The sequence below is a fragment of the Streptomyces sp. JLBG701 genome (genome assembly GCF_058544905.1).
This window is the reverse complement of sequence record NZ_CM178588.1, coordinates 6,895,868-7,010,924: the sequence shown is the minus strand read 5'-3', so window position 1 is coordinate 7,010,924 and position 115,057 is coordinate 6,895,868. Positions and strand designations below refer to the sequence as shown.

The window sequence follows — 115,057 nt, the reverse complement described above, 5'->3', positions numbered from 1 at the left end:
CCGGGCGGGGGCGCCGCGCTGCCGGACCCGACGGACACCGCCACGACTCAACGGCTGTGGCAGGAAGGCCTGTTCGCGGAACGAGTCGCGCTCCTCACTGCCGTACGCGCCCGCGAGCCCTCGGCGGCACGCGAGCTGCTCGCGACGACCTGGGCGACGGAACGGGCGGAGGACCGCCTGATGTTCCTCGACTCGCTGCGCACGGGCCTGGACGCGGAGGACGAGCCGTTCCTGGAGCAGGCGTTGTCCGACCGGAGCCGCAACGTTCGGGCGACGGCGGCGGAGCTGCTGTCCGCGCTCCCGGGCTCGGCGCTGGCCGCGCGCATGGCGGTCCGGGCCGCGGCCTGCGTGGCCGTCGACCACACCCGGTCCGCACCGGCCCTCACCATCGAGGCACCGCACGAGTGCGACGCGGGCATGGAACGCGACGGCGTGGTGGCCAAGGCCCCGGCGGGCCGTGGTGAACGGTCCTGGTGGTTCGGCCAGTTGGTGGAGGCCACACCACTCACCACCTGGTCACGGCGGTTGGGCGGACGTACACCCCACGAGATCGTGGCACTGCCGGTGACGGACGACTGGCAGAGCGAACTGCACGGCTCATGGTGCCGGGCGGCGGTGCGCCAGCGGGACTCCGACTGGGCCCGCGCCCTCCTCGGCCCACCCTCGGCCCCCGAGGCGGGCGGCCCCGGCGCGGTGTCCCTGGCCGAGCGCGCCAAGCTCCTGGGCATCCTGGCCCCCACCGAACGGGCGGAGTGGGTCGCCGGGTTCATAGCGACACACGGCCTTTCCGAGGCGTTCCAACTGCTCGGCGTCTGCGCGGTGCCGTGGGCTGCGCCGCTGGGGCGGGCGGTCGTGGACGCCCTCAACATCGCGAGGGACGCGGGAAGTTACCCCTGGAGCTTCAGCGGAGTGATGGGCTTGGCGGAGCGCTGCCTTGCCCCGACCGAGGTAAGCCGCCTGGACGCACTCCTGGCGATACCGGACGAAGGGGAGGATGCGTCACCCGGTGCCGGGGGCTATTGGGCGGAGGCGTTTCAGCGGTTGGTCACGACGTTGCGGTTGCGTGCGGCGATGCAGGAGGAATTGGAGGAGGTGCAACTCCCCAACCGTCCGGCGTTTTGAGGAGGATGGACGCCCGCCGCCACCCTCCAGCGCTGGCCGCCACCATCCAGCCCGTCCGGCGTTTGAGGACGAGGCCCTTCGGGCCGAACGGGGGTCTGGGGGCAGAGCCCCCAGCAACGGCACCCCAGCCAACCCGCACCGGAAACCGACCTAAGCCCCTGCCGGCTGACGCACGTTAACCCGTACCCAGTCCACGATCGAAGCCGTAGTCGCCCCGGGCGTGAAGATCTCCGCGACGCCCTTCTCCTTCAGCGGCGCGATGTCCGCCTCGGGAATGATCCCCCCGCCGAACACGAGGATGTCCTCCGCGTCACGCTCCTTGAGCAGCCCGATCACCGCCGCGAAGAGCGTGTTGTGCGCGCCGGAGAGAATAGAGAGCCCGATCGCGTCGGCGTCCTCCTGGATCGCGGTGTCGACGATCTGCTCGGGCGTCTGATGGAGCCCGGTGTAGATGACCTCCATGCCGGCATCGCGCAGCGCCCGCGCGATCACCTTGGCGCCACGGTCGTGACCGTCGAGCCCCGGCTTGGCCACCACCACGCGGATCGGACCGGCTGCCACACCCATCACTGCCTCCATGAAGCGACTACGTCCACTACATCCATCCGTAACGACAAGTACCGCACACATCACGCTACGGAACCTCACACAGCACCGGTCGAGAAAGTGAACGAACGTTATCTCCACCATCCCGCAACCGGCAGTTTCGCGGTACAGACCGAGGGGGAAATCACACGATGGGACAAGTTCACCGCGCAACGTTCCGCGTTCTCGTGACTCAGGGGTCACGGGAGGAACCGCGCAGGAGGAGCCGCAGCGAGGTCTCCGAAGGGCGCATCGTCGGCGCCTTCGTCGCGACTCCCACGAGGGCACACGGGGGACAGAGCCGTCCTCAGCGTGCCGACAGGAGGTCGGCCATGAAGGTCACTCGGGCGATGCTGCCCTTTCTCCCGCTCTGCCAGCGCCTGCTCCCGAGCAGACTGGCCGGACTCCCCCTGACCCTCCTGAAAGCGACCGTGCTGGAGATCGCGATCCTCGCGGGACACCTCCTCCTCTACCCCTCGGGCGTGACCCAGGAAAGCCGCGATCCGAACCCGCCCTCCCCGGGCGCGGACGCCGACGCACAGCTACCGACCGAGACCAAGCCCCCGGTCGTTCTCCTGCACGGCTTCATAGACAACCGCTCGGTCTTCGTCCTGCTGCGCCGTTCCCTCGCCCAGCACGGCAGGCAGCAGGTCGAGTCGCTCAACTACTCTCCGCTGACCTGCGACATACGCACCGCAGCCGAACTGCTGGGCCGGCACATAGAGGAGATCTGCGAGCGCACGGGCAGCAAGGAGGTCGACATAGTCGGGCACAGTCTCGGCGGGCTGATCGCGCGCTACTACGTGCAGCGTCTCGGCGGTGACCTCCGCGTCCGGACCCTGGTGACCCTGGGCACCCCGCACTCCGGCACCCGGGTCGCGCCGCTGGCGGACGCGCACCCGATCGTGCGCCAGATGCGCCCCGGCTCGGAGGTGATCGAGGAGCTGACCCGGCCCGCGCCCGGCTGCCGTACGCAGTTCGTCAGCTTCTGGAGCGACCTCGACCAGCTGATGGACCCGCTGGAGACGGCCTGCGTCGAGCACCCAGACCTGGCCGCGCAGAACGTCCGGGTCAGCGGCATCGGACACCTCGCCCTGCCCGTGCACCCCGCCGTCGCGGCCGGGATACGGCAGGCCCTCGACATGGCACGGCCGGAAACCGGGTCCGCCACCCACACTTCCGCGCACACCGCCACCCGCGCCGGCGGCCTGACAGTGGCGTGACGACGGCCCGTCTAACGGCCCCGAACAGCCACCCCCGACTCGAACACTTCTCGAACAAAAGGCCAAACTCGCGCCCGCAGTCCCCCGAAACACGGCCGAATGCCCGTTTCCTGCGGGCGCGAAACCTGACGAAGATTGTCGCGCCCGCGTACCGCCGGGTACAGTCACCGCACTGCTCTGGCAGCCCCTGTTGTCGAGGCGAAAGAGAAGTTGGTGAACGACCGCCACCCGTCGGGGACGATGACCACCCCGACTCCGGCCTCCGATGCCGCGTCCGCGCACTACGCGCCGTACGGCACCCAGGAAGCCCCCTATGGCGACTTCACCACGTACGACGGCTACTCGGCCAACGGTTTCGACGCGGGCACGGGCACGGGAACACACACCGGCGCCTACGCGACCCCGAGCTTCGACTCCGACCCCCTCTTCGGCAACATGCCGGGCGACGACTACGGCACCGGCTCGTACGACTCCACGACCTGGTCCACGGGCAGTCAACAGACCCTGAACTACGACGCGTACGCGGCCCAGCACCACGCCGCCTACGACACCGGCGCGTACGACACCACCGCCTGGACGGCCGGCCAGCAGCACCTGTCCGTCATCCCGCCGCAGGCCACCGGCGCCGAGCACAGCGGCCAGTGGGACGCGACGACCTGGCTGCAGCCCGACCAGACGAACGCCCCGGCCGACCAGACCCAGCACTGGGGATGGGGCGCGCAGGCCTTCGACACCGGCGCATACGACGCCACGCAGTGGAACTCGGACGGCACAGCCGTAACAGCGCCGGAAGAGTACGAGCACCAGGCCGCCCCCTTCGACCAGCAGGCGACCGCGGCCTTCGAGCATGTCGCGTACGACGAACCCGCCCTGGACGGCGACGAGTTGGACACCGCCGGCGAACTGCCCGGTGCCGCCCCACTCCTCGACGACCAGGAGGAAGCCACCCCGGCCCCGGCGTCACGCGCGGCCTCCCGCAACGGCTCCCGCTCCCGGCGCCGTACGCCCCCCAAGCGCTCCGCGCTACTGACCATCGCCGTGCCCTCGGCCTGTGTGATGGGCGTCGCCGGGATCGCGGCCGCCTCCGCGGGCAGCTTTAGCGGCGACAGCCAGGAGACGACGACTTCCGCGTCGGACGGCACCGCGGTGAAACCGTCCGCCGCCAACAACAAGCTGGACACCCAGCTCGAAAGCCTCTCGGCCGGCGCCGACGACTTCGCCGACCGGGCCAGTCGTACGCAGGAGCGCATCGACCTCAAGGCCGAGCAGGAGGCCGAGAAGAAGAAGGCGGCGGCGGAGGCGGCCCGCAAGGAGCGGCTGCGCCCCAAGTACGCCCTGCCGGTCGCGCAGAGGGGGCTCAGCGCCTACTTCGGCCAGGCCGGCGTCAACTGGATGTCCGTCCACACCGGCATCGACTTCCCGGTGTCGTACGGGACGACGGTGATGGCCGCGACCGACGGCACCGTCCGTACGCAGTGGAACAGCTCCTACGGCAACATGATGATCGTGACCGCGAAGGACGGCACGGAGACGTGGTACTGCCACCTCTCCAGCTACCGCGTCGCCTCCGGTACGACCGTGAAGGCCGGCGACCCGATCGCGTACTCCGGGAACTCCGGCAACTCGACCGGCCCGCACCTCCACTTCGAGGTACGGCCGGCCGGCGGCTCGGCGATCGACCCGCTCCCGTGGCTGCGCAGCCACGGGCTCGACCCGACGTAGGCGCCGGACTCCCGGCGTAATCCCCGGACTACAGCTTCTCCACCGGCGCGTACCGCAGCAGCAGCCGCTTCGGCTTGGTGTCCCCGAAGTCGACCGTCGCCTCCGTGTTCGCACCCGTGCCCTTCACCCCGACCACCGTGCCGAGCCCGAACTGGTCGTGCGTGACCCGGTCGCCGACGGCCAGCGCCACCACCGGCTTCTCCGACGTCCGCCGCGTGGCGAAGCCGGACGCGCCCGAGGCCGACGAACGCGAGCGCGAGGACGACAGCGAGGACGCCACCCCGGAGACCGGCCCGGAGGAGACGGGGGCGGTCGCACCCGTCCGCTTCCAGTCCAGATAAGTCGCCGGGATCTCCTCCAGGAAGCGCGAGGGCGGGTTGTACGATGGCTGCCCCCATGCGCTTCGCATCGACGACCGCGTCAGATAAAGCCGTTCACGCGCGCGTGTGATGCCGACGTACGCCAGGCGCCGCTCCTCCTCCAGTTCCTTGGTCTGGCCGAGGGCGCGCATGTGCGGGAAGACTCCGTCCTCCATGCCCGTCAGGAACACCACAGGAAACTCAAGGCCCTTGGCGGTGTGCAGGGTCATCAGCGTGATGACGCCGGAGCCGTCCTCCTCCTCGTCGGGGATCTGGTCGGAGTCGGCGACCAGGGCGACCCTCTCAAGGAACGCGGCGAGCCCGACCGGGGCCGCCGCCGCACCCTCTACGGGCTCCTCTGCCTGCCCGGATTCCTGCTCGAACTCCAGGGCCACGGCGGCGAGTTCCTGGAGGTTCTCGATCCGGGTCTCGTCCTGCGGGTCGGTGGAGGCCTGCAACTCGGCGAGATAGCCCGTGCGTTCGAGCACCGCCTCAAGGACGGTGGCCGGTCCGGCGCCGGACTCGACGATCGTACGGAGGTCCTCCATCAGCGTGTTGAACCGCTTGACGGCGTTGGTGGACCGCGCGGCCATCCCGTACGCCTCGTCGACGCGCCGCAGCGCCTGCGTGAAGCTGATCTTCTCCCGCTGGGCCAGGGCGTCGATCATCGCCTCGGCACGGTCGCCGATACCGCGCTTGGGGACGTTGAGGATCCGGCGCATCGGTACCGAGTCCTCAGGGTTCGCCAGCACCCGCAGGTAGGCCAGGACGTCCCGGACCTCCTTGCGCTCGTAGAAGCGGACGCCGCCGACGACCTTGTAGGGCAGGCCGACGCGGATGAAGATCTCTTCGAAGACACGGGACTGGGCGTTCGTACGGTAGAAGACCGCGACGTCACCGGCCTTGGCCTCGCCCGCGTCCGTCAGTCGGTCTATCTCCTCGGCGACGAACTGCGCCTCGTCGTGCTCGGTGTCGGCGACATAGCCGGTGATGTTCGCGCCCGCGCCCGCGTTGGTCCACAGGTTCTTGGGGCGGCGGGACTCGTTGCGCTCGATGACCGCGTTGGCGGCGGAGAGGATCGTCTGGGTGGAGCGGTAGTTCTGCTCCAGCAGGATCGTCGTCGCGTCCGGGTAGTCCTCCTCGAACTGGAGGATGTTGCGGATCGTCGCGCCGCGGAAGGCGTAGATGGACTGGTCGGCGTCGCCCACCACGCACAGTTCGGCGGGCTGGAGGTCGTGCTCGCTGGGCGGTACGTCCTCGTCGTGTTCCGCGGTGCCGACGAGTTCGCGCACGAGAGCGTACTGCGCGTGGTTGGTGTCCTGGTACTCGTCGACGAGGACATGACGGAAGCGGCGGCGGTAGTGCTCGGCAACGTCCGGGAAGGCGCGCAGCAGGTTGACCGTCGTCATGATGAGGTCGTCGAAGTCGAGGGCGTTGGCCTCGCGCAGCCGCGACTGGTACATCGCGTACGCCTGGGCGAGGGTCTTCTCGAAGCCGTCGGTCGCCTGGGCGGCGAAGTCCTCCTCGTCGATCAGCTCGTTCTTCAGGTTCGAGATCTTGGCGCTGAAGGACTTGGGCGGGAAACGCTTGGGGTCGAGGTCCAGGTCACGGCAGACCAGGGCCATCAGACGCTTGGAGTCGGCCGCGTCGTAGATCGAGAACGACGACGTGAAGCCGAGCTTCTTGCTCTCCCGCCGCAGGATCCGCACGCACGCGCTGTGGAAGGTCATCACCCACATCGCGTTCGCGCGCGGGCCGACGAGGTGCTCGACGCGCTCCTTCATCTCGCCGGCGGCCTTGTTGGTGAAGGTGATGGCGAGGATCTGGCCCGGATGCACGTTCCGCTCGCCGAGCAGATACGCGATGCGGTGCGTCAGCACGCGCGTCTTGCCGGAGCCGGCGCCGGCCACGATGAGCAGGGGCGTGTGGGAGTGCACGACGGCGGCGCGCTGGTTCTCGTTCAACCCGTCCAGCAGGGCGGCCGCGTCCACGACCGGGCGCGGGGCACCGTCCCGGTAGTACGCGTCCCGGCTCGGCGGCACGTCGAACTTCCCGCCGAACAGATCGTCCGGAACCGGCTCCGGTACGTGCTCGTCCTCGGGCGGCGGCGGGTGTTCCTCCTCATGGGCCCGGGGGCCCTGGAGATCCGCCAGGAAGCTGTCATCAAAGAGGCCTGTCATCGCTCTCCGAGTCTAGGGTGCCCCACTGACAACCCGCCGCCGCCCTGAGAACATCGCCCGTTCCCGATACCGAACGATCTTCCTGTGATCGTCCGTCTCTCAGAATCCGAGGATCTTCCAGACCTGGCCACCCGGTGTCTTCCCCTGCCCCAGGTCCGTGCCGTCACGGTCCGCGATCGACCAGGCCGAGACGTAGACCTTGCCGTCGTACGGGTCGACGGCGACGCCCGCCGGGAACGGCACCTTCACGCTCGTACGTTTGCCGTGCGAGACCTTGGTCACCTGGCCCGCGAAGAGCTGGCTGACGTACAGGTCGCCGCTGTTGTTGAAGGCGATACCGGTGATCGAGCCGAAGCCGGACTTCCAGCCGAGGACCTTGCCGGTCCAGGGGTCAACCCGCCACACGCGCGCGGTGGGCTTCGTGGGCTCGCCGTTCAGGTCGCCGACGTAGAGCTTTCCGTCGGGTCCGAGGGCGAGCGAGGTCGGGACGGACTCGTGTTTGTCATGGTCGGGGAAGACGGTGAAGGGGCGGGCCTTCCCGGACGGCGAGACCTCGATCAGGTCGTTGCCGGCCGCGTCGGCGACGATCCTGCGGCCGTCGGGGAGCGCGAGGACGGCGTACGGGTTGGACTCCAGCGCCGTCTTGTGCGGGTTGTACTTGTACTCCACGGCGGAGATGTCGGCGGCGATCCTCGCCTTGCCGTCGGCGACGGACAGCAGCTTGCCGAGCTTGTTCCAGGGTGGGGTGGTGGGCACGCCGGCCTCCGGCGGGGCGAAGGTCTCCACGCCCCAGACGCAGCCGTCGAGCGCGGAGACGCCGTCCACACCGGTCGCGAAGCCGCCGTCGGGCGCGGCTCCGGAGGGCAGGCCCTCGACGATCCGGTAGTGCCGCCAGGCGTTCCCGTCCCAGTAGATCTTGGTGACCGCCGAGGTGAGCCCGATGCAGGTCGTACCCTCCGGACCCTCCCCGATGCACTTCTTGCCGCCGCGTCCGGCTTCGGCGACGTACACATGTCCGTTGTCGTACGAGAGCTGTCGCGGGTTGTCGAGCCCCTTCGCGATCACGCGGACGACCGGTTTGCCGCCCGCGTGACCGCTGTCCGTGCCCGTGGCGGTCGCGGGGCCGATACCCGCGCTGGCGGCGAGTGCGACTCCTGTGGCGACGACGAGTGCTGTGCGCTTCCGCATGCCGTACCTCCCTCACCTGCCACGGCTCCAGACCGTGACTGGCTGGAAGTTAGCCCCCGGAAGCGGGCGGACGCCGTAACTCCGCACAAGTCACCACAGATCACTCCGGATCGGCCACCCTTGGTGACACGCATGAATAAGGTCACGAAAATGTATCGGGCATATCACCCATCAACCTTCACAGGGGCCACACGAGTTGGCTACCGTGCTCATCAGGCCGTACGACCCCCACCGGCGAACCGTCGCCGGGCCGCTCGGCCTCCGCCGAATCCGGTGCGCCCCAAGGCAGCCGGAACCGGGGACCCACACCGACCTTGGGGTGAATCGGTCCAACTCCCGTCCGGGACAAGGACCGTAGGGCAACCCTTCCGATCCACCCGCCCGAACCCGACAGCTAACTCGGTAGGCGGAATATGGAAGGAGTCGCCTCTCTTGGCGTCGTCGCACCGCAAAGCGCGTCCCACGGGCACGCGCGTCGCAGGCATACGGACCCCCGCCCTCGCCACGGCGGCCCTGACGTCCGTGGCCCTGCTGTCCCAAACAGCCACCGCAGCACCCTCGACCGACGACAAGCCCAGTCTTGAGGAAGTCGAGAAGAAGGTCGACGACCTCTACCGCCAGGCGGAGTCGGCGACCGACAAGTACAACGCGGCCAAGGAGAAGACCGCCAAGCAGAGCAAGCAGGTCGACACTCTCCTCGACGACGTCGCCAAGCGCACGCAGAAGCTCAACGAGGCGCGGGAGGAGCTGGGTTCGTACGCCGCGGCCCAGTACCGGACCGGGGCCTCCGCACCCGACACGGCTACCTTCCTGCTCGCCGACTCGCCGCAGGACTACTTCGACCAGGCCCAGCTGATGGACCGGATGACCGGCCGTCAGAAGGAAGCGGTCGACGAGTACATCACCGAGCAGTCCGCGACGATGCAGAAGCGCCAGGAGGCCACCGAGAGCCTCTCGACGCTCACCGAGTCGCAGAGCGACCTGAAAACGGCCAAGGCCACCGTCCAGCAGAAACTCTCCGACGCGCGCGTACTCCTGTCGCAGCTGACCGCCGAGGAGAAGGCGCGGCTCGCGGAGATCGAGAGGCAGAAGCAGGAGGAGGCCGAGCGCAAGGCGGCCCAGCTCGCCCAGCAGCAGGCCGAGGCCGCCGCGCAGGCCGCCCAGGAGGCGGACACCAGCGCCTCGACCGCCACCGCCACAGACTCGTCCTACGCCACCAAGGCCGAGAAGGCGCTCGCCTTCGCCCGCGCCCAGATCGGCAAGCCGTACGTCTGGGGCGCCACCGGCCCCGACTCCTACGACTGCTCCGGCCTCACCCAGGCCGCCTGGAAGGCCGCCGGCGTGACCCTGCCCCGCACCACCTACCTCCAGGTGGACGCGGGCACGACGGTCTCCCTCTCCAACATCCAGCCGGGCGACCTGGTCTTCTTCTACGACGACATCAGCCATGTCGGCCTCTACATCGGCAACGGCATGATGATCCACGCCCCGAAGCCCGGCGCGTACGTCCGCGAGGAGTCGATCTACTACGACGGCGAGTCGTCGATCTACAGCGTGGTCCGGCCCGCCTGACACTCGGAATGGACAAGCGGACCTGACACACGGAGTTCTGTCGCCACGCGCGCGCGAGCTGCCTTTCGGGGCGGCACGCGCGCGTGGCTGTTTTGCGGGCCGAGGCGCACTTGTTCGTGCCAGGCGTGCGCGCCCCCACCCCGCGCCAGCACGCTTTTCCGGGCGCCCGCGCGCGTGCCCCGCTCGCAACGCGCGCGAAGCTCCTTAGCATCGGCCCCATGTCCGGTATCTCCCCCCTCGGCGCCTGGTGGGCGCAGCGTCCGCCGGCGGCCGGGGCCGCCGTGATGGCGACCGGCATCATCTCGGTCGGCCTGCATCTGACGGGGTACGAGGTGCTGTCCCGTATCGCGCTCGCGGTGGCCTGCGCCGCCTGGCTGGCCCTGGCCGCTGACTTCGTCGTACGGCTGGCGCGGGAGCGGGCGCGCTGGCTGTCGGAGGCGGGGACGCTCGGCGCGCTGACCGGTGTCGCCGCGACCACAGTGCTCGGGACCCGTTTCTCCGCGGCCGGCTGGCAGACCGTGGCTCAGGCGCTGCTGGCGCTGGCCGCCGTGCTGTGGCCAGGGCTGCTCGTCGATGTCGTACGGCACTGGCGGCGCCGTATGCCCGGGGCGGTGTTCCTGGTCTGTGTGGCCACGCAGGGGCTCGCCGTGCTCGGGGCCACGCTCGCCCAGGCCGAGGGCACGGCCTGGCTCGCGCACGCGGCGCTGGTGCTGTTCTGGCTCGGACTGGTCCTCTACGGCTTCGCGCTCGCCCACTTCGATCTGCGGCAGGTGATCGAAGGGGCCGGGGACCACTGGGTCGCGGGCGGCGCGCTCGCCATGTCGGCGCTGGCCGGCGCGAAGCTGATCGCCGCCGACAGCGCGAGCCTGTACCTGTGGAACGACGACGACCGAGGCGTCCTGCGCGCGGTGACCGTCGCGCTGCTGGTGCTCGACCTGGCCTGGTACGTCGTACTGCTCGTCGCCGAGTTGCTCCGCCCGCGGCTGCGCTACGACGTGCGCCGCTGGTCGACGGTGTTCCCGCTGGGGATGACGGCGGCGGCGACTCTGGCGGTCGCGGCGGCCGTCGACGCCTCGTGGCTGAGGAGCCCCGGGGAGGTGCTGCTGTGGATCGCGGTGGCGGCGTGGCTGGCCGTTGCGGCGGGGGCGGTGTCCGCGGCGCGGGCGAGCCTCAGGTCCACAGCACCGCGATGAAGATGTTCGCCGTGGTCAGCAGGCCCACCAGGCCGAACAGGCTCTTGTCGACCTTCTCGTCGTCGCGCTTCACGTAGACGAGACCGAGGATCACGACCAGCAGGGCCAGCTTCACCCCGATCTTGATGTTGTTGACCGGCTGGTCGTCGGCCTGGTTGAGGCCGACCAGGATCACGCCGGTGACCAGCATGGTCAGCGCGCCGTGCAGCATCGCCGGGACGAAGCGGGCCGTGCCCTGGCCCATCGCCTTCATCTGGGTGAGAAAGCCGCCCAGCAGCGAGGCGATGCCGATGATGTGCAGGCCGACGAAGAGATGGATGAGTACGTCCATGAGGCCGGAGCCTAGCCAGGGGCACGGGAAGCGCCCGACACCGGCCTGCCACATCCGGCGGATCTTGCATATATGCGGTCCATAGCACTCCCCCGCCCACGGCCGCCCGGTAAACCGCCGCATCGGTCAGCGCCCTGCGTGAAGTCGGCGGCGGCAGACCCGGATCACGGCCACTTACGGTCATCCGGCGATCCCCTGGCGCCACTTCCGCACAAGGCGTTACCAAGCGACTACAGCCAGGTTTAGCGTCCTCCACCAGGTGACCGGCTCCCCACCGCCGCCCGGGCCAGGGGCGGCAGTCGGACACCACCGCCGAGAAAGGTCCGGCGGCGGCCCGCTCCCCCTGTGCGGGCCGCCGCCGGACGCGTAACCGCCCTTGGCGGTCGTAGGGCCGCTTCCCCTGGCGGTCGTACGGATGAGGCGGTCGTACGAAAGGACGTGCACGCCACGTGGCAGCGCACCGCAAGCCCCGACAGCGCTCGCTCAGCGGCAATACCGCCCGTACGGCCGCCACCATCGCCCTTGCGGGCGCGGCGACCGCGACGGGCTTCGACGGGATCGGACACGCCGAGCCGCAGCTGACGCCGGCGCAGGTGAAGGCCAAGGTGAACAAGCTGTACCAGGAGGCCGAGGAGGCCACCGAGAAGTACAACGGCGCCAGGGAGAAGGCGGATGCGGCCGAGCAACGCCTTGAGACGCTGAGGGACGAGGCGGCGCGCAAGGAGGAACGGCTCAACTCGGCGCGGGACGCGCTGGGTTCGATCGCCTCGGCCCAGTACCGCAGCGGCGGACTCGACCCCGCGCTGCAACTCGCGCTCTCCGACGACCCAAGCCAGTATCTGGAAGGAGCCGCGCTCGCCGAACGGGTCGGCGACCGGCAAGCGGGCGCCGTCGCCCGCGTGCGCAATCAGCTGCGGGAGATCGAGCAACTGCGCGGGGCCGCCCACGTCGAACTTGCTTCCCTCAAGTCGCGGCAGGCGGAGCTGAACCGGCACAAGAAGACGATCACCGGAAAGCTGAACACGGCACGGCAACTACTGACCCGACTGACCGCCGAGGAGCGCACCCAGCTCGCCGGCGCGGCGGGCGGCACCACCGAGCGTGCCTCGCGGTCGGCCGGGGGCACCCGGGACTCACTCGGGACCTCCGGATCCGTACCGGCCCCCAACTCCCGCGCCGCGGCCGCCGTTTCGTACGCCTACCAGAAGCTCGGCAGCCCCTACGTCTGGGGCGCGACCGGGCCGGACGCCTTCGACTGCTCGGGCCTCACCCAGGCCGCCTACCGCTCCGCGGGCATCTCCCTGCCCCGCACGACCTACGCCCAGATCGACGCCGGACGTCGTGTCTCCCGCTCCGAACTCCTCCCCGGTGACCTCGTGTTCTTCTACTCGGCCATCAGCCACGTCGGCCTCTATGTCGGCAACGGCCAGATGATCCACGCCCCGAACCCTTCGGCCCCGGTGCGGCTGGCCCCGATCGACGAGATGCCGTTCGCCGGGGCCACGAGGGTGGTGTGAGACCGTCAGCCTGTCCTGCGGGCTCGGCCGGCGGTCACACCAGCCGCCGTGCCGTCGCCCACCGCGTCAGCTCGTGGCGGTTGGACAGCTGGAGCTTCCTCAGGACCGCCGAGACATGCGACTCCACCGTCTTCACGGAGATGAACAGCTGCTTGGCGATCTCCTTGTACGCATAGCCGCGGGCGATCAGCCGCAGCACCTCGCGCTCGCGCTGGGTGAGGCGGTCGAGGTCCTCGTCCACGGGCGGGGCGTCCGTAGACGCGAACGCGTCCAGGACGAACCCGGCGAGCCGCGGCGAGAACACTGCGTCGCCCTCCTGCACCCGGAAGACGGAGTTGACCAGGTCCGTGCCGGTGATCGTCTTCGTGACGTAGCCCCGCGCACCACCGCGGATCACGCCGATCACGTCCTCCGCCGCGTCCGAGACGGACAGCGCGAGGAAGCGGACGGGCTGCTCGGCGTCGGCCATCAACGGGGCGCAGCGGCGCAGGACTTCGACGCCGCCACCACCCGGGAGGTGGACGTCGAGGAGGACCACCTCGGGCCGGGTCGCGGTGATGACCGTGACCGCCTGGTCGACGTCCGCGGCCTCGCCGACGACCTCGACGCCGGTCTGCTCGGTCTGTCCGATCTCCGCCTGCACGCCCGTACGGAACATGCGGTGGTCGTCGACGAGGACCACGCGCACGCGGCGCTCGCCGGAGCCACTGCCGGCAGACTCCGCCGCCCCCGCCGTTTCGGCCGCCCCCGCCGTCTCGTTCGCCTCGCTCATGACGTCTTCTCCGCCCTCTCCATCTCCAGCTCGACCTCCGTGCCGCCGTCCGGCACCGCGCGCAGTCGCGCCGTGCCGCCGTGTCGCTCCATGCGGCCGATGATCGATTCTCTGACGCCCATGCGGTCGGCGGGTATCGAGTCGAGGTCGAAGCCCGGGCCGCGGTCACGGACGGACACGAAGACCGTCCTGCCCTCGACTTCGGCGTAGACCTGCACGGCGCCGCCCTCGCCACCGTACTTCGCGGCGTTCACCATCGCTTCGCGCGCGGCCTGCATCTGTGCGCCGATTCTCTCGTCGAGCTCGCAGTCGCCGACTATGACGACTTCTATGGGGACGCCGTGTTTGTCCTCCACCTCCGCCGCGTTGCGCCGCACGGCCTCGGCGAGTGTGTCCGGTTCCTCGGCCTCGTCCTTGCCGGTGCCCTCCGGTTTGTAGAGCCAGGTGCGCAGGTCGCGCTCCTGGGCGCGGGCCAGGCGGCGCACCTCGCTCGCGTTGTCCGCGTTGCGCTGGATCAGGGTCAGGGTGTGCAGCACCGAGTCGTGGACATGGGCGGCGACCTCCGCCCGCTCCTGGGCGCGGATGCGCATCAGTCGCTCCTCGGAGAGGTCCTGGGTCATACGGACGAGGTAGGGGCCGGCGAGGAGCGTTATGCCGACGAGGACCGCCAGAGCGGCCTGGAGGACCGAGCCGAGGTGGGCGGCCGAGCCTTGCAGGACGAAGATGCCGGAGACGCCGGCCGTGACCAGCAGGACGCCGCCTCCGGCCCGGACCAGGCTGAGGGTGCGGCGGCGGCTGCCGACCTCGACCCAGCGGGCCCGGCGTGCGTTGTCCGCCTGGCGCCAGACCAGGGCCACGCCCGCGCCGACGAGGACCGCGGGCAGGAGGTAGGCCTTGGCTCCGCTGCCCAGATTGACGCTGCTGACGAAGACCATGGCCACGATGACCATGAGGAGCAGGGCGACGATCTGGCCCTTGTCCGGCTTGCGGGCGACGAGTTTGCGGCGGCCGTCCGGCGCCGCCTCGGTGCTGACGAGGGTGGGAGGTCGGTCGGTGCCGACGCCGCCGACGCCGAGCGGCACGAAGAACCAGAACGCGGCGTACAGCAGGGCGCCGAGTCCGTCCGCCATGAACAGGCCGACGAACACGAGCCGCACCCAGATCACGGGCAGCCCGAGATGCCCGGCGAGCCCCCGCGCCACGCCACCGAGCCAGCGTCCGTCACTGCTGCGGTAGAGCTTGCGCGGCGGCCGCGGTTCCACGAGTGGCGCTGCTGCGGCTTCCGGCATGCCATCGATGTTCACACGGCGGGAGTTCCAGGGCATCAGGGTCGACCCCCGAGACTCCCCTGATCTTCGAACGGCGGGTCCGTCGAACGCATCCCCCGCGGCGGCTCAGGGCCGATATCAGGGTTCGTCCAGGGTCATTCCGACTGCCGCTGCGGCGGCACGGCCGTCACCATGGACTCATGACAGATCACCAGCACGCCGCGGATGCCGTGCCCGACGCGGGCGCCCCGTCCGACTCGGGTGCCGCGGCCTCCACAGGAAAGGAGCCGCGCGCGCACGAGCGGGCGGGTGCGCACGGACGGGCGGGCGCGGGCGGAGCAGAGGACGTGACTCGGCTGGAGGCCGAAGCGGCAGGGGCGGCGGCCCCGGTCGAGGACGCCCCGGCCAGCGCTGGCGGGGCCGGGCTTCCGCACAAGTTCCGGCGCGACCGGCGGCACAAGATGCTCGCCGGGGTGTGTGCCGGGCTGGGGCGGCAGTGCGACATGGATCCGGTGATCTTCCGGATCACCCTGGCGGTGCTGGCCGCGACCGGTGGTATCGGCCTCATCTTCTACGGCTTCGCCTGGCTCTTCGTCCCGTACGACGACGAGGAGCAGAACGAGGTGCGCAAGCTGCTCACCGGCCGCGTCGACGGCCAGGCGCTGACCGGCGTGCTGTTCGCGCTGGTCGGCTGCGGGGTGTTCCTGACCCTGTTGAACAACGGCGGGGTGCTGGCCTTCGCCGTCGTCCTCTCCCTGCTCCTGGCGGGCGCCGGGTACTGGTCGCGGCAGCGCGGCACCCCCGACCCCGACCCACTGGCCGCACAGGCCGTCGCCGACGCCCCGCCGGAGGCCCAGGCTCCGCCGGTTCCCGCCGCCTACCCCTCCTGGTGGCGCGACCCCATCGTCAAGGACGGCAGCCACGTCGGCGGCACCGGTTATCTGTGGGGCCCCCGGGACTCGCGTGACCGGGACATCGCGGCGGCGGTCAACATCAGCCTCGGCACCCACGACCGGGGCCGCGAGGACATACGCACCCCGCGCATCCCGCAGCCGAGGCCGCGCGGCCCCCGCTGGATCGGCGGCTGGGTGTTCCTGTTCGCCCTCCTCGCGGGCGGCCTGGGCATCGCCGGCACCTGGGACGAGCACCCGCTCGGCACCAGCCTGCAGACGGGTCTGGCCTGCGCGCTCATCGTCTTCGGCGTCGGGATCACGGTCAGCGCGTTCCTGGGGCGCACCGGAGCGGGGTCGGTGTTCCTGGCGATCATCACAGCCGCACTGCTCGCGGGCGCGGCCGCGCTGCCCAAGGACATCGGCACGGAGTGGATACGCACGACGTGGCAGCCCACGGCGGTCGCGGAGGTCCAGCAGAAGTACGACCTCGGCACGGGCGTCGGGACGCTGGATCTGACCCGGCTGAATGTCGCGAAGGGACAGACGGTCACGACGGAGGTCGAGGTGGGGGCGGGCCGGCTGAAGCTGGTCGTGCCGCCGGACGTGACCGTGAAACTGCACATCGACGTGGGGCTGGGCGACATCCAGCTGCCGGGGGACAAGGAACAGGACGTGGACGTGGAGCCGGGCAAGTACAAGGAGGTGACCCTGACGCCGACGAAGGACGCCAAGAACGCCGGCACCCTCGACATCGACCTCCAGGTCGGCGTGGGACAGGCGGAGGTGAGCCGTGCTACGTCATGAGTTCCAGCCCGGAAAGCTGGTCGCCGGCGTCTTCCTCACCATCGCGGGCATCACCTACGCCGGTGACGCGGGCGGCGCCTGGGAGACCCCGTGGTTCGCGGTGATCCCCCTGCTCGTCATCGGCCTCTCCCTGGCCGGGGTGACGGCCGGCGTGACGCGGGCGATACGGCGGCGCAGAGGGGCGAGACGCGTGGGTACGGCCGCACCGGGGCCGGAGATACCGGGCTGACGGCAGGCGGGGGGGCAGGTGAGGGTGGCAGACGTCCGCAGAGTCACCGACCGGCCGCAGCTTGCGCCCCAGGGCCGCTGCCCAACCTAAGGGGCGCGGGGCTGTGTCGATATGCGGCTCCGCCGCGGGGCGCGACCAGCCACGACGGGGCCGCAGACAAACGACGGCACGGCACATCGCGGCACGTCCAGCGGAGCGCCTCGCGTCTACCGGTAATCGCCCCAGCTGCCCGTGGCCGCCGATGACCGCTGTCGTCGCCGCCCGCGGATCGCCGCGTCCAGGGAGAACACCGAGGCGCCCGCGAGGACGAGGGGCAGCCAGGCCATCAGGTAGGCCAGGTCGTTGCCGTAGTAGTACGGGTCGGAGGCCCAGCTCACGGTCAGCCACAGGCTGAGCGAGATCAGCGCGCCGCCGAACGCGGCGAGGCGGGCGAGCAGGCCGATCAGGGTGCCGATGCCGACGGCCAGTTCACCGAAGGCGATGGCGTAGCCGAAACCGACGGGGTTCTTCAGGGCCAGGTCGACCAGGGCCGGGATCGCCGAGGAGTCGCGGACAGTGCGCATCAGGTCGCCGATGGAGCCGGCTCCCGAGTCCTTCAGGAAGGCGCTGTCGGTGAGTTTGTCCACGCCGGCGTAGATGAAGGTGACGCCGAGGAAGACGCGTAGAGGAAGGAGGGCGTAGCGGGTGGCGGTGTCCCGCCAGCTCCGGTCGCCGTCGAAATATGGGGGGTGTGTGTCCGTACGAATGCCGTGAGTCATCGCTCGTAGCCGCCTCTCGCCCGCCGTGACGTGGCCCCTCGACAGACGATACGTACATCGGGGAGCCGTCACTCAGTCCCGCGACAGCCATTTTTCCACCTGGACCTCCCGGTCGCCGCCGGGCGGACGCGCGCGGGTCAGTCCGTCACGTCGATCGGGACCCGGTTGGTCTCGACGCCCGCTGCAGTGACGACCTGCACCTCGACCCGGCCCGGTTCCACATCGGCCGGTACGGGGACGGTGAGGACGGTGTCCGTGGGGTTGTTGAAGCCGCCGGTGACCGGGACGAGGGGGACGTGGACGTGGACGGGGCCGATGCGGACCACCATCCGGGACAGACGGTCCGCGCCCTGGGCGCCCGGGGGGACGAAGCCGGCGCCGCGGATCTCGATGTCGTCACCCGTGCGGATGGGGGCGTCCAGGTCGCCGGCCTCGCGGGCGCGGACCACGGAGAGGATCACGGGCTTGCCGCCCTCGGCGTACTTGCCGGCCACGTAGGTCGCGGCCGACACCAGGACAACCACCGCGAGTCCCCAGGGCAGGTCGGGGAGCTGGTCGGGGCGGCGGGCCAGCCGTACCGCCGCGAAGACGAGGGCCACGGCGCTTATCACGACGTACTGGATGTCGGCGAAGGTGCCGCGGCCGGCGTCGTCGGTCAGGAGGTCGGCGGCGCGGGGGCGGTGGGCGCGTACCTTCTGCAGGCGCTGGCCGAGGACGCGGAGGCCGACCACGCGACGGACCAGGACCGCGATCGCGCAGACCACGGCGAGGACGGTCACCATTCCGGCGCCGCGGGCGAGTTCGAGGCCGGCGATGAGGGCGTCGCGTTCCTCGTGGCTGGAGGCCGCGGCGAGTCGGCCCACCAGGACCAGTACCGCGTAGGCCACCAGCAGCACCCAGGCCGCGGCGACGGCGCGGGAGGTGGAGAGGCGGTTGTCCTCGCCGATGACGGGGGCCAGCACCCCACCGCGGGCCCGGTGGAACCAGGACGCGGTGGTCAGCGCGCCGCCCACGAGCAGCGCGGCGAGCAGTCCGGCGGTGCGGGCCGAGGTCCAGCCCGTGCCGATCGCGGTGAGGGACTGGACGAGCAGCAACAGCACGATCAGCGCCCACACCGTGCAGGCCGTGCTGCGCCACAGGCGGGTCAGCCAGGCCTCGCCCTCGGCGCGGCCGCGTTCGGCGACGACGTCCGCGGACTGGGTGAGTTCGTCCGAGACCCACTGGCGGGAGGCGGACGCCGAGTGGGCGACCGCCGCCGGCAGCCCCTGGCCGGCCGCGAACTCGTCCCGCTTCAGCAGGAACGCGGCGACCGCCCGCCGATGCCCGGCCCGCGCCCCGTGCGGACAGTCCCCGCAGGTGCAGCCCCCTGTGTGCGCGCCGACTTCCGCGCCCTGTCTAGCCTCCTGCACCGCCACGCCCGATGCCCGCCTTCCCCACGACTCGATCGGCGGCGGACGCCCCAGTGAACAATCCGGGCGCCGCCCTCTGACTACCGTGCCAACTACCGCTCTAACTCCCGTGCGATGACAGCGAATTGTGCCCTACCTGACACGGGCCGCGTTCGGCAGGTCTGGTCAGCGCGGGTGAAGTGGCGGCCGCAGTGTTGACCCGGTTGCGAGAATTTCCCTATGGCCGAGATCATCCAGCGCGACGGGACCTGGGCCTTCGACGGTACGACGGTCAGAATCACGCCTGGTCTCCACCGCTCCGTGGCACTGTTCCGGCAGACGTACGGAGAGATCGCCGTGCCGCTCGAAGCCGTGGCGGGCGTCGTCTACGAACCCGAGCGAAAGCGCGGCCGGCTGCGTATGCGGCTGCGCGAGGGCGCCGACCCGCTTCTCCAGGCGACCGGCGGACGGCTGCCCGACGCGTCCGATCCCTATCGGCTGGTCGTGGACATGGACCGTTCCGGGGTCGCCGAGTACGTCGCCGAGGAGATCCGCCACGCCCTGCTCCTCGACCAGATCCCGAAGGAGCCGACCAAGGCCTATCTGCTGCCCGGCCCGCCGGTCCCGGTCTCCGTCCGTTCCTCCGACGGCACGGCCTCCTTCGACGGCACCCAGGTCCGTATCGACTGGGCCGACACGTCCGACCGCGTCAAGCGTGCGACCGGCCCGCGCATCATCGCCGTGGGCGATCTCGTCCAGGTCGAGTGGCTGCCCAACTCCGGCTACGAGGACGGTTTTCTGCGTTTCGTGACCCGGGAGACGGTGTTCTCCAAACTGCCGCCCGAGAAGGATCCGTACGCCCTCGACCTGTGGGGCAGCGCCCGCCGCGATCTGCTCACCGCGCTCGTCGCCACCGCGGTGACGGCCCGGCTGCCGCACCCGTCCACCCGCACGGGCGGCGAGTACACGGACCGGGACCGGGATCGGCCGACGGCCACCGTGCCGCCCCAGGCCGACCATCACGACGTACTCCTGCGCAGGCTGAGGGAGTTGGGCGAGCTGCACCGGGACGGGGTGCTCACGGACGAGGAGTTCGCGATGACCAAGGCCGCGGTGTTACGAGGTTTCTAGGCTACGAGGCTGCCGGCCACGTCAGCTGAGGAGGTCCGGTTCGCTGCGGCTGATGTCCTGCCACAGGGGTTGGTAGTTGATCCATGCGACCAGGTCGCCGCCGAGTTGTTCCCGGGTCGACACCGCCGCCCTGTGGTCGATCAGGATCGGGCGGCCGGCCGCCCGTGCCGTCAGCTGGACCTGGCAGGAGCGTTCCATGGACAGGAACCACCAGGCCGCCGCGTCCACCGAGTCGCCTACGGTGAGCAGCCCGTGGTTGCGCAGGACGAGGGCCTTGTGCGAGCTGAGCGCGGAGGCGATGCGGCGGCCCTCCTCGGCGTCGACGGCCACGCCGGTGTAGGCGTCGTAGAGGGCGTGGTCCTCGTAGAAGGCGCAGCTCTCCTGCGTGATCGGGTCGAGGAGGTCGCCGAGCGCGGACAGGGCGCGGCCGTTCACCGAGTGGCAGTGGGCGACCGCGACGACGTCCGGGCGGGCGGCATGGACCTGGGCGTGGACGGTGAAGGCGGCCTGGTTGACGTGGTAGCGGCCCTCGATCACCTGGCCGTCCTGGTTGGCCATCACCAGATCACTGACGGTGACGTGCTTGAACGGCATCCCGAACGGGTTGACCCAGAAGCAGTTGCTGTACTCCGGGTCGCGCGCGGTGATGTGCCCCGAGACCCCGTCCTCGAATCCGAGCCGCCCGAAGATCCGCAGCGCGCCCGCGAGCCGTTCCTTGCGGTGGCGGCGTTCGTCGTCGACCGACTCGTGCATCGGTGGCATCGCGAACCGCAGCTGGTCCGTGGGCAGGGGCATGGGCGGAGTGGGCCCGTGCATAGGTCCTCCAGCACTGGGTTGCTTTACGGGCGGAAGTTACCCTCGGTCAGCGCAGGAGAACAGAGCCGTTCCGTGAAGAGACTGCGCAACCGTTACTTGCGGCGGACCGGAAGGCGGCGGATCGACGCCCCGGTAGCGGCCCGCGATATACGACAGGAGATGTCGGGTATCGGCGCCACACTCTCCGTATGGCATCGAACTGGGCAGACTTCGCCACCGCCGAACCCGATCTCGCCAGGACCGTCGAGGGCCGCTTCGGCGCCTTCACGCACCACATCCTCGCGACCCTCCGCAAGGACGGCTCGCCCCGCACGACCGGGCTCGAAGTGCGTTTCCTGAACGGCGAGCTGTGGCTCGGCATGATGCCCGGCTCGGTCAAGGCGCTCGACCTGCGCCGCGACCCGCGCTTCGCGCTCCAGGCGAACCCGGGGCCGGGGACGGAGATGGGCGGGGGCGACGTACGGATCGCCGGGCGGGCGGTCGAGGTCGACGATCCGGCGACCAAGGCCCGGTACGGCGAAGAGGTGGAACCGCCGGGGCAGTTCCACCTCTTCCGCACCGAGCTGACGGAGGTCGTACGGACCTATGTCGAGGACGAGAAGTACCTGGTCGTCCAGGTCTGGCGGCCCGGAGAGCCGGTGCGGACTCTCAAGCGGACCTGAGCCTGAGCAGGCTCACTCCCACTCGATGGTGCCCGGGGGCTTCGAGGTCACGTCGAGGACGACTCGGTTGACGTCGGCGACCTCGTTGGTGATACGGGTCGAGATCTTCGCGAGCACGTCGTACGGCAGGCGCGACCAGTCGGCCGTCATGGCGTCCTCGGACGAGACCGGGCGCAGGACGATCGGGTGGCCGTAGGTCCGGCCGTCGCCCTGGACGCCGACGCTGCGGACGTCCGCGAGCAGGACGACCGGGCACTGCCAGATCTCGCGGTCGAGGCCGGCCGCCGTGAGCTCCTCGCGGGCGATGGCGTCGGCCTCGCGGAGCAGGTCGAGGCGGTCCTTGGTGACCTCGCCGACGATACGGATGCCCAGGCCGGGGCCGGGGAACGGCTGGCGCTGGACGATCTCCTCCGGCAGTCCGAGCTCCTGGCCGACCATCCGGACCTCGTCCTTGAAGAGCTTGCGGAGAGGCTCGATCAGCTTGAACTCAAGGTCTTCCGGCAGTCCGCCCACGTTGTGGTGGGACTTGATGTTGGCCGTGCCGGTACCGCCACCGGACTCGACCACGTCCGGGTAGAGGGTGCCCTGGACCAGGAAGGCCACCTCGGGGCCCTCGTCCGCGATGATCTCCGCCTGCGCCTGCTCGAAGACGCGGATGAACTCGCGGCCGATGATCTTCCGCTTCTCCTCGGGGTCGGAGACACCCTTGAGCGCGGTGAGGAAGCGCTCCTCGGCGTCCACGACGACGAGCTTGACGCCGGTCGCGGCCACGAAGTCCTTCTCGACCTGCTCGGTCTCGCCCTTGCGCATCAGGCCGTGGTCGACGTACACGCAGGTCAGCTGGTCGCCGATGGCGCGTGCGACGAGCGCGGCGGCCACGGCGGAGTCCACGCCGCCCGACAGACCGCAGATCGCGCGCTTGTCGCCGACCTGCTCGCGGATGGCCACGACCTGCTCGTCGATGACGTTGCCCGTGGTCCAGGACGGGGCCAGGCCCGCGCCCCGGTAGAGGAAGTGCTCCAGGACCTGCTGGCCGTGCGTGGAGTGCATGACCTCGGGGTGGTACTGGACGCCGTAGAGCTTCTTCTCGTCGTTCTCGAAGGCGGCGACCGGGACGACGTCCGTGGAGGCCGTCACCGTGAAGCCCTCGGGGGCGGCGGAGCATGCGTCGCCGTGCGACATCCAGACGGACTGCTCGTCGGGGGTGCCTTCGAAGAGGGTGGAGGACGCCTTGGAGACGTGCAGTGGCGTACGGCCGTACTCGCGGGCGCCGGTGTTGTCGACCGTGCCGCCGAGGGTCGTGGCCATCAGCTGGAAGCCGTAGCACATGCCGAAGACGGGGACGCCGGAGTCGAAGAGCGCGCGGTCCAGGCGGGGGGCGCCCTCCGCGTACACCGACGAGGGGCCGCCGGAGAGGATGATCGCCGCCGGGTTCTTGGCGAGCATCTCCGCGACCGGCATGGTGCTCGGCACGATCTCGCTGTAGACCCGGGCCTCGCGGACGCGGCGGGCGATGAGCTGGGCGTACTGCGCGCCGAAGTCGACGACCAGGACGGTGTCGGGGGCGGGGGTCGCTGCTGACACGGGGGCCTTCCGGCGGTTGGGCGGGGGTCTTGGTACCGATTCTAACGGGGCTCGCGTGAGACACCTCCCGTCTCCTGGGGGCTCCGCCCCCAGACCCCCGGGCCTATGCCCACCCACCACCCGTCTCGGTCGGTACAGAGAAGTGCCGTGGCATACTGGCCCCATGTTCGCGCACTCGACCTTCCTCTTTACCTATGGCAACCGGCCCACCGGCTGCCATGGTCGTGCTGCTTGAGCAACTGACAAGCGACTTCCCAGGCGCCCCGGGCCGACAAGGCCCGGGGCGTCTGTCGTTTCCCGGGTCGTGTCGCTCCGGGGCCGCCTTTCCGACGAGGAGCCCCCTTATGACCACCACCACGACCGAGCAGACGATCACCGACGCCCGCGGGCGCATCGACGCTCTCGACGACCGGATCATCGGTCTGATCCAGGAACGGGTCGCCGTGTCCGCCGTCGTCCAGGAGGCACGGATCGCCTCCGGCGGGCGGCGCGTGAACCTGTCCCGTGAGAACGAGATCCTCAGCCGCTACAGCGACGCGCTCGGCAAGCCCGGCACCTCCCTCGCGATGACGCTCCTCGAACTGTCCAGGGGGCGTATCTGAGTTCGGGCCCGCTCTCACCCGTACGGCGCGTGACCGCCTCGCGAACCGCTTCGTTGGTCCCGATGTCCGTGTCAGCCAGGGGCGGGCCCGAAAGAACCACGCGTGGCTCGCTGGAGCGATGAGGCGCACGGCTCGTGCCGTGCGTCGTGGGACCTCGCTCCAGGGTTGTGACCGGACGGCAGGGGACAGCCGGCCCGGTCACTCAAGAGAACGGCCGGCTCCGGGGACGCCCGGGGCCGACCGGCGGAAACTGCAAAAATGCACAATGCTGGGTCAAACGGTTGCGGAGGCCGCGTCCATCCAGCACGATGCGTGGAAAGCCCCAAGTCCCAAAGCAGTCAACCGCATTGCAGTGCATTGATTTGATTCTCCGCTCCACCGCTCCACCACGGCTATTCACTGCCAGAGGTCCAGACCATCCGTGCGCCCCATGTGCGCCGGGGCGGCGACCCAGGCACAAGGGCCAGCGGCGCAACCCCCCGGCGCCGCTCCCCAGGCACCGGCGCTGCCCTGACGTCGGTGCTGACGGAGAAGGGCCCCGCGGCTCCGTCCCGCGGGGCCCTTCTGCATGCGCCCACGGGTGCCCGACCTCCCCCTGGACTCCCCTGGACTCCCTTGTGACGCAGGCCACATAAGAATTCTGTGAGTGCGAGTGCAACCATTCACAGCCTTCACCGATCAAACCTGCAGAACCAAGGGTCACTTCCGTGTCCGAACGCTTCGAACGCGGAGGTCTCCCCCCACCATGCGCTGCGACACCGCAGCTCACCGGACTTCCCGAGGTCTGCATGAAGCTTGGCCGTGCCATGGCAGTGGCGGCCGCGACGGCTGTCATAGCCCCGCTCGCACTGCTGTCCGCTCCCGCCGCGTTCGCGGAGGAGTCGTCCTCGCCGACCCCGACCGACACCGTGTCCGCGACTTCGACCGAGTCCGCGACCGAGTCGGCCACCCCGACCCCGTCGGACACCGGTCTGCCGAGCGACACGGCCCTGCCCAGTGACACGCCCTCGGACACGGCGCCCGCGCCCAGCGACAGCACGACCGAGTCGAGCTCGCCCGAGCCGTCCGAGTCGAGCGACCCGAGCGAGGCGCCGACGGATCCGGACGTCCCCTTCTGCGAGGATCTGGACGAGGACTACACCGACGCCAAGGTGTCCGCCGACATCAAGGGCCTGCCGGGCAAGATCGTCGCCGGCGACGGGTTCCACAAGTTCAAGCTGGTCGTCACCAACGAGTCGACGACCACCGTCGACGGTGTCGCCTTCTACGCCGAGGTCGAGAACTACGAGCTCGACGAGTCGAAGTACCTCAGCCCGTACGTCGACCTGGAGTTCAAGAACCCCGAGACCGGCTCCTGGGACCGCATCGGCAACGACGACTGGGCCGGCGACTACTTCTTCTACGTCGAGAACCTCAAGGCGAAGGCAAGCAAGTCGGTCGACCTGCGCGTCAGCATCAGCTCCAAGGCCCCCGCGGGCGACGCCTACTCCTTCGGCTCCGGCGCCTACATCGACAACGTCGACGGACAGGACTGCATCGCCGAAGGCTGGGCACAGTACGACTTCACGGTGCTGAAGGCCGGCTCCGCCAACCCGGACCCGGGCACCGCCACGCCGAGCGACACCGGTGACAAGGACTCGGTGAAGAAGCCGCAGGGCAGCGTCTCCGACCTGCCGACCGGCAACCTCGCCGACACCGGCGCCAGTTCGGCGCTGCCGACGATCGGCCTGATGAGCGGTATCGCCCTCGTCGCCGGCGCCGGAGCGGTGTTCGCGATGCGGCGTCGTAAGGCCGGCGCGCAGGCGTAAGCAGCGCGCCGCACAAGGCTTTACGCAAGAAAAGAAGGACCTGCGCTCGGAGGGGGGTGCAGGTCCTTCTTCTTGCCCATCTCCTACTTGCTCCGTCTGTCCCCTACTTCTTCGGCGGGACCGTCGGCATCCCCAGGAACGGCAGCCTCAGCGCGCCGAACGCTTCCGCCGGGACCGCCGGGTTCCTCGGCTCGACCGGCTTCAGGCGTTCGTACGTCGCTCCCTGCGCCGGACGCGGGTCGGGCTCGCCCTTGTTGGGCCAGTACGACATCGCGCGCTCGGCCTGCGCCGTGATGGTGAGGGACGGGTTCACTCCCAGGTTGGCGGAGACCGCGGCGCCGTCGACGACCGAGATGCCGGGGTGGCCGTAGAGGCGGTGGTACGGGTCGATGACGCCCGTGTCGCGCGAGTCGCCGATCGGGCAGCCGCCGAGGAAGTGGGCGGTGAGCGGGGTACCCATCAGCTCGCCCACGTTCGAACCCGCGAAGCCGTTGATCTCGGCGGCGATGGCCGAGGCGCTCTCCGAAGCCGCCTTGATCTGCTTGGGGTTGGGGGCGCCATGACCCTGACGTGCCGTCAGCAGGCCCTTGCCCACACCATCCTGCTTCAGATGGGTCGTGAGCGAGTTGTCCAGGGACTGCATCACCAGGCCGATGATGGTCCGCTCCGACCAGCGGTGGTTGGAGAGGGAGCGCAGGACCAGGCTCGGGTGCCGGGCGGCGTTGCGCAGCCAGGCCGCGACTCTCGACGCGCCTTCCGCGTACGGGACTTGGAGGATCGAGAGCCCGCCCATCGAGTTGGAACCCTTGCCGTAGCGGACCGGCTCGATGTGGGTGTTCGCGTCGGGGTGGATCGAGGACGTGATGGCGACGCCCTGCGTGAAGTCGACCTTCGCCTCGCCGGTGACCTTGCGATAGCGGCGGTTGTTGGTCTGCGCGCCGACCAGCGCCTCGGAGTTGGTGCGGGTCAGCTCGCCCAACTTCTCCGAGATATACGGCAGTTGGCCGCCCGCCTTCATGCGGTGCAGCAGGGTCTGGGTGCCGTATGTGCCGGCGGCGAGGACGACCCGGCGGGCCGTGAAGGTGCGGCCCCCGGCCTTGCGGCGGTCGTCCGTCGGGAGCGTGGCGATGGCGTATCCGCCGCGCGAGTCGTCCGTGACGGAGACGACCGTCGTCATCGGGTGCACGGTCGCGCCGGACTTCTCCGCGAGGTAGAGGTAGTTCTCGTTGAGGGTGTTCTTCGCACCGTGCCGGCAGCCCGTCATGCACTCCCCGCACTCGGTACAGGCCTTGCGGTCCGGGCCCGCCCCGCCGAAGTACGGGTCCTTCACCTGTTCGCCGGGGCCGGCCTTCGCAGCGCCGCCGTCCGCGTCCTCGCCGTCGCCGAAGAAGACGCCGACCGGTGCCATGTGGAAGCTGTCGCCTACGCCCATCCGCTCGGCCGCCGCCTTCAGATGGACGTCGGACGGGGTCATGGTCGGGTTGAGCCGTACGCCGAGCATGCGCCGGGCCTGGTCGTAGTACGGGCTCAACTCCTCCTGCCAGTCGGTGATGTCGCGCCACTGGGGGTCTTCGAAGAACGGCTTCGGCGGTACGTAGAGGGTGTTGGCGTAGTTGAGGGAGCCGCCGCCTACGCCTGCGCCGGCCAGGACCATCACGTTGCCGAGCAGGTGGATGCGCTGGATGCCGTACATGCCCAGCTTGGGGGCCCAGAGGTAGTTCTTCAGGTCCCAGGAGTTCTTGGGGAGGGACTCTCGGGTGAAGCGGCGGCCTGCCTCCAGGACACCTACGCGGTAGCCCTTTTCCGTCAGGCGTAGGGCTGTTACCGATCCGCCGAAGCCTGATCCGACGACGATGACGTCGTAGTCGTAGGTGTCCTGAGGCACGTGTGCTCCTCGTTGAGTGTCCGTGCGGGTTGAGTGTGGTTGCTCGCGCAGTTCCCCGATCCCCCAAAAAACAGGCCGGTTACCGCAGCCGGAATGCCTTCATCAGGCGGAGACTGCGGCTCATGAACTGCGCGTACTTCTCGTCGTCCATCCCCAGCGAGGGAGCCATCGGCAGCAAGCGCTGCTGGGCCACCGTCTGGGCCTCCGTGTACTTGAGGATGCCCTCGGAGCCGTGGCGGCGGCCGAGGCCGGAGTCCTTCATGCCGCCCATGGGGGACTGGACGCTGCCGTAGGCGGAGGCGTAGCCCTCGTTGACGTTGACGGTGCCGGCGCGTACCCGGGAGGCGATCGCGCGGCCCCGCTTGCCGTCCTTCGTCCAGACCGAGGAATTCAGGCCGTACGGGGTGGAGTTGGCGAGCTCGACCGCCTCGTCCTCCGTCTTGAAACGGTAGATGGAGACGACCGGGCCGAAAGTCTCCTCCGTGCACACCGACATGGGGGCCTCTACGCCGTCCAGGATGGTGGGCTCGTAGAAGTACGGGCCGATGTCCGGGCGGGCCGTGCCGCCGGCGACGACCTTGGCGCCCTTGGCGATCGCCTCGTCGACGTGCTTCGTCACGGTCTCCAGCTGGCGTTCGCCCACCAGCGAGCCCATGTCGGCGCCGTAGGCGAGGGACGTGCCGAGGCGTATCGCCTTCGTGCGGGCGGCGAAGCGCTCCAGGAAGGTGTCCGCGATGGACTCGTGGACGTACAACCGCTCGATGGAGATGCAGAGTTGACCCGCGGAGGAGAAGCACGCGCGGACCGCGCCCGCCGCCGCCTTGTCGATGTCCGCGTCCTCCAGCACCAACATGGCGTTCTTGCCGCCGAGTTCGAGGGAGACGCCGACCAGACGGGCGGCGGCGCCCTGCGCGACCTCGCGGCCGGTGCGGGTGGAGCCGGTGAAGGAGACGTAGTCGGCGTGCTTGACGACCTCCGGGCCGATGACCGGACCCTCACCGAGGACGACCTGGAAGACCTCGGCGGGCAGGCCTGCCTCGATGAGGAGGTCGCGGGCCCAGAGCGCGGTGAGGCAGGTCTCGGTGTCCGGCTTCATGACGACGGCGTTGCCGGCGACGAAGGCGGGCAGCGCGTCGCCGACGGACAGTTCGAGCGGGTAGTTCCAGGGGGCGATCTGGCCTACGACTCCGCGCGGGTGGCGCAGTTCGGTGACCTTCGTGAGGGTGGGCACGGCGCCGGTGTGCCGCTTGGGACGGAGGTAGGCGGGGGCCTTGCGGCCGTAGTGGCGGGCGGCCACGGCGACGGCCTGGACCTCCTCGTGCGCGTGCAGCCGCGCCTTGCCGGTCTCCAGCTGGATCAGGTCGAGGACCTCGGCCTGGCGGGCGAGGACCAGGTCGTGGAAGCGGAGGAGGACGGCGGCGCGCTGCCGCACCGGCGTCTGTGCCCAGACTGCCTGGGCGGCGCGGGCCGCCTCGAACGCCTTCTGTACGTCCTCGGGCGTGGACTCGGGCAGGTCGGCCAGCTTCTCGCCGGTGAACGGCGTGTGGTTGGCCGTACGACCGGAACCGGCCACGCCCTTGGTGAGCTGGGCGACCAGCTCGGGCGTCACCACGTCGGCTGCGGTACGGGCGCCTGTGGGGGCGGGGGCCAAGGGGTTCGTGCCCGTCTTGGCGTCGTTGCCGGTCATTTCCGGGGCCTGCGAGTCGGTCATGTGCCGCAGGGTATGCCGGAGCGGAGGCTTTGGGTACCCGCCGGTAATCGGGATTCACCGAGTACACACATGCCGCCAGCGATCACTGGCAACGAACGCGCTGATCAGGGCGTCGGGCGGGACGATCAGGGGGATTTCGTGGCGGGCACCGGGACGATTCCGCTCTCCGCGATCTCCAGCCGGTCCCGGGCTCCCTTGAACACCGCCGTGCCTTGTTTCTCGTCCGTCGTCCCCTTGGGCATGTCCACGCGCAGCTCGTACATGCGGCCGTCGTCGGTGAGGATCATCAGCTCCATGACGCGGGTCGGGGAGTCGTCGGTGCCGTAGGTGGTGTCGGCGAGGACGGCGTCGTAGTCCTGGAAGCTGGTGCGGGTGTACTGCGTGGTGGCGTCCCCGTGGTAGCTGTCCCAGGTGGCGTGGGCCTCCTTCGCCTGGGCCATCGGGCCGCGGGGGGCCTTGTCCCACTGGGTGAGGCGGACGCGGACGTCGACTCCGTCGTCGTATTCGACGATGCGGGGCTGCTCGCTCGCGCTGCCCTGCCGGGCGGACACCTCGTAGACGGAGGGGAGGGAGAGGACGGCGTTCATGGCCGATTCGCGGTGGGGCGTCCAGGAGGCGGGGGATTCGGTGTGCGTGGCGGTGCGCTCCGTGGATCCACCGGGCCCGGAATCAGTGAAGTAGACCGCGCAGAGCCATGCGCCGAACAGGAGAAGGAGGCAGAGCCCCGCGACGGGGAGGGGGCCGAGTAGGGGGTGACGTCTCGGGGTGGGGGCTGGGGGCGGGGGTGGTGGAGGTGGCGCGACGGGCGCCGGAGTGGTTTCCAGCTCTTTGACTCTCGGCCTCGCGGCTTTCGACGCCTCGGCTATCGGCTCCTCGGCTATCGGCTCCTCGGCTCTCTGCGCCGGTATGGCCCCTCCCAGCCGTACGGTCCCCACGTCGTCCGCGAACTCCCGCAGCCCTGAGACGTCCTGGGCCTCCGCCGCCTCCGCCGCCATCCGGCCCGACATCCGATCCGGCGCCGCTACGGGCCACCCCTGGGCCACCGCTTCCAGGGCCTTGGCGACCTCCTCCGGCCCCGGCCGCCGCTCGGGATCCTTCGCCAGCAACCCCACGATCAACGGCCCGAGCGGCCCCGCCTGTTTGGGCTCGGGCGGATCGGTGGCGAGGATCGCGGCGAGGGTGGATTCCAGGGTCGTACGACGGAAAGGGGACCATCCTTCGACGGCCGCGTACAGCAGCACACCCAGCGACCACAGGTCGGAGGCAGGGCCCGCGCCCCGGCCCGACATCCGCTCGGGCGCGATGAATTCGAGCGAGCCGACGAACTCCCCGCTCATGGTGAGGGATTCCTCGCCCTGGACGTGTGCGATGCCGAAGTCGGTGAGGACGACGCGGTGGTGGGCGCCGAGGAGGACGTTCGCGGGTTTCACGTCCCGGTGCACGATGCCGACGGCGTGGGCGGCGCGCAGGGCACCGAGGACGGCGAGGCCGATACGGGCGGACTCGGCGGGAGCCAGGGGGCCGCGTTGGAGGAGCTCGTGCATGGACTCGCCGCGGATCAACTCCATGACGATCCAAGGGAGTCCGTCCTCCTCGACGACGACGTCGTGGATGGAGACGGCTGCGGGATGGTCGACGCGGGCGGCTGCCCGGGCCTCGCGGTAGAGCCGGTGGGCGGCCCGCTGATGGGCGTCGCCCTCCGGGTCGCCGGGCAACCGCGGCTGCTTGACGGCGACTTCCCGCTCCACGAGCTCGTCGAGCGCCCGCCACACGGTACCCATGCCGCCGGAACCGATGCGCTCGATCAGCCGGTAACGCCCGCCGACGAGCCGCCCCACGGGCACCCTTCCGTCGATCTGACGTTCGCCGTGCGGTTGTTCGCCGACCTCACTCATGTCCCATGAGTACCGTGCGGGGCGGGACTTTGTCGACGCGGGCCGGCTCTCCTGGTCGTCGACGTCAGAGCTTGTTGATGTCCAGGTTGGCGATCGCCGTCCGCGCCACCTCACGCCCCCGCTCCGTGAAGTCGCCCTTGCCCGGGTAGGCGATCGTGAGCTTGTACATGTTGCCGCCGGCGGCCTTGGAGGTCTTGTAGTAGAAGATCCTCACTTCGCGGGGCAGCGGATTCTGGCTGTCGTCGGTGTCGTAGGTGACCGTGATCTCGGCGGCCTTCTTGCCCTTGTACGTCGTCCCGCCGTCCGTCACCGTCCTCGCGCCCTCCGGCATGTCCAGGTTGTAGGCGCCGCTCTCCTTGAAGTCGGCGTTGTCGTCGTACATTTCGGCCGCCGCGGAGTCCGCGATGTAGTTGGCGGTGTCCTCGGACTTCTTCGCCAGGCTGAGGACGATCGAGATGCTGCCGCTCGCGTCGGTGTAGCTCACCCAGTGGGTCTTGTCCGTCTTCTTGTCCGGCACGGACTTCTTGTATCCGTCCGGCACCGCCAGCGTCGCGCCCAGCCTCGGGTGCGCCAGCTTGGTCCAGTGGTCCGGCAGCGGGCCCGCGAACGGGTCGGCGATCACCAGGTACGACGCCACCGCGACCGCGACAACCACGGCGCCAAGGCCGAGCCAGACCTTGCGGCCCAGCCAGACTCCCGTACGGCCACCGCCATCGTTATCGCCTCCGCCATCGCCACCGCCATCGCCACCGATGCCGGGATCCGCGAACTGCACTACCTGCGTGGGCGTTTGGACCGGCGGATTGGCCGTCGCCTCCAGGAGCGTGCGGACCTGCGCGGCGTTCGGGCGGCGGGCCGGGTCCTTCTGGAGCAGGCCGTTGATGGCCTCGGCGAGGGGGCCCTGTGCGGAGGCCGGCGGGGCGGGCGTGGCGTTCAGGACCGACTGGAGGGTCGCGGGGGTGTTGCTGCGGCGGAACGGGGAGACGCCCTCCGTCGCCGCGTACAGCACCACGCCCAGCGACCAGAGGTCGGAGGCCGGTCCGGGGCGCTGGCCCAACACCCGCTCGGGGGCGATGTATTCGGGCGAGCCGACGAAGCCGCCCGTGTCGGTCAGGTTGGTCTCGCCCTCGATCTGGGCGATGCCGAAGTCGGTGAGGACGACGCGGTCGTGCCGGCCGAGCAGGACGTTGTCCGGCTTGACGTCGCGGTGCAGGATCCCCGCCGCGTGCGCGGCCTCCAGCGCGCCGAGCACTTCGAGGCCGACGCGCGCCGCCTCCCGGGCCCCGAGGGTGCCCTCCTGCAACGCGTCGCCCAGCGAACGGCCCGACACCAGCTCCATCACGATCCACGGCTGGCCGTCCACGACCGCGACGTCGTGCACGTTCACGACGGAGGGGTGGTCGAGCCGGGCGGCTGCGCGTGCCTCGCGGCGCATTCGCTCGAAGGCGTTGGCACGTTCACGTTCGGGAAGATGGTCCGGCAGCCTGGGCTCCTTGACGGCGACCTCCCGGTCCACAGTCTCGTCCTTGGCCCGCCACACCGTCCCCATGCCGCCATGCCCGAGCTTGCTCAGCAGCCGGTACCGACCGGCGATGAGCCGTCCGGCACCAGGATCCTGAGCAGGTGCCGCATAAGGGTTGTCGGGTACCGGCGCGGGCGCGGGCACATTCATCGGTCTCGGTGGTTGCAGATCGAAACTCGTCGGCTCGTCGGACCCGTAAAAGGCTCCCCCGTTGCTGCTCATACGTCCATCTCTATCGCGCCAGGCGCTCCCGCTACCACCTCCAGCGCTTTCCGGTCACAGAGCCGTGACCCAGCACGCCACCTATTTCCCCTTTGTACACATAAGGAGTTGGGCCTACGGATTCACGTCCGCACGAACATCGCCAGCGCGACATCGAAGTACTCCTTCGCCTCCCGCACCCTGCCGACCGGCGCCGACACCCACATGTCGTACATCCGCCCGTCCTCCTCCCAGCACACGTCGTAGGTGTGCCGGGGGCCCTCCGCCGTGCTGAACCCGTTCCAGGTGAACTCCCAGAGTGCGGCGGGGTGTCCGGCGTGCGTGGTGTCGGTGACCTTGCCGTCGTGGTAGCCGGGGTACGAGGACGGCCCCTCGGCGTGCGAGCGCCGCATCACCGCGAGCGGGCCGCCGGTGCCGGGGGCAGTGACCTTGATGCCGATGCGGAAGATCTCGCCCGGCGACATGTAGAAGACCCGCTTGCCCTGTGGCTCACGGATGAACCCCTCCGGCACCGCGAGGGAGAACCCGGCCGGGTCGTCGGCGATGCGGTAACCGGAGGGCGCGGTGCGGGTGATGGACGGCGTGGAGGCGGGCGCGGATGACGTGACGGACGTAGCGGCGGGGTCCCGCGTTGCCGAACTCCCCGGCGCACCGCCCCTGTTCGTGCCCCCGCCGTCGTCCCTGTTCATGAGCAGCGCCGCCGCGGACACTCCGGCCCCCGCCATCGCGGCGACCAGCAGCGCGGCGATCAGGATGCCCCGCGTGGAGTGCCTGGCGGGCTGATCCCCAACCCGATCCGCCGTACGGGACGGTGCCGGCGGAGGGGAGTCGGGCACCGGGGTCCCCCGGGGCACGTCCCGCTGCGTCGGTGTGTACCCGGCCGTCAGCTGCGGCGTACGGCCCGTGTCCCGGAAGGCGCGCAGCATCCGCTCCGCCTCGGCCGCGTCGAGCCGCCGGTCCGGATCGCGCTCCAGCAGCCCTCGTACGACGGGAAGGATCGGCGCGACCTGCGCGGGCGGCCGGATCTCGTCGAAGACCACCGCGTGCAGGATGCCGCCCAACGAGTCGCGCCGGAACGGCGACTCACCGCTCAGGGCCGTGCACAGCAGCGCCCCCAGCGACCACAGGTCGGACTCGGGGCCGGTCCGGGCCCCGGACATCCGCTCGGGGGCCGTGTACTCGGGCGAGCCGACGAACGCGCCGGACTCGGTGAGCGTCGTCGCGCCCGCGACCTGGGCGATCCCGAAGTCGGTGAGGACGACCCGGTCGGTGCCGGCCTCCAGCAGGACGTTCGCGGGCTTGATGTCGCGGTGCAGGACACCCGCGGCGTGGGCGGTGCGCAGCGCGCCGAGCAGGCCTATGCCGATGCGGGCGGCCTCGGGCGCGTCGACGGGGCCGCGGGCGGAGACGCGGTCGGCGAGCGAGCCGCCGTCGATCAACTCCATGACGATGTACGGGCGTTCGTCCTCCTCGACGACGTCGTGGACGACGATGATGTGCGGGTGGCGCAACTGGGCGACCGCGCGTGCCTCGCGCAGGGTGCGGTCCCGGTACCGCCGGGCCTCCTCCACCGAGAGGGAGTCGTCCTGGGCGAGCTCCTTGACCGCGACCTGTCTGCCGAGGAGTTGGTCGGTCGCGCGCCAGACGACGCCCATACCGCCGCGGCCGAGCCTCGCCTCCAGGCGGTAACGGCCCGCGATGACACGGAAGCTGGCCCCCTCGGTCCCCATGCGCCCCATCATGCCGCAAGGGTCGGTTTCCCTCTGGAGCACCGGTGAGCGGGTGGCCGACAACCGACGTAACCGGCGCGTTCCGCGAGGCCCGTGGTGCGCCCCTCGGCCCCGGTGCGCCCCGGCCTACGGCCCCCAGCCCTGCAAAATCGCCCTGAACTGCGTGCTCGTCGTCGCCCAGTCCGCCGCCGGCGAGGACATGTAGATCGCGTACTCGACGCCGTCCCGGGCGATGTACGTCTCCTCGATGGCCCGGCGCGGCCCCGGGAACTCCGTGTCCTTCGCCAGCGCGGTCCATGTGTACTCCCAGAGGGAGCCGGGGCGGTCGCGGTAGACGTTCTCCTGCAACTGGACCGTCCGGTAGTCGACGAGCTTCTGGAGCTGCTGCTCCAGGTCGACCTGATGGTCGTACGGCTTGGCGAAGTCGGGAGACTCGTCGACGGCGATGCGTACGAAGTGCTCGCCGCCGTCGGGTGAGTAGTCGATCTGCGGAAGGTCGGCCGTGGTGGTGGCGTCCGTCCGCGTCCAGCCCTTCGGCAGCATGAGGCTGAAGCCCAGGGGGTCCTCGACCTGCACCCAGCCGTCCGGTACGGAGCCCTGCGTGCCGTCGCCGCTCCCCGGGGAGGTCTGCGAGGCGGAGGGCGACGGCGACGGTGAGGACGAGGCGGACGACGAGGACGAGGGCGAGGTGGCCGAACTGTTCCGGTGCTCGTCCCACTTCTGCAGCGCTACGGCGGTGCCGCCGCCGACGAGCGCGGCGAGGACGACGACGAGCGCGAGCGTGCGCAGTCGGCGGCTCTTGGGCGGCGCGGCCACCGCCGACGAGGACGACGGCCCGATGTTCGTCACCCCGGTCACGACGTGCGGGGGCGTGGCTGTCTCCGGACCGTAGTGAGCCGCGGAACCCTGCTGGGCCCCGCTCCAGTACTGAGCCCCGGTGCCGTGCTGAGAGCCGGTCCCATAGCCATGCTGAGACCCGGTTTCATGTTGCGGGCCCACATGTCGAGTCGGCACATGTTGCGTCGGCACATACATCTGCGCCGAGTTCGACCGCCGCCCCTCCGCCGCCTCGGCGAGCATCTGCTCCGCCGCGGCCGCGTCCGGTCGTACGGCTGGATTCTTGTCCAGCAGCGCGGTGATGACGGGTCCGAGCGGGCCGGCCTGTGTCGGCTCGGCGGGCTCCTCCTCGACGACCGCCTGCATGGTGGTCAGCGGGGAGGTACGGCGGAACGGCGACCTGCCCTCCACCGCCGTGTACAACGTCGCGCCCAACGCCCACAGGTCGGACGACGGCCCCGGATCGTGGCCGCGCACACGCTCGGGGGCCAGGTAGTCGACCGACCCGACGATCTCTCCCGTACGCGTGATCGTGGTGTCGCCCTCGACCTGCGCGATGCCGAAGTCGGTGAGCAGCACCCGCCCGTCGCGGGCGAGGAGGACGTTGCCGGGCTTGACGTCGCGGTGCAGCACCCCGGCGGCGTGTGCGGCGGACAGCGCACGCAGCACCCACAGGCCGATCCGCGCCGCTTCCGCCGGCTCGACGCGCCCCTGCTCCTTGACCTCGTCGGCCAGCGAGTTGCCCTCGACCAGCTCCATCACGATCCAGGGGCGGCCGTCGTGTTCGAGTACGTCGTGCACGGTGACGACGGCCGAGTGGTTGATCCGCGCCGCCGCGCGCGCCTCGGCCCGGGTGCGGGCGAGGAGCCGCTCCTGTTCGACCTCGGAAACGTAGAGCGCGGCGGTCAACTCCTTGATCGCGACGGCCCGGTGCAACACCTCGTCGTGGGCGCGCCACACCCGGCCCATACCGCCACTGCCGATGGAGTCGACGAGCCGATAGCGCCCCGCGATGAGCAGGCCCTGCATCTGATTCACGTTTCCCCGCAATGCTCTTGACAGGCTCAGCGTAAGGACCGGCCCCGGTCCAGGGAACCAGCGGGGTGCCAAGGAGACGGCACTGTGACAGTTGTCGCTTCTTGGAAAGGGAGGGAACCGGCGAACCGGGGCAGTCAGCCGGTGTACTAACCGCAGCTAGTCAGCCGGTGTACTCATAGGTGGCCGAGGCCTGCTCGTACAGCCGGGTCACCTCGTCCCGCTCCGCCTCCGGGCCGCGCACCTGCACCACGTGGTACCGCCCGTTGATGAGGATCGCGAGATTGCGCACGAACAGTTCGGTGCCGTCCCCGGCCGTCCAGGTGAACTGCCCCTCGGCCATGACCCGCCCGCCGACCTCGATCGTCCGCAGCCCGCCGGAGGTGGCCCAACTGGAGTCACGGTAGGGCTGGGTCTCGCGCTCGTCCTCGCGCTGGTACGTCATCGGGTCCTCGCCGTACTGCAGCACGGTGTCCCGGCCGGCCACGACGATCAGCTCGAAGTCGCCCTTGGAGTAGATCACTTGGGCGTTGCCGTTCCTGGGCGTGCGCTGCCAGCCCTTCGCGACGGCGACGCTGAAGCCGTCCGGATCCGTGCGCAGGGTGAAGCCGTCGGCGACGTCGGGGCCGCCGGTCGTCTGTGTCTGGTCGGAACCGGCCGTCTCCGAGGGGCTGTTGCTCGCCTCGGGCGAGGTCTGCTCGGGCCGGGGCTCACTGCTCGCCTCCGGCGACTGCCCGGGCTCCTGACTCACCTCGCCCGCCGACCCCGTACGGCCGGTGTCGTCCGATGCGCTGTCGCCGGTCTTCGGCATGAAGAGCAGGGCGTACGCGATCACCGCGGCCAGCATGAGCAGGATCAGCAGAAGCAGGGTGCGGCCGAGCCGACGCGGCGACTTGACCTCCTGCTTGGCCCGCTTGTGCCGCCCATGGTGAGCGGGCAGCCCGGCGCGCCTCCTGCGCACCAACTCGCCCTTGCGGCGCACGATCGGCAGCCGGCGCGGATCGGTGGGCGGCGCGGCGACGACCTGCGCACCGGCGTCCGGCTCGGGCGCGGACCGCACCAACGAACGCAGCCAGCCCCGCAGTTCCTCGAACTCCAGCCGCTCGGTGGGGTCCTGCCGCAGCAACGACTCCACGACCGGCCGCAGCGGCCCGCACTCCTCGGCGAAGGCGGGCGGCTCCGCACACACCAACTGCACCAGCTCGGCCGTCGACTCCTCGGGATACGGCGCATGCCCCTGTACGGCCCTGAAGAGCAACGCCCCCAACGCCCACAGGTCGGTCGCGGGCCCGATGGGCGCGGCCAACTGCCAGTTCTCGTGCACGGGCCCGGCCTGCTCCGGCGCCCACCGCTCGGTCACCGGTCCGACCACGGTCATCCGCGCCTGCCGCGCCCTCTCGGCAGCGAGCGCGGTGGCCGGCCCACGCCGAGCGGGCGGCGCACCGGCCACGAGCTCGTCCCAACTGGTCGGCGCCAAGGAGGCGTTGCCGGGAGCGGACGGGGAGGGGGCGCCACTGAGGGCGGGGGCACCGGGGGTAGGAGTACCGGGGGCGGGCGTGCCGTAGCCGACGCCGTGGCCAGTGCTGGTGCCGGGCATGCCGTAATCGGGGTTCAGAGTGGTACCGGGCGTGCTGGCACCCAGGTCTGCGCCGAAGGCGGACGCACCGCCGGGCGGTGTCCCGGCACCTGCCCCGCCGGGCGGAAGGGCCCCTGGCGGCAGGCCTCCGGGCGGCGGAGCTCCCGGCGGAGGACCCGCCGGCCCCGGCCCATGTCCTTGCCCAGACCCGTGTCCCTGCCCGTTCCCCACCACCGGAGCGGCACCGCCGACCCCGCCACGAGGCGCGGCCCCATGCCAGGAGGCACCGCCGGGACGCACACCGTACGGGTCGGCTATCTGCCCCGGCGGCGAGATGCTGGGCGGCTGCTCAAGTCCGTTTCCGGGGGTGTACGACGACTGCTGTGCCGAGCCGTTGGCACGCGGAGCCTGGTCTCCGTCCGGGCCGGGCCGTGGGCCGGGCAGAGCCGCCCGCCCGCCCTGCTGAGCCTCCTGAACCCGGGCCGCGGCCCGAGCCCCCGCGCGATACGCGGCGATCGCCCCGGCACGCGCCGCCCGGATGTCCCCACCGGTGTCAACGGCCCGGGGGGCGAGCTCGGCCGACCCCCGCGACTTGCCCACTCCGTCGACCGGCGGCAACCCCCCGGCCTCACGCGCTTCGATGGCGGCCCGCCGAGCGGCATCGGGATCCACCGCACCGGCACCGCCAAAACCACCGGAACCCCCGAGAGCAGGCCGCTGCTCAGCACGCCCGGCACCGGAGCCACCGCCACTGCCCCCACCCGGCGGGTACCCCTGACCCTGCTGACTCTGCCGGCCGTGCTGGCCCTGCCGACCTTGGGCCTCGCCGCCGTCCTCGACCGGCACCGGGTCGTACCCGCACAGCGCCTCCTCCGCCGCCCCGACCGCCAAGCCGGTCAGCATCACCCGGCCGTCGTCGCAGACGAGCACCGTGCGCGCGGTGATGTTCCGATGCACCCAGCCGTGCGCGTGCAGCACCCGCAACGCCATGAGGACGTCGGAGGCGACCTCGGCCGCCCGGTACGGCGTCAGCGGCTTCTCGGCGAGCAGTGCCGCCAGCGGCCGCGCGGACACCAACTCGCTGACGATCCACAGCGAACCGCCCTCGGCGAACACGTCGAAGACCTGGTCGAGCCGGGGATGGTCGGGTATGCGGGCCGCTGCCTGCGCGGCCTCGACCGCACGCCGTACCGCGGGATCGGTGGGCCGCCGCGTGGCCGCCCGCGCCGGGGGCCGTCGTGCCCCGCGCTCCCGCGCTCCACGGTCCCGCGCGGTGAACCCGTCGGGCAGCCCCTCCGAGTCGAGCACCTCCGCCTCGACGACCTCCGGCAACGGCACCTGCCGGACCAGGACTTCCTGCCCGCTGTAGGTGTCGAAGGCGCGTGTCTCGGTGAGTTCGTACTCATCCGACGGCGGCAACGGCAGGCGGTAGCGGTCGGCGAGAACCCGACCCGCATAGTCGTCCACGTTGCCTCCCCCGGCCGCCCGGTTGGTCAATTCCGTTCGCCTTGCGCCCCGTTCTGCATACATACCTGGATGCGTACGGTCCGCAACCACTCACGATACGTGCCGTTGGCAACCCGCAAAGAGTTGATGCCAGAAGTCCTGCCCCAAACCCCGGACTGTCTACCGCACGTCTACTTCACGACTTGGCTTCGAAGGTCTTCGCCAGCGTCTGCCACGTGCTCTTGCGCAGCTCAGTGCCCCAGTTCGAGGCTTTCGCGGTGTACATCAAGGCATATCCGAGATGGTCGTTGACGACGAATCCACGGTCGATGGTGCGGTATTTCGTCCCGCTCTCGGTGTAGGTGAACTCCCAGTCGGCCGTGTTCCAGCCGCGGTAGTCCACCTCCTCTATTCGAATCCGCTTGTACCCGGAGCGCGTCATGTACCGCTCCTGGTTCTTCCAGTCCGCGACCGGGTCGTCCTTCGGCGTGGTCGTCCAGGCGATGAGCAGCTTCTGCCCGTCGGGCCCGGTGAACCGGTCCCCCGCCGACCCGGCGGACTGATAACTCCACCCGGCGGGCAGCCCGATCGAGTACCCCTGACTGCCCTGGTGCGTCTTCACCACCGCACTGTCCGCCACGGCACCACTGCCACCGGACGCGCTCACACTGGCACTCGGCGTGCTCTCCGACGACCCGCCCGCCGCCGCGGAGGCCGACTCACCACCGTCCGTACGGGCACTGTCGCCCGTGTCCTCCTTGGTACTGGCACTCGCGCTGGCACTGGCCACGGCCTTGCCGCCACCGCTGCTGCCCTTGGCCCCGTCGGAGTCACTCTCGTCGCCACCGAGCGTGAGGGCCAGCACCGTACCGATCACCGCGAGCACCAGGATCACGGCGATGATCACAAACGTCCGCCGAGGCACCACATCGGTAAGCGGCGCCCTCGGCACAGGCCTCGGCGGCAGATCCGGCGGCGGCACAACGGGCCACCCCGAACTACGCACACCCGCCCCGGCGTTCGCCCCTTGCCCACCCGACTCACGGTCACGATCCCCGAGACCGGAGTCCGCACGCGAAGTCGGCGACACGGATGCCGAAGCAGCCGAGGGGGCAGACGGAGTGGCCGAAGCAGCCGGAGCCGACGACGCAGGCGGACTGGCCGAAGCAGTCGGAGCCGACGGGGCAGCCGGCGCGGAAGCCGAAGCAGCCGCCTCCGTCGCCCCCGCCGACACGGCACCGCCGCCCCCCGAACCAGCCGCATCACTCCCGGAGCTGCCGGAACTCCCGGACTTGGTACGAGCCGCACCCGCCGTAGTGGCAGCCCCCACCGACACCGCGGCCTTCCGCATGGACCGCAGCGCCCCGCGCAGCCGCTCGCCCGCTTCCTCGCCCCGCTTGCTCCCGGCCCCCGCCGAACTCCCCTTGTCCGCCGGCTCGTCCGGCTGCGCCGGCAACGGCACGACCCTCGTGGCGTCCGCGGGCGGCTCGGGCTCGACCTCCTTGGGCTCGGGCGCGTAGATCACCGCGTTGAGCATCGACCGCGCACCCGTGTCGTCCAGCCGCTGGTCGGGATCCTTGTTGAGCAGGCCGTAGATGACGTCCTTCAGCGGTCCCGCGTTCTTCGGCTCCTCCAGCGGCTCGGTCATCACCGCCGTGAGTGTCGCGATCGCGGACCCCTTGTCGTACGGCGGCACGCCTTCGACCGACGCGTACAGCAGCCCGCCCAGCGACCACAGGTCGGCGGCCGGCCCCGGCTTGTGCCCGCGGGCACGCTCCGGGGAGATGTAGGAGGGCGCGCCGACGAGCATGCCCGTCGAGGTGATGGACGGGTCGCCCTCAACCTGCGCGATGCCGAAGTCGGTGAGGACGACGCGGCCGTCCTCCCTGGAGATCAGCACGTTCGACGGCTTCACGTCGCGGTGCAGGATGCCCTCGCGGTGCGCGGACCGCAGCACGTCGAGAATCGCGAGGCCCACCTCCGCCGCGCGCTTCGGTTCGAGCAGCCCGTCCTCACGGATGACCTCGGCGAGCGACTTGCCCTCGACGAGCTCCATCACGATCCACGGCCGGTCGTCCTCGTCGACCACGTCGAAGACCGTCACCGCGCTGTTGTTGCGGATCCGCGCGATCGCCTTGGCCTCGCGCAACGTCCGCGTGATCAGCCGCCGCTTCTCTTCCTCGTCGATGCTCGACGGGAACCGCAGCTCCTTGACCGCGACCGTCCGGCCCAGGGTCTCGTCCTCGGCACGCCACACCGTGCCCATGCCGCCGCGGCCGAGCACTGCTCCCAACCGGTACCGCCCGGCGAGGAGACGACCGCTCTTGTCCTGACGGGATGCTCCCGCCCGCTCCGCCTCCGACATGCGTCCCCTCAAACAACCCGCCCTGACAGAGCCTCCATTGTCCCTCACCCGACAAGTGCCCGACGCCCTGGGGCCCCCTCACCGAGCACAGGGGCCGCACGGACGGGGACCGAGTGACGCCCGCGTTCCGCCGCCCTGCATGATGGGCCGCCACGGGCTGACAAGGGAGGACCCGGAAAATGCCGCCGCTTCGGACACTACTGGCCATAGCTGTGTCCTTGGCACTCCTCGGCCTGGCCCCGACCGCCTCACAGGCCCGCTCCACCACCCCGCCCACGGACACGATCCTCCCGCTGCTGGTCACAGGGGGCGAAGCTCCGGCCACGGCTCTGCTGGCCCGCGAGGAAACCGGCACCCACTACGCCCAAGCCGGGCCGGAAATCGCCCGCGTCGACCACTTCCGCGCCGGCAGCATCACGAAGACCTTCATCGCGACGGTGGTCCTCCAACTGGCCGCGGAACACCGGCTCTCCCTGTCCGACACCGTGGAGCAGCACCTGCCCGGCCTGGTGCGCGGAAGCGGCAACGACGGACGCACGATGACCCTGCGTTCCCTGCTCACCCACACCAGCGGCCTGAACGACTTCACCGTGAACACCAAGGGCTTGGTCCCCCTCTCCCCGCTTCAAGCCGTACGCATCGCACTCACCCACCCTCCGGCCGGCCCCGGCCGCTACTACTACTCGAACACCAACTACGTATTGCTCGGCATGGTCATCAAGCAGGTCACCGGCCACTCCTACGCCACCGAAGCCGAGCGCCGCATCCTCTCTCCCCTCCGCCTGACGGGCACCTCCTTCCCCGGATCCCGCACCACGCTTCCCTCCCCGCACGGCCGCGCCTACACCGCCGACGGAACCGACGTCACCGATCTCGACCCGCGGGTCGCCGGCGCGGCGGGAGAGCTTGTGACGACGCTCGCCGACCTCGACCGCTTCTACTCGGCCCTGCTCGGCGGTGAACTCCTGCCCCCGCACTGGCTGCGCGAGATGCGCGACACCCACACCACACACGGCGTGTACGGCATGGGGCTCTTCCCTGTGAAACTGCCGTGCGGCATCACGGTGTGGGGGCACAACGGCCGAATAACCGGCAGCTACGTGCGCACCGCAGCCACCGTCGACGGCCGCCGTGTCCTCACCTTCCGCGTGAACACGACCGCGGTAGCGGACCCCGACCTCGAACCGGCCCTGCTCGCCGCCGAGTTCTGCCCCCGCACCTCGTAGAACGGCCGAGTTCCGGAAAAAGATCCCGGTTCGCGACACTCGTTCGAGTGACGCCGATGGTGCCGTGATACCGGTGATGCCTACAACGGCACGATGTCCGGCGCCCCCAACCGCGCCGCGTCCGCCGTCAGGTCATCGGGCTGGAGCTGGGACTCCCGCTCGGCCTCCACCCGCTTCTCGTAGTGCTCGACCTCGCGCTCCACATGGTCCTTGTCCCAGCCCAGCACCGGCGCCATCAGCTCGGCCGCCTCCCGGGCACTGCGCGTCCCCCGGTCGAACGTCTCGATCGAGATGCGCGTCCGCCGGGTCAGCACGTCGTCCAGGTGCCGGGCCCCCTCGTGCGAGGCGGCGTACACGACCTCGGCGCGCAGATAGTCGTCGGCGGCCTGGAGGGGCTCGCCCAGCGTGGCGTCCCCGGCGATCAGGTCCAGGACCTCCTCCGCCATCGAGCCGTACCGGTTCAACAGGTGCTCCACACGCACCACATGGAGTCCGGTACGCGCCGCGATCCGCGCTCGCGCGTTCCACAGCGCCCGGTACCCCTCCGCGCCCAGCAGCGGCACGTCCTCGGTGACGCACTCGGCGACCCGCTGGTCGAGCCCGTGCACCGCCTCGTCGACCGCGTCCTTGGCCATCACCCGGTACGTCGTGTACTTGCCGCCAGCCACGACCACCAGCCCCGGTACCGGATGCGCCACGGTGTGCTCGCGCGACAGCTTGCTGGTGGCGTCCGATTCCCCGGCGAGCAGCGGACGCAGCCCCGCGTACACGCCCTGGACGTCGTCGCGCGAGAGCGGCACCGCGAGCACCGAGTTGACGTGCTCCAGCAGATAGTCGATGTCCGCGCTGGACGCGGCGGGGTGGGCCTTGTCGAGGTCCCAGCCGGTGTCCGTCGTCCCGACGATCCAGTGCCGGCCCCAGGGGATGACGAAGAGCACGGACTTCTCGGTGCGCAGGATCAGCCCGGTCGAGGAGTTGATGCGGTCCTTGGGCACGACGAGGTGGATGCCCTTGGAGGCCCGGACGTGGAACTGCCCCCGCTCCCCCACCATCGCCTGGGTGTCGTCGGTCCACACCCCGGTGGCGTTGACGACCTGCTTGGCCCGGATCTCGTACTCGCCGCCCGCCTCGACGTCCTGCACCCGGGCCCCCACGACCCGCTCCCCCTCCCGCAGAAATCCGGTCACGCGCGCGCGGTTGGCAGCCTTCGCGCCGTACGACGCGGCCGTGCGCACCAGCGTCGCCACATAGCGGGCGTCGTCCATCTGGGCGTCGTAATACTGCAACGCGCCGACCAGCGCCTCCTTCTTCAAGGCGGGGGCGACGCGCAGGGCGTGACGGCGGCTCAGGTGGCGGTGCATGGGCAGGCCCCGCCCGTGGCCACGGGCCATCGACATGGCGTCGTAGAGCGCGACGCCCGAACCGGCGTACAGGCGCTCCCAGCCCTGGTGCTGGAGCGGGTACAGGAACGGCACGGGCTTGACCAGGTGCGGCGCCAGGCGATCCAGCAGCAGCCCGCGTTCCTTCAGCGCCTCCCGTACGAGCGCGAAGTCGAGCATCTCCAGATAGCGCAGTCCGCCGTGGATGAGCTTGCTCGACCTGCTGGAGGTGCCCGAGGCCCAGTCGCGTGCCTCGACCAGTCCGGTGGACAGGCCGCGGGTCACAGCGTCGAGGGCGGTGCCCGCACCGACCACACCGCCGCCCACGACCAGCACATCCAGTTCGCGCTCGGCCATTCCCGCCAGTGACTCGGCCCGCTGCTCCGGCCCCAGTGTCGCTGTCCTCACCGCTGCCTCCCGCTGTAGGTCGCGCCGGCCACACCCGTGGCGAGACCGGTTCGTTTCCCCCTGCCCAAATTCTGACCGGCTTGCCCGACTTCAGCCACCACTCACCCCCAGCCTGTGGACAACATTCACGGACCCACGAGAAAACACAGCCGACCAATCCCGCATATCGGTCATATTTACTCCTAGTCTGACATTGCGCTCGCCCGTTCTGTCCACAGGGCTTGCGCACCTGTCCCGCTTCGGTTATTGGGAAGGACGGCCCACGCCATGCCCGCTGATCTCGCCGTCATCGGCCTCGGTCCTCTCGGCCTGCCCCTGGCCCAGGCCGCCGTCGCCGCCGGCATCCCCACGGTCGGCTACAAGACCGGGCCGGAAGGCGGCTCCCTCACCCCCGCCGAAGTGCGCCGGATGCTCTCGGGGGGCTTCCGGCCGGCCACCAGCCCGGCCGAACTCGGCCGCGTACGCACCGCCGTCATCTGCGCACCAACGCCCCGGGGCGCGGACGGCGGACTCGACCTCAGCCAGGTGGAGGCGGCCGCCCGCACCCTGGCCCAGCGGCTGCGCCCGCACACCACGGTGATCCTGGAGTCACCCGTGCACCCGGGCACGACCGGGGAGTTCCTCCGCCCTCTTCTCGAAGAGGGCTCGGGCCTGCGCGCCGGCCGCGACTTCCACCTCGCCTACTCCCCCAGCCGCGTCGACCCCGGCAACCGCGACTTCACCCCGGCCAACACCCCCAAGGTCATCGGCGGCCTCACCCCCGCCTGCACCGAGTCGGCCGCCGCCTTCTACGGCCGCCTCACCGACAAGGTGGTACGCGCGCGTGGCCTGCGCGAAGCGGAAACCGTACAGCTCCTGGAGACGAACTTCCGGCACGTCAACATCGCCCTCGTCAACGAAATGGCCGTCCTCTGCCACGACTTGGGCGTAGACCTGTGGGACGTCATCCGCTGCGCCGAAACAAAACCCTTCGGCTTCCAGGCCTTCCGCCCCGGCCCCGGCGTCGGCGGCCACGCCGTCCCCCAGGACCTGACCGGCCACGCGGGCCGCACCCTGCGCATGGTGGAACTCGCCCAGCAGGTCAACAGCCGAATGCCCCGCTACGTCATCCAGCGCGCCGCGACCCTGCTGAACGAGCACGGAAAATCGGCCCGAGGCGCCCGCGTCCTCCTCCTCGGCGTCACCTACAAGCCCGACCTGGCCGACCAACAGGCCGCCCCCGCCCAGGAGATCGCGATCCGCCTGATGGAACTGGGCGCCTCCGTCAGCTACCACGACCCCCACATCCCGTCCTGGAGCGTCCTCGACCGCCCGGTCCCGCGCGCCGACTCCCTCTACGAGGCGGCGGCCGACGCGGACCTGACGATCCTGCTCCAGCAACACCGGACGTACGACCTCCAGGCCCTGTCCGTGAAGGCACAGCTACTGCTGGACACACGGGGGGCTACGCCTACGGGGGCGGCGCATCGGTTGTGAAGGGGGGCGCGCGGGGTGGACCGAGCCCCTGGGGCTGGTGGCACGGGGCGCTCCGCGCCGGTACCGTACAGAAACAGGTGGAGCCCACCGCAGCGGGTACTGCGGCAGGCTCGTGGATGGACGATGGAGTGCCCGCCCCTAGTTCTCGTAGGGACGGCCGCTCACCATCCCACCAACAAGGTGGAGCCCACCGCAGGGGTCACTGCGGCAGGCTCCTGGATGGTTCACGGAGTGTCCGCCCCTACCTCTCTTGGGGGCGGCCGCTCACCATCCGAAAATCCGCAAGATCCACCTCCTCCGGCACTTCACCATCCGCAGACGGAGTCGGTCCCAGCGGGTGGGCTTGCGGTGGCGGCCCATAGGCGCCCCCTTCCACGACGCCGCCCATTGACCCGGTAGACGGCACGTCGGAACTCGGGCCGGGCCCCGACGCCCGGGGTCCGGATTCGTGCTCCTTGGAAGGGGGCGCCCAAGAGAATTGGGTCGCCGATCAAGGACACTAACGCCCCGATACGACTGTCAGACGCGTATTCGCCCCGAACGCAACCGTGCGCCCCCTTGCCGCAAAACGCGCCCCCACCTGGCCACTTGGACCCCCAAAGGGCTGCACCGCCCCTGAGCCAAAAAGGCAGGTAGCTCGGCCACCGGCGCCTGCTAACCTCCCCCCATCCAGTCGCACACTCGTGCGCACGCACCTCTGCTTCACCATCCGGACCGTCCGACGCGCCCGGAGTCACGTCCCATGGGGGGATCTCTGTCATGAGCGAGTCAGCCACGCCGCCGCAGCAGCAGCCGGTCGAAGGCAACCCGTACGCCCAGCAGCCGGCGGACGGCAATCCGTTCGCCGCTCAGGCGGGCGCCGTACCGCCGGCCCCAGCAGCACCCGCGCCCGCGCCGGTGCGCAACAACATCGGGCTCGGTCTGGTCGCCGCAGTCGTCGTGGCTCTGGTCGCGGCCGGCGTCTACGGCGCCATCGTCGGGGCCACCGAGTACGAGATCGGCTACGCGGCGGTCGGCGTCGGCCTTCTCATCGGCTTCGCCGCCGGCAAGGTCGGCGGCGCCAACCCGGTGCTGCCCGTGGTGAGCGCGGCCCTGTCCCTGGGCGCCGTCTACCTGGGCCAGCTCATCGGCATCGCGATGATCGGCGCCGACATCGCGGGCATCTCCGCGACCACGATGTTCACCGAGCACTTCGGCCTGCTGACCGAGGGCTGGAGCGAGACGGCCGACGCGATGACGTTCCTGTTCCTCGCGATCGGCGCGTTCGCCGCGTTCTCGGGCGCCAAGAAGGCCGCGGCCTGATCACGCCGGTGTCCGTATGGGAATCCGTACGGGAAAGGGCCCGTCCACCTGGGTGGACGGGCCCTTTCGCGCAAGCTCAGCTCGACGTCACCGCTTGTGCTGCGAGTCCGCGACGGTCACCTCGACGCGCTGGAACTCCTTCAGCTCGCTGTAGCCGGTCGTGGCCATCGCCCGCCGAAGCGCGCCGAAGAGGTTCATCGAGCCGTCCGGAGTGTGCGACGGGCCCGCCAGGACCTCCTCGATCGTGCCGACCGTGCCGAGGTCGACCTTCTTGCCGCGCGGGAGCTCCTCGTTGACGGCCTCCATGCCCCAGTGGTGGCCCTTGCCCGGCGCGTCCGTCGCACGCGCGAGCGGGGAGCCCATCATCACGGCGTCCGCGCCGCAGGCGATCGCCTTGGGGATGTCGCCGGACCAGCCGACACCGCCGTCCGCGATCACGTGCGCGTACCGGCCGCCGGACTCGTCCATGTAGTCGCGGCGGGCAGCGGCCACGTCCGCGACAGCGGTCGCCATCGGGACCTGGATGCCCAGCACGTTGCGCGTGGTGTGCGCCGCGCCGCCGCCGAAGCCGACGAGCACGCCCGCCGCGCCGGTGCGCATCAGGTGCAGGGCCGCGGTGTACGTGGCGCAGCCGCCGACAATCACCGGGACGTCCAGCTCGTAGATGAACTGCTTCAGGTTCAGCGGCTCGTGCGAGCCGGAGACATGCTCCGCCGAAACCGTCGTACCGCGAATCACGAAGATGTCCACGCCCGCGTCCACGACGGCCTTGGAGAACTGGGCCGTGCGCTGCGGGGAGAGCGCGGCCGCCGTGACCACGCCGGAGTCGCGCACCTCCTTGATGCGGGCGCCGATCAGCTCCTCCTTGATGGGGGCGGAGTAGATCTCCTGGAGGCGGCGCGTGGCCGTCTCCGCGTCCAGCTCGGTGATCTCGTCGAGCAGCGGCTGCGGGTCCTCGTACCGCGTCCACAGGCCTTCGAGGTTCAGTACGCCCAGGCCGCCCAGCTCGCCGATACGGATCGCGGTGGCCGGGGAGACGACCGAGTCCATGGGGGCGGCCAGGAAGGGCAGCTCGAAGCGATAGGCGTCGATCTGCCAGGCGATCGAGACCTCCTTCGGGTCGCGCGTACGACGGCTGGGGACGACGGCGATGTCGTCGAATGCGTACGCCCGGCGGCCGCGCTTGCCGCGCCCGATCTCGATCTCAGTCACGTGTGTGGCCTTTCCCTCTTCGCTTCTGCGCCTCCCAGTATCCCCGACGGGTACGACAAGGGCGGCCCCGGATGCTCCGGGGCCGCCCTCGGGAAGCCTGGCGAGTGCCCGCCGACTACTTGTTGCGGCTGTAGTTCGGCGCCTCGACGGTCATCTGGATGTCGTGCGGGTGGCTCTCCTTGAGGCCCGCGGAGGTGATCCGCACGAAGCGCCCCTTGGACTCCATCTCAGCGATGGTGGCCGCGCCCACATAGCCCATGGTCTGGCGCAGACCGCCGACGAGCTGGTGCAGCACGTTGGCCAGCGGGCCCCGGTAGGGCACCTGGCCCTCGATGCCCTCGGGCACGAGCTTGTCGTCGGCGGCGACCTCGGCCTGGAAGTAGCGGTCCTTCGAGTACGACCGTCCCTGGCCGCGCGACTGCATGGCGCCGAGCGAGCCCATGCCGCGGTAGGACTTGAACTGCTTGCCGTTGATGAACTGCAGCTCGCCCGGGGACTCCTCACAGCCCGCGAGAAGGCTGCCCAGCATCACCGTGTCGGCGCCGGCGGCCAGCGCCTTGCCGATGTCGCCGGAGTACTGCAGACCGCCGTCGCCGATCAGCGGGACGCCGGCCGCGCGGGCGGCGAGGGAGGCCTCGTAGATGGCGGTGACCTGCGGGACGCCGATGCCGGCCACCACGCGGGTCGTACAGATCGAGCCGGGGCCCACGCCGACCTTGATGCCGTCGACACCGGCGTCGATCAGGGCCTGGGCGCCGTCGCGCGTGGCGACATTGCCGCCGATCACATCGACGCCCACGCTCGACTTGATCTTCGCCATCCAGTCGAGGGCGTTGCTGTTGTGGCCGTGCGAGGTGTCGACGACCAGGAAGTCCACACCGGCCTCGGCGAGCCCCTGGGCGCGCTCCAGCGCCTCGGGGCTGGCGCCCACGGCGGCGCCGACGATCAGCCGGCCCTCGGAGTCCTTGGCGGCGTTGGGGTACTGCTCGGCCTTGACGAAGTCCTTGACCGTGATGAGGCCCTTGAGGATGCCCGCCTCGTCGACCAGGGGCAGCTTCTCGATCTTGTGCCGGCGCAGCAGCTGCATGGCGTCGGCGCCGGAGATGCCGACCTTGCCGGTGACGAGCGGCATCGGGGTCATGACCTCGCGCACCTGACGGGAGCGGTCGGTCTCGAAGGCCATGTCGCGGTTGGTGACGATGCCGAGCAGCTTGCCGTTGCCGTCCGTCACCGGGACACCGCTGATGCGGAACTTGGCGCACAGGGCGTCGGCCTCGGCGAGCGTGGCGTCCGGGTGCACGGTGATCGGGTCGGTGACCATGCCGGACTCGGAGCGCTTCACGAGGTCGACCTGGTTGACCTGGTCCTCGACGGACAGGTTGCGGTGCAGCACGCCGACGCCGCCCTGGCGGGCCATCGCGATCGCCATGCGGGACTCGGTCACCTTGTCCATGGCCGCAGAGAGCAGCGGGATGTTGACCCGGACGTTGCGAGAGATGCGGGACGAGGTGTCGACCGCGTTCGGGAGCACGTCGGAGGCGCCCGGCAGCAGCAGCACGTCGTCGTAGGTCAGCCCGAGTGTCGCGAATTTGGCGGGCACTCCGTCGACGTTGGCAGTCATGACACCTTCCCCAAATGGCCTTGATCGGTGCGGATGTCCATGCTAACGGGAAGCAGGGGTCCCAAATTCCACGGTTACGGCTGGCTCCGGGCTTCGTATGTTCGTACGTGACCGGTCGGCCGCTTGTTCAACGAGGGCGCCGCGGCCCAGGGCCCTACTGCTCGGCGAGCGCCCGCAGGCGGCTGAGTGCCCGGTGCTGGGCGACCCGGACCGCGCCGGGTGACATTCCCAACATCTGGCCGGTCTCCTCGGCGGTGAGGCCCACCGCGATGCGCAGCAGCAGCAGTTCGCGCTGGTTCTCGGGGAGGTTGGCCATGAGTTTCTTCGCCCATTCGGCATCGCTGCTCAGCAGCGCGCGCTCCTCGGGGCCGAGGGAGTCGTCGGGCCGCTCGGGCATCTCGTCGGAGGGGACCGCCGTCGAGCCTGGGTGGCGCATCGCCGCACGCTGGAGGTCGGCGACCTTGTGGGCGGCGATGGCGAACACGAACGCCTCGAAGGGGCGGCCGGTGTCCTTGTAGCGCGGCAGCGCGAGGAGGACGGCGACACAGACCTCCTGGGCCAGGTCCTCGACGAAGTGCCGTGCGTCGCCCGGGAGCCGGGACAGACGGGTGCGGCAGTAGCGCAGCGCCAAGGGGTGAACATGGGCGAGCAGGTCGTGCGTGGCCTGCTCGTCCCCGTCGACCGCGAGATGAACGAGCGCTCCAAACGCCCCATGGGCACGGGCAGCCTCGTCATCGCGCATCGGTCCATGGTGCCTTGCGGCCGTCTGGTCCGTGGCACCGCGTCCGTGGTTGTGCACCGAAGCGTTATGAGCAGGTGCGCTGGAACTCATCCCCTGCGCCCTCCCCTTCCGCTCGACCGACTCGTCCCCGAGAGACTCCACATCTCAAGGATGCGGCATCCGCGCCGAAACGAGCAGCGGGCACCCGGCGGGCCCGTTTGCCACCCCCGCCCACCGTGCGGTAGGCGGGGATTCCCGGATGTTCCAAAGCCCCCGCTAGGACACACCGAATGGCCTAACGGACCAGGCCCCAGCGGAATCCGAGCGCCACCGCGTGCGCCCGGTCCGAGGCGCCGAGTTTCTTGAACAGCCGTCGGGCGTGCGTCTTGACGGTGTCCTCGGAGAGGAACAGCTCACGGCCGATCTCCGCGTTGGAGCGGCCGTGGCTCATGCCCTCCAGGACCTGGATCTCACGCGCGGTGAGCGTGGGCGCGGCGCCCATCTCGGCCGAGCGCAGTCTGCGCGGGGCGAGCCGCCAGGTCGGGTCGGCGAGGGCCTGGGTGACGGTCGCGCGCAGTTCGGCACGCGAGGCGTCCTTGTGCAGATAGCCGCGGGCTCCGGCGGCGACCGCGAGGGCCACTCCGTCCAGGTCCTCGGCGACGGTGAGCATGATGATGCGCGCACCGGGGTCGGCGGACAGCAGCCGCCGGACGGTCTCGACGCCGCCCAGTCCGGGCATGCGTACGTCCATCAGAATGAGGTCCGAACGGTCGGCACCCCAGCGGCGGAGGACTTCCTCGCCGTTGGCCGCCGTCGTCACGCGCTCGACACCGGGCACGGTCGCGACCGCGCGGCGGAGCGCCTCTCGGGCAAGCGGGGAGTCGTCGCAGACGAGGACGGATGTCATGGCCGTCCTCCGCAGCTGATGCGCGTCACCTTGAGCCTCCAGGCTGGTACGAAATCGTCACCTGTGCGGTCGACCGTCTCGGACGCCTGCCCGAGCGCTTGGTACTTCCAACCGCCTCGCACTCTCAACGACGGTCACTCGAAAGAGTTACGGGGCCGTGTGCCATCTTCGGCACTCTACGTGAGGGCGCGGACACGGTGCAGACATGACGGCAGACCCTCAACGTTTCATCACAACCGATGCCCCATTTAGACCCATTTCTTCCCTTCTATTGGCGTCTGAGGCTAGATTCGCAATGAGTCATATTTTCATCTCCTTAGATAGTAGATGTACGGTCGTTGCCACCGTATCCGCCCAGCACGGCTACAAGGGGTCACGTAATGGCAGATTTCTCCCGCCTTCCCGGACCGAACGCGGACCTGTGGGACTGGCAGCTTCTGGCCGCCTGCCGCGGGGTCGACAGCTCGCTCTTCTTTCATCCGGAGGGTGAGCGCGGGGCGGCTCGGAGCGCTCGCGAGAACTCGGCCAAGGAGGTCTGCATGAGGTGCCCGGTCCGCGCCCAGTGCGCGGCACACGCGCTGGCGGTCCGCGAGCCGTACGGCGTCTGGGGCGGGCTGACCGAGGACGAGCGCGAAGAGCTCATGGGACGGGCACGCCACCGGCTGGTGACGGCATCAGCCGGCGGTGTAGACGGCTCGTCGAGGGACTGAATGATTGAAGGAACGTTTCTGCGCAACAGCATGACCTAACAGCGGGCCCTACGGCCTGCCCGCCGCCCGCGCCAGCTGGTCCAGCGTCGCCGCCACCGCCGGCACCTGGGCCAGATCGGGCAGCGTGAGCGCGACGATCTCGCGCCGGACCGCCGGTTCCAGCGTCACCACGCGTGCGCCCCTGGGCCGTACGGACTCGATGGCGAGCTGGGGCAGTACGGCCACGCCCAGGCCCGCGCCCACCAGGCCGACGACCGCCGGGTAGTCGTCGGTCGCGAAGTCGATGCGCGGGGTGAAGCCGGCGCTCTCACAGGCCTGGACGAGCTGGCCGCGACAGCGCGGGCAGCCCGCGATCCAGGGCTCGGCGGCGAGTTCGCCGAGGGCGACCGACTCGGCACGCGCGTGCCGGTGCCGTTCGGGCAGCAGGGCGACGAGCCGGTCGCTGAGCAGCGGACGTACCACCAGGTCGTCCCACTCCTCGGCGTCCGGCGCGCCCGCGTACCGGAAGGCGAGTGCCACGTCGCAGTCGCCCTCGCGGAGCAGTTCGACGGAGGCCGGCGGCTCGGCCTCCTCCAGGGAGACCCGGGTGCCGGGGTGCGCCGCGCGCAGGGCGGCCAGGGCCGTGGGGACCAGCGTCGAACTGCCGCTGGGGAAGGAGACCAGCCGGACCCGGCCCGCGCGCAGGCCCGCGATCGCGGCGACCTCCTCCTCGGCGGCGGTGAGCCCGGCGAGGATCCCGTTGGCGTGCCGCACCAGGGCCTCGCCCGCCTGCGTCAGACGCATCTCACGGCCACTGCGGATCAGCAGTGGGGTGCCGACCGACGACTCCAGCGCCTTCATCTGCTGACTGACGGCGGGCTGGGTGCAGCCGAGCTCGCGCCCGGCCGCCGAGAAGGAACCGGTGGCGGCGACGGCACGCAGGACGCGGAGATGACGGGCCTCGATCATCCTTCGAGCATAAGGGCGACTTGGGGAGGCCCGGCATTTCACGGGCCAGGCTTTGACCCCGTGCGCCTAGCGGGCCTCCCCGGAAGCTCATGAAGCTTCTGTCTGCCGCCTTCTCGGCCGTACACACCCGGTCGAGACCGAGTACGGCACGCCGAGATCGCAGCTCCTGCCCATCGCTGGCTGCGACGTACGGGCCGCATCTACCGGGAGCACCCCAGTACGGGCATGACGGCGCGGGCCCACACCACGCCGAACAGCGTGGTGACGCCATGGAACTCAACGCCCCAACCGTGGTCCCCGGCAAGCCGGTTCGTGCCTTAAGGCTCACACCATGGCCCAGCCAGGTTACGCAAGCCGCGACAGCCCCGCAGGGAAACGCGCTGATCGGCGAGCGCTGGCGGATCGGGGCCGACCTGGTCCTTGAGGTCACCTGCGGTCGCATTCCGTGCGCCACCTTCCAGGCCCATATGGGTGAGAAGAGGTGGGTGCGGCGATTCACGGAGCGGGGTGCGCCGGGGGCGTATCTGCGGGTGATCGAGCCCGGGGAGATCCGCGCGGACGATCCGGTCGAGATCGTGCACCGGCCGGACCACGACGTGACCGTCGCCCTGCAGTTCCGCGCGTCCACGACCGAGCGGAAACTGCTGCCGCGCCTGCTCGCGGCGGGCGAGGCACTGCATCCGGAGTCACTGGACGAGGCGCGGAAGTACGTCGAGAAGTACGGCGAGAAGCACGAGGCCTGACGGGGCGTCACCGGGGCGTCACCGACCTGCTCGACCCTGTTCGACACCTGATCGTCACCGATCGGGAGGGGCTGTGCAGAGATCGGATGTGCACAGTCCGGGTAACTACGCTTGCGCCATGACAACGGCTCTTATTACGGGATCGACCGCTGGTATCGGTGCCGCGTTCGCGCGGCGGCTGGCCGCCGACGGGCACAACCTGGTGCTGGTGGCCCGGGACACCAAGCGGCTTCAGGACCAGGCGACCGAACTGCACGACCGGCACGGCATCGAGGCCGAGGTGCTGACGGCCGACCTGGCGACGGACGACGGCATCGAGGCGGTGGCCGCCCGGCTCGGCGACCGCAGGAACCCGGTCGACCTGCTGGTCAACAACGCCGGCTTCGGCAACAAAGGCCGCTATCTCGACGTATCCATGGACGACGAACTGAAGATGCTCAAGGTGCACTGCGAGGCGGTGCTGCGGCTGACGTCGGCGGCGACCGAGGGGATGCGGGAGCGGGGCCGGGGCGGGGTCGTCAACGTCGCGTCGGTGGCGGCCTTCGTGCCGCGGGGGACGTACGGGGCGTCGAAGGCGTGGGTCGTGCAGTTCACGCAGGGTGCGGCGCGGGATCTGGCCGGGAGCGGGGTGCGGCTGATGGCGCTGTGCCCCGGGTTCGTGCGCACGGAGTTCCACCAGCGGGCCGGGATGGGCACGGACAACATCCCGAACTGGATGTGGCTGGACGCCGACAAGCTGGTCGCGGCGGCGCTGACGGATCTCGCGCGCGGAAAGTCGCTGTCGATCCCGGATCCGCGTTACAAGGCCCTGATGGGACTGGTGAAGGTGGCTCCGCGCTCGCTGCTGGGCGGGATCACGTCGAAGACGGGGCGCAAGTACGGGCCGCAGTAGAGGGGTGACGCCGTCGTACCGGTGGGAAGATGGACATATCCACCGAACCCAGGAGGATCGGGAGGCGGCGTCATGACGTTCGTACAGCTCATCGACTGCAAGACCAGCCGGTTCGACGAGATGAACCGGCTGATGGACACGTGGGTCGACCAGACCAAGGGGAAGCGGACCGCGACGCACAGTGTGATCGGCAAGGACCGGTCGGACTCGTCGCACTTCATCGAGATCGTGGAGTTCTCGTCGTACGAAGAGGCGATGCGGAACTCGAACCTTCCGGAGACCGACAAGATCTTCCGGGAGATGGTCGCGCTCTGCGACGAGATGCCGACGTTCACCGATCTGGACGTCGTACGGGACGAGCAGTTGTACGCGGCCACCGCGCGGCGGTTCCTGGAGACCATCACGACCCAGGGTGAACTGCCGCCGCTGAACGATCTGCTCGTCGAGGACTACCACGACCACGATCCCTCCAACGATCCGGACGTCATCGGCCTGGACGCGTTCCGGCGTGCGTGCGGGGAGTGGCGGAGCGCGTTCACCATGACGTTCAGGGTCGAGGACCAGATCGCCCAGGGTGACCGCGTATGCACCCGGTGGACCTGGACCGGGACCCAGAAGGGCGACTTCGTGGGGATTCCGGCCAGCGGAAAGACGGTCTCCATGTCCGGGTGCACCATTCACCGGTGCACCTCCGACGGGAAGATCGCCGAGGGCTGGTGGCAGTACGACCGGCTGGGGCTGATGGCCCAACTCGGGGCGCTGGACGCGCTGGAGCAGTAGTTCCGGGTACGACCACTGCGCGACCGCACGGGAGAAAGCCCCCGTTCCTCGAAAGGAACGGGGGCTTCCGTCAGGCTCGGTGTGCCGGTGCCTCAGTGGGCGTGGCCGTGACCGTGGCCGTGGCCCGCCTCGGCCTCCTCCTCCGCCGGCTTCTCGACGACCAGGGTCTCGGTCGTCAGGAGCAGGGAGGCGATGGACGCGGCGTTCTCCAGGGCGGAGCGGGTGACCTTGACCGGGTCGATGACGCCGGCCTTGACCAGGTCGCCGTACTCACCGGTCGCGGCGTTGAAGCCCTGGCCCTTGTCGAGCTCGGCGACCTTGGCCGTGATGACGTAGCCCTCGAGGCCGGCGTTCTCGGCGATCCAGCGCAGCGGCTCGACGACCGCGCGGCGCACGACCGCGACACCGGTGGCCTCGTCGCCGGTCTTGTCGAGGTTGCCCTCCAGGACCTTGGCGGCGTGCACCAGAGCGGAGCCACCACCGGAGACGATGCCCTCCTCGACCGCGGCGCGGGTCGCGGAGATGGCGTCCTCCAGACGGTGCTTCTTCTCCTTCAGCTCCACCTCGGTGGCGGCGCCGACCTTGATCACGCACACGCCGCCGGCCAGCTTCGCGAGGCGCTCCTGGAGCTTCTCGCGGTCCCAGTCGGAGTCCGTGTTCTCGATCTCGGCCTTGATCTGGCCGACGCGGCCCACGACGTCCTCGTGGTTGCCGGCGCCGTCGACGACCGTCGTGTCGTCCTTGGTGATGGTGACGCGGCGGGCGGAGCCGAGCACGTCCAGACCGACCTGGTCGAGCTTGAGGCCGACCTCCTCGGAGACGACCGTGGCGCCGGTGAGGACCGCGAGGTCCTGCAGCATCGCCTTGCGACGGTCACCGAAGCCGGGGGCCTTGACGGCGACCGCGTTGAAGGTGCCGCGGATCTTGTTCACGACCAGGGTCGACAGGGCCTCGCCCTCGACGTCCTCGGCGATGATCAGCAGCGGCTTGGAGGCACCGCCCTGGATGACCTTCTCCAGCAGCGGCAGCAGGTCCTGGATGGAGGAGACCTTGCCCTGGTTGATGAGGATGTACGGCTCGTCGAGGACGGCCTCCATGCGCTCCTGGTCCGTCACGAAGTACGGCGACAGGTAGCCCTTGTCGAAGGCCATGCCCTCGGTGAAGTCCAGCTCAAGACCGAAGGTGTTGGACTCCTCGACGGTGATGACACCGTCCTTGCCGACCTTGTCCATCGCCTCGGCGATGAGCTCGCCGACCTGCGTGTCCTGGGCGGACAGACCGGCGACGGCCGCGATGTCGGCCTTGTCGTCGATCGGGCGCGCGGTCGCGAGGAGCTCCTCGGAGATCGCGGCGACGGCGGCGTCGATGCCCTTCTTCAGGGAGGCCGGCGAGGCACCCGCGGCGACGTTGCGCAGGCCCTCGCGGACGAGCGCCTGGGCCAGCACGGTGGCGGTGGTCGTACCGTCACCCGCGATGTCGTTGGTCTTGGTCGCCACCTCCTTCACCAGCTGGGCACCGAGGTTCTCGTACGGGTCGTCGATCTCGACCTCGCGGGCGATCGTGACACCGTCGTTGGTGATGGTGGGGGCGCCGAACTTCTTGTCGATGACGACGTTGCGGCCCTTGGGGCCGATCGTCACCTTCACCGTGTCGGCAAGCTTGTTGACGCCGCGCTCAAGGGCGCGACGGGCGTCCTCGTCGAACTTCAGGATCTTCGCCATGGGAGCGATTCAGCCCTCTCGGAAACTTTGGGTGAAAACGAACCGCGCCCCCAGCGCCCGGCTTCTTGGAGGTAGCGGGGGCCAGGGGCGCAGCTCACTGCGAAACTTGGTGAATTACTTCTCGATGATCGCGAGCACGTCGCGAGCCGAGAGGACGAGGTACTCCTCGCCGTTGTACTTCACCTCGGTGCCGCCGTACTTGCTGTAGAGCACGATGTCGCCGACGGCGACGTCGAGCGGAAGACGGTTACCGTCCTCGAAGCGGCCCGGGCCCACGGCCAGGACGACGCCCTCCTGGGGCTTCTCCTTGGCGGTGTCCGGGATGACCAGGCCAGAGGCCGTGGTCTGCTCGGCGTCGAGCGGCTGGACCACAATGCGGTCCTCGAGCGGCTTGATGGCAACCTTGGAGCTGGTGGTCGTCACGATCCGACCTCCCCCTTCGGAGATCTCACGGGGTTAACTGTCTGAGGTGGCGACCAGGTGGATCCGTCGTCGCGGGTGCCGGACCTGCCCGTCGCTGTTGGCACTCTCCAGTGGGGAGTGCCAGAGCCGAGACTATGACTGCGATTAGCACTCGGTCAAGCGGAGTGCCAATTGCCTGCGGCGCGGCGCCGGGTTCTGGGTGCCGTGGGTTCAGGTGACCGACCCCTGGGGGCTGCGCCCCCCAGACCCCCCTTCGGCCCGAAGGGCCTCGTCCTCAAACGACGGACGGGCTGAAATCACCTACAGGTAGTCCTCCAGCTTTCCCACCGTCAGGCCCGCCTCCTGGACCCTCCGCAGCACCCGCACCGTCCGTTTCCACAGCGGCAGGTCCGTCGCCTCGTCTGGCCCTACGAGGATGATGTCGCCCGCGTGCAAGGACTTGGACTCGGTGTCCGTGGAGGTCCACAGGACGAGCGCCGAGACTCCGCATTCGGCCGCCGCTCTCCGCGTCGTCGTGTCGTAGGTGCCGTAGGGCGGGCGGAGGAGGTGGGGGCGGATTCCGAAGCGGGACTTGAGTTTGTCCTGTTGGCCGCAGATCTCGGCGCGCTGGCCGGCGTAGGGCAGGCCGCGCAGGGAGGGGTGGTCGAGGGTGTGGTTCTGGACGCTCGCGCCTACCGACTGGAGGCGGGCGAAGTGGCCGTAGCCCGGGCCGACGACGCTGTCCGTGAGGAACATGCCGACGGGGAGCCGTAGTTCACGGACCATGTCGACGAACCGTGGGTCCTTCTCGGCCCCGTCGTCGTAGGTGAGGAAGACGACCTTGTCGGAGGTGGGGACGCGGTCCACGACCGGGGGCAGGCCTGGGCCGGCCGTCAGGGCCGGGGGGTCCGCCGGTGGCCGCGGAGGCCGGGGCAGCGGGGCTCTCAGGCCCCACTCTCGGTACGGCCGCTCCCCCGCCGGGCTGTGCGTCCGTACCCGCTGGGCCGCCTTCTTGCCCAGCCGTTCGATCGGATCGACGGACTGGGCGCAGCCGGTCAGCAGTACGGTCCCCGCGAGTGCCGCCGCGAGGACGGATGCGGCCGGCCCCCGCAGGCTCACAGGTAGTCCTCCAGTCGGGCCACCGCGTACCCCTTGTCCGTGATCTTGTTCATGAAGCGGCGGATCATGTCCGGCATCGTGCCCCTCCAGTCGTCCTTGCCGCGGAAGTGGCTGAGGACGATGTCGCCGGGGTGGATGTCCCGGTCCCACTCGCGGTAGTCCCAGTGGTCGACGAAGACCTCTTCGTTCCAGATGGGCGCGTACTTGATGCCGCAGGCCTTGGCGGCGCGCAGGGTGTCCTCGTCGTAGTTGCCGAAGGGCGGGCGGAAGAGGGTCGGGCGTTTGCCGTAGCGCTTCTCGATCACGTCCTGCATGCCGCAGATCTCGCGCTTCTGACGGTCGTAGGACAGGCCAGGCAGGTAGGGGTGGTGGAGGGTGTGGTTGTTCAGGCCCACGCCCCTGTCCTGCATCTGCTTGAAGTAGCCGTAGTTCTCCTTCACCAGGTAGTCGCTGAGGAAGGCCGTGTACGGGATCTTCAGGTCGCTCATCATCCGCAGGAACGCCGGGTCCTTCTCGGCGCCGTCGTCGATCGTGAGGAAGACGATCTTCTGCTTGGTGGGGATCGTCGTGAAGACGGGCGGGAGTCCCTGTTCCTCGTGGCCGTCCACCTCGAAGCCCTTGCGGGTCGTGATCCTCGGCTTCTTCGAGGGGGGCGCCGGGGGTGTCAGGGGGACCTTCGCCAGGCGCCAGCGTTTGGTGGCGGCGAGCCTGGCGGTGTACGCGGCGTGCAGTTTCGAGGCGTACGCGTCCAGGGCGCGGGCCGGGAGCGCCTGGAGGGGCTGCTGGCCGGGGGCCGGGCGTACGTCGGTGGCGCGGCCGGCCTGCCCCTGCCCCTGCCCCTGCCCCTGTGCACAGCCCGAGGCGATCGCTGCCGTCGTGAGGGCTGCTAGGGCGATGCGGGTGCGGGCCCTGGAAACCCGTCCATTCGCACCGTTTTTGTAATTTTGTCCTACTACTCCCATGGGGCCGGATCCTCGCAGGACACCGCGCCGGACTCCGGCCGACACCGCCGCCGGAGGCGGACCGTCCTCCGACTGGCCCACAATGAGGCGGTGAACGACCACGTCTCCCTCCCGTTCTCCGCCCTCCTCACCCCCGAGGGCCGCGCCCTCCTCGACGAGGTGCGTGGCACCGGCCCCGCCGACGAGCTCGCCGTCGCCACCCGGCTGCGCCGCGAACACCCCGCCGAGCTCGTGTCGGCGGCGATCGGGCAGGCCCGGCTGCGGCAGCGGGCGGCGGTGAAGTTCGGGGCCGGGGACGCGGAGCGGATGTTCTTCACGCCGAACGGGGTCGAGCAGTCGACCCGGGCGAGCGTGGCCGCCTATCGGGCGGGGCGGATGCGGGAACTGGGCGTGACCTCCGTCGCCGACCTGTGCTGCGGGATCGGGGGCGACGCCATCGCGCTCGCCCGGGCCGGGATCCGGGTGCTCGCGGTCGACCGGGATCCACTGACCGTGGCCGTCGCTCGCGCCAACTTCGACGCGCTGGGGATCTCGGATCTGGTGGAGGTACGGGAAGCGGATGTCACCGACGTCGACACATCCCCGTACGACGCCGTGTTCGTCGACCCGGGCCGGCGGGGCGGGCGGGGGCGGATCTTCGATCCCGAGGCCTACTCTCCGCCCCTGTCCTGGGCCGTGCAGGCCGCCGCGAAGGCTCCGCGCGCCGCGCTGAAGGTCGCGCCTGGGATTCCGCACGAGGCCGTTCCCGCCGACGCCGAGGCCGAGTGGATCTCGGACGGCGGGGATGTGAAGGAGGCGGTGCTGTGGTTCGGAACCGGGCCGGGAGTGGTACGGGCGACGCTGCTGCCGGGGCCGCGCAGTCTGCTCTCGCGCGGGCTTCCCAATCCCGAAGTCCGGCCTCTGGGACGGTACTTGTACGAACCCGACGGCGCCGTCATCCGGGCCCATCTGGTCGCCGAGGTCGCGGAGGAGGTCGGTGGCGGGCTCGTCGACGAGACCATCGCGTATGTGACGGCGGACCGGCTGGTTCCTACGGCGTATGCCTCCGCCTATGAGATCACCGACCAACTGCCCTTCAACGTCAAGAAGTTGAAGGCGCTGCTGCGGGAGCGGGGCGTCGGGATCCTGACCGTGAAGAAGCGGGGGTCGGCCGTCGAGCCGGAGGAGCTGAGGAAGAAGGTCAAGCCTCAGGGGCCCAACTCGGCCACCGTGTTCCTGACGCGGGTCGCGGGGGCGCCGACCATGCTCGTCGGCGCCCCCGCGATGCCGCCTACTGGTGCTGGACCGTCTTGACGGAGTCCAGGTGCGGGTCGGCGCCGACCGGGCCGGACCTGGCCACCGTGGCGGGCTGGCCGTCGTTGGTGCGCAGCACGCTGTAGGGGCTCAGCTGGGTGCTCGTGGTCGTGGGCACCGTGCCGTTGTAGTAGGGGCGGTACACGAACTGGCTGCCGCTCGCGCTGATCGAGCCGCCCGCCGTGTTGAGGGCTCCCGCGGTGACCGAGGCGGTGGGGCCGAACGCGATCGTGGACTGCGTGGCGGCCGACTGGCGCAGCAGGTAGCTCTTGACCTCGCTCGACAGAGTGGGGCGTGAGGTCCACAGGACGGGCCCGAAGACATTCATCGCCGCACCCGCCGACAGGCCGTCACGCCAAGAGCCGGCGTAGGCCAGGCCGACCGAATTCGGGCCGGTCCACCAGAACTTGGCGACGGCCACGGACAGGCCCGCGTCGGTGCTCGCGGTGATCGGGTAGTAGTAGTACGTCGACGGCCACTTCGAGAAACTCGTGTGCGTCACCGCGTACTTGGCGTCGGCCCCGACCGGGATGACCATAGTCTTGTCGGGGTTGAGGCTGTTGAGGTACGACTTCACCGACGCCGTCAGCTTCTTGCCGTTGGTGAGGATCAGGCTGCCCGCACTGCTCGCGCCGTCGGCACCGGCCGCGGCGGCCGCCGGGAGGGCCGCCTTGTAGTCGGTGCCGCTGGCCAGGAACACGTACTTCGGGGCAGTGGTGACGGACTTGGCCACCTTGACCGAGGTCTCGTAACGGTCGGCGCCGGACAGCCGCTTCGGGACATAGCCGAGCGTCCTGAGCTGCGCGGCGACATTCGTGCCGAGGATGGATGTGCCGCCGACGAGATAGACACTCGCGCCCGCCTTCAGCGTCCGCTTGAGCTCGGTCTTGACCGCCGAGGACAGCCCGCTCTTCGGCGTCGTCAGCACCGGCCCCTGCTTCTTGCCGGCCAGTGCGGGCGCGGTCAGCGAGTACGCGGTGCTGTCCTGGTTGAGCAGCACGGCCGACTTGGCGTTCATCAGGCCCGGCACGCTCTCGCCGAGCTTGTTCCAGGTCCAACGGGAGGACGCGAGGGTGGTGTTGTAGGCGTTGCTGCCCCAGACCCGGCCGGTGCTGTTCTTGCGCAGCGGCTGCCAGCTGGGGTTGGTGCCGAAGTTGCTGCCCTCGGTGTCCGCGACCTTGGTGAGCTCGCCGGTGCCCAGGTCGACGTACTCGATGGTGTGTACGTCGTCGCTGTTCGGCGAGGTGTGGGCGTCGAGGACGATCCGGGTGCCGGTGGGCGACCAGGACGGGTTGGCGTGCTGGCGGGGCCCGGTGGTGATCTGCTTGACGTCGGTGCCGTCGGCGTTCGCCGTGAAGATCTGGGAGTTGCCGTCGGTGTCGTCGCGGACGAACGCCAGCTTGGTGCCGTCCGGCGAGTAGGCGGGCTGCGAGGCGTCGGTGAGGACACGCTTGACGGTCTTCGCGGACGGGTCGTAGACGTAGACACCGGCGTTGTCGTAGCAGCCGTAGTTGATACGACGCTCGAACGCGACCAGACCCGCGGGACTCACGGTCGGATCGTTGTCGCAGACGCTGGCCGGCTCCAGGGCAGTAGTCAGCAGCGGGCGGGCTGCGTACGCGCCGTCCGAGGGCCCGTAGGCGAGCTGACCATCGCTGGAGAAGACGACATACCGCCCGCCCCACCAGAAGGCCAGGTCCTCGTAGGTGGCACTGGCCCGCATCCCCTCCGCCCAGGGCAGAGTGATCTTCGAGGACCCGGCGGGCCGGATGCTGGAGATCTGCCCGGCACTGGTGATGAGCCGACTGCCGTCCGGCGCCCAAGCGGCGTAACTCCCACCCTGATTGGGCACTTGGGTCGCCTTGCCGGTGGCCGGGTCGATCAGCAGCGGCCCATCGGTGAGAATCTTCCCCTCGGTCCCCGGCCAGGGCCCGGCGTCATCGGCGACGGCACCGGACGCGGTGGTCAGGGTCCCCACAGCGGCGAACACCGCGGCGGTCGCGAGCGCCGCGGCACGGCGGCGCGTGATCTGTCTCAAGATGCGATCCCCCCAGGATCGGAAGTCGTCCATCGGAAGTCGTCAGAAATGCCGCGCGCGGGCCGAGCCGGGTCGACGCGTGTCCCCCCGTCGACTTCACAGCCGCACCACAGCGGCTGGGTAACTGTAGTGCCCAACGAGCGGCGATGAGAACAGAGTTACGATTGAATCCTCCCCTCCCTGAAAAGAGGGGATTCCTGGCTCAGGCCACCTCCTGGAGCAGCGCTCCAGGAGGCCTTCCGCCATCGGTACCAGCCGGGTTGAGACCTGCCCGGACCAGCATGACGCGTGCGGAGTTCTTGTCCCTGGGGGATACGGCTCCGCACGCGGTGCAGGCATACGTTCGTTCTGAGAGAGGTAGTGCGTGCTTGGTTCTCGCTCCGCACTGCGCACAGTCCATCGTGGTGTGCGCGGGGTGTACCAGGCGCACGATCCTGCCGTGCTTGCGGCCCATCTCGATCAAGGCCTGCTTGGTGGCACCGATCGCCGAGTCGGCGGCCTTCCTGGCCATGGTGGACTTGGCCAGGAACTTCGGCCGGAAGTCCTCCACAGCGATGGCGTCGTGGTCGCGGACCACGGACTTGGCCCATTTGCGGCCGGTGTCCTGCCGCTGCCGGGCCACCTTCTTGCATGCCTTTGACCGCAGCTTCTTCGCTTCTCGGTAGCCCTTCGAAGCGGCCTGCCCCATCTTCGGCTTGCGCCGGGCCATCATCCGGTCGTACCGAGTCAGCTTGGTCTTGGCTTTCCTGCCGTGCTCGGCGTGTGGCAGGTCATGTGTGTCGGATGTGGTGGTCGCGGTCTCCTTCACACCCCAGTCGATACCGATCACCGCGCCCGTTTCGGGGAGCGGCTGGGTCTCGGCGGGCACGACGAACGAGCAGTACCAATGTCCGACGCTGTCCTGATAGACACGCACGCTGGACGGATCGGCGGGCAGGTCGCGCGACCACACCACCGTCAAGGCGATTCCGCCCGCCAGGTGCAGACGGCCGTCCTTGAGGCGGAACCCGTTCCGGTTGTAGTTCAGGCTCGGGAGCGCTTCCCGCTTCTTCTTGTACTTCGGCATCCCGGCACGCTGCCGCATCGGCAGACGCTCCCGAATGTCCTTCTGCGCCTTGGCCTTGGACTTTCCGAAGTCGCGGATGATCTGCTGCTGAGGAACGCTGCTGCCTTCGCGGAGCCAAGGCGTGGTCTTCCGGGCCTGGGTCAGCATCTTGTCGAGCTGAGCCGGGCCGCAGGTCCGTCTGTCCGTACCCTCGGGCCGGTCCTTGTTCCACAGGTGGGTCTGCCTGGACTTCGTGCGGCACTCGTTCCAGACCCACCGGCACCGGTCCCATTCCGCGAGTAGATCGGCAAGGGCGGTGGACGACACGCGGATGCGGAAGGTCCACCGGGCGTGCCCGGCCTCTCCCGTTTCCTTTAGTGTCTTCACGGTGTCATAATAGCACCATGGATAACGAGGTACGCATGACTTTGCGACTCCCCGAAGAACTCCGTAACCGGCTTGCCGCCCATGCCAAGTCCGAGCGGCGGTCCCTCAACTCTGAGCTGGTCTACATGTTGGAGGTCGGCCTCCGCGCCGCCGGAGTGGACGAGGAATCGCCCTGACGGCGACTCTCCTTCCCCCGCCCCGCTACGCGGGAAGCCGGATTCCTCCCCGCCCTGAAGGACGGGGCACCCTCCGGTTATCTGATGAACAGCCGACCCCATCCGCCTTGTGCGCCTCACTCCTCCGCCCTGGCCAGCAAGACCTCCCGCTCCCGCTCGTTACGGGCCAGCTCGGCCGCCCGTACAAACTCCCCGCGGGCCTGAGCCGTACGGCCCAGGCGGGCCAGCAGATCGCCGCGCACGCTGGGCAGCAAGTGGTAGTCGCGGAAGGCCGGTTCGGCGGCGAGGGCGTCGACGATCTCCAGGGCAGGAGCCGGGCGTACGGCTCTCGGGCGGCATCTGTACGAGCCCGACGGGGGCGTCATCCGGGCCCACTTGGTCGCCGATGTCGCAAAACTCCTGGAGAAAAGGGGCACATCGACGAGCGCATCGCCTACGTAACCTCCGACCAGCTCCTCAAGACGCCGTTCGCCTCGCCGTACGAGATCACCGATCAACTGCCGTTCAATGTCAAGAAGCCGAAGGCGCTGCTGCGGGAGCGTGGGGTCGGGACTCTCACCGTCAAGAAGCGGGGGTCCGCCGTTGAGTCCGACGAGCTTCGGAAGAAGGTCAAGGCTTAGGGGGGCCGGATCGGCCACCGTCTTCCTCACTCGGGTGGCGGGGGCGCCGGTGATGCTGGTGGGGCGTCCCGTGTGCGGGAGAGCGGTTGCAGGGTGCCGTCGCGCAGGACTCTGACCTGGGCGCGACGGCTGACTTCATAAGCGTGGTGGTGGGCCAACGGGAAGTGGGCGCCGGCGAGGTCGCCGCCGGGGAGGAAGCGGATCAGCCAGGCGACCGCTTCGGCGCCCTCGGCCGCGACGGCGGTGGCCGTCAGGAGTTTCTCGTAATCCCTGCGGAGGCCGCCGTAGCCGGTGCTCGGGGTCTGCTGGAAGTACTGGAAGACCGTGTGGACCCGGGAGGGCGGGACGCGGTCGGGTACCTGACCGGGATCCAGATGCTCGCCCCTGCCCCACCGGTTCAGACAGCGGTCCACCTCGTCCTCGGGGGAGAAGACGTACAGCCAGGCGGCGGCCGGCCCCTCGTTGTCCCGCCGCCAGGCCCGCACGCGCAGCTCCGCCACGATGTCCTCGACGCCGTACGGTGTCAGCGCGGCGGTGACGCGGCCGGTGATCCCGGACTCGATGCCGGCCCACCGCTCCCCCGGCTCCACCTCGCCGCGCAGGACCGCCAGGCGGATCACGTCGAGGCCCACCGGCGCTCCCCACGCGACCAGGGTCGCGGCGGCGGACACCCGTACCCGCGCGTCGAAGTGCGTGAGGAGCGCGTTGAGTTCACCGGGATTGCCGGGGCTGTGGTCCAGGCATTCGAGCGCCATGCTGCGGGTCAGGCCGCTCACCGTGTCGTCGTGGGCGAGGGCGAGCAGGCCCTCGCGGTGGGCGTGGCCGTGGCCCTCGGCGAGGTGGTCCCGGACCGCGGTGATCGGCCCGAGGGAAGCCTGCTGGGCGCGGGCCAGGTCGAGCAGGACTGGCACCCCGGCGTCACCGGCCGCGTCCAAATAGGCCCCGGCGACGGCCTTGGAGGAGGCCCAGTTGAGGTGGTCCAACAGCCGTTCGGCCAGGCCGGGTTCCCGTACGTCCTTGAGCGCGTCACGGACCGCCGCCTCGACCTGACGGCCCGGAAGGTCCGCGCACGTCTCCAGCGCCCGCAGGGCGACCTCGGCGGGCGCCCCCGCAGCGCCGAGCGCCCGGACGACCAGGGCGACGCGTTCGCCCTGCCCCCAGTCGTCACCGACGCCGGCGGCCACCGGCTCCAGCTCCCGCTCCAGTTCGGCACGCAGCACCGGCACCGCCGCCTCCACCCGCAGCGCACCCAGCGCGGTGATCAGCGCGCCCCGCAGCCCGGCGCGGCCCAGGGCGAAGGCGCCCAGCAACCGCTCCCCCACCCGCCGACCGCCGTGCGCGGCAAGGGCGTTGACCAGGGCCAGCCTCGCCTCCTCGGCACGCCGGTGGTCACAGATGTAGGCGACGACCTCGTCCAGTTGTTCGTCGGAGCGCAGTACGCCCACCAGCGCCTCGGCGGTCCGCCGCTTCTCGTCCGGGTACGGGGACCGGTCCAGCAGGTCCCACACCGCGGCCCCGATCTGCCGCCGCAGCGCGACGTCGGCCACGCGCGGGCTCCCCGTCAGACAACGCGCCGCGAGCAGCAGGTCCGTGTGGAAGAGGTCGTCGTCGGGCAGATCCAGCAGATCGGAGGGGCGGTTCGGGCCGAGTTGCAGCACGCCTTCCAACAGCGGCGTCGCATCCGGCAGCGCCCCCGCGAGCAGCAGGATCACCTCCTCCCACCACGGGTCGTACCGCGCGTTCACCGCCTGCCGGGTCCCCTCCGCGCCCCGCTCCAGGAGGGCTGCGGCGGTGAAGTGCTCCTGGAGGGTGAGGTGCAGGAAGCCGTACCAGCCGTGCGCCTGCGGTTTGAGCAGGCCGTACTGGGCGGCGATCTCGTCGAGGATGGCGCGGCTGTCCTCAGGAGCGAGATCGATGGTGGGCAGGAAACGGCCAATCTGGTCGAGGAGGTCGTCCTCGGGGAAGTAGCGCAAGCCGCGCCGGTGGTAGTGGCGAGCGATCTCCTTCAGGAGGTCCTGTTTGCGGTCGGTGGTGAAACGGCTGTAACGCGTGATCTTGCGGTGCGCGTCCCATTCGCGGAGCAGGACCTCGACGCACCGCTGGTACAACGCCGCCCGGCGCTCGGGGAGTTCGAGGTCTCGTTCGTAGACGATCGCGATCAGGCTGAGCAACAGCGGGTTGGCGGCCAGGGTCTGCAGACGGCCGTTCGCCGAGAGGGCGCGGACGAGACCCGCCCGGCGGCTGTCGCCGGGGCCGAACCAGTTGGCGACGAACGTCTCGATCTGCGGCCACTCGAAGTCCAGCGCCTCCAGCACCTGGAACTGCGGCAGCCCGCCCCGCCAGCCCTGCCGGCGGCAGGTCGCGGCGATCGTCGCGCGGGGGAACCGCGTTGCCAGTCGGGCCAGTTCGGTGGTGACCCGGCGGTACGCGCTCTCGGCCTCCCGGGCGCTCTCCCCGCCCAGTACCTCGTCCAGGCCGTCCAGCAGCAACGCGGCGCTGCCGTCGGCGAGTTTGCCCACGATGTAGTCGCGGGCGTCCTCGAAGCCGTACTGGTCGGCCCAGTGCTCGGCGAGGTGGTCGAGCAACGACTCGTGACCGCTCTCGATGAACCGGAACAGCTCGACGTACGCCGGGAGTTCGGGCAGGGTCTCATGCTCGGACTGGGTGGCCATGCGGAGGGCCAGGTGCCGGAGCATGGTCGTCTTGCCTGCGCCGGGGTCGCCGACGACCACGATCCGCCGGTAGCGCTGGAGGGCGTCGACGGGTGCGTAGGTGTGAACGGCGGACGTCTGGGCGTCGGCGGCGGCCGCGGCCTCCGCCCGCTCCTCCTCTGTACGGCGGCGCTGCTCCGGGTCCTCCGGCGAGGAGGGGCGGCCGCCGACAGCCCGTCCCGCCTCGTTCATACGCCGGGCGAACCGCTCCGTCTCCGCACGGCGGGCCCGCCTGTCGAGTTCGTCGGCGGAGATGAACCGCAGCGGCTGCTGCTCCTGGACGCCCACCTGGACGTACAGCCGCTCCAGCCGCAGCGGCCGGGACATGTCGAGGATGCGCAGGGTCGACAACTCCTGCACCAGACGCCCGCAGTAGGCCGCCGCCCCGGCGTCCAGAGTGGAGCGACGGGCTGCCACCCGCTCAGCGGCCCGCTCCCGCTCCTGCTCCGCCTCCCGTTCGGCGCGGCGGCGCTCCCGCTCCGTCAGTTGGCGTTCGTGGTCCCACTCCTGCTCTTTCAGGCGCATCTGGGAGGCCAGTTCGAGGTGGATCTTCTCCCGCTCCAGGTTCTGCACCCGGTGCACCTGCCACAACGCCACCGCCGCCGCGATCAGAGCGACCAGCAGTCCGCTCAGCGCGGTGACGACGGATGCGCTGTCCAGCGCCAAGGACTCACTCGCCAGAGACACAGACCCCCCTGCCCGTCTGTACGACTCCTGTGATTCTGACAGTGGGCGTCGCGTCTGAAACCCCTTGTGCGGTACGTCAGTCGGCCGCCCGTCTCCGCAACATCTCCCGCTCCCTCTCGTTCCCCGTCAGCCCCGCCGCCCGCTCGAACTCCGCCCGCGCCTCCGCCGTACGCCCAAGCCGGACCAGCAGATCCCCGCGCACGCTGGGAAGCAAGTGGTAGTCACGCAGGGCCGGTTCGGCGGCCAGGGCGTCGACGAGCTCCAGGGCCGCGACCGGGCCGTCGACCATCGACACGGCGACCGCGCGGTTGAGTTCGACGACCGGGGACGGGGCGCGGGCGGCGAGCAGGCCGTAGAGGGTCGCGATGCTCGGCCAGTCCGTCTCCTCGTAGGTGTACGCGTGCGCGTGGCAGGCCGCGATCGCAGCCTGGAGGGCGTACGGGCCGGGGGCGCCGGTCGCAGTGGCCTCGGCGTGGTGCAGAGCGGTGATGCCGCGGGCGATGAGCATGCGGTTCCAGCGGCGGCGGTTCTGGTCGCGCAGGAGGACGGGTTCGCCGGACGGGCCGGTGCGGGCGGCCGTGCGGGACGCCTGGAACTCCAACAGCGAGGCCAGCGCGTGCACTTCGGGTTCCTTCGGCATAAGCCCGGCCAGCTGCCGGGCCAGCCGCAACGCGTCCTCGCACAGGGCGGGGCGCAGCCAGTCGTCGCCGGCCGTGGCGGCGTAACCCTCGTTGAAGATGAGGTAGATGACGTCGAGTACGGAGCCGAGGCGGGCCTCGCGCTCGGGGCCGTACGGCACTTCGAAGGCGACGTTCTTCGTCGCGAGGGTGCGTTTGGCGCGGACGATGCGCTGGGCGATCGTCGGCTCGGGGGCGAGGAACGCGCGGGCGATCTCGGCCGTGGTCAGACCGCCGAGGAGACGGAGTGTGAGGGCGATGCGGGCCTCGGCGGAGAGGATCGGGTGGCAGGTCGTGAAGACGAGGCGGAGCAGGTCGTCGTCGATGTCGTCCGGGTCGGCCGGCTCCTCCGGCGGGGCCGTCGTCTCCAGGGTGCGGCCGATCTCGGCCAGCTTGCGGGCGTAGTTCTCCCGGCGCCGGACCAGGTCGACGGCGCGGTGCCTGGCGGTGGCCATGAGCCAGGCGCCCGGGTTGTCGGGGACACCGTCACGCGGCCACTGCTCCAGGGCGGCGACCAGGGCGTCCTGGGCGAGTTCCTCGGCGATACCGATGTCACGGACGATGCGGGCGACTGCGGCGATGACGCGGGGGGACTCGATACGGAAGACGGTTTCGATGGCGACGGTGGCCGGGGACGGGGTGGCACGGGAGGCGGTGGGCTGTGGTTCCACAACCCCCCATGCAACACCCGGCGTGGCCTCAGGCCAAGGATCAGGCCAAGGAGGTGTCAGCCCTCCGCGATCTCCCGCACCTCGCAGGTCACCGTCCAGAACTCCTCGTGCACCTTCAGGAACCGCTTCGTCCACTCCAGCGCCTCGGCCATGTCCTTGCACTGCATGATCGCGTAGCCGCCGACGACCTCCTTGGACTCGGTGAAGGGCCCATCGGTGACGGAGATGTTCCCGCCCTCCCAGTGCACCCGGGTCCCCTGCGCGGACGGCGTGAGCCCGGCGGTGTCGAGCATCACCCCGGCCTTGGTGATCTCCTCGATCAGCTCCCCCATCCGCTGCATCAGCTCGGGGCTGGGTCCCTCGGCGGGCGCGGTCTTCTCGTCGATCTTCACGAGCGACAGGTAGCGGGGCATGGTGACTCCCTCGGTAGTCGGGCGGGGCTGTTCCCGCCTCTCACCCTGTGCGTCGAACGGGGACGGGGCGGATCGACACGCTCGCCGGATTTCTTCGAGAATTTGTTTCCGCAGCTCACCGCGCACAGCCTTCGAGTCGTACGCGTTGTCGCGGGTCGTCGGTGGTGCGCGCCCCGAAGGCGCGATGTCCTTCGGGGCGCGGCAGGGGTTCGGGTTCAGGCGTTGTAGCCGCCGTGGGCGTCCAGCACCGCGCCCGTGACGTACGACGCGGCGGGGCTCGCCAGGAAGGCGATCGCCGCGGCGATTTCGTCGGGGTGCCCCATGCGTTGCAGGGACAGCGAGCCGACCAGGGCCTTGAGCGTCTCGGGGTCCGGCGGTTGCATGCCGCCCTCCATCAGTCCGGCCTCCACGACGTTGGCCGTGATGTTCCGCGGCCCGAGGTCGCGTGCGACGCCCATGGTGTACCTCTCGATCCCGGACTTGGTCGCCGAGTAGTCGGCAAGGCCGGGGGCGCCGACCCGGGAGCCCAGTCCGGAACTCACCGTGATGATGCGGCCGCCCGTGCGCAGCACTCGGGAGGCGGCCCGGATGACGGCGATCACGCCGAGGTAGTTGGTGGCGTGCATCCGGTCCAGTGCGGCGGTGTCGGCGTCCGGGTCGTCCACCGTGCGGCCCTGCTCCACCGAGATCGCCGCGTTGTTGACGAGGATGTCCAGGCCGCCGAAGTGCGCGACCACGTCGTCGATCAGCGCCCGCGCCCGGCTCGTGTCCGCCTGGTCGGACTGGAGGGCGACGGCCTTGGCTCCCTTGCCGTGCACCTCGTCGACGACGGCCTGCGCCTGCTTCTCGGAGCTGACGTAGGTCAAGGCGACGTCGGCGCCCTGCTCGGCCAGCAGCCGTACGGTCGCGGCTCCCAGTCCGCGCGACCCCCCGGTGACCAGGGCGACCTTGCCCATGAGTGGCTTGCTCATTCTTCTCACCTCGTTGATTGACCCTTCGCGGCAGTCGTAACGCTAATTGTTACGACACCCTGTTGCAACCTTCACTGTTACGACTACGCGTAACATGAAGCGTTGCGACCGAGAGGAGGAGTCCATGAGCGCCAACAGCAGGCTGACCATCGCCGCCCACGCGCTGGCCTGGATCGGTCTCTACCAGCGCCAGGGCCATGAGGTCGCCACCTCCGAGCAGATCGCGACCAGCGCGAACACCAACCCCGTGGTGATCAGACGGCTGCTCGGCGAGCTGCGCAGGGCCGGGCTCGTGGAGTCCCGGCGGGGCGTGGGCGCGGGCTGGTCACTGGCACGCGAGCTGGAGTCGATGACCCTGCTCGACGTGTACGAGGCAGTGGAACCCGGCCCGCTGTTCGCAATGCACCGCACCACCCCGGACCAGGGATGCGTGGTGGGTCACGGCATCCAGCCGGCGATGCAGAGCATCTACGAGGGCATCGAGGAGACCCTGAGACACGAGCTGGCCCGCGTCACGCTCGCGAACGTACTCCGGGACGTACTCGCGGCACCTCGCTAGCCTTCTTGTTACGCCCTGCCACGCGCAGTTGTCGCCCTCGGTGAGCACAACATCCCCGTTCCCGAGGCTAGTTGAGCTCGTACCCGAACCCCGCCTTCGCGTACGGCGCCCCGATCCGGCGTCCGCCGAAGGCCAGGGCCGCGTCCGTGACGAGGCCCGTCGGGCGGCCCCGTAGGAGCCAGACCGCACCGTTGCCGGTGTCCTCGCCCGGGGCCGCGACTGCCAGGTCGGCGTGGCCGTTGCCGTTGGTGTCGAGGAGGTGGACCGTGGCGCCGAAGGAGTCGTACAGCTCTGCGGTTCCCGGGATTCCCCGCGTGTCCTGGGTGAAGGCCTGGGCGCCGGTGCCGGTCAGGCCGGTGCGGCTCCCGCGCAGGATGTCGACGGCGCCGGCCCCGTCGTCGTAGCCGAGTTCCTCGCCGGGGGCGCCCACGGCGAGGTCGTCGATGCCGTCGCCGTTGATGTCGCCGGTGGCCAACGCCGTGCCGAAGCCTTCGTTCGACTCGCCCGTGCCCGGCACGCCCGGGGTGTTCTGCGAGTACGACTTCCAGGCGGTGGAGGGGGTCACGCCTGCGGCCGAGCCGTAGGCGACCTGGACCCGTTCGTCGTAGGTGAGGCCGACGGCGACGTCGTCGTACCCGTCGCCGTTGAGGTCGCCCAGCGCCACATCGCCGTCGCCCTGGGGGATGGCGGCTTCCTGGTTGGTCAGGCCCGTGGCGGAGGGGGTGTAGAAGCGGGTGCAGTAGACGCCGTCGCCGCAGTAGACGCGCAGGGCAAGCTCGTCACGGCCGTCGCCGTCGACGTCCCCGGTGGCGCCGTCGACCACGTCGTAGGAGCGCAGGCGGTCGGGGTCGAGGGCTGTCTTCGCGGCCGGGGTGCCGCCACGGCCGACCGGGCCGGTCCAGACGGTGGCGGTGGTGCCCAGGGGGTCGTCGCCCGCGGAGGCACCCGTGCGGAACAGCGCCAGGTCGGCCTTGCCGTCGCCGTCGAAGTCGCCGGCCTGGGTGTTCGTGGCGGGGATCGACGTGCTGTCGCCCGTCAGACCCCGTGAGCCGCCCCAGACGACGACCGCGTCGCCCGACCGTGCGGCGATCCCGATGACCAGGTCCGTGCGGCCGTCGCCGTTCAGGTCGGCCAGGGAGAGCTGGGTGCCGAAGCCCTGGCCGGCGGTCGCGCTGCCCGGAATGCCGTCCGTGGAACGGGTGATGACGGTCCGTCGGTTCGGGGACAGCCCGTGCGGGCCGCCGTACATGACCGCCACGTAGCCCGCCTTGGCCTTGCCCGCGACGGTGGCTTTCGGGGCGCCGACAGCGAGGTCCTGATAGCCGTCACCGTTGAAGTCGTCGTCGTGGGCGGCGACGGCCGGCGGGGCGAGGGTGGTCGCGGAGGCGGTCGCGCGGGTGTCCGTCGATCCCTGGTCGCAGGCGAGGGCGGGCACCGCGCCGACGGAGAGCAGACCCGCAGCCGCGAGAGGCCGCACCCAACGAGCATGCGAACGCACGGAGAACACCGGCCGACCTCCTCGTTACGGCGACACTGTCACCGAACGAGACGTACCTCCGCCGCCGTTGGTTGTGCCCACGCCAGAACCGCGACCCAACCCGTTACTTCAGCGAAGCCCACAGCTCGCTCGCCTCCGGCTCGTCCGCGACCACCCGGTTGGCGTCCGAGGGGGCGGTCACCACCGGCATCATCACCGTCTTCACGCTGTCCGAGGACAGGCCCCGCAGGCTCTTGGCCAGGCTGATCAGTTCGCTGAGGGAGTCGAGGCCGGTGTCCGTGGTGAGGCTGTCGGTTACCGCGTCGGCGACCTCGTAGAGCTCGGCGGGGTCGGTGAGGAGGCTGGTCGAGGCGATCTGCTCCAGCAGGGCCTTCACCAGTTTCTGCTGGAGGCCTATGCGGCCGAGGTCGCTGCCGTCGCCTATGCCGTGCCGGGTGCGGGCCAGGGCGAGGGCCTGCGTGCCATTGAGGTGGTGGGTGCCCGCCTTGAGCGTCAGGTGGCTGTCCTCGTCGTCGATGTCCTCGTCCGTGGTGACCGTGACCCCGCCGAGGGCGTTGACCAGCTTCGCGAATCCGGAGAAGTCGATCTCGATGTAGTGATCCATGCGGACGTCGGTGATCGACTCGACGGTCTTCACCGCACAGACCGGACCGCCCACCGAGTAGGCGCTGTTGAACATCGCGTTGTACGCCACCGCCGTAGAACCCCCCGACGACAAGGGGCAGGACGGACGCGTGACGAGCGTGTCGCGCGGGATGCTGACCACCGTGGCCTCGGTCCGCCCCGCGTCGATGTGGAAGATCATCGCCGTGTCGGAACGGGCGCCCGAGCTGCTGCCGCCGCCGAGCGCCTGGTTCTCCTTGCCACTGCGCGAGTCCGAGCCCAGGACCAGGATGTTCACCGCCTCGGTGGGCAGCGGGGAGGCGGAGGCCGAGGCGTTCGGTGTCGGGGTCGTCACCGACTTCGCCGGGCGGTTGTCGCCGAGCGCGCTGTCGATGTCGACGCTCTTGATGTTGCCGTTCAGGTGCCAGTAGGCCCAGCCGCCCGCGCCGACGCCGAGCACGAGGGCGCCGGCGAGCGTGATGCCGGCGGCCATCAGCAGGCGGGACCGCCGGCGCACGCGTCTTTCCGTTCCCCCGTTGTCGTCCTCGTGTTCGTCTTCTCCAGTCACGGGCAGGAACGTAAGTCCGAATTATTACGAGCGGGGACCCGAGACCGCCATTCTTCGGGAAATCTCAGACTTCTCACTCCGGCCTCAGCGCGGCGGTCGGACTTCTCAGGATGACCTCAGCCCACGCACCACAACCCTCAGCCCAGGGTCACGGTCGGCACCGGATTGCTCCCGCTCCACGACGCGTTGAACCCGAAGCTCACCGAACCGCCGTCCGCGACCGCCCCGTTGTAGGAGGCGTTGACGCAGCTGACCACCGCGCCCGACTGCGTGCAGGTCGCGTTCCAGGCCTGGCTGATCTGCTGACCCGCACCGAACGTCCAGCCCACCTTCCAGGACGCCAGCGAGGCGCCCGAGCAGGCGATGGTCACCTGGCCCGTGAACCCGGTGTTCCACTGGTTGCTGACGCTGTACGTCGCCGTGCACGCGCCCGTCGGAGGCGTGGTCGTCGTCCCGCCGAGCGCCTCCGAGATCGCGTAGTACGCCGGTTTCGGCGCGTAGTTCTCGTCGTACGGTGTCGCCGCCCCGTAGCCCGGGAAGACGCCGGGGATCCAGGAGTCGGAGTCGGTGAAGCCCCAGACGGTGACGCCGGTGCACCGGGTCACGGCGACGCAGGCGTTCATGACGGCCTTGTAGTCGGCGGCCTGCCGGGTCAGCTTCGTGGTGTCCGCCGGCAGCGCCATCCGGATGTCCAGCTCGGTGATCGCCACGTCGACGCCCAGGTCGGCGAAGCGCTGGATGTTCTGCTGGAGGGTCGACGGGACCTGCCCGAGGATCAGATGGGCCTGCAATCCCACCCCGTCGATCGGGATGCCGCGGTCCTTCAGCGACTTGACCAGGTTGTAGAGGGCGGTGCTCTTCGCGTTGACGCCCTCGACGTTGTAGTCGTTGATGTAGAGCTTGGCGCTCGGGTCGGCGGCCCGCGCCCAGGTGAGGGCCTGGGCGATGTAGTCGGCGCCGAGGCCGTTGTACCAGAGGGTCGAGCGGTAGGTGCCGTCCTCGTTGAAGGGCTCGTTGACCACGTCCCAGGCGGCCAACTTGCCCGCGTAGCGGCCGACTTCGGTGCTGATGTGGTTCTGCAGCAGACTGCTGAGCTGGGCCGGCGTCCAACTCCCGCCAGTCAGCCAGCCCGGGTTCTGGCTGTGCCATACGAGGGTGTGGCCGCGCACCTGCTGACTGTGGGCCTGCGCGAAGGCGACGATCTGGTCGGCCTCGGCCCAGTTGAAGGTGCCCTGGCTGGGCTCGACCGACCCCCACTTCATGGCGTTGCCCGGGGTGAGCGAGTTGAACTGCGCCCCGGCGATGTCCCCGTAGGTGCCGGTGAGCTTGGAGCCGGTGACGGCGGTGCCGATGACCTTGCCCTTCGCTGCGGCGAGGTCGCGCAACGGGGTGTCGGCGGCGTGGGCGGCGGGGGCCGTGGCCAGGAGCGCGCCCAGGAAAAGCAGGGACAAGCCGGTTCTCAGAGATCTCATTGCGGGTGCCTCCGAAAGTTTCGGTTGAACAACCGATTGGCTTCGGAGGAGTGTGGAGACGCTTGCCCCACCCGTCAATACGTCAACTTCCGGCCACCCCGGTCACGAAACGCGCCCGGGCGGCGCCCCCGTACTGCTCCGCACCACCAGACTCGTGGCCAGCTCCACCCGCCGAGCCGCCGTCGACTCCTCCTCGCGCCCCAGCTCCAGCACCAGCTTCGCCGCCGCCTCGGCCATCTCCATCAGCGGCTGCCGTACGGTCGTCAGCGGCGGCCCCACCCAACGCGCGACCGGCAGATCGTCGAACCCGACGACGCTCAGGTCCTCCGGGATCCGCAGCCCCAGCTCGCGCGCGGCCTCGTAGAGCCCCAGCGCCTGGAGGTCGTTGCCGGCGAAGACCGCGGTGGGCCGGTCGGGGCGGCGCAGGAGTTCGAGGCCGTGCCGGTAGCCGGCCTCGTGGTGGAAGTCGCCGGTGGCGATCAGCGTGAGGTCGACCGGCAGTCCGGCGGTCTCAAGGGCCGCCCGGTAGCCGTCCACCCGGGCGCGGCTGCACATCATCTGCGAGGGCCCGCTGATCGCGCCGATCCGGGTGTGCCCGAGCTCGACCAGGTGCCGGGTGGCGGCGAGCCCGCCCTGCCAGTTGGTGGCGCCGATCGAGGGTACGTCGGTGCCCGGGTCGCCGGCCGGGTCCATCACCACGAACGGGATGGACCGGCTGGTCAGCAGAGCGCGCTGGGACTCGTCGAGCCCGGACAGCACCAGGATGACCCCGTGCGGGCGGCGGGCGGCGACCTGGTCGGCCCAGGTCCGCCCCGGCGTGAGCCGCCCGGCGCTCTCGCTCAGCACGACGCTCAGCCCGGCGTCCCGCGCCACGTTCTCCACACCCCGGATGACCTCCATCGCCCAGGCGCTCTCCAGCTCGTGGAAGACCAGGTCGATCAGGGGCGAACGGCTCGCCTCGGCCCGGCGCCGCCGATAGCCGTACGCACGCAGCAGGTCCTCGACGCGGCTACGGGTGGCCGGGGCGACGTCGGCGCGACCGTTGAGGACCTTCGAAACAGTCGGCGCCGAGACGCCGGCCTCGCGGGCGATCTCGGCGAGCGTCGCGGTCTGGCTTGACCGCCCTGCCGTCTGGGATTCAGCGGAGTCCGGGGGTGTCATGGCGGCGATCGTATCCCTGCGCGAACTCTTGACGAACCCCCTGCACCGCCATAGGTTCCCGGAACATTCGACAATAACCCCGAAACATTCGCCCGCGGCAGCTGAACCCACGCATCCCGACAGGAGTTTCATGACCACCGCTCCCTGGCGCGACCCCTCTCTCCCCGCCGCCGCCCGCGTCGACGACCTCCTCTCCCGGATGACCCTGGAGGAGAAGACCGCCCAGCTCTACGGCGTGTGGGTGGGCGCCGCCACGGACGGCGACGGAGTCGCCCCGCACCAGCACGACATGACGATCGACTACGAGTGGGACGAACTGATCACCCACGGCCTCGGCCAGCTCACCCGCCCCTTCGGCACGGCCCCCGTGGACCCGGCGCTCGGTGCGCAGTCACTGGCCCGCGCCCAGCGCCGGATCGCCGCGGCGGGCCGCTTCGGCATCCCGGCATTGGCGCACGAGGAGTGCCTGGCCGGTTTCACGGCGTGGGGCGCGACGGCGTACCCCGTGCCGCTCGCGTGGGGCGCGAGCTTCGACCCTTCCCTCGTCGAGGAGATGGCCCGGCGCATCGGCCGCGACCTGCGCGCGGTCGGCGTCCACCAGGGCCTCGCCCCCGTCCTGGACGTCGTACGGGATCCGCGCTGGGGCCGGGTCGAGGAGACGATCGGCGAGGACCCGTACCTGGTGGGCACGATCGGCGCGGCCTATGTGCGGGGGCTGGAGTCGGCCGGGGTCATCGCCACGCTGAAGCACTTCGCGGGGTACGCGTCCTCGGTCGGTGCCCGCAATCAGGCGCCGGTGCGGGCGGGCGTACGGGAGTTCGCGGACGTGACGCTGCCGCCGTTCGAGCTGGTGCTGCGGGAGGCCGGCGCGCGCTCGGTGATGGCGGCGTACAACGAGACGGACGGGGTCCCGGCCTCGGCGGACCCGGATCTGCTCACCCAACTCCTGCGCGAGGACTGGGGTTTCACCGGCACGGTGGTCTCCGACTACTTCGGCATCGGCTTCCTGGAGACCCTGCATCGGGTGGCGGGCAGCCCCACGGAGGCGGCGCACGCGGCGCTCGCGGCCGGGATCGACGTGGAACTGCCGACGCTGAAGTGCTACGGAAGGCCGCTGATCGCGGCGGTACGGGCGGGTGCGATCCCGGAGGATCTGATCGACAGGGCGGCGCGGCGGGTCCTGCTCCAGAAGTGCGAGCTGGGTCTGCTGGACGAGAGCTGGCAGCCGGAGGCCACGGAGTCGATCGACCTGGACTCGGCGGAAAACCGGGCCCTCGCCCGGCAGTTGGCGGAGGAGTCGGTGGTCCTGCTGGACAACCCCGACGGCCTGCTTCCGCTGGCCCCGGACACCCGGATCGCGGTGGTGGGCCCGCGGGCGGCGGACGCGCTGGCGATGCTGGGCTGCTACTCCTTCCCCTCCCACGTGCTCCCCCACCACCCCGACACCCCCCTGGGCATCGCGATCCCCACCGTCCTGGAGTCGCTGCGCGCCGAACTCCCGGACGCCAAGGTGACGTTCGCCGAGGGCTGCGACACCTCGGACCCGGACCCGGCCGGCTTCGAGGAGGCGGTGGCCCGCGCCTCGGAGGCGGATGTGTGCGTGGCGGTGCTCGGCGACCGTGCGGGCCTGTTCGGCAGGGGCACCTCGGGCGAGGGCTGCGATGTGGCGGACCTCCGACTCCCGGGCGTGCAGGGCGAGTTGCTGGACGCGCTGATCGCGACGGGCGTCCCGGTGGTCCTGGTCCTGCTCACCGGCCGCCCCTACGCGCTCGGCCGTTGGCAGGGCCAACTGGGCGCAGCTGTCCAGGCTTTCTTCCCGGGAGAGGAGGGCGGCCCGGCGGTCGCGGGAGTGCTGTCGGGCCGCGTCAACCCGTCCGGCCGCCTCCCGGTGAGCGTCCCGCACGTCCCCGGGGGCCAGCCGTGGACGTACCTGCAACCGCCCCTGGGCCTGGCGGGCGAGGTCAGCAGCCTGGACCCGACCCCGCTGTACGCCTTCGGACACGGGCGCTCGTACACGGAGTTCACGTGGGAGGACTTCCGGGGGACGACTCCACAGATCACCACGGACGGCTCCTACGACCTCTCTGTCACGGTCCGCAACACGGGCGACCACGCGGGCGCGGAGGTCGTCCAGCTGTATCTGCACGACCCGGTGGCCACGGTGACCAGGCCGGACATGCGCCTGATCGGCTACCAGCGGGTGGAGTTGGAGCCGGGAGAGTCGCGCCGAGTCACCTTCCGCTTCCACGCGGACCTCTCGGCCTTCACCGGCCGTTCCGGCCGAAGGGTGGTCGAACCGGGCGTGCTGGAACTACGGTTGGCGGCATCGAGCGCGGACGTACGGCACACGGCACGGCTCCAACTGACGGGCCCGGAACGGGTGCTGGGGCCGGACCGGCGGCTGCGCTGCGAGACGGGGGTCTCGGGGGTGGGGTGACGGAACGCAGGCACGGCGTACTGCTGTGGCGGGGGCACGACCCCGACGAGCCGTGGAAGCTGTCGTACTCGGTCGCGCAGCGCGCCTAGTCCACGGACTCGAACCGCCACCGGTGCACGGCCCGGGTCACCAACTCCCCGTCGGGCTCCGGGAGTTCGGGGAGTACGGCGTCGTAGTCGGCGTCCCACCAGGTGATGACCAGCACCCGGTCCTGAGGGGCCCGGAAGGTCTCCCGGCGCAGCGGCTCGCCCGGGAGCTCCTGCGCCCGGGCCCAGGTCAGCAGCTCGCCCCCGCGCCCGTCGACCGCCCGGGCCTCCCACATCAGGGCGACAGTCACGAGTAGAGGTTCCCCTCGCCGGCCTCGTGCACATGATCGTGACCTTGTCCGGGCACGTGCGTCTCCGTGACCGGCAGCGAGGAGTCCGCCGACAGGTCCCAGTCGGAGACCGACCGATTCCGCGCCACCATCTCCGCACCCAGCGCCGCGACCATCGCCCCGTTGTCGGTGCACAACTTGGGCCGCGGCACCCGGAGTTGGATCCCGGCCGCCTCGCACCGCTCCTGGGCGAGCACCCGCAGCCGTGAGTTGGCGGCCACGCCACCGCCGATCATCAGGTGGTCGACGCCCTCGTCCTTGCAGGCCCGTACGGCCTTGCGGGTCAGCACGTCCACGACCGCCTCCTGGAAGGACGCGGCGACATCCCGTACGGGGACGTCCTCCCCCGCCGCCCGCTTGGCCTCGATCCAGCGGGCCACGGACGTCTTGAGCCCGGAGAAGGAGAAGTCGTAGGCGGGATCGCGGGGCCCGGTGAGCCCGCGTGGAAAGGCGATCGCCGACGGGTCGCCCTCCTTCGCGTACCGGTCGATGACGGGACCGCCGGGGAAGCCGAGGTTGAGCACGCGCGCGATCTTGTCGAAGGCCTCGCCGGCCGCGTCGTCGATGGTCGCGCCCAGGGGACGTACGTCGGAGGTGATGTCCGTGGACAGCAGCAGCGAGGAGTGCCCGCCGGACACCAGCAGGGCCATCGTCGGCTCGGGCAGCGCGCCGTGCTCCAGCTGGTCGACGCAGATATGGGATGCGAGGTGGTTGACGCCGTACAGCGGCTTGCCGAGCGCGTAGGCGTACGCCTTCGCCGCCGAGACCCCTACGAGCAGCGCACCGGCGAGACCGGGCCCGGCGGTGACCGCGATCCCGTCCAGGTCCTTGGCGCTGACGCCCGCGTCCTTCAGCGCCCGCTCGATGGTCGGCACCATCGCCTCCAGGTGCGCCCTGCTGGCCACCTCCGGCACGACCCCGCCGAAACGGGCGTGCTCGTCGACGCTGGACGCGACCGCGTCCGCCAACAGGGTGTGCCCGCGGACGATGCCGACGCCGGTCTCGTCGCAGGAGGTCTCGATGCCGAGGGCGAGCGGCTCGTCCCGGGAGTCAGCCATGGATCTCGGTTCCTTGTACGCCGTTGAGTGAAGTGGTGGGGTCGGTCAGGCGCATCACGAGAGCGTCAACGTTCCCCGGTTGGTAGTAGCCGCGCCGGAAGCCGATGCCTTCGAAGCCGAAGCGTTCGTACAGCTTCTGGGCGCGGATGTTGTCGATCCGGCACTCCAGCATCACTTCGGCGCACTCGAAGGCGGTCGCGGCCCGCAGCAGTTCGGTCAGCAGCCGTGCGCCGAGCCCGGTACCCCAGTGGTCGCGGGCGACGGCGATGGTCTGTACGTCGGCCAGGTCACCGGAGGCGGCGAGGCCGGCGTACCCGACGAGCCGGCCGTCGTCCTCGGCGACGACGTACCGCCGGGTCGCGCCCGCCCCGCGCGCGTGGGCGAGTTCGGACCAGAACATGCCCCGGGACCAGGCGTCCTCGGGAAAGAGGTCCTTCTCCAGCGCCAGGACGGGATCGATGTCCCACCAGCGCATCTCGCGCAGCCGCGGCGTCACGGATTCGGTCACTTGGGGGTGACCACCTTGTAGTTCTTGGGCACCTGCGCGTCGGGGCGGCGCAGATACAGCGGCCGGGGCTCGGCAAGTTCCTCGCCGGCCGCCAGCCGCTCGGCGGCGAGCGAGGCGAGGGCGGCCGCGGAGACGTGCTCGGGCTCGTGGACGTAGGGGAAGGTATCGGGGTAGAGCAGCGCGCCCGCACCGACGGCGGGCAGGCCCGCGACCTGGTCGGCGATGTCGGCGGGCCGGTCGACGGCGGGCTCGGTGAGTCTGGTCCGCGAGTCGGCGTACCGAGCCCAGTAGACCTCCTTGCGCCGCGCGTCGGTGGCCACGACGAAGGGCCCCTTCGCGATGTCGGACGCGTAGGCGAGGCCGTCCAGCGTGCACACGCCGTACACGGGGACGCCGAGCGCGAGTCCGAAGGTGTCGGCGGTCATCAGCCCGACGCGCAGCCCGGTGTACGGGCCGGGCCCGACCCCGACGACGATCCCGGTGACGGCGTCCAGCCTGAGCCCGGCCTCGGCGAGCACCCGGTCCACGGCCGGCAGCAGCAGCTCCCCGTGCCGACGCGCGTCGACCTGGCTCGACGAGGCGATGACGTCCGTGCCGTCGTGCAGAGCGACGGTGACGGCGGGAGTGGCGGTATCCAGAGCGAGCAAGAGCACGCAAACAGCCTACGGCTCCGCAGGCGGCGGCACTGCCGTGCTGGTGGGGCGTACGCCGACTGCTACCGTCACCTGCGGTCACCAAAATCAGGATGTAAGAGTCATACGCAGTCATACGAGGAAGAGGTGGGCGCCGATGGCCGGCAGCACGGAGATCGTCGCCGGGTTGACCGCGGCGGCCCTCGCGACAGTCGGCTTCCTCGCCTATCAGGCCTCCGCCACGGCCCCGGCCACCTTCGGCGAGCACCACGCGAGCGCCTCACCCCTGGCCACCGCCGCGAAGGCCCCCCGGGACAAGACGCGCCCCGCCGCCCTGCCCGCCCATTCCGGCGCGGGTCAGCGGGTCGTGTACTCGGTGGACGACGACCGGGTGTGGCTGGTGGACGCCGGAAACAGGGTGAAGCGCACGTTCCAGGTCACGCCCAGCGACGTCGACCCACTCCCCGGCACCTACGCGGTCACGTCCCGCTCGAAGTCGGTCACCGGCTCCGACGGCACGCCCATCGAACACGTCGTCCGCTTCACCAGCGTCGACGGCGTGGTCATCGGCTTCAGCGCGGCGGTGGAGGGCTCGACACCGACAGCCGACCCGACCGTGAAGACGGGCGGCATCCGCGAATCCCGCCCGGACGGCGACGCGATGTGGGACTTCGCGACGATCGGCGAGACGGTCGTAGTGATCCGGTAGAGAACGGGGCCCGGGCTGCCTCGGCGAAGTCCGCCACGGTACTGCAGCACCCGTAAGGGGCGCGGGGAACTGCGCGACCAGCCCCCACCGGCCCGCAGCAGACGAACCGCGTAACCAGCGGAGCGCTCACGCGGCTTTGGGCCGCGCGGCCGGCTTCTCGGGAGTGGTCCGATCCGGTGCGCGCGGCGGCGTCGAGATCGCGTTCGCGGCGGCGCAGGAGGCCAGCAGGTCACGCATGGACACCCCGGACAGCGCGCGAGGCCGCGCCTTGTCTCGTTCCGTGGCTGACATGGACGCCTCCTGGGGGCCGGGGGCGGACGTAGTTAGGCAGACCTAACTACGGACTGGATACCATGTGACCACGCGCAAGACCCCGAAAGCAACAACTTGCCGACGTCTTGTCGGAACGTTCACGGACCTCTCAGGGCTGTCACGGGCTCTCAGGCCGAGAGCACGCTCAGATCGACGCTCGCCCACCGCTCCCCGAGCCCGGCAACCGTCACGTGCCGTACCTCGTCCGTGGTGTCCCCGACAGCCCGGTGAATGAGGACCTGCAACCGGTCGTCGGTCAGCTCCTCGACCTTGCCCTCGCCCCACTCGACGACGATCACGGACTCCGGCAGCGAGACGTCGAGGTCGAGGTCCTCCATCTCGTGCAGACCGCCGCCGAGCCGGTACGCGTCGACGTGGACGAGGGGCGGACCCTCGCCGAGGGAGGGGTGGACGCGGGCGATGACGAAGGTCGGGGACGTGACGGCGCCGCGCACGCCCATCCCCTCGCCGAGCCCGCGCGTGAGCGTCGTCTTGCCCGCGCCGAGTTCCCCGGTCAGCATCACGAGGTCGCCGGCCCGCAGCAGTTTGGCGAGTCGGCGGCCCAACTCCCGCATGGATTCAGGCGAATTGACGGTGATCTGCACTGCTGATGTCTCGGCTGGCTCGGCTGACTCGGCTGACGACTCAGCCGGGTCGTGCGGTGCCGCTGGTGCTTCCATAGCCACTTACGGTAGCCCCTGCCGGCACGGCACCCGCGCGGGTGAGCAGGTCGGCGAGGCGGTCGGTGACCACTTCCGGGTGTTCCAGCATGACCAGGTGCCCGGCGTCCGGTACGAGCACGAGCTCGGCGTCGGGCAGCAGGTCGGCGATGGCCTCGCTGTGCTCACTGGGCGTGACGAGATCGCCGATCCCGGCCAGCACGAGCACCGGCATGTCCGCGAAGCCGGCGATGGCCTCGGTCTTGTCGTGGTCGGTGAAGGCCGGATAGAACTCGGCGACGACATCGATGGGCGTGCTCTCGATCATCCGCTCGGCGAACCGGGCGACGGCCGGGTCGACGTCCCGGGACGCGAACGAGTACCGCTTGATGATCCCGGCGAACAGATCGGCGGTGGCCCGCCGCCCCCGCTCCACCAGCGCGGCCTGCTGCCCGAGCGCCTTCAGCACACCGGGTAGAACCCGCCGCACGGCATTGACCCCTGCCACCGGCAGCCCGAAGTTCACCTCACCGAGCCGCCCCGAAGACGTACCGACGAGGGCGACGGCGACCACGCGCTCCCGGATGAGCTCGGGATACTGATCGGCAAGGGCCATGACGGTCATCCCGCCCATGGAGTGCCCGACCAGCACGATCGGCCCCTCGGGCACGGCCGCGTCGAGAACGGCCTTCAGGTCACGCCCCAACTGGTCGATGCTGACCGGCACGTCGTCCCGCTCCTGCGCGACCCCGCGCCCGGAACGCCCGTGACTGCGCTGGTCCCAGTGCACGGTCCGTACGACGCCACGCAGCGCCGCCCGCTGGAAGTGCCAGGAGTCCTGGTTCAGGCAGTACCCGTGACTGAAGACGACGGTGACGGGGGCCGGGGCCTTGCGCCCGAAGAGCCGACGCCGGCGCGGGGTGAGCGCGGGCACGGCCTCCGGGTCGATGTCGTCGACCTCGAAGTACAACTCGGTGCCGTCATCGGCGTACGCCTTGCCCGGGGTCCCGCGCAGCGACCCGTACGGCCCGGTCGAGTCGAGGGCGAGCCGCGCCTTCTGTCGCATCCCGCGCCCGACGGTCATCCGCTCTATGGCGACACCGGCGGCGGCACCCGCGGCGACCACGCCTATCGCGACCCCCACGACACCGGTCGCCCTGCGCCAGTTCTGGGCCGCCCCCGTGGCGGAGGCGACGACCGCCGAGGCTGCGTCCGCGACGACCTCCGCGCTGCTCTCGCTCACGTACCGCTCCTCTTGGCGTCTGGGCTCCGCACTCCGTCGGCTGCCTCGTCCCCGTTGTTCTCGTGCCCCTTGTTCTCGTACCCCTCATTCGCATAGACGCGCGGAACACGTGTTCCGATGCGCGTGACAATCTCGTACGCGATGGTCCCCGCCGCCTGCGCCCAGTCCTCGGCGGTGGGCTCCCCACGGTCACCGGGCCCGAACAGAACGGCCTCCGCACCCGCCTCGGGCTCGTCGCCCCCCAGATCGACGGCGAACTGATCCATCGCGATCCGCCCGGCAACGGTCCGCCACTTCCCACCGACCAACACGGGTCCGGTACCGGAGGCGTGCCGCGGAATGCCATCCGCGTAACCGACGGGCACGAGGCCCAGGGTGGTGTCGCCGGGGGTGACGTAGTGATGCCCGTAACTGACGCCGTGACCCCCCGGAACGTGCTTCACCAGCGCGAGCGACGCGGCCAGCGTCATCACCGGCCGCAGCCCGAAGTCGGCGGGGGCACCGATCTCGGGGCTGGGCGAGATGCCGTAGACGGCGATGCCGGTGCGGACGAGGTCGAAGTGGGTGTCGGGACGGGTGAGAGTGGCGGGCGAGTTGGCGATGTGCCGCACCTCGGGCCGCAGGCCCTTCTCTTCCGCATACGACGCCATCTCCCGGAAGAGGGCGAGCTGGGCGTCGATGGAGGGATGCCCGGGCTCGTCGGCGCGGGCGAAGTGGGACCACAGCCCGGTGACACGGACGAGCCCGTCGCGTTCGGCGAGCAGGGCGGCGTCGACGAGTTCGGCCCAATCGCGGCCGGGCTGGCACCCGTTGCGCCCGAGCCCGGTGTCGGCCTTGAGCTGGATCCGGGCGGCGAGCCCGGCGGCAAGCGCCCCTTCTCTCACTTCCCTGAGGGCCCACATCCCGCTGACGGAGATGTCGAGATCGGCCTCGACGGCTTCCTTCCAAGGCCCCCCGGGAGTCCAGAGCCAGCACATGATGCGCCCGGAAAGACCTGCGGCACGCAGCGCGAGGGCTTCTTCCGGCGTGGCGGTACCAAGCCAGGAGGCTCCGGCCTCGACGGCCGCCCGGGCACAAGGCACGGCCCCATGCCCGTACGCGTCGGACTTGACGACGGCCATGAGGGCAGCGCCGGGCGCCAGGGCACGCAAGGCCCGCACGTTGGCTCGCAGGGCGGCCAGGTCGATCTCGGCGCGGGCCCGCAAGGGCGCGGTTCCGGTCGGCGGAGGTGCTGTCTCGTTCATAGCGCCCCCAGTGTCTCAGAGGGGTCCGACAGCACAGGGATGACGTCCGTCTACGTGCCGGTCCGATGCCCCCAGACGTAAACCCGGTCGCCGGTCTTCAGCACACCCCAAAGCTTCCGGGCGTCACCGATCCGCAGATTGACGCACCCCCACGACCCGACGGTGGTGTAGATGCTGCCGTAGACGGCGTGGAAGGCCTGCCCGCCATCAAAGAACTGGGAGTAGGGCATGGCGGTGCCGTAGATCGTCGACACGTGGTTCTTGTGCTTCCAGAAGATCTTGTGCCACCCCAGCCGCGTCCCGTACCCAGCCCGCCCACTCCGCATGGGCACCGGCCCGAAGACGACCTTCTTCCCCTTCTGCACCCAGGTCACCTGCCGATTGAGATCGACACAAGCGACGCGGTACGTCCGCACCGGACACTTCTTCCCGGCATTGGGATTCTTCATCGCGGACATGAGCATCATCCGATACCAGGTAACGGGCCCCGCGAACCCAATCGCAGGCTTGATCTTCTGCTTCACCTGAAACGCCCGAATGACCTCGCAGTCAGCGCCCGACTGCTTCCCATCGACCTTGAGCTTCAGCCACCGCTCGACCTGCCGCTGATAGGGCCCGACCTGATTACTGCAGGCCACGCGCGCGGCAGCGTCCCCGAGAGGCACGTATTCGATGAGGTCATACGTCCCCTCGGTCGCGTCCCTGGGCTCGACGGCGTCCTCTTGGGCGGTGGGGACGTACACCTTGGGCGCGAGGAGCTGGTCGGGCGTGTCGATCTGCCAGGGCTGATGGGGGCGGAGGGCTACGCCGGGGACGAGCTGGGCTTCGGGGCCGGGGGCGGGGGCGGGGGCGAGGGATGCAGGAGGTACGGGGGGTACGGGGGATACGGGGGGTACGGGTTCGGCGTGCGCGATCCCGACGGCACCAACGGGGAGAAGGGTCACCGCGGCAAGCACCACCGCGAGACTCCGGGAGGCGATACGTCTGCTGATCATGCGATCAGAGAAACGTGGCCCGGCGGGGCGCCGGGAGGAGCCGCGCTGAGAGGTCACTCGTACGTACGCAGTTCGGGGAGTGAGGGGCGGGGTTGCGGTGGACGCTGGTTGTGGCGCGGCCGTGGGGCCACTCGCTGACCCCGCACTTCTAGATACCGGTCGGTGTTTTCAGCCCGTCTGGGGGTCCCCCCTCTGGGGGAGTTTGAGGACAAGGCCCCTTCAGGGCCGAAAGGGGGGTCTGGGGGCGCAGCCCCCAGGGATGGGACGGGTAGGGGCGGCGGGGGCGAGAAACCGCCACGTTCACCCCCACCACCCACTCACCCCCGAACATCCCGCCAAGCCCCCGGAATCGCATCCGCCACATCATGCGCCCCCACCGGCGCCCCATCAGCCGCAAACCTCCCGGCCAGCCCATGCAAATACGCCGCCACACTCCCCGCATCCACAGCCGAAAGCCCCGCCGCCAACAAGGACCCCGCGAGTCCGGACAGCACGTCCCCACTCCCGGCCGTAGCCAACCAAGCCGTCCCGGTCGGATTAACCCGCACCGCCCCACCCCCGGAGTCAGCCACCAACGTGGTCGACCCCTTGAGCAGCACCGTCGCCCCATACCGCCCAGCCAACTCCCGCACCGAATCCAGCCGAGCCCCCTCGACCTCCCCCCGCGAAACCCCCAACAACGCCGCCGCCTCCCCCGCATGGGGAGTCATCAAGGTCGGCGCGGTACGCCCCCGCACAGCCGCCACCTCCGCCAGCCGCAACCCGTCCGCGTCCACCAGCACCGGCACATCCATCCCCAGCACCTCCCCCACAGCCGAAGCATCATCGCCCGCCCCAGGCCCCACAACCCACGCCTGCACCCGCCCGGCCTGCTTGGCCCCCCGGTCGGACACCAATGTCTCGGGAAACCGCGAGATCACCGCACCCCCCGCCGGCCCCACATACCGCACGGCCCCAGCCCCACCCCGCAAGGCCCCGGCGACGGCAAGCACGGCGGCCCCGGGATATCGAGCGGACCCGGCAGCAACCCCCACAACCCCCCGCCGATACTTGTCGCTCGCCGCCCCCGGCACAGGCAGCAACCCCGCGACATCAACATGCTGCAAGGCCTCCACCTCGGCCTCGACAGGAAGGACATCCCCAAGCCCGATATCGACAAGCCGCACCGACCCGGCATACTCCCGAGCCGGATCGACCAGCAGCCCCGGCTTGTGCGTCCCGAAGGTGACGGTCAGGTCAGCCCGTACGGCCACCCCCCGCACCTCACCACTGTCCGCCTCGACGCCACTGGGCAGATCGACGGCGACGACGGCGGCACGGGCCCTACGAACCACGTCGGCGAGCCGCGCCGCATCCGGCCGCAACCCGCCCCGCCCCCCGATCCCGACAATGCCGTCGACGACGAGATCGGCCCCCTCGATCAACTCCTCGGCACCGGCCGCCGTACCGGCGACAACCCGGCCCCCCACCCGCCGCAGGGCAGCCAGCCCACCCGCATGCACCCGCTCGGGCGCGAGCAGCACGGCCGCAACCCCCGCCCCCCGCCGGGCAAGCCGCGCCCCGGCGTACAACGCGTCGCCCCCGTTGTCCCCGCTCCCGACGAGCAGTACGACCCGACTGCCGTACACCCGCCCCATCAACTGCCCACAGGCGACTGCCAGTCCGGCCGCCGCCCGCTGCATGAGTGCACCCTCGGGCAGGCGAGCCATCAGCTCCCGCTCAGCGGCCCTGACCGTCTCCACGCTGTACGCAGTACGCATGAAGCCGAGTCTCTCTCGAAACGGTCACTTCTTCACGGCCACCGCTTCCCCGGCGGGGGCAGAGAGGGCTCGCGGGTGGCTACCCCTCCGCCACCACCACCGCCGACGCCACCCCCGCGTCGTGGCTCAGCGAGACGTGCCAGGACCGCACCCCGAGCTCCGCCGCGCGGGCCGCCACCGTCCCCGTCACCCGCAGGCGCGGCTGCCCGCTGTCCTCGACGAAGACCTCGGCGTCGGTCCAGTGCAGCCCGGCCGGCGCACCCAGCGCCTTGGCCAGGGCCTCCTTGGCCGCGAAGCGAGCGGCAAGCGAGGCAACCCCCCGACGCTCGCCGCTGGGCAGCAGCAACTCGCTCTTCAGAAACAGCCGTTCGGCCAGTCCGGGCGTTCGCTCCAGGGACGCCCGGAACCGGTCGATCTCGGCCACGTCGATTCCGACCCCGATGATGCTCATGCCGGGCACCTTACGGGCACGGGGAGCGTCTTTCGGGGCAGGACCTACCTACTTGACGTCTACCTACCTGACGTCGATGAAGTCACCGGTCGCCGTCGCCTTGCCGGTGGTGGCGGTGCCGGCGAAGGCGAAGCGGTAGTAGCCGTCGACGGTCGCCTTGGTCGTGGTCTTCAGGGCGCCCGTCGAGGAGGACTTGATCCCCTTGACGTTCGTGTAGGTGGTGGTGCCCTTCTTGCGGAACTGCAGCACCACCGGCTGGGTCGCGTAACCCGCGTACTTGCCCGTGGTCCAGTTGGCGCGGCTCAGCTTGCCGGTGACCGTGATGGTCTTGCCCTTCGTCACCGGCTCGGGAGAGGCGTTGGCGGTCAGCTTGGCGGCACGCTTGATCTTGGTCCTGGCGACGTCGTCGTTGTAGCTGGCGTTCGCGTAGAGGTCGTAGGCGCCGAGGAAGAACTTCCAGGTCCCGGCAACGCCGTTGCCGTCCTTGAAGTCGCTCGCGGCGTCGATGTTGAAGACCGCCTTGCAGCTGTAGACGCCCTGCTCGGTCGTCGACTCCGTGCAGGTGGCGTCCTCGTCAGTCCCCAGGGAACCGGTGATGGTGTCCGTGCTCGAACTGTCGGTGCCCTGCCACAGGAAGGCCACGGTGAGGGCGACGCCGTCCTCGTCCTTGGCGGTGTACGTGACGGTGACGGACTTCTTGGTGGTCGTGCCGAGGACGATGTCCTTGCCGCCGTTGATGACCGCGTCCGAGAAGGTGGTGCCGCCCAGCGCGTCCCTCGGCTGAACGGTCGTAGCGGAGAAGGCTCTGAGATCCGCCGACGCACCCGGACGCACCGACGCCTGGGCGGCGGCCGGAAGAGCGAGAGCCGAAAGAACGACAGCGCCGGAAAGAACGACGGCCGCAGCACGCATACGCATGTGATCCCCCACAGTGACGTCGAGAGGCCCCGCCGAACTATCCCCCCGGCAAGGCCTGTTGATGTTGCGAATCGTACAGATGCGCGGACCCTGTGGTGATCTGTTCGCAGGATGCGAGTCGCACCCAAGCCACCACAAGTCGACGCAGGCCCGGACCCTGGCGAGCCCCTCATCCGACTCGGTGACATCGAAGTCGCCCGCCGCCTTGCCCTCGGGGATGCCCAACCACCCCCGACAACTGGCGGAAGTCGTCCTACTCCGGCCCGGGCGACGGCAACGAATGCGTGGAGATAGCGAACTCCCCCACCCACGTCGCCGTCCGCGACACGAAGACCCCGGCCAGGGCCACCCTCGCCTTCCCGACCGGAGCCTTCACCACCTTCGTCGCGGCCCTCAAGCCGCCCCCGCCCTACTCCACCGTCACCGACTTCGCCAGGTTCCGAGGCTGATCCACCTCGTTCCCCCGAGCCGTAGCCAGCTCGCAAGCGAACACCTGCAACGGCACCGTGGCCACCAGCGGCTGCAGCAAGGTCGGCGTAGCCGGAATCCGGATCAAGTGATCCGCGTACGGCACAACCGCCTCATCCCCCTCCTCCGCGATCACGATCGTCCGCGCACCCCGCGCCCGGATCTCCTGAATGTTGGACACGATCTTGTCGTGGAGGACGGACCGCCCCCGAGGTGAGGGCACGACCACGACCACCGGCAAGTCGTCCTCGATCAGAGCGATCGGCCCATGCTTCAGCTCGCCCGCCGCGAAGCCCTCGGCGTGCATGTACGCGAGCTCCTTCAGCTTGAGCGCACCCTCCAGCGCGACCGGATACCCCACGTGTCGCCCCAGGAACAGCACCGTGTTCTTGTCGGCGAGCGAACGGGCCAGCTCCCGCACCGGCTCCATGGTCTCCAGGACCTGCTCGACCTCACCGGAGATCTGCGACAGGTCCCGAATGACGGCCCCGATCTCATCGCCCCACTTGGTGCCCCGCACCTGCCCCAGATACAGCGCGACGAGATAGCAGGCGACCAGTTGCGTCAGAAACGCCTTGGTCGAGGCGACGGCGACCTCGGGCCCCGCATGCGTGTACAGCACCGCATCCGACTCACGAGGAATCGTCGAACCGTTGGTGTTGCAGATGGCCAGCACCTTCGCACCCTGCTCACGGGCGTGCCGGAGTGCCATCAGAGTGTCCATGGTCTCGCCGGACTGCGAGATGGCGATGACCAGAGTGCGCGGGTCCAGGATCGGATCCCGGTACCGGAACTCGCTCGCCAACTCCACCTCGCACGGCACACGCGTCCAGTGCTCGATGGCGTACTTGGCGATCAACCCGGCGTGGAAGGCCGTACCGCAGGCCACGACGACGACCTTGTCGACCTCCCGCAGCTCCCCGGCAGGGATCCGCACCTCGTCGAGCGTCAGTGAACCGGACGCGTCGATACGCCCCAGCAAGGTATCGGCGACAGCCTTGGGCTGCTCGGCGATCTCCTTGAGCATGAAGTAGTCATGGCCCCCCTTTTCCGCGGCCGACACATCCCAGTCGACGTGATACGAGCGCACTTCGGCCGGACGGCCGTCGAAGCCCGTCACCGTGACCCCGTCCCGGCGCAGCTCCACCACCTGGTCCTGACCCAGCTCGATCGCCGACCGCGTGTGGGCGATGAACGCGGCGACGTCCGAGGCGAGAAAGGCCTCGCCCTCTCCAACGCCCACCACGAGCGGCGAGTTCCGCCGCGCCCCGACGACCACATCGGGCGCATCCGCATGCAGGGCCACCAGCGTGAACGCCCCTTCGAGCCGCCGACACACCATCCGCATCGCCTCCGCCAGATCGGCGCAGTCCGAGAACTCCTCGGCGAGCAGATGGGCGACAACCTCGGTGTCGGTCTCGGAGCCGAGCCGGTGCCCCCGCTCCTCCAACTCGGCCCGCAGACAGGCGAAGTTCTCGATGATCCCGTTGTGCACGACGGCGACACGCCCCGCGTTGTCGAGATGGGGATGGGCGTTGGCATCGGTCGGCCCGCCATGCGTGGCCCACCGCGTATGCCCGATACCCGTCGAGCCCGCCGGCAGCGGCCGCTCCACCAGCTCCTTCTCCAGATTGACCAGCTTCCCGGCCCGTTTCGCGGCAGCCATCCCCCCATCCGCCAACACGGCGACACCCGCCGAGTCGTACCCCCGGTACTCCAGCCGCTTCAGCCCGGCCATCACGACATCGAGCGCCGACTGCGCCCCCACATATCCCACGATTCCGCACATGCGCCGCAGCCTAGGCTCGAAAAGCCGCCCGAACACGGCACTTCGTGCCCGATTTCGGAAATCGCGACGGCGGTCAGCCCCTCGCCCAAGCCCCTCGGCACCTGCCTGAAGTAACGTGCCCGCTTGACTGGATCATGACCAATCCCCTCGTGGAAAGGGGCACCGTGAGTTACACCATGTACATGTGGCGGTTCGTCGACCGCGAGCCCGCCCCGATGGACGAGACCGCGATACGGGAAGTCCTCAGCCCCGTCACCCTGGGCGGAATGCCGGCCGCCGGTCTCCCGGAGTCCTGGGATCTCGAAGCCGAGGACGGCGGAGGAGCAGAGGTCTACGGTGATGCCCGCGGACTCACGTTCAGCCGCTTCGCCACCGGACGCATCCTCGACCTCGTGGCCGAACTCGCCCGCCGGACCGGCGCGGTGGTCATGCCGCTGGACTGCCCGGCGATCCTGCCGAGCGAGGCCGATCGGAAACACCTTCCGGAGAGCCTCCGGGGGGAAGCGATCGTGATACCCCCCGCGTCCCTGACCGGACAGGCGATCGCGCAGGTCATCAACCCGCAACCGGAACCCCGCCGACGCCCCGCCCTCCCGCAGTTCCCGTACCACCCCAACCCGGTGGCCACCGGCTCCGTAGCCACCTCCGACGAGGCATGCGTGTGCTGCCCCGTACTGGCTGACGCACTACGGTGACGTGGAAGTGGCCGCCCGACCAGGTCGAGGAGTTTCTCGACTCGCTGGACAAGGACGACCAGCCGACCGCGTGTCTCTTCCGATGCCGGGTCTGCGGGGCCCACCTCGCCTACGCGGACTTCACATGACCACGTGACCGACCCCACCCGCCATCCCGTTCAAACTCCGTTAACAATGGACTGTGATCTCTCCGGTCTCCCCGATGCCCCGGAGCGCCCACCGGCACAGGCCGGAGGCGACTCCCTACGTCGACCTCACCCGCGCCGAGTGGAGCGCGCTGCGCGAGAAGACACCGCTGCCGCTCACCGCCGAGGAGGTGGAGAAGCTGCGCGGCCTCGGCGACGTCATCGACCTGGACGAGGTCCGGGACATCTACCTCCCGCTCTCCCGCCTCCTCAACCTCTACGTCGGTGCCACGGACGGCCTCAGAGGGGCGCTGAACACCTTCCTCGGTGAGAAGGGCTCCCAGTCGGGCACGCCGTTCGTCATAGGGGTCGCCGGCTCCGTGGCCGTAGGAAAGTCGACGGTCGCCCGCCTCCTCCAGGCCCTGCTCTCCCGCTGGCCCGAGCACCCGCGCGTCGAGCTGGTGACGACGGACGGCTTCCTGCTGCCCACCAAGGAGCTCCAGGCCCGCGGCCTGATGTCGAGGAAGGGCTTCCCCGAGTCGTACGACCGCCGGGCTCTGACCCGCTTCGTCGCCGACATCAAGGCCGGCAAGGACGAGGTGACGGCACCCGTCTACTCCCACCTCATCTACGACATCGTCCCGGACCAGCGGCTCACGGTCCGCCGCCCCGACATCCTGATCGTCGAGGGCCTCAACGTCCTGCAGCCCGCCCTCCCCGGCAGCGACGGCCGCACCCGCGTCGGCCTCGCCGACTACTTCGACTTCAGTGTGTACGTCGATGCCAGCGCCGAGGACATCGAGCGCTGGTACCTCAACAGGTTCAAGAAGCTGCGCGACACCGCCTTCCAGAACCCCAACTCGTACTTCCGCAAGTACACCCAGGTCTCCGAAGAGGAGGCCGTCGACTACGCCCGCGGCCTGTGGCGCACCATCAACCGCCCCAACCTGGTGGAGAACATCGCCCCCACCCGAGGCCGCGCCACCCTCGTCATCCGCAAGGGCCCGGACCACAAGGTGAGGCGCCTGAGCCTGCGCAAGCTGTAGCAGCACACTCGATGTCACCGGCGCCTGTTAGAAAGGCGTCATGCTGCATCTGCGCCTGATCACCCCGGCCGACAGGACCGACGACGTAGTCCGCCTGATCGAGAAGACGGTCGGCACCACGCACCTCGTCGTCATGCCGGGCGCTGCCCGCAACCCCGCCGGCGATGTCGTCATGTGCGACGTCGCTCGTGAGGCGGGCGACGAACTCATCGGTGCGCTAAGGGCGTTGGACCTCGACAAGACCGGCTCCATCGCCGTGGAGAACATCGACCTGTCGATCTCCAAGCGCGCGGACAAGGCCGAGGACGAGGCGCCGGGCGAGGGTGCGGACGCGGTGCTGTGGGAGCACCTGGCGGACGCGACGCACGAGGAGTCCACCCTCTCCTTCACCTACGTCGCCTTCATCACGCTCGCCACGATGATCGCGGCCTGCGGTGTGGTCCTCGACAACGCGATCCTGATCGTGGGCGCGATGGCGGTGGGCCCGGAGTTCGGCCCACTGGCGGGCTTCAGCACGGCGATCGTCCAGCGCCACCCGCGCCTGGCTCTGCGCTCGCTGATCGCACTCATCGCGGGCTTCGCGATCGCCATGGCGGCGACGGTCGGCTTCAGCTGGCTGATGGACGCGCTGGACCTCTTCAGCGAGGCCCAGTTGGAGGCCGAACGCCCCAACACCAGCTTCGTCTACGCCCCCGACGCGTTCTCGTTCGTCGTGGCGGTCCTGGCCGGCATCGCGGGCACCCTCTCCCTGACCTCGGCGAAGTCGGGCCTCCTGGTCGGCGTGGCCATCTCGGTGACCACGGTCCCGGCCGCCGCCAACGCCGCCGTGGCACTCAGCTACGGCGACACGGAACAGACCGCCGGCTCGACGAACCAGCTCCTCCTCAACCTGCTCGGCATCATCCTGGCCGGCACGCTCACGCTCCTGGCCCAGAAGTGGTTCTGGGCCAGACAGCGCGAACGTACGGCGAAAGCAGGGAAGTTCTGAGCCGCTGGACCCGCTACTGGCTCACCGCCGGGGCGTTACGAGTTGAGCTGCGACCACATCCAACTGCCGCCCACCCGCACGTAGAGCCGGTCGTTGGTCGTGTCGACCGCCATCGTCCCGTCGAGAGGCGTCCGGGTGAAGGAGGAGTCGCTGACGGCGCCGGCGACCAGGCGCAGCCGGGGTCCCGGCTGGTTGCGGGTCGGGATCGTGCCGCTCGACTGGGTGCCGGTGTTGCCGTAGCAGTTCTCCACCAGGAAGTCGCCGGCGCTGCTCGCCTCGTAGTAGATGTGGGCGCCGGTCGGCTTGGTGCCGTAGAGGCCGACGACGTCCCGCAGGACGGCGGTCGTGCCGGATCCGGCGTAGAGATCGACGCCGGAGTTGACGGTGGCCGTGGAGCCGTTGGCGATGAGGACGTTCTCCAGCGAACTGGCGATGCCGGCCCAGGCGATGATGTTCTGCGCGGTCGAGTAGCCGCTGGCGAAGCCGCCCGCGAAGGCGTAGATGTTGCTGGCGTGGACGTGCTTGCAGGAGGCGTCGACCTTCAGGTGCGGGCCGCCCTTCATCTGTGACGTCTCGAACTTGCAGTCCGTCAGGTGGATGCCGTTGGGGCTGTTGGTGGCGGCCGGCCCCTGGGTGATCCACAGCGCGCCGGTCCCGAACGCCTCCAGGCGGCAGCCGGTGAAGTGGATCTGGTTGATGTTGTCGGTGCTGTGTCCCCATGCCCCCGCGGTGGCCGTTGAGGTGTTGCGCAGCCAGATGTTGGGGTGGGCGGTGCTGCCCGCGGGCCCCGTGGACGCCTCGATCGCCAGGTTGTAGAAGCGGGAGTCCCAGAACTCCACGGCGTCGATGCAGATGTCCAGGTTGCTCGTCATGAAGACGTCGCGGAAGTAGCAGTTGTCCGTGTAGTAGAGCTCCAGCAGCAGACCGGTGAGGCTGTTGCCGTTGAAGCCGAGGTTGTCGATCGAGCAGTAGCGCCGGTGCGTCGCGCCGTTCCCGGAGGAGCCGGTCCCCGACATGCGCAGAAGGATTCCGTCGGCGCCCTTCTTGAGCATCGCGGCCTTGCTGTTCACACCCACGAGACGGACGTTGTCGCCGGTGACCGTCAGGGCGGGAGTGTCGCCCGAGGGCTTGACCAGGTACTCGCCCGTGGGGAAGAAGACGGTGCCGCCGTGGGCCCCCTCGGGGTCGCCGTGGGCCGCCGCGGCGTCGATCGCCTTCTGGATCGCGGCGGTGTCATCGGTGATGCCGTCACCGATCGCTCCGTACGCCGCGTCCTTGACGTCGAACCAGTCCGCGGCCCCGACCGCCGCGGCGGGCGTCGCGCTGCCCACCGTGATCGCCGCACCGGCCAGCCCGGTGACGGCCCCCGCCAGGAACTTCCGGCGTCTCGTGCCGCTGCCCGACTGCTGTTCCGTACTCATCCCGGCCCCCCAAGGCGCTCAGACGACTGTCGTCAGACCGTTGATCGTAACGATCACGGACTGCCGCCGCGGCCGAACGCGATCATCGCCGGACCGCCACGTCGAACCGTCACGTCGGTCTGTCCAAGGGGGGCGGGACCGAGACTCAGCCCAGCGCCGACTTCACGACATCGGCCAGCCGTCCGGCGACCGACCGCGCCTGGTCGATGTCGGCGGCCTCGACCATCACGCGTACCAGCGGCTCCGTACCCGACGGACGCAGCAACACCCGTCCCGTGGAGCCGAGTTCGCGCTCGGCCTCGGCGACCGCGGCCGCTAGTTCCGCGGAGGTGCCGACCCGGGCGCGGTCCACGTCGGGCACGTTGATGAGGACCTGCGGCAGGCGCTCCATGACGGACGCGAGGTCCTGGAGCGTACGACCGGTGCGGGCGACCTCCGCCGCCAGCAGCAGGCCGGTCAGCGTGCCGTCGCCGGTGGTGGCGTGGTCGAGGATGATGACGTGGCCGGACTGCTCGCCTCCGAGGGCGTAGCCGTGCTCCTTCATCTCCTCCAGGACGTACCGGTCGCCCACGGCGGTCTGGACGATCTTCAGCCCTGCCCGCTCCATGGCCAGCTTGAAGCCCAGATTCGACATGACGGTCGCGACAACGGTGTCGGAGCGCAGTGCGGAACGCTCCCGCATCGCAAGCGCGATCACGGCCATGATCTGGTCGCCGTCCACCTCCTCACCGGTGTGGTCCACGGCCAGGCAGCGGTCGGCGTCACCGTCGTGCGCGATGCCGAGGTGGGCGCCGTGCTCGACGACGGCGGCTTTCAGCGGGCCCAGGTGGGTGGAGCCGTAGCCGTCGTTGATGTTGAGCCCGTCGGGCTCCGCGCCGATCGTGATGATCTCGGCGCCGGCCCGCGAGAACGCCTCGGGCGAGACCCGGGCGGCAGCGCCGTGCGCCTCGTCGAGGACGATCTTCAGCCCGTCGAGCCGGTTCGGGAGGACGCCGAGGAGGTGGGCGACGTACTGGTCGAAGCCTTCGTTGTACGACTTCACGCGGCCGACGCCGCCACCGGTGGGCCGGTCCCAGGGAGCGCCGGTGCGGTGCTCCTCGTAGACCTTCTCGATCCGCTCCTCCAGCGCGTCGTCGAGCTTGTGCCCGCCGCGCGCCAGGAACTTGATGCCGTTGTCGGGCATGGCGTTGTGGCTCGCGGAGAGCATCACGCCGAGGTCGGCGCCGAGTGCGCCGGTGAGGTACGCGACCGCCGGGGTGGGCAGCACGCCGACGCGGAGCACGTCCACTCCCGCGCTGGCCAGGCCCGCGACCACGGCGGCCTCCAGGAACTCCCCGGACGCGCGCGGGTCCCGTCCGACCACGGCCGTCGGCCGGTGGCCCTCGAACGAGCCCGCCTCGGCCAGCACGTGCGCCGCGGCGACGGAGAGGCCGAGTGCCATCTCGGCCGTCAGATCCGCGTTGGCGACACCGCGCACGCCGTCCGTACCGAAGAGTCGTCCCACTTGTCCTCCTGAGGAAGCGTCAGTTTCGGAAGCGGGCTGCCGTTGTCCCGCGGCTCCTGCGTCCCAGGCATTCCATGCCGGGACATCCGATCACACAAGCCATTGAGCGCCTTGTGCCGTTATACGCCCAAGCCTGTGACAAACGAACGCCCCGGCGGCACAATGGCGTGCCGCCGGGGCGTTCGGAGTACAGCTGGCAGCGGAGATTAACGCTTGCTGTACTGCGGGGCCTTACGGGCCTTCTTCAGACCGGCCTTCTTGCGCTCGACCGCACGGTCGTCGCGACGGAGGAATCCGGCCTTCTTCAGGGCGCCGCGGTTGTTGTCCACGTCCGCCTCGTTCAGCGCGCGGGCGACACCGAGACGGAGCGCACCGGCCTGACCGGAGACACCGCCACCCGCGATGCGGGCGATGACGTCGTAGCGGCCGTCGAGCTCGAGCACCTTGAAGGGCTCGTTGACTTCCTGCTGGTGCACCTTGTTGGGGAAGTAGTCCTCAAGGGTGCGACCGTTGATCTTCCACTTGCCGGTGCCCGGGATGATCCGGACGCGGGCGATGGCGTTCTTGCGACGGCCCAGGCCGGCGGCCGGCTGCGGGTCGCCGAAGCGGCCGGCGAGGGACTCCGAGGTGTACTCGCCCTCGACGGGGACCTCGGACTCGGTGGTGTAGCTCTCGATGTCGACGAGCTCGGTCTCGGTCTCTTCGACCGGCTGCTCAACGGTGGTCTCGGCCACGGTTCTCCTCAGATTCTTTTCTGTTTAGGGGTGTGGCCGGAACTACTGCGCGACCTGGGTGATCTCGAACGGCACCGGCTGCTGCGCAGCGTGGGGGTGCTGGTCGCCCGAGTAGACCTTCAGCTTCGAGAGCATCTGACGGCCCAGGGTGTTCTTGGGGATCATGCCCTTGATGGCCTTCTCGACGGCCTTCTCGGGGTTCTTCGCCAGCAGCTCGTCGTAACGGACGGAGCGCAGACCACCCGGGTAGCCGGAGTGGCGGTACGCCAGCTTCTGGGTCTTCTTGTTGCCGGACAGGTGAACCTTGTCGGCGTTGATGATGATGACGAAGTCGCCCATGTCCATATGCGGGGCATAGGTCGGCTTGTGCTTGCCACGGAGGAGGTTCGCGGCAGTGGTAGCCAGACGGCCCAGGACGATGTCCTGAGCGTCAATGACGTGCCACTGGCGAGTCACATCGCCGGGCTTGGGGCTGTACGTACGCACTTCGCAGCCTTCTTCTTCAGTGGATGGGTGCTGACACATGGCATCACTGAAGCGATCGTGCAGCTGGGGACGACAGTGCCGGGAACGCTGCCCGTATGCCGCCCACTGGTAACTGCTCCAGGGAACCTACGTATGGGCCTCTCGCCTGAGAACGACCAAGCCAATACGCATAACGAACTGCAAGAGTACCCGCGCGGCCCCGGACGGGTCAAAACGGGTCCGCTTCCACCAGGTGAGAAGGGACACGGGAGCGGTGCGGGGCCGTTGTCATCGCCGTATGGCCGTACATGCTGCATGAACGCATATTTGCTAGCACACGCGTTCGATATTAGCCCCGGACTCCCTCCGCACCAACCACCCCGAGATGTCGCTTTTACCCTCCCCCACCCAACGAACACCGGTGATTCCAGAGCCTGATGAGACTCACCAGCACCCCCCTTCCCCCGTCTAAGATGCGGCTCATGAGCTTTGGGCAGGGGGGACCTCAGTCCCAGTGGGATCCCTGGACACCGAATTCGCAGCAGCAGCCGCCTTGGGACAACGGTGGCAGCGACCAGACCCCGGACTGGGCGGCGCTCGCCGAGCAGTCCGAGACGCGCAACAAGCGGCGCAGACTGCTGTTCATCGGCGGCGGCGCGGTCGCCACCGTCGCGGTGGCCGCTGCCGTCGCGGTGGCCGTGGTGAACGCGAACGGCGGCAGCGACACCGCCGGCAACCAGACCTCGCAGCTGCCGGCCACCGCGGACATACCGGGCAGCACCACCGAGGCGGCGCCGTCGTTCGAGCCGACCAGCGCTCCGCCCCCGCTGGACCCGAAGGACTTCATCTCCAGCAAGACGAAGGACACGGCCGCGCTCAGCGCGGACATCCTCTTCCCTGGCACGCAGCTGACCATGGGCGAGACCGTGTACAAGAAGGGCCCGACGGCCGACACGAAGAACTGCGCCTCGGTCGCCCAGGGCACGCTCCCCAAGATCCTCACCGCGAACGACTGCACCCGCCTCCTGCGCGTCACCTACACCAAGGACGGCGTGGCGGTGACGGTCGGCGTGGCCGTCTTCGACACCGAGGCGAAGGCCCTCCAGGCCAAGGGCCAGGCCGACACGAAGAGCATCGTCAAGTCGCTCGCCGGCACCGGCGTCAAGTCCTTCTGCACCTCCGCCATCTGCCGCACGACCACCAACTCCTACGGCCGCTACGCCTACTTCACGATCACCGGTTTCACCAACGGCAAGGACGTGACGGCGAAGGACACGAAGGTCTTCTCCACCGGCGACGACCTCGCCACGTTCACGTTCCGCCAGATCCGGCGGCGCGGCGAGGCGCAGGCTTCGGCGGCGGCGGGCTGACCGCCCGCATCGCGGGCGGCCGGCGTCCGGCGTCCGCTCAGGCGGCGGGCAGTGTGTCGAAGTAGCTCACGCCACTGCTCTGGAACTTCTTGGCGGCCTGCTCGGCCTCCTTGGCCGAAAGCGACTCGCCGGACTGCTGGTAGATCCAGTCGATCTGCATGTCCCAGGTCCGATCGCCGGTGAAGGGCAGTTCGACGAACCAGGTGTTGAAGTTGATCGCCATGTCGGCGCGCGGCGCGTAGTCCGCCCCGCTGCGGTAGAGGGTCTTGCCGTCGATGCTGTAAGTGACCGAGTCCTTCTCGACCGTCATCAGCATGGTGTGCCAGCCGGCCAGGCTCTTCTCCGTCTTGCGGGTGACGCGGTCGCCCTCATCGGCGTTCCGCCAGGTGGTGGTGTCCAGCTTCGGTCCGGGCGCACCCCAACCGCCGTTCGGCATGTACTCGTTGTCGAGTTCGCTGTACTTGGCGCCCGAGCCGCCGATGGTGAAGAACGTCTGGTTGATGGGGTCACCGTTCTCGCCGTTCGTCGGCTTGTCGGTGAAGTGGATGCGGGCCGCGTAGGTGCCGGTGCGGAACTTGGCTTCCTTCGTGCCGAGGGCGGCCTGCCGGGTGCCGGCCTTCGTGCCGTCGGTGGAAGCGCGCAGCTGCAGAACCTGGCCGCCGAGCGCCTTGTCGTCGGCGGGGAACGAGACGCCCTGCGCCGTCCAGGTGCCCTCGATACCGGGGCCTCCCTCACTGGTCCGCACCAGCCAGCCGTGCTTGAACAGCGCGGTGTCCTTCGGGCCGCGGTAGTTGAAGTCGTCGAAGAACCCGCCGTCGGGGAGTTCGGCCACGGCCCTGGTGACGGGCGCGGCCGTGGAGTCGGCGCCCTCGCCGCCGGGTTCCTCACCCCACACCAGGGTGCCACGCTTGTAGGCGGGGATCCGGTCGGAGTTCTCGTACGTGCGCTTGGAGGCGTCGAAGGACCAGTCGCCGTCCTGCCGTACGGACTTGTGGTCGGTCCTGAAGAGCTGGATCTCCAGCCCTCGGCTGTTCGCGCCGGGCTTCAGCGTCCCCGCCTTCTCGGTGAACCCGAGCTCCAGGTAGTGATCAGCGCCCTCGTGGGGTTCGTCCATGGCGACCACCGTCCCCGTCACGTTCGAGCAACCCACCGCCGCTTCCACGCAGTTGAAGGCGTACGACGCGTCCCCGTCGGCCGTGAAGTAGTACCGCAGCGCGACCTCGCTCAGCGACACGGGCTTCTCGGAGGTGTTGAAGACCTCCAGCCACGGCCGGACGGCGTCGGCATCGGCCGCGGCGGCCGTCCGGTACCGGACAGTGAGCTCCGGCGGCTCCGGATGGACCTGGCGCCACAGCGGCCGGGCGGCCAGACCGGCTCCGACGAGGACTGTCACCACCAGCAGTGCCTTGAACGTGCGTGCTGTACGACTGCGGCGGGGCTCACGGCGAGGGGACGCCACGGACACTCCTTCAGGGCGCGGGGGGATGCGACCGGCGAATGGGTCGGCACAGGGTACTAGTCACCACGTTCGCCGTCATGGACATGTTCAGACATCGCCCCGATGACAATCGGGTCGACTCACGACAACAGCCAAGGGTTGTACGCGAGTTGGGTGAGAAACACGACTGTGAGCGAGTCATGGAGGACTCATGGGGACACTGTTACGATTCCCGCGCCTGTATTCGAATAACAACTGTGCGTGTTGCCATCGGAGCTCTTGGGGGGTGGCACCGACGGGGGATGCATTGTCGTGAGCAGAAACGCCACTGTCGATCTGGTGATCATCGGGCTCGGATACGTCGGGCTGCCGCTGGCCCGCGCCGCGAGCGCCTCCGGCCTCAAGGTCGTCGGCCTCGACCGCAGCCTGCCGGTGGTCCAGGGCCTGTCGGCGGGGTCCTCGCACATCGATGACATCAGCGACGCCGATGTGCGCACCATGCTCGAACAGGGTTTCCGCGCGGTCGACTCACCCGAGGTCATCGCGGACGCGGCGGCGGTCGTCATCTGTGTGCCCACCCCGCTGACCGAGCACGGCGCGCCCAACCTCGGAGCGGTGGACGCCGCCGTCGAGGACATCGCGAGCCACCTCACCCCCGGTACTCTGGTCGTCCTCGAGTCCACGACCTACCCCGGCACCACCGACGAGGTCGTCCGCCCCCGGCTGGAGGCCGGCGGCCTGAAGGCAGGCGTCGACTTCTACCTCGCCTTCTCCCCCGAGCGCATCGATCCGGGCAACCCGCTCTTCGGTCTGGAGAACACGCCAAAGGTGGTCGGTGGCACCACCCCGGACTGCACCAAGGCCGCCCGCGCCCTGTACGAGCGCTTCGTGGGCAGCGTGGTGGAGGCCAGGGGCACCCGTGAGGCCGAGATGGCCAAGCTCCTGGAGAACACCTACCGGCACGTGAACATCGCCCTCGTCAACGAGATGGCGATGTTCTGCCGCGAGATCGGCGTCGACCTGTGGGACGCCATCCGCTGTGCCTCCAGCAAGCCCTTCGGCTTCGCGCCCTTCTACCCCGGCCCCGGTGTCGGCGGCCACTGCATCCCGATCGACCCCAACTACCTGTCGTACAAGGTGCGTTCGCTCGGCATCCCGTTCCGTTTCGTGGAACTGGCCCAGGAGATCAACCAGCGGATGCCCGCCCATGTCGTGTCTCGCGCCGCCGATCTCCTCAACCAGCGAGGCAAGCCGATCCGCGGCTCGCGCGTACTGCTGCTCGGCGTGACCTACAAGCCGGACATCTCCGACCAGAGGGAAAGCCCTGCCATGGACGTGGCCGAGCTGCTGCTCGAACGCGGCGCCGATCTCTCCTACTTCGACCCCCGCGTCGAGAACTGGACCGTCGAGGGCACCGCGGTGCCCCGCGTCGACGACTACCTCGCGGGCGCGGAGCAGGCGGACCTGACGATCCTCCTCCAGCAGCACAGCGAGATCGACCTCGACAAGCTGGCCGACCACACCCGCCTGCTCTTCGACACGCGCGGCAAGTCGGCCGACCACCCGCAGGTGGTCAAGCTGTGAGCGACATCTACATACCGGGCGCCGTCGGCGCCGAAGGTCGCCGGGGGCACCGGCGCAGACGGCACCTGAAGGTCTCGTACTTCTTCTTCGTCGCCATCGCCGCCGTGATCCTCGGCCAGCTGGACCCGGACTCCCTCCATCTGTACTCGTTCGGCGCGATGGGGCTGCTGGCCCTGAAGATGTTCGGCGCGCTCTTCTACCGGCCCGCCAAGGCCGACCGCGAGGAACTGCTGCTGCTGGACAACTCGTGGGTCACCGCGGTCATCCCGATCTACAACGAGGACCCGGTGATGTTCGAGCAGGGCATGCGCAGCCTCCTCGCGCAGAGCCGGCTCCCCAACGAGATCCACATCATCGACGACTGCAGCGCCAACCCCTCCGGCATCCAGGCGGCCAAGAAGCTGCGCCGTGAGTTCGAGGCCAAGGGCGTCAAGTACACCGTGAGCGTGCAGCCGGTGAACAAGGGAAAGCGCGAGGCACTCGCCCTCGGCTTCGAGGCGGCGCCCTACTCCGACCTGTTCCTGTGCGTCGACTCCGACACCATCCTGTCCCGGGACACGGTCCGTGAGCTGCTGCTGCCCATGGCCAACCCGAAGATCATGGCCTCCACGGGCATGGTGCTCGCGCTCAACCACGACAGCAACATCTTCACCCGCCTCCAGGACCTGCGGTACGGCAACTCGTTCCTCTTCGAGCGGGCCGCGTACTCCCGGCTGAAGTCGGTGCTGTGCTGCTGCGGCGCGCTCTCCGTGTACCGCGGCACCCTGGTGCGCAAATACCTGCCGGACTTCCTCAACCAGCAGTTCCTCGGCAAGCCGGCCGTCTTCGGCGACGACCGACGGATGACCAACTACTGCCTGATCGAAGGCCAGGTCGTCTTCCAGGAGACGGCCGTCGGCTACACCGCCGTACCGGAGAAGCTGCCGCACTTCCTGCGCCAGCAGGTCCGCTGGAACAAGTCCTTCTTCCGTGAGTCCCTGTGGGCGTTCACCCACCAGAAGAAGTACCGGCCCGCCTTCTGGCTGACCTGTATGGAACTCGCGCTGTGGCTGATCTTCGGGTCGGCGATGTTCTACTCCATGGTCATCCTGCCGATCATGCGCCCGGAGCAGTTCGTCCACCACATCGGCGACTACCTGATCTTCATGGTCCTCATGGGGTACCTGCGCAACGTCCGGTATCTCGACTTCCCGCGCCGCGGCATGGGCTTCATCAAGCGGTTCGGCATGTTCCTCCTCGCTCCGCTGTACGGCGTCATCCAGCTGGTCCTGCTGACCCCGCTGCGCTTCTACGCCCTGCTCACCCTGCACAAGGGCAGCTGGGGCACCCGTCAGGGCGGCGTCGAGGTGTCGGTCGCCGGCGACCACGAGCAGGACGTCTCGGCGGTCTGGGAGGAAGAGGACGAGTACTCGTCACAGCAGGTCTCCTCGACGATCGAGATGATGCGCCTGGAGGGCATCGCACTGGCCCGCACGGCCCCGCACGCGTCCCGGAGAAACCCGAACGGCATGGCGGAGGCCCCTGCCTATGACGCCCGCACCCAGGGCGAGTTGCGGGAACTGGGCCGGAACGTGCCCCAGCAGCCGGTGGCGTGGAACGGCGTGACGCAGGTCCAGGACCCGAACCCCGGTTTCGTGCAGAACCCCTACCACCACCAGCAGCCCGCACAGGCTTACGACCAGTGGCAGGGGCAGAGCCAGGCCCCCTATGTCCCGCACATCCCGCAGCAGCCTCAGGGCCCGTACCCCCAGCAGCCTCAGCAGCCTCAGGGAGACGGTCAACAGCACTGGGCGCCCGAGGAAGAGGCGTACGGGCAGGACGGCTGGTTCGGCGACCGCCGCTAGGCCCCAGGGCCTGTCAGGTGTAGTACGCCATCGCTTCCTGCACGGTGAGCACCGGGATGCCCCGCTTCTCGATCTCCGTCATCAGCTGACTGAGGCCCGTCTGACTGATCTCGGTGCTCGCCGTGGGCGTACCCGCGACGATCCTGTGCAGGCAGAGGATGAGCCAGTCACCGCTGCGGGCACAGCGGTCGAGCGGCCCGCCCTCGGCGATCACCTTGGTCAGCGCCGTGCCCCCCACGCCCGACCCGTCGGTGATACCGGTCAACGCCTTGAGCCGGTACGGCATGGCCGGCGCGAAGCTCTCGATCGTCTCGGAAACGATGGAGCGGGCCGTGGTGAAGTGACGGGCGGCGAGCAGATCGACGGGCACACCGTCGGTGGTCTTCTGAAAAGCACCGTGCGGATAGGCGAAGTGCTCGCTGGTGAATCCATTGCCGACCAGCCACTCCCGGAGCATCCGGAAATCGTCGTCGACCTGTTGCGCGGTCAGCTTGGCATAGCTCACCGTGTGCGCCGAGTTGGCGTACGCGTGCCCGGCCATTTCCCAGCCGGAGGAATCCTGGAGGGAACGCATCTGCCCAATTCCCAGGAAGGAACCGGTACCTATCGCGTCGGCGATGTTGTAGAGGGTGCCCGGCATTCCACGCGGGTCCATCACCGGGCGGGCCAGGTCGTGGACGGATACGTGCGAGTCGTCGAAGGTGATGGACACCGCGCCCTGGGGGAAGACCGACGTGGTGTCGGGCACCAGCTCGATCGATTGCAGGTGGTACGTCACGGGGCCTGCGGCGTCGTCGTAGACCGCGAACGACATGTCGGTGAAGCCCGACCGCACGGACGGGTCACCCTGCGCGGAGAGCGTGAACGTGCCGGACGCGGCGAGGACGTCGGCCCACTGGAGATGGACCGTCACCCATTCCCCGGACTGGACGTAGTTGGTCCCGGTCGCCGAGTGGGTGTGGAAACGCCAGCTGAAGGCGTTCTTCAGCGCACCGGTGCCCACGTAGAAGGCCAGCCTGCTGAGATGGGTGACGTCCGCCACGCGGAAGATGATCCGGATCATCTTGCCGGTGAGGTCCATGGCGTCCATGCCGGTCTTGCGCACGTACGACTGGACCCCGCTGCCGGCGGTGGTCACGCGGACCGAGCTGGTGCCGCGCGTGAACACCTCGGTGTCGCCCGGGTTCGACGAGGCGGTGCCCCCGCCGCCGGCCAACCAGCCGTGCCCCGACTGGAACTGCTGGCTCCAGGTCGCCCTGCGATAGCGCGGACGTCGTCCGGTCGGGGCGTACGTCGGCACCGTCAAACCATCCGCGGGGGCAGCGCTAGCCGGGGAAGCCATACCCAGCGCACCGACCCCGCCCGCCGTGGCCAGACCGCCGAGCCCCATGACACGCAATGCCGAGCGCCGCCCCAACGAAGCGGAACCCTTGCTGCCCCTGTTCAAAATGACCCCTCCCCCAATATCGCCCTTGTGATCGCATTGTAAGGGTCCAATGTGGCCCTGGTGAAAGTAAACTCACAAGGGGCAGGCGGGGATTGACACCCCCAGGTCATTTCTTCTTTTCCTGCGGCTCAGCAGCACCCCGCCGACGGCAACGTCCGCTTGTTCCGCGCCTCCTTGTTCCGCGCGGCCAGCAACTCGTCAGCGGGGTAACCGACTTCCTCCAACGTCAGCCCGTGCGGCCGCACGACATGCACAGCGGAGTCCCGCACCCCGGCGGCGAGCACCTTCCCCGGCCACTCGGCCCCCCGATGCCCGTCCCCGACGAACAACAACGCCCCGATCAGCGACCGCACCATGTTGTGGCAGAAGGCGTCGGCCCGCACGGTGGCGGTGACGATCCCGTCATCCCCCCGCACGAGGCTCAGCTCCTGCAGAGTACGAATGGTGGTCGCACCTTCACGCTTCTTGCAGTAGGCGGCGAAGTCATGCTCCCCCAGCAGCCGTTGGGCGGCTTCGTTCATGGCGTCGACGTCGAGCGGCCAGTCGTGCCAGAGGACATGACTGCGCAACAGCGGATCAACACCGCCGGGATTGTCGGTGACGCGATACGCGTACCGCCGCCAGATCGCCGAGAACCGGGCGTTGAAGCCACTGGGAGCCTCCCGAAGCGCCCACACCCGCACATCCTTGTCCAGCCGCCCGGCAAGCCGCTTCAGCAACTTCTCGTGATGCTCACGCCAGACCGCCTCGGGCAGATCCACATGAGCCACCTGCCCCCGCGCATGCACCCCGGCATCGGTCCGCCCGGCCACGGTCAGCTCATACGTCGTGTCCTGGGACCGCGTAACAGTCCGCAGGGCATCCTCGATCTCCCCCTGCACGGTCCGCCGCCCCCCGGCCTGCTTGGCCCACCCGGAGAACGAGGTCCCGTCGTAGGAAAGATCGAGCCGGACACGAACGAACCCTGGCTGTACTTCGTCACTCACACGGAGATCCTCTCAAGAACACAAAAGCGGGCCCGCCCCTCGAAAGGAACGGACCCGCTCAAGGACGGCTTACGCCTCCTTGGACTCCTCGTCGGCCTCAACCGGCTTGGCGTCCTCGACGACCTCGTCGGCCTTGGCCTCAACGGCCTCGTCCTTCTTGAGAACGTCTTCCTTGACGGCACGCTTGGTCGCCGCCTCGGCCTCACCGGTGGCCTGCTGGGCCACGGTCAGGGCCTCCACCAGCTCGATGACAGCCATGGGCGCGTTGTCGCCACGACGGTTACCGATCTTGGTGATACGGGTGTAACCACCCGGGCGGTTCTCGTAGCGCGGGCCAATCTCGGTGAAGAGCGTGTGGACGACGCTCTTGTCCGTGATGACCTGGAGCACCTGACGGCGGTTGTGAAGGTCACCCTTCTTCGCCTTGGTGACCAGACGCTCGGCGTACGGCCGCAGCTTGCGGGCCTTCGCCTCGGTCGTGGTGATACGACCGTGCTCGAAGAGCGACTTCGCGAGGTTCGCGAGGAGCAGCTTCTCGTGCGCGGCACTGCCGCCCAGACGGGCACCCTTGGTGGGCTTCGGCATTTCTATCTCCTTGGCATCTGCCCCGGCCGTATGAGGTACCGGGGTCAGGACCCAATGAGCGGGCGCTCATCGGCAACAACCAGCTCCTCCCAAAGGAGGGGCGGGATCCGCGCCCCGTAAGGGGCGCGGGGAACTGCGCGACCAGCCACAGCCGGTCCGCAGCCAAAAATCCGGCGTCCTCGCGGAGCGCCTAGTACTGCTCGGTCTCCACGAAACCGGCGTCCGCGTCATCGTCCGCACCAAAGGCGTCCGCCGCGGCCGTCGGGTCAAATCCAGGCGGGCTGTCCTTCAGGGCCAGGCCCATACCGGCCAGCTTCGCCTTGACCTCGTCGATCGACTTCGCACCGAAGTTACGAATGTCGAGCAGGTCGGCCTCGGAACGAGCCACGAGCTCACCCACGGAGTGGATGCCCTCACGCTTGAGGCAGTTGTACGACCGAACGGTGAGCTCAAGCTCCTCGATCGGCAGCGCCAGATCGGCAGCGAGGGCGGCGTCCGTCGGGGACGGACCCATGTCGATGCCCTCGGCGTCGATGTTGAGCTCACGGGCCAGCCCGAACAGCTCGACCAGCGTCTTACCGGCAGAAGCCATGGCGTCACGCGGACGCATCGCCTGCTTGGTCTCGACGTCGACGATCAGCTTGTCGAAGTCGGTGCGCTGCTCGACACGCGTCGCCTCGACCTTGTAGGTGACCTTCAGAACCGGCGAGTAGATGGAGTCGACCGGAATACGACCGATCTCCTGGCCCACCTGCTTGTTCTGCACGGCGGAGACGTAGCCGCGACCGCGCTCGACGGTCAGCTCCATCTCCAGCTTGCCCTTGCCGTTGAGCGTGGCCAGGACCAGGTCGGGGTTGTGCACCTCCACACCGGCCGGCGGCGCGATGTCAGCGGCGGTGACGAGACCGGGTCCCTGCTTGCGCAGGTACATGACCACGGGCTCATCGTGCTCACTGCTGACCACGAGCTGCTTGATGTTGAGGATGAGGTCGGTGACGTCTTCCTTGACACCCGGCACGGTGGTGAACTCGTGCAGGACACCGTCGATACGGATGGACGTGACAGCCGCACCCGGAATCGAGGACAGAAGAGTCCGGCGGAGGGAGTTGCCGAGGGTGTAGCCGAAGCCCGGCTCCAGCGGCTCGATCACGAACCGGGAGCGGAACTCGTCGACGACCTCTTCGGTCAACGAGGGACGCTGAGCAATCAGCATGTTGCGATCCTTCAGTCATGGGCGCCCGCTATTTGACGCCCTTGAGTACTACAAGGGTACGGGCGATATGGCCCCGAAGAGCCATACCGCCCGAAAACCTCAGACCAAGCAGCCGCAGGTCAGATCAGACGCGACGGCGCTTGGGCGGACGGCAGCCGTTGTGCGGGGTGGGGGTGACGTCCTGGATGGAGCCGACCTCAAGACCGGTGGCCTGGAGGGAGCGGATCGCGGTCTCGCGACCGGAGCCCGGGCCCTTCACGAAGACGTCGACCTTGCGCATGCCGTGCTCCTGCGCGCGACGGGCAGCCGACTCGGCGGCCATCTGCGCGGCGAAGGGGGTGGACTTGCGCGAGCCCTTGAAGCCGACGTGGCCGGCGGAGGCCCAGGAGATCACGTTGCCCGAGGGGTCCGTGATCGAGACGATCGTGTTGTTGAACGTGCTCTTGATGTGCGCGTGGCCGTGAGCGACGTTCTTCTTTTCCTTGCGGCGCACCTTCTTGGCAGCGCCCTGACGACCCTTGGGGGGCATCTATTACTCCTACGGGGAGGTGGTCGGTCCTACAGCGAAGACCGCTGATGAAGCGTTGTCCGCTGAGGACTACTTCTTGCCCGGCTTCTTCTTACCGGCGATGGCGCGACGCGGGCCCTTGCGGGTACGAGCGTTCGTGCTGGTGCGCTGACCGCGGACGGGCAGGCCACGACGGTGACGCAGACCCTGGTAGCAGCCGATCTCGACCTTGCGACGGATGTCGGCCTGGATCTCGCGACGGAGGTCACCCTCGGTCTTGATGTTGGCGTCCACGTACTCGCGGATCGCGACGAGCTGCTCCTCGGAGAGGTCCCGAACACGGGTGTTCGGGTCGATGCCCGTCTCCGCCAGCGTCAGCTGGGAAAGGGTCCGGCCAATGCCGAACACGTAGGTGAGGGCGACCTCCACACGCTTTTCGCGCGGGATGTCAACACCGGAAACGCGTGCCATTCAATGGCTCCAGTTGTCGTTCGGAGGTCTTCCACAGAACCGATTCCCAGCTGCCGGCCTCTTCTATTTCAAAGAGTTGGTACAACCCAGGTCCCCGGCCTCCGACCGGGGGTATCAGGCGATCTCAGCGATGGCCTGGGTCCTGCGTATGAACATGTACTGCTACTTGCGTCGCGCGAAGTTCTGCGGATGCAGAGGTTCGGTCGTGCGTCAGCCCTGGCGCTGCTTGTGGCGCGGGTTCTCGCAGATGACCATGACCCGACCGTGACGGCGGATCACCCTGCACTTGTCGCAGATCTTCTTGACGCTCGGCTTGACCTTCATTGGTGAGGTTCTCCGGGTCAGTGCCCACCACCCCGCCGGAACGGGGAACAGGCAAGATCTACTTGTACCGGTAGACGATCCGGCCACGCGTCAGGTCGTACGGAGACAGCTCCACCACGACCCGGTCGTCAGGGAGGATGCGGATGTAGTGCATACGCATCTTGCCGCTGATGTGTGCCAGAACCTGGTGGCCGTTCTGGAGCTCTACCTTGAACATCGCGTTCGGAAGAGACTCGACGACAGTGCCCTCGATCTCGATGGCACCTTGCTTCTTGGCCACGCTTCGCCCTTCGAATCGACTACCTTGATCGACTCCCCTGCGTCCCTTACGGGCGCATGCGGACATGCGGGTGCACGAGAGCCGACGAGTCAGTCTACGTCAGCGCACCCTGAAAGACGAATCGAGGAAGAATGCCCCAAGACAAAGATCATTAAGCAACCTATGCCAACGGATCCGGCGCCACGGTGATCCCGAACTCCGCCAGCTTCGCCTTGCCGCCGTCGACAGCGGTCAGCACCAGCGGCCCCTGCTCAGTCAGGGCAACGGAACGCTCGCAGTGCGAGGACCACGTCCCGTCCGTCGTGATGACGGTCCAGTCGACCGATTTTCCACGCCCCTCTCGCGGGCGATGCGCCGGGGGCGCCTCGCAAGCTTCGAGCGGCTGCGCCGGCCTCCGACCGGCGGTCATGGCTCGGGCCGTCATCAGGCCAACGGATCCGGCGCCACGGTGATCCCGAACTCCGCCAGCTTCGCCTTACCCCCATCAGGAGCCGTCAGCACCAGCGGCCCCTGGTCGGTCAGGGCAACCGAGTGCTCCCAGTGCGAGGACCACGTCCCGTCCGTCGTGATGACGGTCCAGTCGTCCTCCAGTACCTCGGTCTTCGGCGTGCCCAAGGACACCATCGGCTCGATGGCCAGGCAGAAGCCGGGGACCAGCTTCGGCCCCTTCCCCCGCCGCTTCTCGACGTAGTTCAGCAGGTGCGGGTCCATGTGCATCTCGGTGCCGATGCCGTGGCCGCCGTAGTCCTCGATGATCCCGTACTTGCCACCGCCGGGCTTCGGCTGGCGGCGGATGTACGTCTCGATGGCGCGGGAGACGTCGACGAGCCGGTTGCCGGCCTTCATGGCGGCGATGCCGGCCCACATGGACTCTTCGGTCACCCGGGACAGCTCGATGAGCTCCGGAGCGTGACCGGAGCCCACGAAGGCGGTGTAGGCCGCGTCACCGTGCCAGCCGTCGATGATCGCGCCGGCGTCGATCGAGATGATGTCGCCGTCCTTGAGGACCACGGTGTCGGAGGGGATGCCGTGGACGACCACCTCGTTGACCGAGGTGCAGATGGTGGCCGGGAAACCGCCGTATCCGAGGAAGTTCGACTTCGCCCCGTGCTCCGCGATCACCTTGCGGGCGACCTCGTCGATGTCCTTCGTGGAGGCACCCGGCACGGCCGCCTCCCGGGTCGCCGCATGAATGGCGGCGACGACCAGCCCCGCCTCACGCATCTTGGCGATCTGCTCGGGGGTCTTGATCTGCACCATGGGGGCGATGGCCTTTCTTGGACCGGGGTACGGAAAGGTAGGGAAAAGAGTACGGACACCTCAACGATACGGGGACGTCCTCACCCGCCTCCACGCAGCAGCCGCGGCCCCCCGACGGGGAACCGCGGCTGCGACGACGTACTGACTACTTGCCGTCGTCCTCACGCTTGAGCGCTTCCATCGCCCGGGCCGTGACCTCTTCGACCTTGCCCAGCGCGGAGATGGTGACCACCAGTCCCTGCGCCTTGTAGTAATCGATGATCGGCTCGGTCTGCGTGTGGTAGACCTCAAGGCGCTTGCGGACGGTCTCCTCGGAGTCGTCGTCGCGCTGGTACAGCTCGCCACCGCAGACGTCACAGACGCCCTCGGTCTTCGGCGCCTTGTACGTGACGTGGAAGACGTGCGCCGAGTCGTTACGGCAGATTCGGCGGCCGGCGATGCGCTTGACCACCTCTTCCTCGGGGACCTCGAGGTCGAGGACCCCGTCGAGCTTCATGCCCTCGTTCTTCAGCATCTCGTCGAGCGCCTCGGCCTGCGAGACATTGCGCGGGAAACCGTCGAGCAGGAAGCCGTTCTCGGCGTCCTTCTGCTCCATGCGGTCCTTGGCCATGGCGATGGTGACCTCGTCCGGCACCAGATTGCCCGCGTCCATGTAGGACTTGGCCAGTTTCCCGAGTTCCGTCTGCTTGCTGATGTTGGCCCGGAACAGGTCGCCCGTGGAGATGTGCGGGATCGACAGGTTCTTGGCGAGGAACGCGGCCTGCGTTCCCTTACCGGCACCCGGCGGCCCGACGAGGACGATACGCATCAGCGGAGGAACCCTTCGTAATTGCGCTGCTGGAGCTGGCTCTCGATCTGCTTCACGGTCTCCAGGCCGACACCCACGATGATGAGGATGCTGGTCCCGCCGAACGGGAAGTTCTGGCTTGCCCCGAAGCCGACCAACGCGACCGTCGGAACGAGAGCGATCAGGCCCAGATACAGCGAACCCGGCCAGGTGATCCGGTTGAGCACGTAACTCAGGTACTCAGCGGTCGGTCGGCCAGCCCGGATGCCCGGGATGAAGCCACCATACTTCTTCATGTTGTCGGCGACTTCCTCGGGGTTGAAGGAGATCGCCACGTAGAAGAACGCGAAGAAAACGATCAGCAAGAAGTACATGCTGATGTAAATGGGGTGGTCACCCTTGACGAGATTGGC

97 protein-coding genes, 5 pseudogenes and 1 riboswitch (2 of these 103 cut by a window edge) are annotated in these 115,057 nt (G+C 69.7%); of the genes and pseudogenes, 33 read left to right on the top strand and 69 right to left on the bottom strand.

What is annotated here, in order from left to right:
- Positions 1–1,122, top strand: partial view of a DUF5691 domain-containing protein gene (locus AC5DRG_RS32585; protein WP_491803051.1) — the 3' portion only. 525 nt of this gene lie to the left of the window's left edge; the window shows 1,122 of its 1,647 coding nt (coding positions 526–1,647); its start codon lies beyond the left edge, outside the window; the stop codon is at positions 1,120–1,122.
- A 150-nt stretch (positions 1,123–1,272) separates the two neighbouring features.
- Here the strand turns inward: AC5DRG_RS32585 and icmB are convergent, their stop codons facing one another.
- Entirely contained in the window at positions 1,273–1,689 is a 417-nt protein-coding gene (icmB, locus tag AC5DRG_RS32580) for a coenzyme B12-dependent isobutyryl CoA mutase small subunit (protein ID WP_491803050.1), read from the bottom strand.
- Positions 1,690–2,039: 350 nt separating this feature from the next.
- Here icmB and AC5DRG_RS32575 point away from each other — a divergent pair, with 350 nt between their 5' ends.
- Together AC5DRG_RS32575 and AC5DRG_RS32570 are read left to right on the top strand one after the other, a co-directional pair.
- Entirely contained in the window at positions 2,040–2,930 is an 891-nt protein-coding gene (locus AC5DRG_RS32575; RefSeq protein WP_491803049.1) for a lipase family alpha/beta hydrolase, read from the top strand.
- 213 nt (positions 2,931–3,143) lie between these two features.
- Positions 3,144–4,652 (top strand): M23 family metallopeptidase, encoded by a 1,509-nt coding sequence (locus tag AC5DRG_RS32570; protein ID WP_491803048.1) that lies wholly within the window; start codon positions 3,144–3,146, stop codon positions 4,650–4,652.
- A 28-nt stretch (positions 4,653–4,680) separates the two neighbouring features.
- On the opposite strand, the gene pcrA is transcribed toward AC5DRG_RS32570, so the two are convergent.
- Both pcrA and AC5DRG_RS32560 read right to left on the bottom strand, forming a co-directional pair.
- Positions 4,681–7,191 (bottom strand): DNA helicase PcrA, encoded by a 2,511-nt coding sequence (gene pcrA / locus AC5DRG_RS32565; RefSeq protein WP_491803047.1) that lies wholly within the window; start codon positions 7,189–7,191, stop codon positions 4,681–4,683.
- Between the two features lie 99 nt (positions 7,192–7,290).
- A complete protein-coding gene (locus AC5DRG_RS32560) occupies positions 7,291–8,379 on the bottom strand; it encodes a ScyD/ScyE family protein (RefSeq protein ID WP_491803046.1) in 1,089 nt (362 codons plus the stop codon).
- Between the two features lie 252 nt (positions 8,380–8,631).
- Positions 8,632–8,803, top strand: a riboswitch (cyclic di-AMP (ydaO/yuaA leader).
- Between the two features lie 8 nt (positions 8,804–8,811).
- Here AC5DRG_RS32560 and AC5DRG_RS32555 point away from each other — a divergent pair.
- Together AC5DRG_RS32555 and AC5DRG_RS32550 are read left to right on the top strand one after the other, a co-directional pair.
- On the top strand, positions 8,812–9,951 hold the full coding sequence (locus AC5DRG_RS32555) for a C40 family peptidase (protein ID WP_491803045.1): 1,140 nt from the start codon (positions 8,812–8,814) through the stop codon (positions 9,949–9,951).
- 218 nt (positions 9,952–10,169) lie between these two features.
- A complete protein-coding gene (locus tag AC5DRG_RS32550; protein WP_491803044.1) occupies positions 10,170–11,144 on the top strand; it encodes a tellurite resistance/C4-dicarboxylate transporter family protein in 975 nt (324 codons plus the stop codon).
- On the opposite strand, the gene AC5DRG_RS32545 is transcribed toward AC5DRG_RS32550, so the two are convergent.
- On the bottom strand, positions 11,122–11,475 hold the full coding sequence (locus AC5DRG_RS32545) for a hypothetical protein (RefSeq protein WP_491803042.1): 354 nt from the start codon (positions 11,473–11,475) through the stop codon (positions 11,122–11,124). The genes AC5DRG_RS32550 and AC5DRG_RS32545 overlap by 23 nt on opposite strands.
- A gap of 449 nt (positions 11,476–11,924) precedes the next feature.
- Between AC5DRG_RS32545 and AC5DRG_RS32540 the strand changes: the two genes are divergently transcribed.
- Positions 11,925–12,992, top strand: a complete 1,068-nt coding sequence (locus AC5DRG_RS32540) for a C40 family peptidase (protein ID WP_491803041.1) — start codon at positions 11,925–11,927, stop codon at positions 12,990–12,992.
- Positions 12,993–13,026: 34 nt separating this feature from the next.
- On the opposite strand, the gene AC5DRG_RS32535 is transcribed toward AC5DRG_RS32540, so the two are convergent.
- Positions 13,027–13,764 (bottom strand): LuxR C-terminal-related transcriptional regulator, encoded by a 738-nt coding sequence (locus AC5DRG_RS32535; protein ID WP_491803039.1) that lies wholly within the window; start codon positions 13,762–13,764, stop codon positions 13,027–13,029.
- Positions 13,761–15,053, bottom strand: coding sequence for an ATP-binding protein (locus AC5DRG_RS32530; protein ID WP_491803038.1), 1,293 nt, complete (start codon positions 15,051–15,053; stop codon positions 13,761–13,763). Before AC5DRG_RS32530 ends, AC5DRG_RS32535 begins: the two co-directional genes overlap by 4 nt.
- A gap of 179 nt (positions 15,054–15,232) precedes the next feature.
- Here AC5DRG_RS32530 and AC5DRG_RS32525 point away from each other — a divergent pair, with 179 nt between their 5' ends.
- Both AC5DRG_RS32525 and AC5DRG_RS32520 read left to right on the top strand, forming a co-directional pair.
- Entirely contained in the window at positions 15,233–16,729 is a 1,497-nt protein-coding gene (locus tag AC5DRG_RS32525) for a PspC domain-containing protein (RefSeq protein WP_491803037.1), read from the top strand.
- On the top strand, positions 16,716–16,958 hold the full coding sequence (locus AC5DRG_RS32520; protein WP_491803036.1) for a hypothetical protein: 243 nt from the start codon (positions 16,716–16,718) through the stop codon (positions 16,956–16,958). Before AC5DRG_RS32525 ends, AC5DRG_RS32520 begins: the two co-directional genes overlap by 14 nt.
- Positions 16,959–17,164: 206 nt before the next feature.
- Here AC5DRG_RS32520 and AC5DRG_RS32515 read toward each other — a convergent pair whose 3' ends face one another.
- Complete coding sequence (locus AC5DRG_RS32515) at positions 17,165–17,716, bottom strand: DoxX family protein (protein WP_491803035.1); 552 nt, start codon at positions 17,714–17,716, stop codon at positions 17,165–17,167.
- A 137-nt stretch (positions 17,717–17,853) separates the two neighbouring features.
- Complete coding sequence (locus tag AC5DRG_RS32510; protein ID WP_491803034.1) at positions 17,854–19,131, bottom strand: hypothetical protein; 1,278 nt, start codon at positions 19,129–19,131, stop codon at positions 17,854–17,856.
- 213 nt (positions 19,132–19,344) lie between these two features.
- Between AC5DRG_RS32510 and AC5DRG_RS32505 the strand changes: the two genes are divergently transcribed.
- Positions 19,345–20,235 (top strand): DUF4429 domain-containing protein, encoded by an 891-nt coding sequence (locus AC5DRG_RS32505; protein ID WP_491803033.1) that lies wholly within the window; start codon positions 19,345–19,347, stop codon positions 20,233–20,235.
- 21 nt (positions 20,236–20,256) lie between these two features.
- Here AC5DRG_RS32505 and AC5DRG_RS32500 read toward each other — a convergent pair whose 3' ends face one another.
- Entirely contained in the window at positions 20,257–21,051 is a 795-nt protein-coding gene (locus AC5DRG_RS32500; RefSeq protein ID WP_491803032.1) for a class II aldolase/adducin family protein, read from the bottom strand.
- Between the two features lie 188 nt (positions 21,052–21,239).
- Between AC5DRG_RS32500 and AC5DRG_RS32495 the strand changes: the two genes are divergently transcribed.
- Entirely contained in the window at positions 21,240–21,713 is a 474-nt protein-coding gene (locus AC5DRG_RS32495) for a pyridoxamine 5'-phosphate oxidase family protein (RefSeq protein WP_491803031.1), read from the top strand.
- A 12-nt stretch (positions 21,714–21,725) separates the two neighbouring features.
- On the opposite strand, the gene guaA is transcribed toward AC5DRG_RS32495, so the two are convergent.
- Positions 21,726–23,297 carry a glutamine-hydrolyzing GMP synthase gene (guaA, locus tag AC5DRG_RS32490; RefSeq protein WP_491803030.1) on the bottom strand — a complete coding sequence of 524 codons (1,572 nt, stop codon included), beginning with the start codon at positions 23,295–23,297 and terminating at the stop codon, positions 21,726–21,728.
- Between the two features lie 344 nt (positions 23,298–23,641).
- Between guaA and AC5DRG_RS32485 the strand changes: the two genes are divergently transcribed.
- Together AC5DRG_RS32485 and AC5DRG_RS32480 are read left to right on the top strand one after the other, a co-directional pair.
- Entirely contained in the window at positions 23,642–23,899 is a 258-nt protein-coding gene (locus tag AC5DRG_RS32485) for a chorismate mutase (RefSeq protein WP_491803029.1), read from the top strand.
- A gap of 788 nt (positions 23,900–24,687) precedes the next feature.
- The gene (locus AC5DRG_RS32480) at positions 24,688–25,707 is read left to right on the top strand and encodes an LAETG motif-containing sortase-dependent surface protein (protein WP_491803028.1); all 1,020 of its coding nucleotides are present in this window, start codon (positions 24,688–24,690) and stop codon (positions 25,705–25,707) included.
- A 103-nt stretch (positions 25,708–25,810) separates the two neighbouring features.
- On the opposite strand, the gene AC5DRG_RS32475 is transcribed toward AC5DRG_RS32480, so the two are convergent.
- The 8 genes from AC5DRG_RS32475 to AC5DRG_RS32440 form a co-directional block, all read right to left on the bottom strand.
- Entirely contained in the window at positions 25,811–27,592 is a 1,782-nt protein-coding gene (locus tag AC5DRG_RS32475; protein WP_491803027.1) for a GMC oxidoreductase, read from the bottom strand.
- Between the two features lie 79 nt (positions 27,593–27,671).
- Positions 27,672–29,303, bottom strand: a complete 1,632-nt coding sequence (locus tag AC5DRG_RS32470; protein ID WP_491803026.1) for a succinic semialdehyde dehydrogenase — start codon at positions 29,301–29,303, stop codon at positions 27,672–27,674.
- A gap of 125 nt (positions 29,304–29,428) precedes the next feature.
- Positions 29,429–31,198 carry a serine/threonine-protein kinase gene (locus AC5DRG_RS32465; protein WP_491803025.1) on the bottom strand — a complete coding sequence of 590 codons (1,770 nt, stop codon included), beginning with the start codon at positions 31,196–31,198 and terminating at the stop codon, positions 29,429–29,431.
- A 64-nt stretch (positions 31,199–31,262) separates the two neighbouring features.
- A complete protein-coding gene (locus tag AC5DRG_RS32460) occupies positions 31,263–32,942 on the bottom strand; it encodes a serine/threonine-protein kinase (RefSeq protein ID WP_491803024.1) in 1,680 nt (559 codons plus the stop codon).
- Between the two features lie 122 nt (positions 32,943–33,064).
- Positions 33,065–34,672 (bottom strand): serine/threonine-protein kinase, encoded by a 1,608-nt coding sequence (locus AC5DRG_RS32455; RefSeq protein WP_491803023.1) that lies wholly within the window; start codon positions 34,670–34,672, stop codon positions 33,065–33,067.
- A 126-nt stretch (positions 34,673–34,798) separates the two neighbouring features.
- Complete coding sequence (locus AC5DRG_RS32450; protein WP_491813220.1) at positions 34,799–36,538, bottom strand: serine/threonine-protein kinase; 1,740 nt, start codon at positions 36,536–36,538, stop codon at positions 34,799–34,801.
- A gap of 169 nt (positions 36,539–36,707) precedes the next feature.
- A complete protein-coding gene (locus AC5DRG_RS32445) occupies positions 36,708–39,587 on the bottom strand; it encodes a serine/threonine kinase C-terminal domain-containing protein (protein WP_491803022.1) in 2,880 nt (959 codons plus the stop codon).
- Positions 39,588–39,762: 175 nt separating this feature from the next.
- A complete protein-coding gene (locus AC5DRG_RS32440) occupies positions 39,763–41,931 on the bottom strand; it encodes a serine/threonine-protein kinase (RefSeq protein ID WP_491803021.1) in 2,169 nt (722 codons plus the stop codon).
- Positions 41,932–42,110: 179 nt separating this feature from the next.
- On the opposite strand from AC5DRG_RS32440, the gene AC5DRG_RS32435 reads away from it, so the two are divergent.
- Positions 42,111–43,157 carry a serine hydrolase domain-containing protein gene (locus AC5DRG_RS32435; protein ID WP_491803020.1) on the top strand — a complete coding sequence of 349 codons (1,047 nt, stop codon included), beginning with the start codon at positions 42,111–42,113 and terminating at the stop codon, positions 43,155–43,157.
- An 80-nt stretch (positions 43,158–43,237) separates the two neighbouring features.
- On the opposite strand, the gene AC5DRG_RS32430 is transcribed toward AC5DRG_RS32435, so the two are convergent.
- Complete coding sequence (locus tag AC5DRG_RS32430) at positions 43,238–44,944, bottom strand: glycerol-3-phosphate dehydrogenase/oxidase (RefSeq protein WP_491803019.1); 1,707 nt, start codon at positions 44,942–44,944, stop codon at positions 43,238–43,240.
- A 267-nt stretch (positions 44,945–45,211) separates the two neighbouring features.
- Between AC5DRG_RS32430 and AC5DRG_RS32425 the strand changes: the two genes are divergently transcribed.
- Together AC5DRG_RS32425 and AC5DRG_RS32420 are read left to right on the top strand one after the other, a co-directional pair.
- Entirely contained in the window at positions 45,212–46,420 is a 1,209-nt protein-coding gene (locus AC5DRG_RS32425; protein WP_491803018.1) for a nucleotide sugar dehydrogenase, read from the top strand.
- A 759-nt stretch (positions 46,421–47,179) separates the two neighbouring features.
- The gene (locus AC5DRG_RS32420) at positions 47,180–47,722 is read left to right on the top strand and encodes a hypothetical protein (RefSeq protein ID WP_491803017.1); all 543 of its coding nucleotides are present in this window, start codon (positions 47,180–47,182) and stop codon (positions 47,720–47,722) included.
- 87 nt (positions 47,723–47,809) lie between these two features.
- Here the strand turns inward: AC5DRG_RS32420 and AC5DRG_RS32415 are convergent, their stop codons facing one another.
- The 4 genes from AC5DRG_RS32415 to AC5DRG_RS32400 all read right to left on the bottom strand — a co-directional run bounded on the left by AC5DRG_RS32415 (position 47,810) and on the right by AC5DRG_RS32400 (position 52,183).
- A complete protein-coding gene (locus AC5DRG_RS32415) occupies positions 47,810–48,934 on the bottom strand; it encodes a GuaB3 family IMP dehydrogenase-related protein (RefSeq protein WP_491803016.1) in 1,125 nt (374 codons plus the stop codon).
- A gap of 115 nt (positions 48,935–49,049) precedes the next feature.
- A complete protein-coding gene (gene guaB, locus AC5DRG_RS32410) occupies positions 49,050–50,555 on the bottom strand; it encodes an IMP dehydrogenase (protein ID WP_491803015.1) in 1,506 nt (501 codons plus the stop codon).
- Positions 50,556–50,709: 154 nt separating this feature from the next.
- On the bottom strand, positions 50,710–51,297 hold the full coding sequence (locus tag AC5DRG_RS32405) for a sigma-70 family RNA polymerase sigma factor (protein ID WP_491803014.1): 588 nt from the start codon (positions 51,295–51,297) through the stop codon (positions 50,710–50,712).
- 274 nt (positions 51,298–51,571) lie between these two features.
- On the bottom strand, positions 51,572–52,183 hold the full coding sequence (locus AC5DRG_RS32400; protein ID WP_003948568.1) for a response regulator transcription factor: 612 nt from the start codon (positions 52,181–52,183) through the stop codon (positions 51,572–51,574).
- Between the two features lie 380 nt (positions 52,184–52,563).
- On the opposite strand from AC5DRG_RS32400, the gene AC5DRG_RS32395 reads away from it, so the two are divergent.
- On the top strand, positions 52,564–52,893 hold the full coding sequence (locus tag AC5DRG_RS32395; RefSeq protein WP_491803013.1) for a WhiB family transcriptional regulator: 330 nt from the start codon (positions 52,564–52,566) through the stop codon (positions 52,891–52,893).
- Positions 52,894–52,941: 48 nt separating this feature from the next.
- On the opposite strand, the gene AC5DRG_RS32390 is transcribed toward AC5DRG_RS32395, so the two are convergent.
- Positions 52,942–53,841, bottom strand: coding sequence for a LysR family transcriptional regulator (locus tag AC5DRG_RS32390; RefSeq protein ID WP_491803012.1), 900 nt, complete (start codon positions 53,839–53,841; stop codon positions 52,942–52,944).
- A gap of 377 nt (positions 53,842–54,218) precedes the next feature.
- Here AC5DRG_RS32390 and AC5DRG_RS32385 point away from each other — a divergent pair.
- The 3 genes and pseudogenes from AC5DRG_RS32385 to AC5DRG_RS32375 form a co-directional block, all read left to right on the top strand.
- Positions 54,219–54,584 (top strand): annotated as a pseudogene (locus AC5DRG_RS32385) (MOSC domain-containing protein); the annotation flags it as partial.
- A 118-nt stretch (positions 54,585–54,702) separates the two neighbouring features.
- Entirely contained in the window at positions 54,703–55,476 is a 774-nt protein-coding gene (locus AC5DRG_RS32380) for an SDR family NAD(P)-dependent oxidoreductase (RefSeq protein WP_491803011.1), read from the top strand.
- Positions 55,477–55,548: 72 nt separating this feature from the next.
- A complete protein-coding gene (locus tag AC5DRG_RS32375) occupies positions 55,549–56,256 on the top strand; it encodes an ester cyclase (RefSeq protein ID WP_491803010.1) in 708 nt (235 codons plus the stop codon).
- 92 nt (positions 56,257–56,348) lie between these two features.
- On the opposite strand, the gene groL is transcribed toward AC5DRG_RS32375, so the two are convergent.
- The 4 genes from groL to AC5DRG_RS32355 all read right to left on the bottom strand — a co-directional run bounded on the left by groL (position 56,349) and on the right by AC5DRG_RS32355 (position 60,460).
- Complete coding sequence (gene groL / locus AC5DRG_RS32370) at positions 56,349–57,977, bottom strand: chaperonin GroEL (RefSeq protein ID WP_491803009.1); 1,629 nt, start codon at positions 57,975–57,977, stop codon at positions 56,349–56,351.
- Between the two features lie 114 nt (positions 57,978–58,091).
- Positions 58,092–58,400 (bottom strand): co-chaperone GroES, encoded by a 309-nt coding sequence (gene groES, locus AC5DRG_RS32365; RefSeq protein WP_171145943.1) that lies wholly within the window; start codon positions 58,398–58,400, stop codon positions 58,092–58,094.
- A 300-nt stretch (positions 58,401–58,700) separates the two neighbouring features.
- Positions 58,701–59,498, bottom strand: a complete 798-nt coding sequence (locus AC5DRG_RS32360) for a polysaccharide deacetylase family protein (protein WP_491803008.1) — start codon at positions 59,496–59,498, stop codon at positions 58,701–58,703.
- Complete coding sequence (locus AC5DRG_RS32355) at positions 59,495–60,460, bottom strand: polysaccharide deacetylase family protein (RefSeq protein ID WP_491803007.1); 966 nt, start codon at positions 60,458–60,460, stop codon at positions 59,495–59,497. The genes AC5DRG_RS32360 and AC5DRG_RS32355 overlap by 4 nt, the downstream gene beginning before the upstream one ends.
- A 90-nt stretch (positions 60,461–60,550) precedes the next feature.
- On the opposite strand from AC5DRG_RS32355, the gene AC5DRG_RS32350 reads away from it, so the two are divergent.
- Positions 60,551–61,753, top strand: coding sequence for a THUMP-like domain-containing protein (locus AC5DRG_RS32350; RefSeq protein WP_491803006.1), 1,203 nt, complete (start codon positions 60,551–60,553; stop codon positions 61,751–61,753).
- Here the strand turns inward: AC5DRG_RS32350 and AC5DRG_RS32345 are convergent.
- Together AC5DRG_RS32345 and AC5DRG_RS32340 are read right to left on the bottom strand one after the other, a co-directional pair.
- Positions 61,731–63,791, bottom strand: a complete 2,061-nt coding sequence (locus AC5DRG_RS32345) for a cell wall-binding repeat-containing protein (protein ID WP_491803005.1) — start codon at positions 63,789–63,791, stop codon at positions 61,731–61,733. The two genes, AC5DRG_RS32350 and AC5DRG_RS32345, sit on opposite strands and share 23 nt — an antisense overlap.
- Before the next feature lie 202 nt (positions 63,792–63,993).
- Positions 63,994–65,223 (bottom strand): RNA-guided endonuclease InsQ/TnpB family protein, encoded by a 1,230-nt coding sequence (locus tag AC5DRG_RS32340; protein WP_491803004.1) that lies wholly within the window; start codon positions 65,221–65,223, stop codon positions 63,994–63,996.
- Positions 65,224–65,240: 17 nt separating this feature from the next.
- Here AC5DRG_RS32340 and AC5DRG_RS32335 point away from each other — a divergent pair, with 17 nt between their 5' ends.
- Entirely contained in the window at positions 65,241–65,399 is a 159-nt protein-coding gene (locus AC5DRG_RS32335; RefSeq protein ID WP_491803003.1) for an Arc family DNA-binding protein, read from the top strand.
- 116 nt (positions 65,400–65,515) lie between these two features.
- On the opposite strand, the pseudogene AC5DRG_RS32330 reads toward AC5DRG_RS32335, so the two are convergent.
- Positions 65,516–65,716, bottom strand: a pseudogene (locus tag AC5DRG_RS32330) (RNA polymerase subunit sigma-24); the annotation flags it as partial.
- A gap of 10 nt (positions 65,717–65,726) precedes the next feature.
- Here AC5DRG_RS32330 and AC5DRG_RS32325 point away from each other — a divergent pair.
- A pseudogene (locus AC5DRG_RS32325) lies at positions 65,727–66,134 on the top strand (THUMP-like domain-containing protein); the annotation flags it as partial.
- On the opposite strand, the gene AC5DRG_RS32320 reads toward AC5DRG_RS32325, so the two are convergent.
- The 4 genes from AC5DRG_RS32320 to AC5DRG_RS32305 all read right to left on the bottom strand — a co-directional run bounded on the left by AC5DRG_RS32320 (position 66,046) and on the right by AC5DRG_RS32305 (position 72,149).
- Complete coding sequence (locus tag AC5DRG_RS32320) at positions 66,046–69,417, bottom strand: NACHT domain-containing protein (protein ID WP_491803002.1); 3,372 nt, start codon at positions 69,415–69,417, stop codon at positions 66,046–66,048. The pseudogene AC5DRG_RS32325 and the gene AC5DRG_RS32320 sit on opposite strands and share 89 nt — an antisense overlap.
- A 76-nt stretch (positions 69,418–69,493) precedes the next feature.
- Positions 69,494–70,765 carry an RNA polymerase sigma factor gene (locus AC5DRG_RS32315; protein ID WP_491803001.1) on the bottom strand — a complete coding sequence of 424 codons (1,272 nt, stop codon included), beginning with the start codon at positions 70,763–70,765 and terminating at the stop codon, positions 69,494–69,496.
- A gap of 56 nt (positions 70,766–70,821) precedes the next feature.
- Complete coding sequence (locus tag AC5DRG_RS32310; RefSeq protein WP_491803000.1) at positions 70,822–71,178, bottom strand: YciI family protein; 357 nt, start codon at positions 71,176–71,178, stop codon at positions 70,822–70,824.
- A gap of 215 nt (positions 71,179–71,393) precedes the next feature.
- A complete protein-coding gene (locus AC5DRG_RS32305; RefSeq protein WP_491802999.1) occupies positions 71,394–72,149 on the bottom strand; it encodes an SDR family NAD(P)-dependent oxidoreductase in 756 nt (251 codons plus the stop codon).
- Positions 72,150–72,273: 124 nt separating this feature from the next.
- Between AC5DRG_RS32305 and AC5DRG_RS32300 the strand changes: the two genes are divergently transcribed.
- Entirely contained in the window at positions 72,274–72,708 is a 435-nt protein-coding gene (locus tag AC5DRG_RS32300; protein WP_033325690.1) for an Rrf2 family transcriptional regulator, read from the top strand.
- A gap of 67 nt (positions 72,709–72,775) precedes the next feature.
- Here AC5DRG_RS32300 and AC5DRG_RS32295 read toward each other — a convergent pair whose 3' ends face one another.
- The 4 genes from AC5DRG_RS32295 to AC5DRG_RS32280 all read right to left on the bottom strand — a co-directional run bounded on the left by AC5DRG_RS32295 (position 72,776) and on the right by AC5DRG_RS32280 (position 78,010).
- The gene (locus AC5DRG_RS32295) at positions 72,776–74,185 is read right to left on the bottom strand and encodes an FG-GAP-like repeat-containing protein (protein ID WP_491802998.1); all 1,410 of its coding nucleotides are present in this window, start codon (positions 74,183–74,185) and stop codon (positions 72,776–72,778) included.
- 124 nt (positions 74,186–74,309) lie between these two features.
- Positions 74,310–75,377: an LCP family protein gene (locus tag AC5DRG_RS32290; RefSeq protein ID WP_491802997.1), complete on the bottom strand. Its 1,068-nt coding sequence runs from the start codon at positions 75,375–75,377 to the stop codon at positions 74,310–74,312.
- A 137-nt stretch (positions 75,378–75,514) separates the two neighbouring features.
- Entirely contained in the window at positions 75,515–76,849 is a 1,335-nt protein-coding gene (locus tag AC5DRG_RS32285; protein WP_491802996.1) for a glycoside hydrolase family 10 protein, read from the bottom strand.
- A gap of 102 nt (positions 76,850–76,951) precedes the next feature.
- The gene (locus tag AC5DRG_RS32280; RefSeq protein ID WP_491802994.1) at positions 76,952–78,010 is read right to left on the bottom strand and encodes a LacI family DNA-binding transcriptional regulator; all 1,059 of its coding nucleotides are present in this window, start codon (positions 78,008–78,010) and stop codon (positions 76,952–76,954) included.
- Positions 78,011–78,140: 130 nt separating this feature from the next.
- Between AC5DRG_RS32280 and AC5DRG_RS32275 the strand changes: the two genes are divergently transcribed.
- Complete coding sequence (locus tag AC5DRG_RS32275; RefSeq protein WP_491802993.1) at positions 78,141–80,447, top strand: beta-xylosidase/alpha-l-arabinosidase; 2,307 nt, start codon at positions 78,141–78,143, stop codon at positions 80,445–80,447.
- 85 nt (positions 80,448–80,532) lie between these two features.
- Here AC5DRG_RS32275 and AC5DRG_RS32270 read toward each other — a convergent pair whose 3' ends face one another.
- Genes AC5DRG_RS32270 through tsaB form a run of 4 tightly spaced genes read right to left on the bottom strand, consistent with a single transcriptional unit; the run spans position 80,533 to position 83,042 of the window.
- Entirely contained in the window at positions 80,533–80,784 is a 252-nt protein-coding gene (locus AC5DRG_RS32270) for a hypothetical protein (protein WP_491802991.1), read from the bottom strand.
- Complete coding sequence (gene tsaD, locus AC5DRG_RS32265) at positions 80,781–81,881, bottom strand: tRNA (adenosine(37)-N6)-threonylcarbamoyltransferase complex transferase subunit TsaD (RefSeq protein WP_491802990.1); 1,101 nt, start codon at positions 81,879–81,881, stop codon at positions 80,781–80,783. Before tsaD ends, AC5DRG_RS32270 begins: the two co-directional genes overlap by 4 nt.
- Entirely contained in the window at positions 81,874–82,389 is a 516-nt protein-coding gene (gene rimI / locus AC5DRG_RS32260; protein ID WP_491802989.1) for a ribosomal protein S18-alanine N-acetyltransferase, read from the bottom strand. The genes tsaD and rimI overlap by 8 nt, the downstream gene beginning before the upstream one ends.
- Positions 82,386–83,042 (bottom strand): tRNA (adenosine(37)-N6)-threonylcarbamoyltransferase complex dimerization subunit type 1 TsaB, encoded by a 657-nt coding sequence (tsaB, locus tag AC5DRG_RS32255; protein ID WP_491802988.1) that lies wholly within the window; start codon positions 83,040–83,042, stop codon positions 82,386–82,388. Before tsaB ends, rimI begins: the two co-directional genes overlap by 4 nt.
- Positions 83,043–83,178: 136 nt before the next feature.
- On the opposite strand from tsaB, the gene AC5DRG_RS32250 reads away from it, so the two are divergent.
- On the top strand, positions 83,179–83,730 hold the full coding sequence (locus tag AC5DRG_RS32250; protein ID WP_491802987.1) for a hypothetical protein: 552 nt from the start codon (positions 83,179–83,181) through the stop codon (positions 83,728–83,730).
- A gap of 126 nt (positions 83,731–83,856) precedes the next feature.
- Here the strand turns inward: AC5DRG_RS32250 and AC5DRG_RS32245 are convergent, their stop codons facing one another.
- The 8 genes from AC5DRG_RS32245 to AC5DRG_RS32210 all read right to left on the bottom strand — a co-directional run bounded on the left by AC5DRG_RS32245 (position 83,857) and on the right by AC5DRG_RS32210 (position 91,312).
- Positions 83,857–84,021, bottom strand: a complete 165-nt coding sequence (locus AC5DRG_RS32245; RefSeq protein ID WP_491802986.1) for a hypothetical protein — start codon at positions 84,019–84,021, stop codon at positions 83,857–83,859.
- A gap of 149 nt (positions 84,022–84,170) precedes the next feature.
- Positions 84,171–84,722: a tRNA (adenosine(37)-N6)-threonylcarbamoyltransferase complex ATPase subunit type 1 TsaE gene (gene tsaE, locus AC5DRG_RS32240; RefSeq protein ID WP_491802985.1), complete on the bottom strand. Its 552-nt coding sequence runs from the start codon at positions 84,720–84,722 to the stop codon at positions 84,171–84,173.
- The gene (locus tag AC5DRG_RS32235) at positions 84,688–85,944 is read right to left on the bottom strand and encodes an alpha/beta fold hydrolase (RefSeq protein ID WP_491802984.1); all 1,257 of its coding nucleotides are present in this window, start codon (positions 85,942–85,944) and stop codon (positions 84,688–84,690) included. Before AC5DRG_RS32235 ends, tsaE begins: the two co-directional genes overlap by 35 nt.
- A complete protein-coding gene (gene alr / locus AC5DRG_RS32230) occupies positions 85,941–87,188 on the bottom strand; it encodes an alanine racemase (protein WP_491802983.1) in 1,248 nt (415 codons plus the stop codon). The genes AC5DRG_RS32235 and alr overlap by 4 nt, the downstream gene beginning before the upstream one ends.
- A 50-nt stretch (positions 87,189–87,238) precedes the next feature.
- Positions 87,239–88,183 carry a L,D-transpeptidase gene (locus AC5DRG_RS32225; protein ID WP_491802981.1) on the bottom strand — a complete coding sequence of 315 codons (945 nt, stop codon included), beginning with the start codon at positions 88,181–88,183 and terminating at the stop codon, positions 87,239–87,241.
- Positions 88,184–88,500: 317 nt separating this feature from the next.
- The gene (locus AC5DRG_RS32220; protein ID WP_491802980.1) at positions 88,501–89,943 is read right to left on the bottom strand and encodes an NAD(P)H-hydrate dehydratase; all 1,443 of its coding nucleotides are present in this window, start codon (positions 89,941–89,943) and stop codon (positions 88,501–88,503) included.
- Positions 89,944–90,022: 79 nt separating this feature from the next.
- Entirely contained in the window at positions 90,023–90,394 is a 372-nt protein-coding gene (locus AC5DRG_RS32215) for a holo-ACP synthase (protein ID WP_491802979.1), read from the bottom strand.
- Positions 90,395–90,457: 63 nt separating this feature from the next.
- Complete coding sequence (locus AC5DRG_RS32210; protein ID WP_491802978.1) at positions 90,458–91,312, bottom strand: hypothetical protein; 855 nt, start codon at positions 91,310–91,312, stop codon at positions 90,458–90,460.
- Positions 91,313–91,542: 230 nt separating this feature from the next.
- Between AC5DRG_RS32210 and AC5DRG_RS32205 the strand changes: the two are divergent.
- Positions 91,543–91,761: pseudogene (locus tag AC5DRG_RS32205) on the top strand (DUF397 domain-containing protein); the annotation flags it as partial.
- Here the strand turns inward: AC5DRG_RS32205 and glmS are convergent.
- On the bottom strand, positions 91,722–93,569 hold the full coding sequence (gene glmS, locus AC5DRG_RS32200) for a glutamine--fructose-6-phosphate transaminase (isomerizing) (protein ID WP_491802977.1): 1,848 nt from the start codon (positions 93,567–93,569) through the stop codon (positions 91,722–91,724). The pseudogene AC5DRG_RS32205 and the gene glmS sit on opposite strands and share 40 nt — an antisense overlap.
- A 164-nt stretch (positions 93,570–93,733) precedes the next feature.
- Between glmS and AC5DRG_RS32195 the strand changes: the two genes are divergently transcribed.
- From AC5DRG_RS32195 to AC5DRG_RS32180, 4 genes are all read left to right on the top strand, one after another.
- Positions 93,734–94,264: a CbrC family protein gene (locus tag AC5DRG_RS32195; RefSeq protein ID WP_491802976.1), complete on the top strand. Its 531-nt coding sequence runs from the start codon at positions 93,734–93,736 to the stop codon at positions 94,262–94,264.
- Positions 94,261–94,392, top strand: coding sequence for a CbrC family protein (locus AC5DRG_RS32190; RefSeq protein ID WP_491802975.1), 132 nt, complete (start codon positions 94,261–94,263; stop codon positions 94,390–94,392). The genes AC5DRG_RS32195 and AC5DRG_RS32190 overlap by 4 nt, the downstream gene beginning before the upstream one ends.
- Before the next feature lie 74 nt (positions 94,393–94,466).
- On the top strand, positions 94,467–95,435 hold the full coding sequence (coaA, locus tag AC5DRG_RS32185) for a type I pantothenate kinase (RefSeq protein WP_491802974.1): 969 nt from the start codon (positions 94,467–94,469) through the stop codon (positions 95,433–95,435).
- 40 nt (positions 95,436–95,475) lie between these two features.
- Positions 95,476–96,423: a DUF389 domain-containing protein gene (locus AC5DRG_RS32180; protein WP_491802973.1), complete on the top strand. Its 948-nt coding sequence runs from the start codon at positions 95,476–95,478 to the stop codon at positions 96,421–96,423.
- Positions 96,424–96,458: 35 nt separating this feature from the next.
- On the opposite strand, the gene AC5DRG_RS32175 is transcribed toward AC5DRG_RS32180, so the two are convergent.
- From AC5DRG_RS32175 to rplM, 4 genes are all read right to left on the bottom strand, one after another.
- On the bottom strand, positions 96,459–97,844 hold the full coding sequence (locus tag AC5DRG_RS32175; RefSeq protein WP_491802972.1) for a glycosyl hydrolase family 28-related protein: 1,386 nt from the start codon (positions 97,842–97,844) through the stop codon (positions 96,459–96,461).
- Between the two features lie 145 nt (positions 97,845–97,989).
- A complete protein-coding gene (gene glmM / locus AC5DRG_RS32170) occupies positions 97,990–99,348 on the bottom strand; it encodes a phosphoglucosamine mutase (protein WP_491802971.1) in 1,359 nt (452 codons plus the stop codon).
- A 206-nt stretch (positions 99,349–99,554) separates the two neighbouring features.
- A complete protein-coding gene (rpsI, locus tag AC5DRG_RS32165) occupies positions 99,555–100,082 on the bottom strand; it encodes a 30S ribosomal protein S9 (protein ID WP_491802970.1) in 528 nt (175 codons plus the stop codon).
- Between the two features lie 42 nt (positions 100,083–100,124).
- Positions 100,125–100,568, bottom strand: coding sequence for a 50S ribosomal protein L13 (gene rplM / locus AC5DRG_RS32160; protein WP_045559465.1), 444 nt, complete (start codon positions 100,566–100,568; stop codon positions 100,125–100,127).
- 461 nt (positions 100,569–101,029) lie between these two features.
- On the opposite strand from rplM, the gene AC5DRG_RS32155 reads away from it, so the two are divergent.
- On the top strand, positions 101,030–101,917 hold the full coding sequence (locus AC5DRG_RS32155) for a hypothetical protein (protein WP_491802969.1): 888 nt from the start codon (positions 101,030–101,032) through the stop codon (positions 101,915–101,917).
- A gap of 37 nt (positions 101,918–101,954) precedes the next feature.
- Here AC5DRG_RS32155 and AC5DRG_RS32150 read toward each other — a convergent pair whose 3' ends face one another.
- Positions 101,955–103,376, bottom strand: a complete 1,422-nt coding sequence (locus AC5DRG_RS32150) for a cellulose binding domain-containing protein (RefSeq protein WP_491802968.1) — start codon at positions 103,374–103,376, stop codon at positions 101,955–101,957.
- Between the two features lie 291 nt (positions 103,377–103,667).
- Between AC5DRG_RS32150 and AC5DRG_RS32145 the strand changes: the two genes are divergently transcribed.
- Both AC5DRG_RS32145 and AC5DRG_RS32140 read left to right on the top strand, forming a co-directional pair.
- Complete coding sequence (locus tag AC5DRG_RS32145; RefSeq protein ID WP_491802967.1) at positions 103,668–104,939, top strand: nucleotide sugar dehydrogenase; 1,272 nt, start codon at positions 103,668–103,670, stop codon at positions 104,937–104,939.
- Positions 104,936–106,783: a glycosyltransferase gene (locus AC5DRG_RS32140; protein ID WP_491802966.1), complete on the top strand. Its 1,848-nt coding sequence runs from the start codon at positions 104,936–104,938 to the stop codon at positions 106,781–106,783. Before AC5DRG_RS32145 ends, AC5DRG_RS32140 begins: the two co-directional genes overlap by 4 nt.
- A 13-nt stretch (positions 106,784–106,796) precedes the next feature.
- Here the strand turns inward: AC5DRG_RS32140 and AC5DRG_RS32135 are convergent, their stop codons facing one another.
- From AC5DRG_RS32135 to secY, 12 genes and pseudogenes are all read right to left on the bottom strand, one after another.
- Entirely contained in the window at positions 106,797–108,083 is a 1,287-nt protein-coding gene (locus tag AC5DRG_RS32135; protein ID WP_491802965.1) for a polysaccharide deacetylase family protein, read from the bottom strand.
- Positions 108,084–108,358: 275 nt separating this feature from the next.
- A complete protein-coding gene (gene truA / locus AC5DRG_RS32130; protein WP_491802964.1) occupies positions 108,359–109,216 on the bottom strand; it encodes a tRNA pseudouridine(38-40) synthase TruA in 858 nt (285 codons plus the stop codon).
- A 69-nt stretch (positions 109,217–109,285) separates the two neighbouring features.
- Positions 109,286–109,801 (bottom strand): 50S ribosomal protein L17, encoded by a 516-nt coding sequence (gene rplQ, locus AC5DRG_RS32125; protein ID WP_491802962.1) that lies wholly within the window; start codon positions 109,799–109,801, stop codon positions 109,286–109,288.
- A 190-nt stretch (positions 109,802–109,991) separates the two neighbouring features.
- The gene (locus AC5DRG_RS32120) at positions 109,992–111,014 is read right to left on the bottom strand and encodes a DNA-directed RNA polymerase subunit alpha (RefSeq protein WP_003966937.1); all 1,023 of its coding nucleotides are present in this window, start codon (positions 111,012–111,014) and stop codon (positions 109,992–109,994) included.
- 124 nt (positions 111,015–111,138) lie between these two features.
- Positions 111,139–111,543, bottom strand: a complete 405-nt coding sequence (gene rpsK, locus AC5DRG_RS32115) for a 30S ribosomal protein S11 (RefSeq protein ID WP_003956432.1) — start codon at positions 111,541–111,543, stop codon at positions 111,139–111,141.
- A gap of 69 nt (positions 111,544–111,612) precedes the next feature.
- Positions 111,613–111,993 carry a 30S ribosomal protein S13 gene (rpsM, locus tag AC5DRG_RS32110; protein WP_019055531.1) on the bottom strand — a complete coding sequence of 127 codons (381 nt, stop codon included), beginning with the start codon at positions 111,991–111,993 and terminating at the stop codon, positions 111,613–111,615.
- Positions 111,994–112,203: 210 nt separating this feature from the next.
- Positions 112,204–112,317, bottom strand: a complete 114-nt coding sequence (gene rpmJ, locus AC5DRG_RS32105) for a 50S ribosomal protein L36 (RefSeq protein ID WP_003998809.1) — start codon at positions 112,315–112,317, stop codon at positions 112,204–112,206.
- A 58-nt stretch (positions 112,318–112,375) separates the two neighbouring features.
- Positions 112,376–112,597, bottom strand: coding sequence for a translation initiation factor IF-1 (gene infA / locus AC5DRG_RS32100; protein WP_003948620.1), 222 nt, complete (start codon positions 112,595–112,597; stop codon positions 112,376–112,378).
- A 160-nt stretch (positions 112,598–112,757) separates the two neighbouring features.
- Positions 112,758–112,922 (bottom strand): annotated as a pseudogene (locus AC5DRG_RS32095) (type I methionyl aminopeptidase); the annotation flags it as partial.
- Positions 112,923–113,020: 98 nt separating this feature from the next.
- Complete coding sequence (gene map, locus AC5DRG_RS32090; protein WP_491802960.1) at positions 113,021–113,857, bottom strand: type I methionyl aminopeptidase; 837 nt, start codon at positions 113,855–113,857, stop codon at positions 113,021–113,023.
- 145 nt (positions 113,858–114,002) lie between these two features.
- Positions 114,003–114,665, bottom strand: coding sequence for an adenylate kinase (locus AC5DRG_RS32085; protein ID WP_491802959.1), 663 nt, complete (start codon positions 114,663–114,665; stop codon positions 114,003–114,005).
- On the bottom strand, positions 114,665–115,057 hold the 3' portion of the coding sequence (gene secY / locus AC5DRG_RS32080) for a preprotein translocase subunit SecY (protein ID WP_491802958.1). 921 nt of this gene lie beyond the right edge of the window; the window shows 393 of its 1,314 coding nt (coding positions 922–1,314); its start codon lies off the right edge, out of view; it ends in the stop codon at positions 114,665–114,667. The genes AC5DRG_RS32085 and secY overlap by 1 nt, the downstream gene beginning before the upstream one ends.

Excerpts from the sequence above, each read along its gene's own strand:
- icmB (WP_491803050.1), bottom strand. The coding sequence starts at position 1,689 with ATGGGTGTGGCAGCCGGTCCGATCCGCGTGGTGGTGGCCAAGCCGGGG.
- AC5DRG_RS32575 (WP_491803049.1), top strand. The coding sequence starts at position 2,040 with ATGAAGGTCACTCGGGCGATGCTGCCCTTTCTCCCGCTCTGCCAGCGC.
- pcrA (WP_491803047.1), bottom strand. The coding sequence starts at position 7,191 with ATGACAGGCCTCTTTGATGACAGCTTCCTGGCGGATCTCCAGGGCCCC.
- AC5DRG_RS32560 (WP_491803046.1), bottom strand. The coding sequence starts at position 8,379 with ATGCGGAAGCGCACAGCACTCGTCGTCGCCACAGGAGTCGCACTCGCC.
- AC5DRG_RS32550 (WP_491803044.1), top strand. The coding sequence starts at position 10,170 with ATGTCCGGTATCTCCCCCCTCGGCGCCTGGTGGGCGCAGCGTCCGCCG.
- AC5DRG_RS32545 (WP_491803042.1), bottom strand. The coding sequence starts at position 11,475 with ATGGACGTACTCATCCATCTCTTCGTCGGCCTGCACATCATCGGCATC.
- AC5DRG_RS32535 (WP_491803039.1), bottom strand. The coding sequence starts at position 13,764 with ATGAGCGAGGCGAACGAGACGGCGGGGGCGGCCGAAACGGCGGGGGCG.
- AC5DRG_RS32530 (WP_491803038.1), bottom strand. The coding sequence starts at position 15,053 with ATGCCGGAAGCCGCAGCAGCGCCACTCGTGGAACCGCGGCCGCCGCGC.
- AC5DRG_RS32525 (WP_491803037.1), top strand. The coding sequence starts at position 15,233 with ATGACAGATCACCAGCACGCCGCGGATGCCGTGCCCGACGCGGGCGCC.
- AC5DRG_RS32515 (WP_491803035.1), bottom strand. The coding sequence starts at position 17,716 with ATGACTCACGGCATTCGTACGGACACACACCCCCCATATTTCGACGGC.
- AC5DRG_RS32505 (WP_491803033.1), top strand. The coding sequence starts at position 19,345 with ATGGCCGAGATCATCCAGCGCGACGGGACCTGGGCCTTCGACGGTACG.
- AC5DRG_RS32500 (WP_491803032.1), bottom strand. The coding sequence starts at position 21,051 with ATGCACGGGCCCACTCCGCCCATGCCCCTGCCCACGGACCAGCTGCGG.
- AC5DRG_RS32495 (WP_491803031.1), top strand. The coding sequence starts at position 21,240 with ATGGCATCGAACTGGGCAGACTTCGCCACCGCCGAACCCGATCTCGCC.
- AC5DRG_RS32485 (WP_491803029.1), top strand. The coding sequence starts at position 23,642 with ATGACCACCACCACGACCGAGCAGACGATCACCGACGCCCGCGGGCGC.
- AC5DRG_RS32480 (WP_491803028.1), top strand. The coding sequence starts at position 24,688 with ATGAAGCTTGGCCGTGCCATGGCAGTGGCGGCCGCGACGGCTGTCATA.
- AC5DRG_RS32470 (WP_491803026.1), bottom strand. The coding sequence starts at position 29,303 with ATGACCGACTCGCAGGCCCCGGAAATGACCGGCAACGACGCCAAGACG.
- AC5DRG_RS32465 (WP_491803025.1), bottom strand. The coding sequence starts at position 31,198 with ATGAGTGAGGTCGGCGAACAACCGCACGGCGAACGTCAGATCGACGGA.
- AC5DRG_RS32460 (WP_491803024.1), bottom strand. The coding sequence starts at position 32,942 with ATGAGCAGCAACGGGGGAGCCTTTTACGGGTCCGACGAGCCGACGAGT.
- AC5DRG_RS32455 (WP_491803023.1), bottom strand. The coding sequence starts at position 34,672 with ATGGGGACCGAGGGGGCCAGCTTCCGTGTCATCGCGGGCCGTTACCGC.
- AC5DRG_RS32450 (WP_491813220.1), bottom strand. The coding sequence starts at position 36,538 with ATGCAGGGCCTGCTCATCGCGGGGCGCTATCGGCTCGTCGACTCCATC.
- AC5DRG_RS32440 (WP_491803021.1), bottom strand. The coding sequence starts at position 41,931 with ATGTCGGAGGCGGAGCGGGCGGGAGCATCCCGTCAGGACAAGAGCGGT.
- AC5DRG_RS32435 (WP_491803020.1), top strand. The coding sequence starts at position 42,111 with ATGCCGCCGCTTCGGACACTACTGGCCATAGCTGTGTCCTTGGCACTC.
- AC5DRG_RS32425 (WP_491803018.1), top strand. The coding sequence starts at position 45,212 with ATGCCCGCTGATCTCGCCGTCATCGGCCTCGGTCCTCTCGGCCTGCCC.
- AC5DRG_RS32420 (WP_491803017.1), top strand. The coding sequence starts at position 47,180 with ATGAGCGAGTCAGCCACGCCGCCGCAGCAGCAGCCGGTCGAAGGCAAC.
- guaB (WP_491803015.1), bottom strand. The coding sequence starts at position 50,555 with ATGACTGCCAACGTCGACGGAGTGCCCGCCAAATTCGCGACACTCGGG.
- AC5DRG_RS32405 (WP_491803014.1), bottom strand. The coding sequence starts at position 51,297 with ATGCGCGATGACGAGGCTGCCCGTGCCCATGGGGCGTTTGGAGCGCTC.
- AC5DRG_RS32400 (WP_003948568.1), bottom strand. The coding sequence starts at position 52,183 with ATGACATCCGTCCTCGTCTGCGACGACTCCCCGCTTGCCCGAGAGGCG.
- AC5DRG_RS32395 (WP_491803013.1), top strand. The coding sequence starts at position 52,564 with ATGGCAGATTTCTCCCGCCTTCCCGGACCGAACGCGGACCTGTGGGAC.
- AC5DRG_RS32390 (WP_491803012.1), bottom strand. The coding sequence starts at position 53,841 with ATGATCGAGGCCCGTCATCTCCGCGTCCTGCGTGCCGTCGCCGCCACC.
- AC5DRG_RS32380 (WP_491803011.1), top strand. The coding sequence starts at position 54,703 with ATGACAACGGCTCTTATTACGGGATCGACCGCTGGTATCGGTGCCGCG.
- AC5DRG_RS32375 (WP_491803010.1), top strand. The coding sequence starts at position 55,549 with ATGACGTTCGTACAGCTCATCGACTGCAAGACCAGCCGGTTCGACGAG.
- groL (WP_491803009.1), bottom strand. The coding sequence starts at position 57,977 with ATGGCGAAGATCCTGAAGTTCGACGAGGACGCCCGTCGCGCCCTTGAG.
- AC5DRG_RS32355 (WP_491803007.1), bottom strand. The coding sequence starts at position 60,460 with ATGGGAGTAGTAGGACAAAATTACAAAAACGGTGCGAATGGACGGGTT.
- AC5DRG_RS32335 (WP_491803003.1), top strand. The coding sequence starts at position 65,241 with ATGGATAACGAGGTACGCATGACTTTGCGACTCCCCGAAGAACTCCGT.
- AC5DRG_RS32310 (WP_491803000.1), bottom strand. The coding sequence starts at position 71,178 with ATGCCCCGCTACCTGTCGCTCGTGAAGATCGACGAGAAGACCGCGCCC.
- AC5DRG_RS32305 (WP_491802999.1), bottom strand. The coding sequence starts at position 72,149 with ATGAGCAAGCCACTCATGGGCAAGGTCGCCCTGGTCACCGGGGGGTCG.
- AC5DRG_RS32300 (WP_033325690.1), top strand. The coding sequence starts at position 72,274 with ATGAGCGCCAACAGCAGGCTGACCATCGCCGCCCACGCGCTGGCCTGG.
- AC5DRG_RS32285 (WP_491802996.1), bottom strand. The coding sequence starts at position 76,849 with ATGAGATCTCTGAGAACCGGCTTGTCCCTGCTTTTCCTGGGCGCGCTC.
- AC5DRG_RS32280 (WP_491802994.1), bottom strand. The coding sequence starts at position 78,010 with ATGACACCCCCGGACTCCGCTGAATCCCAGACGGCAGGGCGGTCAAGC.
- AC5DRG_RS32275 (WP_491802993.1), top strand. The coding sequence starts at position 78,141 with ATGACCACCGCTCCCTGGCGCGACCCCTCTCTCCCCGCCGCCGCCCGC.
- tsaD (WP_491802990.1), bottom strand. The coding sequence starts at position 81,881 with ATGGCTGACTCCCGGGACGAGCCGCTCGCCCTCGGCATCGAGACCTCC.
- AC5DRG_RS32250 (WP_491802987.1), top strand. The coding sequence starts at position 83,179 with ATGGCCGGCAGCACGGAGATCGTCGCCGGGTTGACCGCGGCGGCCCTC.
- AC5DRG_RS32245 (WP_491802986.1), bottom strand. The coding sequence starts at position 84,021 with ATGTCAGCCACGGAACGAGACAAGGCGCGGCCTCGCGCGCTGTCCGGG.
- tsaE (WP_491802985.1), bottom strand. The coding sequence starts at position 84,722 with ATGGAAGCACCAGCGGCACCGCACGACCCGGCTGAGTCGTCAGCCGAG.
- alr (WP_491802983.1), bottom strand. The coding sequence starts at position 87,188 with ATGAACGAGACAGCACCTCCGCCGACCGGAACCGCGCCCTTGCGGGCC.
- AC5DRG_RS32225 (WP_491802981.1), bottom strand. The coding sequence starts at position 88,183 with ATGATCAGCAGACGTATCGCCTCCCGGAGTCTCGCGGTGGTGCTTGCC.
- AC5DRG_RS32220 (WP_491802980.1), bottom strand. The coding sequence starts at position 89,943 with ATGCGTACTGCGTACAGCGTGGAGACGGTCAGGGCCGCTGAGCGGGAG.
- AC5DRG_RS32215 (WP_491802979.1), bottom strand. The coding sequence starts at position 90,394 with ATGAGCATCATCGGGGTCGGAATCGACGTGGCCGAGATCGACCGGTTC.
- AC5DRG_RS32210 (WP_491802978.1), bottom strand. The coding sequence starts at position 91,312 with ATGCGTATGCGTGCTGCGGCCGTCGTTCTTTCCGGCGCTGTCGTTCTT.
- glmS (WP_491802977.1), bottom strand. The coding sequence starts at position 93,569 with ATGTGCGGAATCGTGGGATATGTGGGGGCGCAGTCGGCGCTCGATGTC.
- coaA (WP_491802974.1), top strand. The coding sequence starts at position 94,467 with ATGCCCCGGAGCGCCCACCGGCACAGGCCGGAGGCGACTCCCTACGTC.
- AC5DRG_RS32180 (WP_491802973.1), top strand. The coding sequence starts at position 95,476 with ATGCTGCATCTGCGCCTGATCACCCCGGCCGACAGGACCGACGACGTA.
- AC5DRG_RS32175 (WP_491802972.1), bottom strand. The coding sequence starts at position 97,844 with ATGAGTACGGAACAGCAGTCGGGCAGCGGCACGAGACGCCGGAAGTTC.
- AC5DRG_RS32155 (WP_491802969.1), top strand. The coding sequence starts at position 101,030 with ATGAGCTTTGGGCAGGGGGGACCTCAGTCCCAGTGGGATCCCTGGACA.
- rplQ (WP_491802962.1), bottom strand. The coding sequence starts at position 109,801 with ATGCCGAAGCCCACCAAGGGTGCCCGTCTGGGCGGCAGTGCCGCGCAC.
- AC5DRG_RS32120 (WP_003966937.1), bottom strand. The coding sequence starts at position 111,014 with ATGCTGATTGCTCAGCGTCCCTCGTTGACCGAAGAGGTCGTCGACGAG.
- rpsK (WP_003956432.1), bottom strand. The coding sequence starts at position 111,543 with ATGCCCCCCAAGGGTCGTCAGGGCGCTGCCAAGAAGGTGCGCCGCAAG.
- rpsM (WP_019055531.1), bottom strand. The coding sequence starts at position 111,993 with ATGGCACGCGTTTCCGGTGTTGACATCCCGCGCGAAAAGCGTGTGGAG.
- rpmJ (WP_003998809.1), bottom strand. The coding sequence starts at position 112,317 with ATGAAGGTCAAGCCGAGCGTCAAGAAGATCTGCGACAAGTGCAGGGTG.
- map (WP_491802960.1), bottom strand. The coding sequence starts at position 113,857 with ATGGTGCAGATCAAGACCCCCGAGCAGATCGCCAAGATGCGTGAGGCG.
- AC5DRG_RS32085 (WP_491802959.1), bottom strand. The coding sequence starts at position 114,665 with ATGCGTATCGTCCTCGTCGGGCCGCCGGGTGCCGGTAAGGGAACGCAG.